Below are 115,343 nucleotides of genomic sequence, written 5' to 3'. Positions count from 1 at the left end.
GGTGCTTTCTTCTCTCCCAGCAGTTTGGGGATCACCTTGGCCGCCACATCCTCTTGGAGCGACAATCCACCGCTCAAGCAGCTTCGAATCGAGCGGATCAAAGCCTCCGGCTCCGCCTCCTTCAGCATGTATCCGCTTGCCCCACTCTTTAGCGCCTCGACCGCATACTGATCGTCGTTAAACGTCGTCAGCATCAGCACTTTTGTCTTCGGCCAGCGTGAACGTATGATGCGGGCAGCCTCCAAGCCGTTCATCTCCGGCATTCGGATATCGAGTACGACGACATCAAAGATATGGTTTTCGCATAAAGCCACAGCCTCTTTGCCGTTACCAGCTTCACCGGCAACCAGCATATCCGAATCGCTTTCGATCATCATCTTCAGACCTTGACGAACCATGGCCTGATCCTCTGCCAATAATATACGTATCAGCGGACTCCCTCCTCTATTAACTTGGACATGAACAACGTTCCGCGAACGATAAATTGGTTATCGTACTGGGAGATTTGAAGCTCGCCCCCAGCCTCTTCCATTCGCTCTTGCATCGCTTTTAAACCATAGCCCTCCCGGTATGTATCGCGTTTCCGGTGATACGGATTGCTTACCTCAAAACGGAATATGCCGCCTCCCGGCGCTTCAAAAATGATATGCACTTCTCGCGTGCTCCCATGCTTCATCGCATTGGTCATGGCTTCCTGAACCGCACGGTATACCGCAATGGATTGGATATTGTTTAAGGGTACGGTTAAGGCTCCATGCCGCGCCGTTAGCGTTACGCGCATAAAGCTCTCGGATTCCAACCGCCGGAGAAGTCCGATGATCGCGGGCAATCCGCTGGTCTCCTGCTGCTTCATGGATTTCACCGCGTTCCTGGTCTCCTCCAGACTTTCCTTGGCAAGGGCTTTGAGCCCCTTCAGAACCTCGGCAGTTTCCCCCTCTGCCTGCATCCGGTGCATCTCAAGCTGCATGAGCAGTGCCGTTAATTTATGCCCAACGGAGTCATGGATATCGCGGCCGACCTGAGCCCGCTCCTCCTGCCTGGCATGCTGCTCATCCGTAATCAGGCGACGCTTCATATTACGATACTCACTGAGCAGCGTTTCATATCGCACTCTTGACTCTTCATTACGGGAGAAGACGGTGCGAAATAAGGCCAGCCCCATCGCAAGCATAACCGAGTATAAAACGAGGAAGAACCACGGAAACTCGGGGTATCCGAACAAACCCGGCACCATGGCACCTGCAGCCAGAACAAGGCCAATGCAGGCAGCATGAACGAATGGGAGCCGATACACGGCTTTTCCCGCCAGGATGGAATAAACCAGCAAAATGTACGGGTTCGTTGCAGTCGTATTGGTCGGCCATAAGGAAATAACGGAAAATGCCGACGCTACGAGCAGTGTGACAAATAGCATTGCAGGCCTGGCACGGAATAATGGCGCCAAAAAAAAGGCCATGAAAAAAATGGCGCTGCTCCCCAGCCTCCAAGGCAACTGATCCGGATTAACATGCTGGAGCACAGGAGCGAAGGCGCCCAGCCAGCTCAAAACAAGAAATAAAAACCATATCCAGAACGACCGCACTTGCTCCCCTCTCTTTCCTATCAAGAGTTTCACAATTCCCAGACAAAAATCCCGTACCAATTTTTAGTTATATCATATCACATGCCTCATCGCGTCTACTGGGGAAATAAGTAAACTGGAAATAAAAAAACGCTTCGAGTTTATTGTGAAAAAATAAACATACACCTTTAAACCCTTACTAATACAGGGATTTATTCGGCAGGCTTAGGGGTCGATTGTGGCGAAAAACAGGCCCGGAATTGTGACGAAACTGGTAACTCTCGTGAATGTTTGAACAAAGTATGAACTGCCTCAAAACCGCGCCACTACAATGATTTCGCTCACAACCGTACCCTTTTGTAACAAATTGAACACATAAAATTACATACATTGACACGAATGTGGATTAATTTGTTAATTATACAAGTTTATGTGTTTTGCAAAGCCGAGCGGAACTTTCTACTATAGATGTGTCAGTAACATTGAATCGAACGAACGTTTCAAGGAAAGGGGTACATCATGAACAAAAGAGGGCCGTTATTTGCATTGTTATTATGCTTTACCTTGCTCTTATCGGGATGCAGCTCGCTCACGGTATTAGATCCGAAAGGACCGGCTGCCAGAACCCTATCCGATACAATCATATTCTCCATTCTCATGATGGTCGGAATTCTAGCGGTAGTTTACGCGCTCTATATCTACATGCTTACCAAATATCGAGCCAAGAAATCCAACGAAGGTTACGAGCCGCCTCATGAAGAGGGCAACAAATGGCTGGAAATTCTGTGGACTGCCATTCCGATTCTGATCGTTGCCGTGCTCTCGGTCGTAACAGTCAAAACGACGGTGGCCGTCGAGAATGTGCCTGAAGGCTACGAGAACCAAGAGCCTCTGGTTATTTACGCTTCCTCCTCGAACTGGAAATGGCACTTCAGTTATCCGGAAGAAGGAATCGAGACTGTCAATTACGTGAACATTCCGACCAATCGTCCGATCGAGTTCAGGCTGTATTCATTCGGTCCGATCACAAGCTTCTGGATTCCTCAGCTTCACGGACAGAAGTACGCGATGAGCGACATGATCACCAAGCTGAACATGGTTGCCGACGTACCGGGTTCGATGATGGGCCGTAACGCGAACTTCAACGGCGAAGGCTTTGCCCATATGGAGTTCGAAGCTCTTGCCATGACCTCTGCCGAGTACGATGAGTGGGTTAAGGATGTAAAGGACACCGCGCCTGAACTGAAGGAAGATGAGTTCAAGAAGCTGCTGGATACCGCGCATGTCGGTCGAATGACTTTCTCCAATACGCATCTGGAATTCAGTCCGCCGCCATCCGAAGATCATCACCATGGCGGCGATGTCAACGGCAATGAGGAGCATCAGGACCATAAAGACGTCCACCCGGATCCTGCAACAACGGAAGAAACGGAATTTGACAGCGAAACGAACGTGGATCCGAACGAACCGCTTCCGAACTTCCCGGCTGAAGAAAGCCCAAATCATCAACATGAAGGACATTAAATCGGTGCGTGAAACGTTGTTCACCCGATCTACTTCATACATCCAGAAAGGAGCTAGGCCTTTATGAAATGGGACGAATTTTTCGTTACCGGTGATCCGTTAATTTACGGCGCCATGGTGAGTATCGTGCTCGTCTCGCTCGCAATCCTCTTCGGTTTGACCTATTACAAGAAGTGGGGTTACATGTGGCGGGAATGGCTGACGACCGTGGATCACAAAAGAATTGGTGTCATGTACATCATCTGTGCATTGATCATGCTGTTCCGCGGAGGCGTGGACGCGATCATGATGCGTGCGCAAACCGCCGCACCGGAGATGAAGTTTCTGACCGGGCAGCATTACAATGAAGTATTCACGACTCACGGGGTCATCATGATCCTCTTTATGGCCATGCCGTTTATTTTCGGTCTGATGAACGTCATCATTCCGCTCCAGATCGGCGCCCGTGACGTAGCATTCCCTAAACTGAACGCAATCAGCTTCTGGTTGTTTTTTGCCGGCGCGATGCTGTTCAACATTTCCTTCGTTATCGGAGGTTCGCCGGATGCCGGCTGGTCCGCTTACTTCCCGCTGGCCAGTATCGAATTCAGCCCGACGGTCGGCAATAACTACTACTCTCTGTCACTTCAGATCTCAGGGATTGGTACGTTGCTTACAGGTCTTAACTTTATCGTAACGATACTGAAGATGCGTGCCCCGGGCATGACCTTGATGCGCATGCCGATGTTTACGTGGTCTGTACTGATCACTTGTGTCATCATTATCTTTGCTTTCCCTGTACTTACGATTGCGCTCCTGCTTATGATGTTCGACCGCATCTTTGGTTCCCAATTCTTCACGATGGCGAACGGCGGTATGGATATGCTATGGGCCAACCTGTTCTGGGTATGGGGTCACCCTGAGGTGTATATCGTTATTCTGCCGGCATTCGGTATTTTCAGTGAGATTATCTCGACCTTCTCCAAAAAGAACTTGTACGGTTATAGCTCCATGGTATTAAGCATGGCGATTATTTCCGGATTGTCCTTCCTGGTATGGGCCCACCATTTCTACACGATGGGTCAAGGGGCCATGGTCAACGGTTTCTTCTCCATCACAACGATGGCGATTGCCGTACCGACCGGGATCAAAATATTCAACTGGCTCTTTACGCTTCGCAAGGGTCGAATCAGCTTTACGACGCCGATGCTCTACTCGCTTGCCTTTATTCCGATCTTCACGATCGGCGGCGTAACCGGCGTTATGCTGGCGATGGCCAGTGCCGACTATCAGTATCATAATACGATGTTCCTGGTTGCCCACTTCCACTATGTGCTCATTCCAGGCGCCGTATTCGCCGTCATTGCCGGTTTCCATTACTGGTTCCCTAAAGTGTTCGGCTTCCGTCTGAATGAAAAGCTGGGCAAAATCGCATTCTGGTTCATTGCCATCTCATTTAATGTTACGTTCTTCCCGATGTTCTTCCTGGGATTGATGGGGATGACCCGCCGTACGTACACCTATTCAGCCGAAACCGGCTTTGGCCCGCTGAATATGCTGTCGATGGTCGGCGCAATTGGACTGGCGATCGGATTCATCCTTCTGGTATACAACATCTACTGGAGTACACGGTACGAGCCGCGCGACAAAACAGGAGATCCATGGGATGCACGCGCACTGGAATGGTCAACGCCAAGTCCGGTTCCTGTGTACAACTTTGCGGTAACGCCGAAAGTCAAGGGCCGCGACGCCTTCTGGTTCTCGAAGAAAAACAATGAGCCGCTTTCAGATGAGAAAATCACGAAGATTCATATGCCAAGCAACACCGGAAAACCGTTTATACTGGGTATCGCCTTCTTCTTCCTTGGCTTCTTCCTGGTATTCAGCTGGTGGATTCCATCCATCGTTGCCGGTATCGCGGTATTGATTATTATGGCAACCATGTCCTTCGACCGTGATCACGGATACTACATTCCGGTTGAAGAGATTGTTCAAACCGAACAGAAACTGCGGGGTGATACGGTATGAAAATAGATGCCACTCAGCCGCTGGAATATGGAACAGAGGAAAACCGTAATCGAATATTTGGCTTCTGGCTGTTCCTCGGAGCTGAAATTGCGCTCTTTGCCACCTTGTTTACCGTCTACTTCGTTCTCGTGAACCGCTTTGCCAGCGGTCCGAGCGGAGCGGAAATCTTTGAAATTACGCCGGTCCTGCTTGAGACGTTCCTGCTCTTAACGAGCAGCTTCACCATCGGTTTGGCTGTTCATGCGATGCGTCTGGGCCTGAAAAAGCAGATGATGATCTTTATGATCATCACCCTGCTGCTGGGTGCGGGATTCCTCGGGATCGAGATCTTCGAATTCTTCACCTATGTGCATGAAGGAGTAACGCTCTCAACCAGCGCCTTCTCCTCCAGCCTGTTCACATTGCTTGGCACGCACGGAGCTCACGTTACCTTCGGTCTCCTGTGGGGAACTGCCATTCTGATTCAACTTAAAAAGCATGGACTGGATCATTCCACAGCCAACAAGTCCTTCATCTTCTCGCTCTACTGGCACTTCCTGGACGTTGTGTGGATCTTCATTTTCAGCTTTGTATACTTGAAAGGACTGATGTGACATGATAAAACAGCTGTTTCCAATTAAGCATGTAGCGGGTTATATATCGTCTCTCGTCCTTTCAGCAGTTGCACTTGTCGTTCTGCTTGATATGCCGGCAGCTTCGAAATTGGCCGTTCTGCTGATCACCGCGATCCTGCAGGCAGCCGTTCAGCTCATGCTGTTCATGCACGTCGGGGAAAGTGATGACAAAAAATCCGTTTACATCAACATTGCCTTCGCTCTGTTCGTTGGCCTTGTCACGATTTTCGGAACGCTGTTCATCTTCGTATGGGGCTGGTATGCTTAATCCTGCGAATATCTCTGAATTTGCAATGTAACGATATATGTTCGCATCCTGAACATGTATCATCCAATATCAAAGAGGGTGTCCCAAAAGATGTTAGATCTGGCGGGATGCCCTCTTTTTCTGTTTTGCGACGCAACGAGCACGAATCGATCCTTCCACTCTTCCGACACACAAAAAGAAAACCAATTCTCGGTAACCTGGCAGTGCCGCTGCCAATTACGAGAAACGGTTTCTTTCTACATTCAATATCCAACTTCATCTGCCGATGACAATATGAGGATCCATTAGTTATGTCCAGACTCCATATCCAAAATCTCATCAATCTCGCCCTGGAGCTTCATGGTCAGAGTCTGTTCGTCTCCAATGATCCAGGCGTGATTGTACGGAGCATCCCCCCTGGACGCAGCACTTTGACGGCGGATCGATTCAACATATTTCGTAATGGAGCGTGGCACCCCGTCGCGCTCCGTAAACAATAAAGGGGCATGCTTGCCCATATGGGACAATGGAGCGGCTGCAATGGACAATACGGGGGACTCTGGTGTCGAGAACGAGAGACTGTACCCCGGTGATTGAACGCCCCAACCAAAGCCTGTTACAGGATCATTGAACTGCGCGAAATGAACGGCATTCTCGAATGGGTCATCTCCGGATATTCGCGTCACCTTACCATATTGCCGCAGCTCGTCCTCTACTGCCCGGGATACCACCTTTTCCGGGCCGATGATATAGATATTCGCTTTCCCTTTCCGCTTATGAAGCGCCTGTGCTGTCTCATCAGGGACATTCTTCTCGCCAACATACAGCATCGTTTCCGGCATATGGGCAATCCAGCTCACCGCGGGGAGCGTATAATCCGGACGGTCCATCGATCCGACAATAACCGAGGTAGGTACAGATCCGGATACCTTAGCTGCATATTCATCAATCGCGGCTGCTGCTGCTTCAGGTTCCCCGGCAGCAATGTGATCAAGCTTGTATTCAAGCCCGTTCAACTCCTTCATCACCTGATCCGAGATTGGTCCGACGGTGATAATCTCAATGCCCTTGTTATGCTCCGCTCCCCTTGGCTTCAACCGCCGCAGCTCTTCCAGCGTTTCCTTGGGAATCCCCTCTTCTTCCACAAACAGCAGCGACCCTTCGCTAAGCTGCGTCAGATCGACGCTCACGGCCGCTATGGACCATTGAGCCGCATCCACCAGAATCACCGTCTGCGGTCGACTGTGCTCATTCGTGGACTGCCACAGCGTCTTGGAGGTCAGTACGGCCGCATTTACAGGATCGGATGTATTCAATCGAATGGTGTTCTTCGTAGCGGACCATGGTACAGGAACATCCTTCAGCAGCTCTTTGCTGTGAACAGCCGAGGGGATGGAGGGTTCGGAATGACTTTGGGTCTGACTCCATGCGAGGATCCCTGCCGTTAACAGGGCAAGAGCCCAGCCAGCGATCATTTTTTTCACCGTATATTCCTCCTGTCTAACAATGAAGCGTCTCTAGGATTGATCTACTCCACTCTTGATGCTGTTACATCTACAGATCTTCCATTAACTTCTCCTCGTCCATATCCAGCGGCAGGCCTGGACGATCATTGGTTCGGTTTCGCACCCATTGCTCCTTCAGCATCTTCACAAACACGTCATCCCGGGACAGCCAGACGCCATACTGCCGCTTCATGTGCCGCTCCGCCTCCTCGAACGATCTGAACCGGAATGGGAGAGGTTCCCCGTTCCACTCGACAATCCATTCACCGGCGTTGGCATAAACAAACAGCAGATCCTCGCCCCAACTTTCGTATAGAACGCCGGACTCCGCGCCCTTAATATTGAACTGATTCCGCGAAGCATCGAACCGGATCGGTTCCAGCTCGAACGGTTCAGCAGCAAATAACTGATACACTTCCTCCGTGATCGTGCACCCCGCTGCTTTGGGATGACCGCCTCCCCCGTACCGCATCGCCACATCGGACACGTCCACGTGATCATGAATCGTGCGAAGGCTCATTTTCCTTCCCCCCATGTTCAAGATAGCAATGTAATCCAGGTGGGGATACGTCGTTCCCAGCTCACTGGCAAGTTCAGAGTGATAGGATTCGGCATATACGATGCCTACGCAATGTTCCCCCACGAAGGTCTGAATGAGCTCTCGCTGCTTGCGGCGGATATAACGATCGATTTTATTCTCTTCCATGTCCAATATTTTTTCTTCAAACTCATCAAAGAAGAAGCTCCCTTGCTCCCGCAGACGCTGCGTCATCTTGCTCTCAAACTCGTCAAGGGACAACATATAGAACAAATCGTTCAGGCGTTTAGCCTCAACCTTCTGGTTCTCTTCCCATTCCCACGTATCATAGAGGCGAACCAGCTCTACAAATTCATCCAGCGCTTCACTTCTGCCCAAATGTCCATGCTCAATTAAATATTCATAGAATAACGAGGTTGCCGATGCCAAGCGGCCGTCCCGATGCGTGACGTCCACTTGCCCCCAGCTATATTCATTCAAGTGAAGAGCCGTTTTATGGTGATCGATAAGCTGCACCTGCCCTCCCTCTTCAACAAACACGTTCAGTTCCTTCTCCATATCCGGAGCGACCGACAAATCCGTAATAAACAACACATCATACGGATTATCCTGCAAGGAAGTCCGGTTCAGATACCTCGCGACTTGTTGATTCAATCCGTGAATGGAGTTGTAACGGACATCAATTCCTTCGCCGAAAGCGCATTTGGCGATAATGCCGCAACCGACACCATCCAGATCATTATGGCTGTACAGATGATACATAGGTGACTTCCTCCAAACAGTAGGTTGAATGTATAGCTGATCCAAGTCTTTCATCCCTTTACAGTTCCCTAAAATCTGCCGTTTTAACCCCCTGTCAGCCCTACCCGATGGTACAATGCAGCAAAAAAAAGAAGCAGCTTTAACAGCCGCTTCTTTTTGGATAATTAAATTATTATGCCTCTTGAACAGGTCTCGGTCCTTTGGTTGCCATAACCTCATACATGCCGTGACTGGAGCTAATCACATGCTCAGGCTGCGGCTTGCCTCGGTTATCACGATGTCCTTGAATATGCGCGGGACTGGTCTCCCAGCGTTTCCACGCCTCTTTGGATTCCCAGCGAATCATGACGATGACCTCTTCCGTTTCGTCGGTACGCTTTGCATTTTTGACAAGGACATTCAGATCAATGAAACCTTCAATTTCTTCTATGGGTCCGGGCTTGCTGAAACGCTCTACAACCAGATTGGATGTGCCTGCCTTAACAATAATCGTTTTCGTCTCGATCAACATATTCAACGAACACTCCCTTAGCGAAAATAACCGTAATATGAACGATATTCTTTTATTCTAAATGATAACGATTATCATTGTCAAATTTGATCCCCCTTACCCGAAAAACAAAAAAAATCTGACCAGCATAAGTCTGCTGATCAGATCGTCATTAATTCAGTGAAATGTGCTGCATGGAATTGCAAGCAGTGCAATCCTCCTGTAAATAAAAAAGCGAAGTAAAGCCGGCCTTCTTCAGCTTGCGCGCAGCCAGGATTCCATCCGAACGCTTGGGCGTTACAATGACCACGGAGTCGTCGGGTTTCAGCTCCTGCTCCCACACATAAGGCAACCTTCCGAGAGAGATGTTAATCGTCTCTTTCCGCGGACAAGCCATATAATCGGACACATCACGTACATCGAGCACTTTCAGATTCGGACATTCCTTCTGGGCCAGTCGAAGATCACTGCACTTCATGAACCGCAAGCCAGATATAGGTACATACCTTCGGTAATATAAACTGAGTATAAATATAATCAGAGCGGCAGATGCAATCAGCACAAAGCATTCCCCCATCATTGTCATGTGCATCGACTTGATGCTTGGTGAGCATGGGACTTTCAACTCCCATCCCCTACCCCTACGGGTATATAGTATGTGCTTCATGCCTAAATGTCAATACATCATGACAGAGCGCATTCCTCAATTTCAAACCCTAGGTCTTCAATCAATTCCCAGTCTGCATTATGGGCCTGGCCTTCTGTTGTTAAATAATCGCCGATGAAGATCGAATTGGCCGCATATAATCCCAGCGGCTGCAAGGAGCGCAGATTCACTTCACGGCCCCCTGCAATCCGAATCTCCTTCGCAGGGTTAACAAACCGCATCATGGCAAGAATCTTCAAGCACATCATCGGGGTCAATTCTTTACGTCCTTCAAGAGGAGTGCCTTCAATCGCATTCAGAAAATTGCAAGGTATCGAATCGGCTCCAAGCGATTTCAGAGCAAACGCAATCTCCACCCGCTCTTCCAGGCTCTCGCCCATTCCGAAAATGGCTCCGGAACAAGGGGACATTCCTGAAGAGCTTGCCTGCCTCACGGTTTCTAAGCGGTCATCGTATGTATGCGTGGTCGTAATCTGTTCATAGTTATCTTTGGAAGTATTCAGATTGTGGTTATATCGATGCACGCCGGCATCAGCGAGCTTGCGCGCATGATCCTCATTCAAAAAGCCCAGACAACAGCACACCTTCAGCTGAGTCGTCTGTGTAATCTCCTTCACTGCTGCGACTACATGATCTATCTCCCGATTGGAAGGACGACGACCGGAAGCAACGATGCAATAGGTTCCCGCCTTCCGGCGAATCGACTCACGCGCGCCTTCGAGAATTTTGTCTTTGGTAAGCCATGCGTATTTATCAATAGGCGCTTCCGACACGATGGACTGGGAGCAGTATCCGCAATCTTCAGGACACAGACCGGATTTTGCGTTAACGATCATGTTCAGCTTAACCTTGTTCCCATAATACTCGCGGCGGATTCGATATGCAGCTTGCATAACAGTCAGCAGTTCCTGATCCTCGCTGTTCAGAATGGCCAAAGCCTCAATCGGCGTTATTTCATGCCCTCGCACAACGTGATCAGCCAGCTTCGCCCAATCATAATGAATTTGAGTCGTCATATCTTCATTCTCCCTCTCTGTTTAAATGTAAACCATTTCAAATCATGATTAGGTTAACAATAAGGGTAATAATAGCATAGATGACAAAACAGTGACAATCCTTCATGGCAGCTTTTACAAAAAAAAGGATTGCTTCATCCATGCCAGCTCGGCTTGATGAAACAATCCTCTTCCTCGTTAATTACTCATTGGGCTTTATGGCGTTCGCTTGGGCAGCATTTTCACATATTCATCGGACAGCTTCATTAACTGCAGAATATAGTCATAATCGCCGCGATACGGCGTGATGTCCGTGACGGGCTCGAGCGTCTCCAGTGAAACCGCCGTGCCATCCTCAAATCCGTCACCGGGAACGAACAGAATGTCATTATTAAAGAAAGAGCCTGTCGGCAAATAATATCTCATCCCGATTACATTGCGGTCCACATTCAGCAGGTCATGCCCAAATGCGTTAAAGCCTTCATCGTCAAGCGATACGCCTAAAAGGTTAGCGACGGTTGGCAGAATATCGACCTGACCCCCCACCTGCTCGATGACCTTTCCTTCCTTCATGCCGGGTACATGAATGACAAGCGGGATATTAAATCGGCTGACCCGCTCATGGTAAGGAATGCCCAGCGTTGACGAGATCATCTCGGCGTCGGCTTCTGCCGGATTGATGCCGAAGTGATCCCCGTACACCACCAATACGGTATCGTCCCACAATCCGTTCTGCTTCAGACGGTCAACCAGAGTACCGAGTGCATAATCCGAATAATTCACCGACTTCAGGTAATTCCCCAGATGGGTCCCTTCCAGTTCAGCCGGCAGAGTGATCTTCGCAAATTCATCCTTCACATGATATGGCGAATGGTTGGATACCGTGATGTAATGGGCATAGGTAGGCTTGTTCTGCTGTTGATTCTCCAGCAGCTTATCCACGCCGACACGGAACAGCTCTTCATCGGAAGGTCCAAACTCATTGAAGTTATCATTCGTGAAGTAGGGCTTGTCGTAATAATGCTGAAAATCAAGCGCCGGGTACATTTTGCTTCGATCCCAGAACTTCACGTCATTCACGTGGAATGTCGTCGTAACATAACCGTGCTTGTTCAAGAGACGCGGCAGACCTGGCAGCTCTTTATTCCCGAATCCGGTGGACATCGCCACCGTTCCGGTTGGATAAATCGATGTATTGACCGCAAATTCGGCATCCGAAGTGTTGCCTTGCCCGATCTGTTGGAAGACATGCGGGAAATACAGGCCGCCATCTGCGAGCTGGTTCATCACCGGTGTCAGCTCCTGGCCATTCAGGGACTGACCAACCGGAAAATTCTGCAGCGATTCCATCTGAACGATGATCAGATTTTTGCCTTTGGCAGCGCCGTAGTAGTCCGGCTTGTCCTTTGCTTCCTTAACGTAAGGATACGTCGCCAGGAGCTGCTGGGAGCGCAGAATCGTGTCTTGCAGACTCCCTTCGGCCAGCGCACGGTTCTCCTGCGATATCCGGATCACGGAGGAAACCTGGTAATTCATGAATCCCATTTGCTCCGCTCGCACGATTTCATTCTCGATTCCCCATTCTTTACGGATGATAAGTCCGGACAGAACACCCGCAATGACCAGCACAACCATCATGGATATGCGCCACTTCATGCCAGGCCTGCGCGAATAGGAAACGGAATAACTGGAACGGACTCCGCCAAAATGCAATCCTCCTCGGGTGCGGGAACGAATTTTTCGAACCGCCCATATGATCACTAGGACCAGCAGGTCCAGGAAGAAGAGAAAGTGCTCCGGCTCTAACAAAGCCGTAATGCTGGCTCTCACCTGGTTTACTTGCCCGATCCCCGCAAGCGCGGTATATGTCGGTATGGACCCGAAATGAACGTTATAAACAGCGGACGCAAACATGATGAAAGATAATCCGACATTTAAGATCACATAGACCATCTTTTTGCCTCTTACCGGCAGGAGCAGCTCCAGAAAGCTAATCAGCGCCAACAGGGATAACGCGTCGGTAAGCACCTTACCCCATGCGACGCCATTAAACAGAAACACTCTTAGAAGGATCAGCTTCAATAAGAGCGTCAAAAAAACGAGTATGCATAATCTCAACCTTTGTTCAAGGTAGCGTTCCATTTTCCATTCCCTCTTTTGTGTAAAAATAATGTTAAATTGCAGCTTCCATTATAACAGGAATGTAAACGTCAATCTAATCTGCCCATTCCTTCGCCCTCCCTGTCAATTGTCCAATGCATGATCCTTACGTATCACGTAGGATAAAGCATCCCAAACAAAAGGCTGGAGGGTATAAGACATGAAGATGGTTGTAACCGGCGGAGCAGGCTTTATCGGCTCCCACCTGGTGAACGGACTCGTGAATCAAGGCTATGAAGTCCATGTGATTGATAACCTCACAACCGGAGATCCAGGTCGCCTTCACAGCGAGGCGATTTTACATGTTGCCGATGTAAACAGCCAGCAGACAACGGCGTACATCTCCGTGCTGAAGCCGGACGTTGTGTTCCACTTGGCCGCACAGGCCGATGTGCAGCGGTCGATCAAGGAGCCTCGGCTTGATGCGGATGCGAATGTAATGGGCACCATCAATGTACTTGAAGCTTGCCGCAAAGCTGGGGTCCGTAAGATTGTGTTTGCTTCGACGTCAGGCGTATATGGAGACCTGGAGAAATCTCAGCTGACGGAGGTTGATCCGGTTAATCCAATCTCCTTCTATGCCCTATCCAAGGTGGCAGGCGAGCAATATATCCGCTTATACCACCGCTTCTTCGGCCTGCAGTACACCATTCTTCGTTATGGGAATGTCTACGGTCCGGGTCAGACTGCGAAGGGGGAAGGCGGTGTTGTGGCGGTATTTGGTGACCGCCTGCGTCAAGGTGCTCCGTTTCATATATACGGCGATGGCGAGCAAACCCGGGACTTCATTTATGTCAAGGATGTGGTTGAAGCAAACCTCGCCTCCATTCAACACGGGGACGAGAGTGTTCTACATGTTAGCACCGGAACCGGCCATACCGTCAATTCACTCGTCGATCACATCAGCAGACTGCATTCTGACCGCATTGATGTTCACTATTTGCCCGCGAAGAACGGCGATATTCTGCACAGCTGCCTGAATAATGAGAGGACCCGGGCATTGCTGCAGTGGAGTCCGTTATTTAGCCTGGAAGAAGGCATGGAAGAAACCTACCGCCACTGGCTTCGCACATCCTCGTTTAGCCAATAAACGGCAGGCGACCAAACATAAAAGCAGCCTTATTCCTCGTTAAACCGCGGAGGCATAAGGCTGCTTTTATGCGTACATTTAACATCAAGGGGTTTACAACCCTATCGATTGAAGCAGGCCGGCAAAATTCATCGCATAGATATGCGGATTGAAATGCTGCTCGACATGTCTCTTCGCCTGGTCTCGAATCTGTTCACGAAGAACAGGTTCCTTCATGAGTTCAAGCGCTTCGGTAACGGCATGGTCAATGTTTCCGAGCACATAAAACTTGCCTGTGTAGTTATGATGAACGGAGGTGGATACCCCATCCGAATCGGTTGTCAACACCGGGCAGCGGCAGCTCATCGCCTCAAGCACCGCATAAGGTGCTCCCTCTACCTTGGAAGTGCAGCACAGAAATCCGCCTGAGTCTCCAATAATTGAATAGTAATAAGGCATCTCGGCATTAGGCACGTTGGACCGAAGGGTTAAACGATCCGACAGGCCTAATTCATCAATGAGTAATAGGAATTGCTCCCTTTCTGCCGGCTGGCTGAGCTCACTATCCTCGAACATCCACATTTGGAGATCAGGAACATGCCCCTTAAGCGCATGCCCGACATGAAGAAACTCTCGCCAATTCTTGTTATCCTCGATCCGTCCAAGCCATGCCATTACAGGGCTTGAGGGTCTCGGATAAGAATGGTACGTGAACCGTTGACTATCAAAACAATTGTTGAAATGAAACTGCGGCTTATGCGGATACAGCTCCTGGAACAGAGCGGCAATATGCGGGGTATTGGGATTGAGCAGCGCGTCAGCATATTCATTCACATATGGAACTGCCTGTGCAAGCTGCGCATGGGCAACGCTCTTGGGTCCATACCCTTGAATCTCCAGCACGAATTTCCCTTTGAACCCCAGCATTCGAAAGCGCGGGAAACTGGCGTGATCCGTCGTAACGACGATGACGTCAAAATTATTCGAATCCAAGATGTGCTTGATCTCGATGTCATTGCGGGTGACGTAGATGGGGAAGTCCGCAGCATTCTGCATGCCGGACCCCCAGTTATAATACAGGCAATGCGCCTCGATTCCGGCTAGTCGCAGTGCACGGCATCGCTGTCTGTTTAATGTCTCGACCCCCCCGCTCGGCACATAGTAGACGAACAGCACCTTCATGTCGCACCCCTCCCCTTATTCAATCACTTGAAAATCAGAATGTGAGTAGACGGCCACAAGCTGTCCCTCATTCTTGGCATGTAAGGTAACCAGCGTAGTGAACGCGTAGTTAATATTGGTCACAAGCAGAAGGCTGAATGCCATATTATGGTTCGTGATATTGGGAACATTCACTGTATTTCCAACTGCGACATGAGTCAGTCCGACATAATAGACTCCATGGGGGTGGTATCCATGTATGAGGACATCAAAATCTTCAGTTCCTGCATTGGTAATCGTTAGATCCACCGACTGGATATACCGCGCATCAATTTGACCATACTCCACTGCATCTAAACGAAAGATGGACATTTCATTCCCTCCTGGCTATGGCAGCATCATTAATATCAGGTTATGTAACTACCTCTTCGCGTGTAAGGGCATATCCATAGTGACGATCATCCAATTGTGAGTTACTTGATCCCTGGTCCAAGCCAAATCTTTCAAATTCGCATTTAATATAATGTAAGCACATCTAAAGAAAGGATCGGTGACAAGGGATGTTGAGCCTCCAAGATATCAAAGGCCCCTACCATGCGATATTCAGTTTGGGAAACAACTGTTTGCCGGGTATTGAGCTAAGAGAACACGGTTTGCGCAGATTTGCCGGACCTATCGATTGGATGGGTACTCCGGTGCTGCCTCAAATATCAAGAATGCTTCGCAATCGGTTTGAAGGCATGCTGGTGTATTCCAACTTACTCATGGTTAATCAGGCTAGTGAAGAGCTGTATAATATCTGGGATCAAGAATACGACCTCTATCTTAACCATGATTTTTATGTGCATAACAATTTCCCTCCCGATCTGCTGGGGTATCCGGATGTTAAGGTTAAATATGATCGTAGAATTGCCAGATTTCTGCAGACGTTGGGAAGCGGGGGCCGCATTCTCTTTATCCGAACCGATTCCAGCCGCGAGGATATTAAGGAATTGGTAGATTCTTTGAAACAACTATGCTACGGACCTTTCCATGTGCTCGCCGTCAATCATGAACCTGTCCAGGAAATAGAAATGTTGGATTGGAACTTAGAGCATGTTTGCGCTGTAAAAATGCCGAATGTCGATATCTGGTTCAGCAACCGCTTTCGCTGGAGTTTTCTGTTCCAAGGCATGTATTTGATCTAACTTCATAACACGAGATTCGGATCGAATCATCACATGTTCCCTTCTCCATACGACAATGGCAGACCAATATTAAAACTTGGTCTGCCATTTGACATAGGTTCTTAAACATAGTTTACCGGTTCATCCGGGAGCTTGTAATCTTTCGGAAGCGACTGAAATATTCGGTTCCAAATAACATAATCGACCAATACGTCCGGAGTGGATCTTTGATTGACAAAAATCCTGTTGTACAAATCACTCATTACGTTAAAGGCTTGCTGATTCATAAGCTACTCACTCCTTTTTACTGGGATGATTTCTGGGCGATGGCGCCGTAGTATATGTTCAGCATACGTTCGATCATTAGATCCATGGACCAATGCTTATAGGCGAACGTCTTGGCGTTATCACCCAGAAATTTTCGATAATCCTCATCTCGGAGCAGCAAATTGAGGTGCTGGGCCGTGCTTCCCGGATCTCCTACAGGGGCTAACAATCCCGTGAAACCGTGAGTTACCATTTCGGGCAATCCCCCTGCGGTCGATACGACGCTCGGGAGACCTGCCATTTGGGCTTCCATAACCGAGTACGGCTGGTTATCTTGAATGCAAGTATGGACAAAGATATCCGATTGGCTGAGCAGCCCCGGAACGTTGTCATGCTGTCCAAGGAATAACACCTCATGCTGCAGACCCGACCTTATGGCCTGCTCTTCCAGTTGCCCTCGCATGGCGCCATCCCCTACAATCCAGCACACCCAGTCGTTTCGCATCCGCTTGAGAATAGCAAGGGATTCAAGCAGCACATGAATCCCCTTCACGAACACCAATCTGGCCGGACAGATAATGACCTTTTTCCCAGGTGGTCGCCGATGTGACGATCCCGCTCTATATTTTGCCTGAAACGCTTCAGCGTCCAGACCATATTGAAACACCGTTATCCGATAATCAGGTACCCCGCAATCGCTCATAAGAACATTCTTGGACCATTGATTAGCCGTAATCGTTAAATCAGAGGACAAGGCCGCATGATACTCAATGGCTGGAAAATAACGCCAGGCGGGACTTCCTTCATTAACGCCTTGTGCAGGATTATTTCGAAATATGTCCTTCATCTCACGTGCGACAGAGCCGTGGATATGCGATACAAGTGGCGTGCGCTTGGGTTTTACCCTACTTAAAGAGCGTGTCGAAAAACTATCCTGTGTATGAATGATATCGTATTGCTCCAGCCCGAAATAGGCTGCCGCCAGCTCCATACAGTAACGCTCTAGCTCATAAAAGCGTATCGCACTATGCTGATTCAAACCAGGAGCCGTCTGCGGATCAAGCTTTGCCTCCAGCATGGGCAGCAAAACTTCTTTGGCTAGTTCCTTCCTTTGGTTGACAATATGGATTTTCTTGTAATCCGGACTGTTTCCGAGCAGATCAACTTCATGACCCAGCTGTTCAAGACGTTTCTTGAGCTCCTGCATGAAGTTATATACTCCGCCAACATGAGGGAGTAGCCAATGGGTTGCCAGTAGTATTTTCATGGTATCCCCCATTATCGGCCAAGCTGAGCCAAATGCTCAAGTACATGGCGGTAATTGTTTTTCACCATCTCATATTCTGGAAGAATTCTCGCTTGATGACGGACCGTACCCATCTGGGAATGTACCCGATACATCGTAAGCATATCCGGTATGAATCCAAAAGAAGCTCCGCTCATTAACAGACGGATCCAAAGATCGAAATCATGAGTGTAGGGAAGCTGTGGATTAAATAGACCTACCCGGTGAAGCCAGTCTTTCTTCATAATGACCGTGCAGCCGTTAATCGGATTGGAATACGTGAGCTGACGGGCCAAATCTGCATGAGACGCCATGGGAATCCCTTCGTACGGCGTTGTCACCCGGTTGTGCTCATCAATGACGCAAAAACCGGTATACGTGACATCGAGTCCGCTGCTCAGCATATACGACATCTGCCGCTCAATCTTTTGGGGGACATAACGATCATCCGAACTGAGCCAGGCAATATAATCACCGGAAGCATGCAAAATGCCATGATTCAAGGCGCTGGCCGTTCCGCCGTTACTCTTGCCCATATAGTAGACTCTGTTCATGTAGGGTGCGATCAGATGTGAATATTGAGTTGACCCATCATCTACGACAATGATTTCTACGGCAGGGTACGTTTGTTGTACCGCACTTTCCAATGCTTGCTGTATATACTGGCAGTTATAGAAAGGTATGACTATCGTAACCGTCGGCATCATCCCCTGTCTCCTCCTTCTGCCTAACTTGATATATGATCTCAATACATATCATGGGTTAGTACACCATATGCAGTGCACTCGCATTCCGAAAGGGACCCCTGTCCCCTGACATTTGACCAAATAACAGGCAGACGGCTTTTATAGGATGAACGATAGGAACAGCTTCTTGTACATCGTGCGCCCCCCCCCCCTCACTGCACACACAGTACATGGTCCAGCATGCCGGGAGGGCTGTCGACCACATAAAACAAGCTGTCCTCCCGCTTGTCAGCTGGGAGAACAGCTTCTGAAACCATGCGATATTAAATTAGAAAAACAAGCGGAGCCCCACCAAAGTCAGGATCCCGACAATGACGGTGGCAAACAGGCTTTTTGTGAGAAAAGCGGTTAGGAAAGCGGGCACGGCTGCAATCAATTCTAGTGAATGCCCCCCTGGATCTACACGTCCATCCGATAACAGCAGCTCCTGAGCTAGCAGTGCTCCCATGACGGCAATCGGGACATGATCTAACCACCGGATCATCGTCTCGGGAATGCGGAGCTTGCTCAGAATCATAAGCGGCAGAACCCTTGGAATGAGGGTTACGACAGCACAACCGATAATCAATATTGCGATAGGCCATCTTATTTCCATCGTTCGATCACCATCCCTGCAGTAGCCGCAACCACAATCGCGACTATGACCGCCGCGCTTCCCGGCATAACTGTACTGACAGCTACCACTGAGACGGCGGCAGTCATAACCACCATGAAATCAAGTTTATACTTCTTCCGGCTGATCCATTGCAGAGCCAGCAATCCGATAAACATCCCCGGCAATGCAAAATCAAGGCCAAACTTCTCCGGCTCGGGGATCCACTCCCCGACTAAACCGCCTGCTACATTGGCTGCGCACCAGAACAGATACGCCGTAATATTCAGGCCGACCATCCATTTATAGCCGAGTTTTTTCTGCTCGGTGGCCTTGGCTGCCGCTACACCAAATGTCTCGTCGGTTAACAGGGAACCGATGAAGAAGCTTTTGCCCGAAGAAAGACCTTTAAAGTAAGGAGCAAGCGCTGCGCTTAACAGCAGATGCCTGGCATTCACGAAAAATATCGTTACTATGATCGATAGGATCGGGCTAGCAGCCGCTATCATCCCTGCCGCAATAAATTGCCCGGAGCCCGCATAGAGCAGCAGCGAAATGAGCGCGATTTCGAGCAGGGTGAAACCTGCGGTGCGCTCGACAACACCTGCCGCAAAACCGATGCTTAAGTAGCCCAGGAGGGTTGGAATACAATCTTTGAAGCCTTGAAGATAGGTGTTTCCCTGGCTCCCCTCCATACTAGCGGAGAGCCGTTCTGACTTGATGCTCATCTGTGTTCGATTCCTCTCTCACTCTACAATTCTATTTTTAATTACTATGAATTCTTCCCGCCGCCTTGTCAACGCTGTTACACCATTTTCTCATCAAAAAAAGCGCCCCAGGAATGCTGCTCATTCGCCAGGAACGCTTTTTCATTCGGTTTATTAGCTGCTTAAGGCTTTAAGATGACTTTGATACAGCCATCCTTCCGCTCATTGAAGATATCGTAGCCATGGGCAGCCTTCTCCATCGGAAGCCGGTGTGTGATGATATCCGAAGGGTCCACAGTTCCTTCTTTCAACATTTGATAAAGGCGCGGCATGTAATGAATGACCGGTGCCAGCCCCATTTTTAACGTTATGTTCCGTTCGAACAGTTCTCCAAGCGGAAAGGCATTATAAACAAGCCCGTATACGCCAGTTAGCTGGATGGTCCCGTATTTGCGAACCATAGACACAGCCATGCGGAAAGCACCCAAGGAGCCTCCCTGCAGCTTCAGCATGCTGCCCAGCATTTCAGCAGGGGTCCGTTTGGCATCCAGACCAACACAATCAATGACAACATCTGCGCCGCCCTTGGTGATCTCTCGGATATAACTCTCCATTTCGGGGATCTTCTCAAAATTGTAGGTTTCCACGTGATTGGTTCGTTTCGCATGCGCGAGCCTGTAATCCACATGATCAATTGCAATCACCCGCTTCGCGCCTTTTAGCCAGGCAAACTTTTGCGTTAGCAGTCCAATGGGACCGCAACCCAGAACGACCACGACATCGCCTGGTTTAACCCCTCCGTTCTCCACGCTCCAGATGGCTGTGGGCAGCGCATCGGAGAGCATGAGCAGCTTCTCATCTTCCATCTCGGCGCTCTCAGGTATAACAAAGGGCATGGAATTCCCGTAAGGAACCCGCAAAAGCTCTGCTTGCGCACCTTGAAAACCGCCGTACGCATCACTATATCCAAAAAAACCGCCGGTATTCTTGCCCACATTCGCATAATCGCATTGGCTCTCCATGTGATTCTGACAAAACAGGCATTTTCCGCAAGATACAATAAAAGGAATGATCACACGGTCTCCCACTTTGACCCTGCTTACTTCAGGACCTGCGTCCACCACGATGCCCATCGGCTCATGGCCGATAATGTAATCATCGTTCAGCTGTTTTAATCCACCGTTGTATAAATGCAAATCCGATCCGCAGATGGCCGTGGTGGTAACTCGAATCAGGACATCGTCGCTGTGCTGTAGAACGGCGTCCTTCATATCCTTTACTTGGATCCGATGTCTGCCTTGATAAGTGACTGCTTTCACACTCGAAACCCCTTCTAGAGTCGATATCCATTTTTGTAAGGATTTGACTTTTTTAGGTTCAGTGTGCGCCATTTCAACCAGAACTACTCCGGCAGAGCAAAAATAAAGCGAAGTTCACCCCAGCGCTTCGGGTTGAAGGTCTACAGGCTGCTTTTTCGATTTCCCGACTTTCAAGAATAATACCAGCCCTAACAGCACGAGCGCCCCCCCTGCCGCCTGCAGGGAGTTCATCGACTCATTCAGCAGGAGAAAAGCCAGTAAACTCGCTCCAACCGGCTCTCCAAGAACGCTCATCGATACGGTGGAGGCTGTGGCATACTTCATCAGCCAATTGAATAATAGATGGCCGAATACCGTTGGCACGACAGCCAATAAAGCAAATATTCCCCACTCTCGTCCGGAATACCCCGTCATCGGAATGTTCATTCCCACGTTATACACCGCCAGTACGGAGGCCGCTACTGCAAAGACAAGCCAGCTGTATAAGAATGAAGGCAGACGCCGCAGCAGCAATTGACCCAGGAGCATATGCACGGCGACCGCAGCCGTCCCCAGCAGAGACATGATATCACCAGTCAAATGCCCCTTGCTCCCACTGAGTCCGCTGCTCCCAATGAGAAGGAATACGCCGAGGAAAGCGATCGCCATGCCGCCGATTGCCGCCAGCGATGTTTTCTCCTTAAACCAGAAGTAAGCGCCTATCATCACAAACACCGGCTGAAGGGCAAGGATAATTGTAGAGCTGGCTACACTCGTCCACTTCAAGGAGCCCATCCATAACAAAAAGTGCAGGGCCAGCATCGAACCGGATAGAAGAAGAAGCAGCAGTTCAGAACGCTTCAACGATTTGATAGCCGGCGCATATTTGCCCGCGAAGGGCAGCATGATCAGGAACGTAATCACCAGTCTGTACATCGCTTGAATGGATACGGGACTGGTAGACCATTTGACGAATATGGAGGAAAAAGAAATAGCGATGATGCCGATAAACAGAGGGATAAATACAGGGATCGGTGCTCGGTTCGAATTCATGATGGTTAAATGATTCACCTTTCGTGTTATATTAGAGAATGATTTCAAAATTAAACTTTCGGAAAAGGATAATTGGCATGAAAAAGAAAGACCTTCGCAACCAAATGACCCCTCCCAAATTTCTGGCAATCGGCTTTGCTTCGATTACACTGATTGGGACATTCCTGCTCAAACTTCCCATCGCTACGGCGGACGGAACTTCTACCCCAATCGTAGATGCTCTCTTCACTGCGGTTTCCGCCATCAGTGTAACGGGTTTAACCGTTGTGGATACAGGTACCCATTGGTCCATATTTGGACAAATTGTCATGCTCATGCTCGTTCAGCTTGGCGGATTGGGCTTTATGACCTCAGCCACCTGGATTGCATTGATGTTCAACCGCAGAATCTCGCTTCGGGAGCGCATGATCCTTCAGGAAGCAATGGGACAATACCAAATTCAAGGGATTGTAGACCTCATCCGAAGAGTGCTCGTCTATACGCTGATCATAGAAGGGGCAGGCGCATTATTGCTGACGCTCAGGTTCTCTGCCATCATGCCGCTTTCCGATGCGGCTTACTTCGGCATATTCCAGAGTATTTCCATTTTCAACAATGCAGGCTTTGACCTCTTTGGCCAAATTCACGGACCCTTCTCAGGATTTGCAACCTATGTAGCGGATCCTTTTGTCAATATTATTCTCATGCTTTTGATCTTCCTTGGAGGAGTCGGCTTTATCGTCATTTTTGATCTTATTGAATATCCGAAATGCAAGAAACTGTCTCTTCACTCCAAGGTTGTATTAACCGTAACGTCACTATTAATCGTAATTGGGGCTGTCATGATCTTTATTCTGGAGCATGGCAATCCCAAAACATTAGGGCCGCTTTCATACCCTGTAAAAATCATGGCTTCCTTATTCCAATCGATCACTCCCCGTTCCGGTGGCGTCAGCACCTTGGATATCGCGAGTCTGGAGCAATCCTCCCAGTTCTTCATGATTCTCCTGATGTTCATCGGGGCAGCTCCCGGATCAACGGGAGGCGGAATTAAGGTGACTACTTTCGCCGTACTCATCGGTGCCGTCGTTACGATGATCCAGGGAAAACGGGATGTTGTTCTCTATCGCAATCGAATCTCCCAAGCCCTGGTTTACCGTTCCATTACACTAACGATTCTATCGTTGCTGCTATTGGTGGGAGCTTCCATGTTTCTGTCCATTACGGAATCTGGCGAATTCTTAAGAATTCTGTTCGAAGCCGTATCCGCGTTCGGTACAGCCGGGTTATCCATGGGACTTACAACCGAGCTGTCCGGGGTTGGCAAGGTGACCATTGCCTTGCTCATGTTCCTTGGCCGGTTAGGTCCGCTAACCCTTGCTTATGCGCTTAGCCGCAAGAATAATAAAGAACTGTACCGCCATCCGGAAGGCCGGATTACGATTGGTTAATTGTACTCCTCCCCTGTCGGAACATTTCTTGCGATTATCGAATGTGGTCAGCTTACCTGAAAGCTTATACAATCTTAAACAAACCGTACACTTCCCCCTTCCATGGGAGGCGTACGGTTTGTTTCATTGGAATACATATCCAAAATCGACTTATTCGCCGAACTCACTGGCATCGATGGCAGCATCCAGCAAGTCATCAAACAATTCGTTGTCGGCTTCAATCCGCTCGTCAATCTGAAGAAACTGCTCCTCGATTCCAGGCTCGCCAGCGAAGTTCAAGCTGTAGTCCCAGTCCCGGCCATTCTTGCTCAGGAAAGTGATCTCGTAGGCTGATGCATGTCCATCTATAGAAAATACGGTATATCCTACGAACTGATCGCTATCATCCCGCTTCATATCCGCACGCTCGATTCGGACTTCTGACACGTTTTCACGCTCCTTCTTTACGTTGTAAAGCACTCACAAGACTCAGTATATCACTTTTCCTGGCAGCTGATTATTGTTTTTCTTATACGCCTTGATCTAGTATAATATGGGTTGGTAAATTAAATTGCATTGGAGGGTACCAAATGTCCGATTTCAATACATACTTGGACAAATATGCCGAGTTGGCTGTAAAGGTTGGAGTTAACATACAAGAAGGACAAACCTTAGTGGTTCATGCTCCTGTGGATTCCGCCGAATTTACTCGCTTGATTGCCAAAAAGGCATACGAAGCGGGTGCCCGCCTGGTTAAGATCCTGTGGACCGACGAAACGATAACAAGACTTCAATTCGAAAAAGCTGCGGATGACGTCTTTACCGAGGCGCCGAAATGGTATGCCGGCGAAATGACGGAATTGGTGGAGAACGGCGCAGCCATTCTGCACGTGCTTGCCGAAAATCCCGACCTGCTCAGCGGCATTGATTCCGAGCGTATCGGAAACTTCTATAAAGCGCGCGGTGAAGCATTGAAGACCTATCGCGCTTATCAGCAGTCCGACAAGTTTAGCTGGTGTCTGATCGCTGTGCCTTCAGCAGCTTGGGCAGCCAAGGTGTTCCCGGATGTGCCGGAATCCGAACAAGTCGGCAAATTGTGGGATGCCATCTTCCACACCGTGCGTGTGGATCAGGATAACCCGGTTGAAGCCTGGAACAAGCACCTCGAAGTGCTTGAAGCGAAATCCACCGTATTGAACGCTAAGAAATACAAGAAACTCCACTATATCGCACCGGGAACCGATCTTACCATCGAGCTGCCGGAAGGGCATATTTGGGCGCAAGGCGACAGCATCAACGAACGCGGACATTCCTTTGTGGCTAACATGCCAACAGAAGAGGTATTTACCGCTCCGCTCAAAACAGGCGTCAACGGAATCGTACACAGTACGAAGCCTTTGAGTTATGCCGGAAACATCGTGAACAATTTCTCCCTTACTTTTGAAGAAGGTAAAGTGGTCAGCTTCACGGCAGAGCAAGGTTATGAAACCCTTGAGCGTCTCCTGAACATGGATGAAGGTGCCCGTTATCTTGGAGAAGTGGCGCTGGTGCCGCATCAATCCCCGATCTCGGAGTCCAACATCCTGTATTACAATACGTTGTTTGATGAGAATGCCTCCAACCACCTTGCACTCGGCAGCGCTTATGCTTTCTGCTTGGAAGGCGGAAAAGATATGAATCAGGAGCAATTGATTCAAAGCGGTCTCAATACGAGTGTAACCCATGTTGATTTCATGATCGGCTCCGGCGACATGGATATTTACGGAGTGACGGCGGATGGCAAGGAAGAACCGGTATTCCTGAAAGGAAACTGGGCATTTTAAGAAACGGGACAGCATAAAGCAGCTATTTCATATGAAGTAGCTGCTTTCTTGAACTTTTCCGGCCTTTAATTGACCCGAGGTTGATTTACAAACGGAAAAATTGTGTCATAATCAAGAAAGCGCATCAAATTACTTATTGATAGCATAAAGGAATTGGAGGGGCTCTCATGTCCAGCTTTGAACAAAAAATGGAACGCTACGCGGAGCTTGCAGTCAAGGTGGGTGCTAATGTGCAGCCGGGACAAACGCTCGTCGTTAACGCGATGATCGATGCTGCACCGTTGGTACGTCTTATCGTGAAGAAAGCTTATGAAACGGGTGCCAAGCAAGTAAAGGTGAACTATAGTGATGAAGTTGTGAACCGGATACGGTACGATCTGGCACCAGACGAAGCTTTTCTGGAGCCGCCGACATTTTATGCGGAGGAAGTAACCGAGCTTGCCGAGCAAGGGGCTGCTTTCTTGACCATTCTCTCCTCGAACCCTGATCTGCTTAAAGGCGTTGATCCGGAGCGTATTTCCAATTACCAGCGTACATATGGCGCCGCTATGGCGAAATACCGGCAATATCAGCAAGCCGATAAAATGAGCTGGACCGGAATTGCCTATGCTTCCCCTGATTGGGCTGCCAAGGTGTTCCCTGACGTTCCGGCCGAGCAGCAGGTGGATAAAATGTGGGATGCGATATTCCACGCGGTCCGCGCGGATCTCGATGATCCCATTGGTGCATGGGAAGAGCATATCACGACCCTCCAGCACAAATCGGATGAGCTCAATGCCAAGAAATATCATAAGCTCCGCTTCACTTCACCAGGGACGGATCTTACGATCGAGCTTCCGGAGGGACATATCTGGGCCCAAGCGGGCAGTCACAACGAGAAAGGCGAGCGTTTCGTTGCCAACATTCCGACGGAGGAAGTGTTCACCGCTCCGCTCAAAACCGGTGTGAACGGCACCGTACGCAGCACGAAGCCTTTGAGCTACGGCGGCAACATCATCGACAATTTCTCGATCACGTTCGAGAATGGCCGCATCGTCGATTTCTCCGCGGAACAAGGCGAAGATACCTTAACCCGCCTGATCTCCATGGATGAAGGCTCGCATTATCTTGGCGAGGTTGCCCTTGTTCCTTATCGCTCCCCGATCTCGGAAAGCGGTATTTTGTATTACAACACACTGTTTGACGAAAATGCCTCCTGTCACCTGGCCATCGGCAGCGCGTATGCCTTTAACCTTGAGGGCGGCAAGACCATGACGTCCGAACAGCTTCAAGCTAGCGGTCTGAACACCAGCATTACCCACGTTGACTTCATGATGGGCTCCAAAGAGCTTCATATTACCGGAATCACTCATGATGGCAAAGAGGAGCCTGTATTCATCGACGGCAATTGGGCCTAAACCGCTACAATTTCGTTATCTGCTGGATAAGCACATCCGATAATAAGATCGGAAATATGCAACAGAGCAGTCTTTTAATCAGAGGCTGCTCTGTTTTTTTCATAATGGACCTTCTAGCCCCTTCCCTTCCCGATGCAACTTCAACCCTATTTCGATTAATACCGATAGAATCCCGAGCATATGATGAAGAGATGGACGCGTATCTAAGATTGCCATGTAAACTCATACGCTAATGTGCTTCAACCACATGACTTCATAAGAATCTACCCGTTCCCGGGAGCAGTCTTTAGAGTCGGCTGTTATTAGAATTAATAGGGCTTTTTCACCCGATATGTTGTAAAATGATGAGAGAAATAGGATGGTTACACCAGAGAGGGGATTATCGCGTGTCCAACCGATTACAGCTCCTCCTTGCAGCAGATTTCGCTGATCTGAGCGAACCTATTCAGGAAGAAGTCTATTATGAATTTTATGACCTCGTTTATGGACAGATACTGTATGTCGTACGGGATCATGCTGCTGTTGAGGATATCATTCAGGAGTCCTTTATAAAAGTGATTACAAGTAAGCCGAATTTTGAAACCGAAAGCAAGATGCGGGGATGGCTCCGTGTCGTCGCCAAAAACTCAACCATGAATTATTTAAGAAAAAATAAAAAATACCGTAACCAAGTGGATGTCGAGAGTGTTTTTATTAATGAAGACGACGTGGTAGTTTCTTCCACGAACGTCGAACATCAGGTGGAGTCAAATATGCTGGAGGAATCCATCGAGCATTATCTCGACCAATTGAAGCCTGAATACAAACTATTGATTGAGTACCGTTGGAAGCATAGTCTGACGTACAAGGAAATCGCGGAGCTGCTGAATACTCGCGAAGAGATCGTGAAGCAGCGCTTGTTCCGAGCCAGAGAATCCGTAAAGAAAATGCTGTATAGAGAGTGGGGTGAATTGGATGAGCAACGAAAAATACGATGATTGGTTTGATGAGGCCTTTGATGAAGCCTTTGATCGTGCAGCTTCACGTTCCTCACTCCCTACTGACATTGAATCCAAACGACAATCCTGGCAGCAGGTTCAGCAGCAAATCAAACAGGTACACAAAAAGAAACAGCGTCGACGCAATTTTCAGTTAGCCGGAGTCATCGCAGCATCGATGGCCTTTGGTGCATTGATATTCTCTCCTTTCTCTGTAACTCAAGCGGTAACACCGGTTTATCAGGAGATCAAGGATTGGGGAAATGGTGTGGTGACCCAAATTTTCGGTATGCGAGAGCCTGTTGATAAGAGCAAGGCATTAACGGCACCCCCACCGGAGCAGGGAATAGAGCCCGAAGGGTATGTACCGCCAGCTCAATTAGTGGAAACCGAATATATTACTTTCACAGATAAGGATGAATCTCTGACAGAATCGCAAAAACGCGCACCATTTAAAATACCAAAAATCAATTATCTTCCGGAAGATTACAAATTCTATGAGGCAACAGCATTAATAACGGATGAAAATCCAGCTTTTGAAGAGCTTCATCTTCATTATAAAAATTCGGAAGAAAAGTTTTTCCATATACATCTTATCGGGATGACATTTGGTAAAATGATCAATCTCAATGGGGATATTAAGAAGACGATTATTCTTGAATCCGGAGCAAAAGCCTATTTAACCGAGACTAACCTTCGCTTCTTATACGATAATGATCAAGTGATTGTATCCATTAGCGGCTTCTTCACAGAAGAAGAATTCATAAAAATTGCAAACAGCATACAATGATTTTTTAGATGATCTAAAAAAGAACAGGTTGTTTCCAATAAAATGGTTGAAGACAGGCTTAAGGGCTGGTCTTCGACCTTTTTGTTCCATGGCTGCCACACAGATCAGCAGATGACGGGCCAGCGATGGGTGAAACGATTCCTGTACGAAGCGTCTTTCTACGCAAAAAAAGAGGGTGCCCTGCAAGATCTAGGATCTTGCGAGGCACTCCCTTCATAAATCCAAATTCGTATTATTGTGCCACCAATATCGAGCTCGTGTGATAAGTTCCTTCTTCATATGTACCGCTCTCTTTGACCCAGTGAATCGTCTTGGCCCGATAATAATAACCCGCCTGCACACTAAAAGTTTTGCTTCCGCTCAGAGAGGCCCTACTTGTTCCGTTATCGTATGAAGCTCCCGAATCAACCCAAGCGGAGCCCGTCCAGCGTTGAAGAACATAATTGATTCCCAGAGAATCTACAGCTTGAGAAGCACTGGTAGTGGCGCTAATCCCTACTTGAGTACTGCTTACTTTCCCTATCGAAGAAAAATAATCCATCAAATATTTATTGGCTAACGTGTTGAGAGAAGAATTCAGGTTCATTTCCACCGGAGGCGGAGTCGTTAACGCACCGGGTGCAATGTCTGTAGCCGAATCCGCGTAAGCCCCTCCTGCCAGAGATAAACTTAATAGAACACTGACTGCAACCGCTGAAGCTATACGTTTAGGACTGCGTACTTTTGACATCATATCACCTTTCTTTCAATGTAATAGGAACATCCATATTTTAACACGCAGTGACAGAACAAAAGTATCTAATTCTTCATGGATTGATATATTTTTTGAAACTTTTCTGCAAATAAAAAGAAGCCTCGACATATTATGTCGAGGCTTCTTCTAATATCCAGTTTACGCACCTGCTTCTTCCTGAATCAGCTGCTGCTGCTGCCTGATCAGACGAATCCGCGAGATCCGTTTATTCTCGGTCTCCTCAATCACAAAGCGATAATCCTCATACATGACGGATTGACCTTTGTGTGGGAGCAGCACCTCAAGACGCGAGGACAGCCATCCACCGATCGTATCATAGTCTTCTGTATCCACGTTCAGACCAAATTGGTCATTAATTTCATCGATCAGCATCAATCCATCAATGGAGTATTCATCCTCCCCCACCTTTTCAATGCCCGGACGCTCTTCGTCAAACTCATCTTGAATTTCACCGACGATTTCTTCCATGATGTCCTCCAGGGTTACGAGTCCTGAAGTCCCGCCGTATTCATCAATTAGAATGGCAATTTGCGTCTTGCTCCGCTGCATTCTTCGCAGCAGATCGCTGATCTTGATCGACTCAGGAACAGCAATGATCGGGCGAATCAAGGAAAGCTGGTCGCGAACGAAGCCGCGCATCAGATCTTTAATGTGAATAAAGCCAATGATATGATCCTTGTCTTCGTCACAAATCGGATAACGGGTTCGCATCCCCTCGCTTGCGATCTTTAGATTTTCTTCCAATGAAAGATTGTTGTATAAGCAGATCATTTCTGTTCTTGGGATCATGATCTCCCTTGCTGTCGTATCAGCAAATTCAAAAATGTTGTCTACCAACACCATATCCGTACTATCCATCAGGCCGCTCTCACTGCTCTCTTTCATCATATCCCGCAGTTCTTCCTCGGTATGAACATTCCGTTCAACCACCGGTTGCATCCGGAATAGACGGAGAACATTATTGGAGAGCCCATTGGCAAACCAGATAAACGGGAACATCATCGTGTAAAACACCCGCAGTGGGCCTGCTGATAGCAGCGCAATTTGTTCCGCCTTACGAACAGCCACCGTCTTGGGCGCCAATGCACCAAATACAATGTGCATAAGTGCAATCAGGATGAAGGCAATTACCAAGGACACGGCATGAACGGCTGTATTGCTCCAGCCTATGCCATGAAACCAAGGCGTAATCATGGCGGATATCGTTCTTTCGCCAATCCATCCGAGTCCAATGGACACGATGGTAATACCAAACTGGCATGCGGATATATATCCGTCCAGGTTCTTCAGTATGTTCTGCGCAAATTTTGCACGTCTATGTCCTTCTTCGACCAGAGCGTCAATACGGCTGCTTTTCACTTTAACGAAAGCTAATTCAGCCGATACAAAAAATCCATTTAACAGGACGAGAATCAATACCAAGGTTAAACTTATCAAACTCGGTAAGGGGTCACTCAATCGATCTCCTACCCGCCATACAGCATGCTATGACGAATAGGAACACCTCCTTCGGTTATTAAAAATGTGTGGTGCCATCAAGCATAACAGCGTGTTCGGACTACGCATCAACTTCCCAATGGTCTCATCTCCTTGTCTTATTCCGACTTAATCAAGCTATATAATTAATTATATAGTACTACGATACACAGTCAAACGTTGTCTTATGACATTAATCAGCGTTGTTATAAGCTTTAATTTGATTCTCAGCCGTTAGCACTCGTTTTTCAATGAATTGATATATTCTATGAATAAACATTCAAAATGTTAATAGAATACGATGAATCCGCACGCGTTGGATGGAATAAATCGCATGACATTGAATATTTCAAAGTATAACATAAAGAAATAACCCTCGTTTACGCCTGAGTAAACGAGGGTTTTTTATGCAATCGGATCGATTATCTAGCCGTTGGTGGCGGATTGCCGATAACACCTGGATATTGATAATGAAGCGGCTCGTCGAACACGACATAATCCAGGTTTACCATCAGCAGGATGATACGGCGGCCTGTCGACCGTTCGCTGATAATGATATGATCGCGTCCAGCAGCTTCGACCACACCTGTGAACACCTTGGCATTCCATTGCGAATTGTTTTCATAGGTCATGTAGAAGGTTCCCTGTTTGCCCAGATTCAGTCGTAGAATATTCTCTACATAGGATTGTTCGAATTGCGGGGCGGGAACAACGGTGCCTCCTGGAGTCATTGGGCTTCCGCTAGGCACCTGCGGTGGAACGTTCGCCGTATAACCAGCCGTCCCGCGGTTCGGCACTCCCGGATAACGGACTCCATTCATGAAGTTCACAGGTGGCACACCTTGATTGTACATAAGTAATTTCCTCCTTTAATTTATAACTCCCGCCTAAGCGGTTGTATAACATGAATCAAAAAACGGACGGGCAATCGGCATATGTCGGGGTGAAGAAACAGTGTGCTTTGAATCGGCCTGTGTTCTGCTGATTGTACCAGGTTGCCGGGCAATCTCCTGCCGGCCGGAAAAACCACAGCGCGTTGCTAGCCGGCCATATGCGTTCCCCATTAATGACCCTTTGGGCTAGCCGACGATCCCGATCCCTGGCTCGTTGATAAAAATAGCCTTTCTGTGTTGCTTCAAAACCACCCGGGCTCTGAAAAACCATATCGTTCATGCTGCGGATGTTTCGAAAATCCAGGCAGTTGCCCAATATCCGGTTCACTCCGACATTCCCGACCATGAGCATGCCCTGCTCGCCTTCGCCTTCTGCCTCTGCGCGGATCAATCTTGCCAGAAGATCCACATCATTCGAATTCGCTTTGATGACTGCCACAGAGTTCCCCTCGCTTCCTTAAGATCACTTTGTATTTGTATGTGCATTCGCCCATAAATGTGACTATGTGAAGAGAAAAAAAGTTCCTTACCGCGGTCCAGCGCGGTAAGGAACTTTACGCTTCCTGTTTCTATTCATGACTGCACAGCATGATCGGAATAAACATATCTGAACGTATACTCTCCTGAGCCCGCTTGAATCACAACACCCGCTTCACCATCACGTGCAGATTGAATCCCTCTCGCTTCGTCTAGAGGTATCGCCTCTCCTTCTGTAACGCTTGAAGCATTAAAAACGCCTGGCAGTCGGATCTCCGCTGTTGTATTAGGCGGGATGGTTACCTCTAATTGAAACTCTCCACGACTTTCCAATCTCCAACTTGACCGGACGGATCCGTACAGCGTATCGATCACGCCTTCAGCCCATGTCAATCCTTCGCCCGGCACGGGCGCAATCACGATATGCTTATAACCCGGCGCTTCCTCCACGGTTTGTATGCCGGCAACCGTACGATACAGCCACTCGCCAATGGCTCCGTAAGCATAATGATTAAATGAATTCATATCCCGGCTCCAGAAGCTGCCATCTTCCTTAATACCGTCCCAATGCTCCCATATCGTGGTGGCGCCTTTCGTAACCGGGTACAGCCAAGAAGGATAATCCCGCTGCAGCAACAGCTTATAGGCCGCGTCATGCATGCCATGCTGACTCAATACATGGTTAATATAGGGTGTTCCCACAAAGCCTGTCGTTAGATGAAATCTACTCTCCTCCAGCAGCGAATAGAGACGTTTCGCTGCTCGTTTTTCCGCTTCTTCATCCAGCAGCCCAAACATGAGCGCAAGCACATGCGCGGTCTGAGTCGAAGCCGCTAGCCTTCCTGACGGGGTCACGAATTCGTTGCGAAATGCAGCGACCACCTTTTCTTTAAGCTCCGTATACAGGGCGGCATCTTTTTCCTGCCCCAATACGATCGCCGTTTTCCTAAGCAGATCTACCGAATAACAATAAAATGCCGACGCTATGATATCCCGCTCTGTAGCACCCACATAGTCGCCGGATTTCGCATCAAGTCCCAGCCAGTCCCCAAAATGAAAGCCGGTATTCCACAAATACTCATTCTCCCCCTGTGCCTGAATATAGGAGACCCAGCTCTTCATGCTCTTATATTGACGTTCCAATATCCGCTTGTCGCCATAACTGACATATACCGTCCACGGGCATATGACCGCTGCATCTCCCCATGCTGCTGAAGCATAGGCTTCATCGCCAAGCACATGAGGGACAACGAAAGGCACTGCCCCGTCGCCACGCTGCTCTGTAGCCAGATCGGATAACCACTTGGTGAAGAAAGGAGCCACGTTCGCTAGATAGGCCGCCGTTCCAATAAACATCTGTGCATCTCCCGTCCAGCCAAGCCGCTCGTCACGCTGGGGACAATCCGTGGGCACATCCAGGAAATTCCCCTTGAGCCCCCATCGAATATTGCTCTGCAATTGATTAACCATGGGATCTGAGCATTGAAAAGTTCCGGTTTCTTCAAAGTCCGAATGGAGCACAACTGCTTCGAAAACCCCACGGTTCAGCTGCTCCTCCGTGAAACCGTCTAAGCGGACATACCGGAAGCCTTGGAACGTAAACCGTGGCTCATAGGTTTCTTGTCCTCCACCTTTTAACGTATACTGAATGGTTTGTTTAGCGGTCCGGAGGTTCTCCGTATAAAAGTTCCCCTCGGCATCCAGTATCTCCGCATGCTGCAGCGTCACGATAGCACCCTTCGCGCCGGACACGCTAAACCGGACCCAGCCCACCAGGTTCTGTCCGAAATCGAGGACGGTTTCACCTTTGGGTGTAATCAGACATTCAACGGGCTGCACCTTTTGGATGGCTCTTACGGGCTCGTTAATCTGAGGCTTCAGCATGTCAAACCCGTGATCGATCGTTTCGACACCATGCCAATCATTTGAGTTAAAATCTCCTGAGCTGAAGCCTTCCAGCTCCAACCGGGCATCGTAGGTTTCACCATGATAGAGTTCTGACATCGTGATCGGGCCTTTGGCCGACCGCCAGCTTGAATCGGTTGCAATGACTTCTTCGCTCCCGTCTGCATACGTAATATGCAGCTCCAGCAAAAGGGCTAATCGATCCCCATAGATTGCGCTCCGTTCTTCCCATCCCAATTGTCCCCTGTACCATCCATTTCCGAGCCAAGCGCCGATTCCGTTTAGGCCAGCGTTCAGCATATCCGTCACGTCATAGCTTTGCGTCTGTATTGCATGTTCATAACTCGTCCATCCGGGTGTGAAATAACAATCTCCCACCCGCTGCCCGTTCAGTTCCAGTTCATAAAGGCCTAAGGCCGAGGCGTATATTCTCGCCTTCGCAATGGGCGACTTCAAGCTGAAGCTCTTGCGAAGGAGCGGTAGATGAGCAGAGTCGGCTGGTAGCAAAGATCTAGGTGCCGTTATCCATTCCCCTATCCATTTCTCTCCCTGCAGTTTACCCGTCTCCCAATAGGCTGCATCCGACCATTCCGATACCCCCCCGGCTTGATTCCAGACGCGGACTCGATAAATATAGCGCTTACAAGACGATACGCTCCATTCGCTTAATTCCACATGAACCGATTGCGAAGAAGCTACTTTCCCTGAAGTCCAAAAGGGCACAGCAAAACGATCATCATTCGAAACTTCAATCTCATAGGCCGTTTGCCTGAATGCCCTTTCGTCCGAGACCAGCTTCCAACTTAAACGCGGATGCTTCTCGCCGATTCCAATCGGATTATGCTGATACTCACATCGTAAATCCGTAACGCTGAACATAGGCTATCCCTCCGTTCACCTTCATTAAAGGTTATTGCCACAATCAAGTTTTATAGGCCGCAACTCGGGATGTGCGCTTCCCTAACCGTGCCTGTTTCAACTATTATTATAAGTGAACCTGAACGTGGAATTATGGGGATATCGGACAACAATATGAGGCATAACGGACATTCTTTCCCTATTAACGACAAGGAGAATGATGATGAAGCGACCCATGGAAACCTATTATGGAGATACCTTTTTCCAGGATGACACCTTGATGTATGTGAATCGAAACGCGGAGAATTTTACAGGCTCATACCATAACCATGATTTTCTGGAGATTGCTTATATTGCGGAGGGTGAAGGTTTTCATCACCTGGAGAACTCGGTACAGCGCGTACGCAAAGGTCAAATGTTCTATATCCCACTCGGAATATCTCATGTATTCCGGCCCACTTCTGCAAACGGGAAGCCGCTCATCGTGAATAATTGCATTTTCTCTGTACAGCTGCTGCCCAAACTGATTGCTTTTACAACAGGTTCGGATACGGCTGCCTTTTTGAAAGGCATGGAAGATGGCTCCCTAGGGTACCATTCGATTATGGACCGACATGATCGCTTCGAGAGACTCTTTAGCTCCCTCTATGAACAAAATGCCATGCCCGGCAGCGGTTCTGCCGTTTATCTGCACACGCTGCTGCTGCAGCTGATCATTGAGTTCAGCCGTGTCATTGAACATCCGCATACGATGCCTTCGGTGCCGCAGCACCATTCCTTTCAGGATGTCCTTCAATACGTGGAAGTGCAGTACATGCATGAGCTCACTTTGACGCAGCTTGCACATATCAGCGGATTCAGCGAGCGCCATTTGCAGCGGCTGTTCCGCCGATATACAGGCCAGAGCTGGCATCATTATTTGCAAACCGTACGGATTCGAATGAGCCGCGAGCTGCTGCGCACCACCTCGGACAAAATCAGCACGATTGCCGAGAAGGTCGGTTATAAGGACATGCATTCTTTTCACTCCGTGTTTAAACGAAATACAGGACTCACGCCTGGTCAATACCGGAGCGATATTCAGCATTCATAAACGATGGGACTCTCCGGCAAATAATGAAAGCATGATGATCCTGAATACTCGATCATCATGCTTTTTGAATGTACTCCAGCATTTCCATTTCTTATTTGAAGTATTTCGCGTGCTCTTCCGCCCACTCGGCAAACGTTCTTGCAGGACGTCCTGTAATCTGTTCAACCGTTTGATTGACGGTATATGCTTCGATCGGTGGATTCTTGTACCAGTTGATGACGTAATCGATGACGCCCTCATCAACCCCAAGTCCGGCCATTCGTTTACGCTCCTGCTCTTCGGTTAACTGAATAAACTTTACTTCTTTACCGATATAGTGACTAAGAATCTGCACCTTGTCAGGAACCGTTAGCGCCTCGGGACCGGTTAGGGGATAAATTTGGCCCACATGAACGTCCTCCGACAGGACCGCTGCAGCCACCCGTCCGATATCCCGCTCATGGATCGAAGCATTTAACGAATCGCCAAACATATCGCGTACAACACCCTCTGTTCGTATCGATTCTCTCCAGTTCATTACATTGGACATGTAATCGACCGGCTGCAGTTGTGTCCATTCCAGATTACTCGATTCTAGTGCTTCCTCCACCGTTCCTTTCTTTCCGTCCCACAATACGCTGACGCGCTTTACTCCGGCAGCCTCCGCGATTCGGATAATCTCCTCCCCTGTCGTAAGCGGGACGTAGCCTGCTCCTGTCGTGATTAAATGGAGGCCGGTTACACCCCGTAATGCTGGAACCAGCGTGTCGGGCTTACTCAGATCACCGGCAACCACTTCCACGCCAGCAGGTAATGTGGCTGATACCGGATAGCGGCTGAGCGCTTTGACGCGATGTCCAGTCTTAAGCAGCTCATTCACCACCTGTCGACCAACTTTTCCTGTCGCACCTGTAACTAATATGGTCATTGTTAATTCCTCCTTTTTAGCCATTCAAGCCTACAGTGGTGTACTTCTTGTTTCCCTGTAGTTCCATTTAAACGCAATTCCAGACCGGTTACGTCCAGCCCTGGTCTAAATCAGCCATACAAAAAAGGCCTTACCCGAAGATAAGACCTGTCACTACGACCATAGTCTGATGGTTATGTGTCGAACCAATGGTTCCTTATCGCGTACAAGGCCGCCTGGGTGCGATCCTGCACCTCCATTTTTCCCAGAATATGCGTGATATGCGTCTTTACCGTTTTCTCGGCAATATGTAGTTCTGCGGCGATTTCTTTGTTACTCCTGCCGAGCGTAATCTGTTCAAGTACATGCTGCTCACGAATAGTCAGAATGTCGATTCCTTTAACAGGCTCGGTATCTGTCGCCACATGGGCAATTAATTGATTCGTTACCTGAGGATGAAGCATGCGATTGCCGTTTACGGCAGCGATGATGGTTTCGACCAGCACTTTAGGCTCGATATCCTTCAGTTGATATCCAATAGCTCCCGCTTTAATCGCCGGCAGAACCGAATCCCGATCGGCAAAACTGGTAAGAATGATAACTTTCGTATGTGGAAACTTGTTTGTGATTCGCTTCGTGGCTTCGACTCCGTCCATCTCCGGCATCTTCAAGTCCATCAGGACCACATCAGGCTGCAGCTTCTCTACCTTATCCAGAGCCTCTAGCCCGTTAAGAGCTTGATCTACGATTTCGATCATGGGCTGTGTCTGCAGAAAATAGCGCAACCCCCTTAATACAACGAGATGATCATCAACGATTAACACTTTAATCTTCATAAGTTCAAACCTCTTTCTTGGATAAAAACGGAACCATTACGGTCACCATCGTCCCTGTGCCTTCCTCGCTGCTTATACTTAGGGTTCCTTGTATTTCTGAAGCCCTCTCCCTCATGCTGGTAAGCCCAAGCGAATGCGGACAAAGTTCGGGCGATCCCGGGTTGAATCCTCGGCCTTGATCCGATATTTTCATATATAGACTGGAGCCGTCCTGTTCCATTCGGATCCAGGCTCGGTTCGTACCCGCGTGTTTGCTGATATTGTTCAATGCCTCCTGCCCAATGCGATACAAGGACTCTTCCACCCGGTTCGTCAAAACAGGAATATCCTTCATGATAAACGTCAGCTGTATGCCAAGTTTCTCAGCATAGGCCTTCAGCGAAGCCAATATCCCTTTGGCCTCTCCGGAAGGTCGCAGCTGCCATATTAACATGCGCATTTCAGTGAGCGTTTCCTGGGCAAGCAGTCCAATGTCGTGTATTGCCTCCGCCGTATGCGGATTCTCATGTAAGGTCGTCTCACGCACGCCTTGGGCAAGCAGTGAAAGAGAGAACAGCTTTTGATTGACGGAATCATGTAGATCCCGTGCCAAACGGTTCCTTTCTTCAACCAACAATAAATCCTGCCACTCGTAATATAAACATATCTTTTCAATGGCCAATGATATATGCTCCGCCAGCACCTCTAAGATTTCAACCTCCAGCTCAGAGAAGGGCCCACTCTCACGGCCAATAAAGAGCACCCCCATCGTCTCATAGGTCTGAAAAATACGCTCAAGATGCTTTAATGGTATCGCCGCCGTATACGTATGGGGCTGAACGCCGGGAAGCACCCGGACCAGGCCTTCTTGCACCACTACGTTTTGTTCCTCATGTGCCCGTTGTACGATTCCTGACTTTCGTGCGGTCTTATGGGCAGCCTTTCGTACCAGCTCCTTGCAGCTATGCGTCACTTCATTCTGACGGACCGTACGAAGATACAAGTTGTCATCGTCAGACGTAATCATGGCAACAGTCGGCCAGCCAAATGCATGAGCAAGCTCCTCCACAATCGCCACATGCATTCTCTTCATATCGTTAATTTTCCATAGATATCTGGTTACTTTGCTTGCCTTGGCATAATAATCGACGATGAAACGGGCTATGCTGTCCACCGCCTGCTTCTCCCTTTGCTCCGACAGTTTTGTTCGCTCGACCGCCGTTCCAATCTGATAGGCAACGGATTGCAACAACGCAAGCTCTCCCTCGCTAAAATGCTTTTTGCCCGGCGAACCCACATTCAGCAGCCCCAGCCGTTTACCTTGAACCGTGAGGGGAATCGTAGCATGATGGGTCAGATTGTGAGTTTCTCCCCAGCACTCCTTTTTGGCATTATGCAGTCGTTCACATTCAATAATCGTAACCGGTTCATTTAAATTTCCTGCCCAATACAAGCGCAGGCATAGGCAGTCTCCGCATCGCATCGGTTTTTTGTTATCCCGTGATAAAGCAGGCGGAAGGTTGACATCGGCTATTTGATCATAATGTGGTTGATCTCCGATCAGAAAGAGCCATCCTGTCTCAAGCTGGGTTAAATCCAGCAATTTTTCAAGTGTCGTTTGCAGCATTTGCTTCATATCGTTGCTCTGGTTCAAATTTTCCGCTATTGTCTTCAGAATGAGCAATTCTTCAACGTATTGGTCTTTATCACATAACATCAGGCTCACTCCATCCCCTATCGATAAGAGAAATTCCCATTGCTTAGCAGGTTACACACAGCGACATATTACCCAAGCTCTTTCTCCAGAAGCACTTCATCCTCCCGCTTATAACCTGATTTCTCATAAACTCCGATGGCTTGGTGGTTATCATGACCCGTAAGCACCTTAACGGCCTTCACCCCACGCGCAATCAATTGATCCTCCAGAAAAACGAGCAGCATTCCTGCCAGCCCCTGCCTTCTTGCCCGCTCCTGAATGTACATTTCCGTTATCTCGCCAACAAGCTCACGGTAACAGAAGGATTGGAAGGACTGAGCACAGGCAAATCCAACAGGGTCATCGCCTAAATAGGCTATGGCCACAATTTCATCCGATTGTTTTAAGTGATGTTCAGCTTCCTCCAGCGGCATTAACACTTCATTAAACTCCCAGTTTAACCGGACCAGGATGGATGCGTCCGAATGAGAGGCCAAGCGGATATGTCTCTCTTTTTTCATAAAACTTCCTCCATTCGCAGAGTAGGTGCAGGTGGTCCTTTTACTCGCCAGTATACCATCTTTATCCAGCCTGAGCTTCCTCATCCTATCATAAAAAAAAGATCCTGCCGCGTAAACAGCAAGGATCTTGTCAACTCAAACGATATTAAACTGTAGTAACCGAGAACATCAGGCCGCAATAAATGAGCACAACGGCGCCGAGCCCGCATAACAACGCGCCTGCCGCGGCCCGGTTTCTGCGGAATACGTTCACGACGTTCCACAGAAGCGCTAGTCCGAGACAGAGGCTAAGAATTCCTATCCAACTCCACGTGAAAGCCAGCTCACCGATCGTAAACCCGGGATGGAACCAAACAAAAGTTGCAGCAGGGCCATACAAGGCCAATGTATCAATGACCTCATGCGGAGCAGGCTGCTGGTTCATGTATCCGGTGACGATATAAATCAACCAGATCAGAACACCCTCACTTCGTGCCCATGCCATCGGATGATAACCGGAATCCCGGCGCAGCTTGCGCTTGACGAGATGACCGTTTACAAACGCGAACACCAACAGCGGCAGAATGAGAATATGCTTAACCAGCAGAGCCTGACCATAAGACAGCGTCCAGCTGTTTATCGGCTCCGGCGTCACGGCCGTCATCAAGAATAATCCCGATCCGATAACAATGATGACACAGACGATCGCAGTTGGATGGAACCATCTAAGAAACGCACTCCAGCGGCTCTGATCCGTACTGAACCATCCTGTTATCAGCAACGTTCCCGTCCATATCGCCATCGCTGTAAAATGGCCGAAGAATGCAAGCTGTCCTGTGCTTTCGAACAGGGATGCAGCGTGATTAAACGAGGACATGGCCACCGCAATGCCCAGCAAGGCAACGGGCATAAGCCAGCGTAATACGGAACCCGGCTTCCGGCGGACAAGCATGGTCAGAATCGCCAACAGGATCGAGAGAACCAGAATCCAGGCGTAACGCTCACCCTCACTGAACTTGAACATGATGCTGTTAAAGGACTTCCAGAACCCGATATCATCCTTGAAGAACATCATGATCTGCAACAGCGGCACAAATCCAAATACGATGATAGCCCCTGCCGCCACCGGGCCAAGCCAGGCCGGAACCGAAATGTCCGGCTTATATGCTTTCGGTACGAGGGACAGTACCGTGATGCCTGCCAGAATGGCGTAGGCTACATATAGAAACGGCTCACTTAACCAATAGTAAGACATTTATTTTTTCTTCCGTGAGGCTCGAATTCCAAAATATCCTGCGACAAATGCTACTATCACGATGACGACGATCCACACGGTTGAACCGCTGCCTGCCGTTTGTTCGGGAGCCGAAGTGTTGTCTGCCTGCTGATCCTGGCCAGCCGTTTGATCCGTGTTGTCCGCAGCGGTATCCTCCGCAGGTGTTGCTTCATCCTGTGTATTTGCTGTATCCTCAGGCGTTTCTTCGGTATCTGCCGGTGTCTCCGGAGTGGCTTCCGCTTCCGGGGCATCTACTTCGAAGGCGTACGTCCCGTCCACGGGATGTCCATCGCCGCCCACAATTTTCCATTCAACCGTGTAGGAGCCGGATGGTAGTGGTGCAGCCAGCGTCCCCAGCATGGTATTCTGATTGATCTTGACTTCTGCTACTTCAACCGATTCGCCTTGCGCATTCTTTATCTTGAGCGTGCTCAAGTTTTCATCGATATTTTCATTAAATGACAGGCTTACTTCCTGCACGCTTTCCGTCAGCTTGGCATCCGCCGCGGGCGTACTGGTTTCCAGCTTGGAATGGGCCCACGTTGCAGTCGGGAATACCAGTATTAGCAGCAGACCCAGGGTCAGCAAGACTGAAGTTTTCACATGTTTCAACACGCATATCTCCTCCAAACCATTTATCTCAAATTTGAATCTTCCTCATCATAACAAAGACATTCTGACAATGCTAATGAGTATATTGTGAACAATGACCCACTGCTATTTCACACAAAAAAGGGAGTGCCGCATATCACGCGACATCCCCAGTTCGTTTTACAGATTCTATGATGCTAACCTCTCTCGTACCAATAGCCGGGTATCCCTTTGGTCAGCCGCAGCAAGGCTTCGAGGTAATAGTAATCGCCCCAGATCATATAATCATCCGGTCCCGCACCGCCTCTGACGTAATAGGAACCATGCTTGATTAAGCCTTCCTCTGCTGCTTCACCGATGGTAGAATATTGGTTTACGAGAGATATCATCGACTTCTCAACGGTTTCTGTCAATAGCCCTTTATTGTCATCTTCTCCGTCCAGATGCTCCAATATCTCCAGCATGCCGCACGCCGCAATGGCGGAGGCGGAGCTGTCGCGAGGTGTACCCTCTTCAATCGGAACGTCAAAATCCCAATACGCAACATGATCCTCCGGCAAGTATTCAATAAAGAAACGAGCGGCGCGTAAAGCCGTATCCAAATATTTCGGATCACGGGTATAGCGGTATGAGAGCGCAAATCCGTAGATGGCCCATGCCTGGCCGCGCGTCCATGTTGATCCGTCATGATATCCTTGATGCGTTCCTCCTCGGATGGGGGTTCCATCCTCCGGATTGAAGTAAAAGGTATGATACGACGAATCATCACCCCGCATTAAGTAGCGTTGACTCTTGTCCGCGTGCGCTACGGCCACGCGCTTGTATCGCTCATCACCCGTCTGATCATATGCCCAATACAGCAGCGGAATGTTCATCATGCAATCGATAATAATGCGACCGCCGTTCTTCTCGTCGCCTTTCCGGCCCCAGGCCTGAATATACTGTCCCTCTTCCCGCCAGCGCAGCATCAGATGGTCCGCTGCTTTCAAAGCAAGCTGTTTGCCTTCTTCATGCTCATCCACAATCCACGCGGCCAGTGCAGAGGGAAGATACAGAAATCCGATATCGTGATGGTCCAGATGCCGCTGTTCCTGCAGGCGTTGCTTATAATCCTCCAAGTGTGCTATTGCCGTTTCCTTAAACAGGGGGTCTTTCGTGTATTCATAACACAGCCAGATCATCCCGGTGTAGAATCCTTCAATCCAGTCATTGCTTTCTCCCCACTCGTAACGCTTCTCTTCCGTGATGTGAGGAAACTTCATCGGAAATTGACCGATATTCCGCTTGGTTTTTTCTACCGCATCCATAATGGCTTGCTCCCACATGAGTCAACTGCCTCCTTATTCTTTAATGGCTCCGATCATGACGCCTTTCACGAAATATTTCTGCAGGAATGGATATAGAAACAAAATCGGCAGCGTAGCCACCATAATCGTTGCATACTTAATGGTTTCGCCAACCGGCATCCGATCTCCCCCTCCTACCGAGGTCATCATGCTGCTGGTATCGTTCTGGATCAGAATTTCGCGCAGGATGAGCTGAAGCGGAAACAAGTCCCGGTCCCTTAAATAGATGAGGGCGTCAAACCATTTATTCCAATGCCACACCCCGTAAAAGAGCACCATGACGGCAATGACCGGCAGCGATAACGGGATGATGATCCGGAACAGAATGGTCCAATCGCTGGCTCCGTCGATCCGCGCGGATTCCTCGAGCGCATCGGGTACTCCTTGAAATGCCGTTCGCATTATAATCAAGTTCCATGTCGTCATGGCGCTTGGAATAATCAATGCCCAGTACGTATCGAGCAGACCCATATTTTTCACGAGCAGGTATTTCGGAATGAGCCCGCCGTCAAAAAACATCGTCATTACGATCAGCATCATGATGGTGCCCTTCCACATCACATTTTTCCTGGATAAGCCATAGGCTCCGAGAGCCGTCATCAGAATGTTCAGCGTCGTGCCGACCACCACATAAAATATCGTGTTCAGGTAACTTCGGATAATATTGGGGTTCTCAAATACCATACGATAGGAATCCAGCGAGAAGCCCTTGGGCCACAGCAGGATTCCCCGGTGCTGAACGAAATCAGCCGGCGTGCTGATTGAAGCAAACAATACGTAGAGAAACGGGTATAACGTGACGATCGATAACAAGCACAAGAGAATGACATTCGCAGAATCAAACAGGACTTCACTGACAGATTTTGAAGTTCGCATAGATGCCCCCCTTTCTACCACAGCTTCGTATCCGTAAACCGCTTGCTGAGATAATTGGCTCCAATGAGCAGCATAAAGTTAATCATGGAATTAAACATGCCGACGGCGGCACTAAAGCTGTAGCTTGCTTCCAGAATCCCCTTACGGTAGACATAGGTACCGATTACGTCGGCCGTCTCATAGGTAACCGGATTGTACATAATCAGGATCTTCTCATCCTGCAGCGCCATAAAGGAACCAATCCGCAGGATGAGCAGAATGATGACCGTTGGCAGGATGCCAGGCAACGTAATTTGAAGCATCTGCTTCCAGCGGCCGGCACCATCCACTTTAGCCGCTTCATAAAGGGACGGATCGATATTGGAAATAGCTGCGAGATATATAATGGAGCCCCAACCGACCCCCTGCCAGATCGCAGATGAGGTATATATGGTGCGGAACCATTCCGGCAGCCGCATGAATGATATCGGTTTGCCGCCGAAGTAGGTGATGATATGATTGATCAGCCCGTCTACCGACAAGAAATCCACCAGCATCCCGACAACCACAACGACAGATATGAAATGGGGAATATACGTAATGGATTGTACCGTCCGCTTAAATATGCGATGTCGTACCTCATTCAGCATTAACGCCAGCACGATGGATGCGGGAAAAACAAATATGAGATCGTACGCGCCCAGTATAATGGTATTGGTAACCACTCGTTCAAAGAAAAATCCGTTAAAGAATTCGCTGAAGTGTTGAAATCCGACCCACGGGCTATTCCATATGCCGAGCCCTGCCGAAAAGTTCTTGAACGCAATCTGCAGGCCATATAACGGTCCGTAGTGAAACACGGCATAAAACGCCACAACCGGCAGCAGCATCAGGTAAATCGTGGAGTTTCGGCGAAAGTCCTTCGCAGCTCTTGCGCTGAACCTCTCTGGCTTGCTCTGTATCGTAACGCGGTTTGTCTCTTCCTTAAGCTGCACCGTATGCCCTCCTCTGACAAAAAAATCATTCACAGTTAGAGGGAGAATCCCGTCGAGGTCTCTCCCTCTTCATGCGCCTACAACTTAACGGCTGTTGAACCGGTCCAGCGCGGCTTGTTGAATCTGGAGCGCTTCCTCAATGCCCATACCCTGTACCGTTTGGACAAATTGGTCAAAACCGCTGATCGGCTCCACGCCCATAATGAATTTGTTGACCATTTCTTCGTAGTACGTATTAATATCGTTCATGATCGAGGCATAACGCGTGCTTTCTTCTGCCGTTGGGGAAATAATCGGCATCAAACGGTCATTCTCCGCATTCATCCATGTCTCAATAGCCGCTTTCTGCTGAGGCAGCGCGGAATACTGCTCGATGTATCGGCGATCCTGGACGAAAGGTCCCGAATAGCTGGCCAGGTTGTATTTTGACATCGCCTGGGTGATCGACAGCCCATCTGGATTTTTCATCACTTCATCGGTATAAGTCGGGTATCCGTCCTTCATCTCGTAGCTGACTCCCTCAACTCCGAAATTAAACAGCATATGTCCTTCTTCCCCATATTTGTAATCGAGCCATTTCACCGTTTCCGCCGGGAACTTGTTCGCTTTGGTCACAGCTGCCCCAAATCCGTTGAACGGCGAATCCTTCTGTCCAAGGATCGGTTTATCCCCCTTATTCAGGACAACGTTCGGAGCGCCCACCAGTTCTACATCCGGATTGCTTTTTATCATGAGCTCGGAATAGCGGCCGAGGCTGCTGCCCATGTAACCGGAGAAGGCACCCACTTGATTGTTGGTCACTTTGGCATCTTTAAGCGTGCCGTCCGTTGCCGCGTAATCCTGATCGATCAGGCCTTCCGCATACCATTTGCTCATCGTTTCCAAATAAGATTTGAATTCCGGTTGGATGGGTCCATACTGGACCTTTCCATCCACCTGATAAAATCCGGTTGTAACTCCCCACGCGCCGACAAATGCATGATTGATGGCCGTCATATCCATATCCAGCAGCAGCGGGATTTCATCCGCTTGCCCGTTTCCGTTCGGATCCTTGGTCTTGATCGCTTTCAATACTTCATACCACTCATCCATCGTTTCCGGTACGGGCAGCTGAAGCTGGTCAAGCCAGTCCTTGCGGATGATAAGGCCGTTAAAGGTCAGCAAATATTCGTCCCCGCGGATAAATGGAAATACGTAAATGTTTCCTCCGTCTGTCGTAATCAGCTTTTTATATTCCGGGTGCTCGTTCAACACTTTCGTCAGATTTGGTGCATGCTCTTCAATTAACTCATTCAGGCGGATGATGGACCCGTCCGAAATAGCTTTATCCGGACCTCCTGATACGTTGGCCCATCCATGCTCCACCACATCCGGCAAATTGCCTGAAGAGACCATAATGTTAAAAGCGTCTGCCTCCTGGCCCGCCGGCGGATGCTGGAACTTCACTTTGGTGCCTGTCGTTTTTTCCAATTCCTGATATGCGGCAATTCCGTTCATATCCTGCATCGTTGCAGAGGCATTTGCATTCAGCGATACCCAATAGGTCAACTGTTCAGGATATTCCGGATCACCACCAGTGGCCACGCCTGTTCCTTCCTTGCCTTTTTCCCCGGCAGGCTCCTCGGCCCCCGAGCTTTTTCCGCTGCATCCGGCAATCATAGCCACAATCAGCATAAAGATCGCAAGTCTCGCAACACGTTTCCGGTTTGTCTTCAAATCACGACGCCTCCCTTTTTTCCCTAATGAATGATCATTCGATAAGATTAGGCTTAGGTGGTTCCAACCAGCCCGCCCTGTTCAAATCGTAACGCTGAAGCGCTTATATCGTATACCGTACAGTTTCAACATCCATAAACAGGGATTAAGAATTGAGATGATCATTTCTTAAGGTCGATGATAGGGAATGCAGGGTTTCCTTGTATTTTCCCGGAGTGATCCCTTCGTATTTCTTGAACACCCGGATAAAACCGACGTCACTGGTATAACCGACGGAACGGGCAATGTGCGAAATCGTGTTTTTGGCATCCCGCATCATTTCCTTGGAGCGTTCGATCCGAATCTTGGCCAGGTAATCCGTGAGATTGGTGCCGCTGTTTTTCTTGAAGAAAGCCGACAGATACGGCGGCGTAATATCAAATTGCTCGGCAATGGAAGCCAGACTGATCATGGCATCGTCGTGATGATCCGCAATGTAACTCTTGATTTTCTCAAGCAGCAGCGAAGAGGAATCGCCCCTTTGATCCTTTACGTAGAGACAAACCTTGCCGAACATCCATTTCACTTCCCGGTAGAGCTCCTCAACCGTGCTCCCCTCCGTAATTTCTTCAAGCGTTTTGCCTGACTCGCCGAATATATCCTCGTACTTCAAATTCAAAGCATTCAGCAGCTTGAACATCGTACTGAGCAGGTTAGCGAACATGAGTCTGCCGAGCTCAGGTGAGATGGATTGTCCGTTGAAGTTATTGTGGTACAGACACTGGATGATATCTTGCGCCTTATCCGTATCCCCGCTTTTCATGGCGTTAATGAGCTGGATTTCCGTCTCAATGGGAAAATCATAATACACCTCCGTTTTCTGTTTCATTTCCTCGTACAATAAAATCGGTTTATACGCAGTAAAAATGGAATATTCCAAAGCCTTCAAGCTTTCGGTGTAACCGCTCGCCAAACAGCCAAGACCTGTACGGATTTCGCTAATCCCGATCGTGATATCGGATTTAAAGCGCTGTTCAATCACCAGCTTCACTTGCTCTGCCCAATCATACAGCTGGTCGACCTTATCATGCAGCGGTTCCGGCATGTTTAGAATAATGGCAACCAGGTTCTTCTCCAGCTCCACGGAATATGCGGTAAAGGGATGAATTTCTTCCGCCACCTTCCCGGTGACAAAACGGATCAGGGCCCATTCGCTTTCCCGCTCATTATGTATGAACCCGCTGGCATCCCTCAGCTCGATCAAGGCAACCGCAAAACTCGAATACGGGAACGAGATCCCCATGAAATCCAGAGCATGATCGGACATATCCGCCGTGTCCACGTTTCCCTTCAATAAACGCTGCAAAAAGTTGGACCGAATCACCGGTGTTTGCCTGGACAATTGCTCCTTCATCTCCGTCTGCTTACCGAAGGAATCCGCCATCGTCGATTTGATAAAATCATATTCGTTACGTACCTTACCCTCCTTAGCCGGATGAGATTGCCGGATGAAACGGATAATGTCACGCAAAGGGAAGTACGCGCGGTAGGTCATGAACGCACAGGCCGCAATCCCGGCAACAAGACAGATAGCCAGAACGCCGACGGCCATTCGCTTGACCATATAGACCTTTTCCATAAACGCTTTTTCCGGCACGGCCGATACATATTCCCACCCGCTCCGGGCAGATCTTGTCGATACCGTCATCACTCGCGGATTATCCGCGGTTTTACCCGTACTGTGAACCTCGGATTCACCGGCACTAAGAATCACTTGGCCGCTGGCATCCTTGATGTAAATGGTTCCGTGGTTTGTTTTCACAATCTCATCAAGCAATCCTGCGATCTGCCTCTCCTCAATCAGCATAACAAGCGCGCCTTTGGGATTGGCCTTTTCGCCAAATGGAAGCGTTTGCATATATGTGAGCATGCGTTTCTGATTTAACCCTTTGCCGACTTCGGTCACTGGCAAATACCGGTTAAAGTGGATACCGTGCAGAATATCTGCTTGATACTGTTGATAGGTTAATTTTTCATATCCGTATATATCGGAAAACAAGACACGAGACGTTGTCTTTAAGGAGGGACTAAGAACCGTATCGCTCTCCCGTAAATATACGTAAAAATCGGTGATAAAACTGCTGCTGTTACGGTATCGCTGCATTTCCTGCATGAAAGTGTAGTAATTGTAGTTCTCGGTACCATTTTGAGGGGAGCTTGCCTTTAGCAGCGCATCCAGCCGCGGATGCGAAGTGATGTTCCGGGAAATCAGATGCATTTCATCCAATCGGCTGTCCACCACCTGCTTCGCCTGCTCGATCAGTGCCATGTTAGAGTTGTTGGCATTTTCAATCATAATCCGTTCGATTTGCGTATACAGTCCCCAGAACACGATGACCGGGATCAGCAGTATCACAAGATAGGACATGAGCAGTGTAACGAACACGGACACTCGATTGGAACGTTCATTTTTTGCACTGGTAGTCGTCAATTTCCCCATACCCACATTCCTTCCCATTCTTTAGATGTGACCTTCTTCATACTTACATTAATTACATCATACTGTTTTTATTTATCATGAACAGGTTTTCTTCAAAAATGTTAATGCATCACGAATTTGTATCATATACGAGAGTATCGGCCCCATGACTATCAAGAAGAAGAAGAGCGCCTTCCATGGGAAGACGCTCTTAGATACTCTGGTGAACTAAGGCTCATATATCATTTTGCGGGTCATGCCGCCATCCACAACCAGATGGGCCCCTGTGACAAAATCATTATCCGGATCGGTAAAATAAAAGCAGGCTTTGGCGATATCAGCTGGGGTCCCTACCCGTCCGGCTGGGTGCTGCTTATGATCCGCTGTACGAAGCTCATCATAGTTTCCCGTTTCAATCCACCCCGGACTTATACAATTCACCCGAATTCCATCGGGCCCCAGGCTTACGGCCATGGCATGGCTCAATGCGACAATGGCTCCTTTGGAAGCTGCATAAGCCTCCGAATTCGGCTCGGACATGATCGAACGCGTGGATGACATATTGACGACAGCCCCGCCATTCCCAGCTTTTTTCATATGTACCGCCGCTTCGCGCGTTGCCAAAAAACAGCTTCGGGCATTCGAGTTGATCACATCGTCCCAGTCTTCAACCGTTAGCTCATATGGCGATTTCCAACGGGAGACCCCGGCATTATTAATCAAAATATCGATGGTACCGGCATATTGGACGGCTTGGTTCATCAGGCGTTTAATATCTTCTTCCTTCCTTACATCGCAAGGGATGAAGACCGCGTTCAATCCTTGTTCCTTCAAGGCATTTGCCGCCAGGCTGCCCTGTTCTTCATGTACATCGCTTAATATCACTCGAGCTCCGCTTAGAGCATAAGCCTCAGCCAATCCGCGGCCAATCCCATGGGCAGAGCCCGTTATTACGACCGTTTTATCCTGAAATTTCATATTGCCGCCCCTCCTTCTCCTTCATTATATACCACAGGAGAAGGCGGATATAATATTAAGCCCGTCTCTTATTTAGGATGGTCATAACCGCGGACCACGCTAAGATTCGCTCTAGGGTGCCTAACGAATCCGTAGTACCGGGTTCCCTGGAAACGCAGCAGTCCCTCGTCTCCTTCCGCGCACATGCCGAATTCCTCCCCATTTACAACAAACTCCATGCGGTCTCCGCTCTCCACTTCGAAGGTCAGATAATAGGTGGTACGAGTGCGGCTCGACATCGTATCATCCGTCTGCTGGGTATGTTTCACTTCCGTTCGTTTGCTTACAATCTTGGAATCGACCGATAGCAAAGGCTGTCGGTTATTCTGACTCCATTGCAAGATTCCCTTACCGGCCGACAGCAGAATGATCCCGATGACGACGATGAAAAACACGGGCATAACGCTGCCGAAAAAATCGAACATCCAAACTGACCCCGATCCCATACGGCTCCCCCCTCCACCTTGTCTTGAAATATGTATATGCTTTATTTCGGACAATTTAACTCATAGCCCATGGAAAGTTTGATTGAAATTTTAAAGAACTTGTCCTTTTCTGGGAGCACCAAAAAAGCCGATGTCTGCACTTAACCAGTCATCAGCTCCTTCGCGGGACTAGAACGTCCGCTTCCATTCATACTCTTCATGGTCATCTTTGTCCTCATTATTCAATCGTAAGCCAATCTCATCCATTTCATCGTTTCTTCTTGTCCTGTCATTTCATGCTCCTCTGGTGTCATTTCCTGCTCATTCCAGCAAGCCAGACACTGCTCCTCGGTGTCGCATAAACATGCATCATCACAATGGTAGCAAAGGCGGAGGAAGTTCATCGTCATTTGATCGGTATGCATGAGGATCGTCCCCTTCTAAACAATTTGGAGTATCTGATTACATCTTTATAGTAGCATACATGGAGGTTAATGTTTGTGATTAATTTCACAAAATAAGCCGAAAAAAAGCTTTATCAAAACTGATAAAGTCGCAGTTGATAAAGCTTTTTTAATCTGGTCTTTTTATTGGCATATTCAAACACGTATTCTCGCCGTAATTTATAGACCCTGCCAGGTTCCCCCGCCGTCACTGCTTTTCATTAGACGCGATCGATTCTTGTCCGTTGTTTCAATCAGCATCCAACCGACATCAGACGATGTAAATTGCAGTTTCACCACGTTCGGATATTTGGCGAGATTATCGTTCAGGAGCTTGCTCCTCGGAAATGGCTTCCAGGTCTTGCCCATATCATTCGTATGATAAACAATACCGTTCACCATTCTCCACCCGTCATGAAGCCGACGGAAAACAGGCTGAATGGAGCCCTTGCCGGTATCACCCGTCATGGGGAATGACACCAAATTCCATGATTTCCCCGTGTCGGCCGTAAAGTAACCCAAATAGCTTGCCTGATCATCCTTCACGCAGGTAACCGGTATATAAACCTCGCTTCCGTTACTTCCTCTGCCCAGAAACTTGGGGGCGCCGGCAAAGATCGAACCGCACCGATCCAGCAGCTTGCTCTTAAATATCTGTCCGGAGGACTTCCACTTCTGACCTCCATCACGGGTAATATACAATTTAGAGGATTGCATTTCACGGATGGTCGCAAATCCGACAAGCGAATCCGTGAAGGTTAAGCCGATGATGGACCCTGTTCGTGGAATCACGCTGCCGGGAACACGGGATGTAGGATACTCCGTATTCTGCATGACCTCTTCCCATAACCCGCCATTATTGCTGGTTCGAAATAGCGACTTCTCCTCAGAGCCTCGGGATAGATCGCCTTTCGCCATAATCCATCCCTGCTGAGATGAAACGAAGGACATGGCCGTGACGACACCCGTCTCCGGCAGCGAGGAAAGCTTCCAGGTGTCTCCCCCGTCCGTCGTATTGAGCAGGATCGTTTCGGCTGATCTCTGCTTGTTGCGTATAATCCAACCATGTTTCTTATCCGTAAACACGATGTCTTTCCCATACTCCAGCTTATCAACGAACTGTACATTGGAGGATGGAGAGATATCAACCCACGTTTCGCCATAATCCTGAGTCTGATACAGACGTAATTCCGTGTTCGTTATCCCCCAAGCAATCCCCGTTGACTCATTCAAGAGTTGGAAATCCGTCAACCGTGTATGTATCTGATATTTGCTTTTTTCCTCGGGTGCTTTCATCGCCGTATCCGGCGTTACTAGTGTAATGGTCTGACCTTCTTCTTCATCTTCAACCGATTCAGGAGGGCCTTCTACTGTAGAAGTTTGCTGTTGTTTTATCGGTTCTGAGGTACAGGCTGCTAACATGAATGCCATCATTATTAGCATACTGAGCCAGACTATAAAACGACTTGATCTCAAGAATTCTTCCTCCTCTTATTTCGATGTCATGCTGCAAGTCTGCTTTTTCGACATTATAACATATTCCGTCCAACAGAAATGTAAAGAACTGACTTGCAAAATTTACAATACTGTAGCTTTTTTGATAGTGTCAGTCTCATATGCATAAGGATGTTTTTATGATGGAAAACTATTTGAGGTGTGTAATTTTAGCAAGGCAGTTGAATTTAAGGAGGTGAAATGTCATGGCTAAACCCGATAATCGCGAAGACAATGTAGAGCATCTGCAGCAGGCGGTCCAGAACACGATTGAGAACTACCGTGAAGCCGAAGATTATCTCGAGGAGTTTGGGGATGAAATTCCGGCAAGCGAGAAAGAACAGATTCAAGATCGTAATGCTCGTCGTGAAAAGAGTATTTCCGGCTTCCGGGAAGAGATCAAAGACGAAGCTGCTCATCAGCAAGGAGAATAATCCGCAGATCAACATAAAAACAGGAGGCGCATATCATGCTCCTCCTGTTTTGTACATATCGTATTGGCCATGAGACATCACCTATTTTGAATCAGCTGTCTCAATTCGAGCCGACTGAGATTATTCCTTTTTCACGAAATTCTTTTTGACAATGACTCCCTTATAATCCTTTAAATACTCGGGCGCACCCGTAATAAAGTGTCTGATTGCCTTCACCCTCGATTCCAAATCCATGGTATCGTTCGGACCCACCTGTACAACCGACGCAGATGCAGTCGCTATAATATCGATACATCCCACATGAATCTTCTTATGGTCTTGTATAATGTTTAGTTCTACGTCTGATTGCGGCGGCCATGTGGGTATGGATCGGGAAAATATCGAGTAATCCTCATAATCTCCCTCGTCTTCAAAAAACACCGGCACCTGCCGCTGAACCGCCAATGCGCGTGTACTGGCATCGATATGTCCCGATTCACCGCATATACATGCTGAACTATCTGAAATATTGATGATATACATGTGATCAACATGTGAATGACGTTTCATGGTGCGGAACCCGGGGATAACGGAACAAGCGGGCTGATCTGCAGTGATTCGGAAGGTGTATCATACATGGAGGAGCTATTAATCACATGGGTATCTCCAATCAACAGTACGGACGAGCTTGAGATCGCCGTAATGCGGATCGAACCAACCTGGAGCTCTTTATTGACGACTGTCATTTTCATTTGAATGCCACTTCCCTCGTTGCAAATTAAGAAGGTGCTGCTCAACTGCTGAAGCGATCTCACTCTTCATTTGTTTGATGATCGATTGCTCTACCTCTTGCGGGTTCATGGTTTCCCTGTTCGTTTGATATTGCTTCAAATACACCGTAATACGGTCACCGAGTTGTTTGCGTACATCTTCAATAATAACGGCAGCATATTCATCACCAAGCACAAGATGGGCTTCGGGAATCATGCGCTCGATCTGCTCGGGTACTGTATCTTCTAGATAACGTGATACATTCTGATAGATGTTCGAGTACAGTTCGCTGCCGGAATATCCCGACTGGGACAGTTCTAACGGCGGCTGACCATTCACGGTAATATCGTCCAGGGACTGCCCATCCTTTGGCATCAGTCCAATATTTAAGGTGCCTTCCAATTTTTCAATTTTCAATAAATCAAAATTATATTCCACCCGATCTATCGTTTTCTCGCTTCCCTGTCTTAATCGATCTATTTCACTGCGCATTTCCTTCAGCATTTGTTCCATTCTACTCAGCTGCTCTGACTGGGTATGAAGAATATGGAACAATTGCTGTATATAATAATCGTACATGGAACCGCCTCCCTGCTCCTATACAATCTATGCGCAGGCCATTCACCTCATTCTTGTCTATACAGTCCTTCAGTCGGCGCAGGTAAAGGAACCAGAGGATTGTTATTAGGCTGAGGCTCAAATTCAGGGGCAGGGCCTGTAAATCCACCCGTATTATAAATATTGGACAATGCCCGGATCTCTCCAGCGGTCCCAATCTGCAGCACCGAAGAATTCGTTACCGCCTCAACCCGAAGCTGCTGTATGTTAATACATTGATGTACCGTTAGATTCACAGTGGATCACAACCTTAATTAAGCATTAGCCGAATCAATCAGGTCCGGATCAATGGTGTTCAAGCTGTTGGCCTGGTTGTTTGCAATATTCGTTCCAATATTGTCACCGGTGTTGAACGAGTTGGCGCCGGAATACGTTTTTGTGGAGCTGTTTAAATCAATGACGCCTGTATTTCCAACCAAGACCGTAGAACTGGGGCCCACGTTAACAATCTTCATATTGCCGATAATCGAAACCACAATTCCACCTCTTCATTCAAAATCATACGCTTGGATTTATTCTATGTGGTTGGATGCCCAGATGTCACTCTAACCTTCCTTCGCCCATACAATGAAATTACAGAACGAAGGAGGGATATCTAGTGAACTCAAGATCCAAGCGCCCTGAATGGTTATCGAAGGATTCTTTTTTCAACAACAGTTCCTTTCCATTCAAGGATCTTAATGACCTCAATGAGGATTTTCAGCTGGATCCAACCGTCATTGAAGATTATGTGAAGGATACGATAAGACAAGCAACTGCCGGAAATGAAATGCTGCCTAACCCCTATACGCTTCGATACGAAACTTTTGATACTCATAACTTTCTGGTTGTGAAATGCTATGTACCCAAACGTGTCCATCCGGAAAATTTATGGATTAAACTAAATCGAACACAGATCAAAATCCACGGTTTGCCAAAAGATCAAAGCCAGACCATCGTCTTGCCTGTCCCCATTCTTCCTGCGCAAAGCATCGCGACCTATAAACAGCCCACTTTACAAATTAAGATGCCTAAAATGTCTACAGGCCGGTTTCGCGATATCAATATTCGTTTCTTATGAACGAAGATACCTTACCCGTTAGTCACAATCTGAAAAAACCTGCGTACAACATTGGTTGTATGCAGGTTTCCCCTCCATTTATACTTAAATGACAGGATCTATACGGGTGGTTGGGGTGCAGAGAGATAGAAGTGGCTAGATAAATAGAGGTTATTCCATTATTGTGAATTTTTCATATGTTGAATTACTCACTTATTGAGATAGATATTTCGCATCAAAATAAGCTGATTTCTAATGAAATCAGCTTGTCGAGATTTATATAAAGGTTGTTGCCGGGCTTATTCCGCCTCGGATACTACCGTATACCGCTCATTGATATGCTTCGGCTGTTCAAGCTCATCCAATACCGCAATCGCGTAATCCGCGTAGCTGACATAGCTTTGACCGTTTGAATTGACAATGACATGGTCCTTGCCTTCCTGATAGCTGCCCGTGCGCTGACCGTGCGGATTAAAGAACGCTGCCGGACTTAGATACGTCCATTTCACATCGGAAGATTGTTCCAGGTCTTTCAAGTTCTCACTGGCATGAAATGCCGTCGGATAGTATTCCTTAGGAAAATCTGGAGTTTCCAAGAGTCGCAAGGTTTTGGCTTCATCAACGAACAAGCTACCAGCCCCGCCCATCACAAACAGTCTGGTATTCGTGCCTTTCAGAGCTTCTATCAATACCCGGCCAACCTCCACATATTGCGTTTCTTGCCCGGGCGCCGCCGCAAAGGCATTCACGACGACATCGAAGCCCTGAAGATCGGCATTCGTCAAATCCAGCACGTTCTTCTCCAAAATGTTCACGCTCGAATCGGAGATCTTGGATGCATTCCGTACAATTGCCGTTACCTCATGACCGCGTGCTTGTGCTTCCTTGAGAATCAGACTTCCCGCTTTCCCTGTCGCACCGATAATACCAATCTGCATTGTGAATCTCTCCTTTATCAATTGTATATGCAAATGAGGAGCGAAAAAGGAGTCTTTATTTTCCCTTTTTCAATATTTCACTGGATTCATGAAGAAGTTTAGTTAACTGTTCGCTATGTTCCTTCCCCAAGAGGGAAACATACTGTCCATACAGCTGTTCAAAATATTGGTTTAACTCCTGATATAACGACTTCCCTTCATCCGTTAAGAAAATATGCGTTTCTTTCCATTCAGATTTGCGCTGTACTAACTGCTTCTCCTCCAGCTTATCGATGAACCGTGTGCTTGTGGATGGAGCAATGGATAACTTATCGCTTAGCTCTTTCTGCGTAATGCCGGGATATTGATGGATCACCACCAAAACATAGGAATACGTAGGCGATAAGCCGGCCTTCGCAAAAGCATCCTCCGCCATCTTAGTCATCGAACGAGCAAACCGATTTGAAGTAAAAAACAAGCATGAGCTCAGTATGGAATCATCTATGTTCATAACCAGACACCTCTCATTTGTATATACAAATTAACATATCACTAATATATTGTCAACAACTTTCTTTTAGTTAGTTTATGATTGATTTTATATGATCGTGGTAATTGGGTGCTTTCGAAAGCGTATATAGCTTGATTGGGAGATAGAGAGCGTTATTCTTCATTTTTATGAATTTTTCATATATTGAAATATTCACTTCTTTTTTGAGATTAAAAATAACGATTGACCTTGACATTAGTGTCAAGGTCTACACTATATTCGTAGCCAACACTCAAGGAGGAAAAAAGATGGAACAATTGAATCAAAATCAAGGTCATGGGATCGAACCTAATGTTCGTGAAACTCAGCAAAACACCAATAAGGAACATGTCACCGTGCTCGGGCTCGGCCCTATGGGCCAAGCGCTTGCCGGAGCTTTTATCAAGAATGGCCATGCTACAACGGTGTGGAACCGGACAGCTGCTAAGGCCGACCCACTTATTACACAAGGTGCAGTGCTTGCTCCGACTGTTCCGGATGCCGTGCTTGCCAGCCAGCTTATTATCATCTGTGTACTCAATTATGATGCAGTCCGCTCCATTCTCTCTAATGCGACTAGCGCATTGAAAGGGAAGACCCTTATAAACCTGACAGCCGACCCTCCTGAACGTGCACGCGAAATGGCGGCTTGGGCAGCCGAGAACGGTATTAACTATATTGATGGTGCGATCATGACGCCGATAACGACCATTGGGCAGCCTTCAGCCGTTGTTCTGTACAGCGGGCAAGAAAAAGTTTACCGCAGCCACCTGAAAACACTTTCCAGTCTGGGAGGGACCGCTTCGTTCCTTGGGGAGGATCCCGGTCGTGCCGCAGCCTATGATGTTGCATTGCTGGATGTGTTCTGGACAGCCATGAGCGGCTATGTACACGCTCTGGCTATCGCACGCGCTGAGAACATTGCCGCGAAAGACATCGCTCCCTATGCGCAAAATATCATCAACATTATGCCGGATATCATGACCTATATCGCGCAAGATGTGGATCAAGGCGTATACCCTGGTGAAGGCTCGAGTCTCATCTCCAATATGACAAGTATGGAGCATATCATCCACGTGGCCGAACATCACGGCATCGATAGCAGCGTTTTAAACGCAGCAAAAGCCATTGCCCAAAGAGCAATCCATGCCGGTCATGGAGAAGATGGTTTCTCACGCTTAGTCGAATTTAATCGTCCAACTGCTTAAATTGCTGATTCAACTCTTGCTTCAGATTAAAAGACTAAATGGAATATAACAACGAATAGGCAAGTCAAACAGGTGACGACAAGGTCCCCTCTTGACTTGCCTATTCGTTGAGTTCGCTCTCTTCTTAACCCTTGACAGCTCCTTCAGTCAAACCTTTCTGAATATACTTCGAGATAAACAGGTATACAATCAGCACCGGAATAACGGTCAACGATACTGCCGTAGCCATCAGACCAAAGTCTGTTCCGTATTGGGAGCTGATCTCATTCAGCAATGCAACGATCGGACGGACATTCTCTTTGTTTACAAAGATCAACGCTGAGAACAAGTCATTGTACGACCACATAAATACAAATATACTCGCCGATGCAAATACCGGCTGCGAGATCGGCACGAAGATCTTAACAAACATCTGCCATCGGTTACATCCATCCATGAAAGCCGCTTCTTCAAGCTCTTTCGGGATGGTTGCCATATAACCGGCAATCACCAAGGTGGCAAACGTCAGATTGCCTGCCGTTTGCGGGAAGATCAGGCCCCAATATGTATTGACCAGGCTCGTTTTGATCAGCAGCTCGTATACCGGGACTACGGTTGCAAACGCTGGAATCAACAAAGTCGCATACAGAATGGAATAGATGGTGCGCTTGCCCCTGAAGTTGAATCTGGACAATACATAAGCGGCTAATCCCCCGAGCAGTAATACCAAGAATACGGTACTGAAGGACATCACCAAACTATTGATATAACTTCTTCCGATATTAATGCGGTCAAATGCGTTCTGATAGTTCACAAACACCGGTTCCCATGCGATACCAAAGGAATTATTCATCACATCGCGAGAAACCTTGAACGAGTTGTTCACGATCCAGAATAACGGATAAATGGTTGTTAGGGACCACGCTGTCAAAACAACGTACATCAACGTGGTGCCTAAATTAAACCGACTCTTCCTAACGCGCTGAGTTTTGTGTTCAACGACGATGGTTGGCTCCATAACAGTACACCCCTATAATGCTTAGTATGTAATCTCGTCTCTTTTCAACAAACGGTTGGCAATTAACGCAAGCAGTACGCCAAAGACCACCATGTATATCGCAACCGCTGATCCGTAACCAAAGTTCTGATCCACCATGGCCTTTTTGTACATATACGTTCCCAGGACTTCCGTTCCATTCTGGCCGCTTGTAATGACCCAGATGAATTCGAACACCTTCAACGTACCTGTAATGGCAAGTGTGATAACAACCTTGATGTCACTCATGATGAGCGGAATTGTAAGCATCGTTGTTTTCTTGAGCCCCGTGATTCCTTCCAGTTTTGCAGCCTCATAATAATCCGCGGGTATTTTGGACATGGCGGTCAAGAACAGAACAAAATAAAAGCCCACATAATGCCATACCGTTGGAATCGATACCGCCTTTAGCGCATTCTTCGCATCCAGCCACAAAATCTTCTCAATATTAAAGTTCGCCAGCAAGTTGTTCAGCAAACCGAAGTTGTAATTGTAGAACAATACAAATAATAAGGAAATGGCAGTACCGGAGATGACAACCGGGAAGAAAAAGACCGTTCGATAAAAACCTTTGAGCTTGGAAATGTTATCTACCAGGACAGCCAACACAAGCGCGATCCCCACCTGAAACACGATAACATAGAGCATGATTTCGAGCGTGTGCAATGTTGCAGCGCCAAGCAGTTTATCCGTAATGAGTCTCTCATAGTTATCCCCTCCCACAAACTTTTTATCGAAAAAGCCGCTTGTGCGATAAAAGCTGAGATACAAACTCTTGAAAAACGGATAATATAGAAAGATTGTCATGATGGCTGCTGCGGGTAATAGAAACATCACAATATACTTGCGATCACCCTTCATATTAATCACCCTTGATGTTTATTTTTCTTCAACGTCCATGCCGAAATGACTACGCCGCCCAAATGAAAGCAGAGGGGCGGCGTACGTCACTTTTATTTCTACCGTTTCTGATGAAAACTATTTTTTGTTGGCATCCTCGGTTTTCTTCGCTTCTTCGATCGCTTGAGTAGGAGTTTTCTTGCCTTCCACTACAGGCTGAACGCTAGCGCGAAGGTTACCAAACGTTTCTTGCGAAACTTTACTGTCAACTGGCGCGCTGATGGAAGCTGCTTTCGCGGCCATAGCGAAACCGTCAAGAGCTACTTGCGGCAATCCAGTCACCTCAACGTCAGCCGCAGGTGTACCACCGTTAGCCGATGCGATTTTTTGAATGGACGCCGGGGAAGTCAGGTGCTTCAGCAATGCGATTGCTGCTTCTTTTTTAGCTGCATCATCATAAGTGGCTTTGGAGAGGTAGAAACCGGAACCGAAGCCGCCAACGATATCGTTGCCGCTGCCAGCGCCGTCAGGAACTGTCGGGAATGGCAGTACTGTAGAGTTGTCACGGGTTTCATCGCTCCAACCGCCAATGGCCCAAGATCCTTCAATGGTCATGGCAGCAAGGCCTTCACTGTAATAGTTGCCGGACATGCTCAGGTCGATTGTTGCCGCATCTTTAGGGAACGCGCCAAGGTCATACAATTCTTTCATAGCTGCATACGCTTTTTCCCAATTTGGATCGATGCCGTCAAGCAGACCTTTGTTTTGTCCTTCAGGACCTGCTGCAGACAAAATGGTATGCTCGATCAGGTAGTGCGATTGGTCAAATGGTACGGACAAAGGAATAATGCCTTTGGCAGATAACTTTTCCACAGCTGTGGTCAATTTCGCCCAGTCTGTTGGAAGCTCCAAACCATTTTCTTCGAAGATTTTTTTGTTAACGAACAAGCCTTCATAGAAACCGGTCAATGGCGCTGCGTAAATGTTACCGTCCTTTTGCTTGGCAAGCTCGAGCGCATCAGGAATGAAGCCGTTCTTCCACTCAGCGTCCGCGTCGAGAATTTCGTTCAACGGCACAACTTTACCGGCATTGACAAATCCTTCAGCGTCAGCACCGATGAAGTAGAACAACAAGTCAGGCTCGTTGCCGCTGTTCATGTCGGTGTTCACTTTCGTTCTGAAACCGTCATCATTTGCTGACATGGTGTCGTTGTCTATCTTCACGTTCGGATGTTCCTTCGTGAATTCATCCAACGCTGCCTGGAAGGCTTCGCGAGCTGCGTCAGTTCCTCCGAAAGTCGAGAACACGCGGAGTGAAACCGGAGCGGCTTCATCCTTCTTATCATCTGCCGGCGGAGTTGTTTCCGTCTTCGGAGTTTCTCCTCCTCCAGCAGCAGGAGTGTTGGTGCCACTGTTGTTACCGCATGCTGCGAGGAACATGGAGAGCAGCAACATGACACTCATGAGTAACATGGAAGTCCTTTTCATTTCGAATCCCCCTAAGTATTTTTTCAGAACCCTATGTAAATACTTGCTGTCTACCAGAATTTTATTCCAAGCCCTACTGGTTTCAAAGGGGGACATTCATCTTCTGCAGGGGGAAATATTTCCATATCAATCTTTTATTCGCTTCACGTCTCCTTTTTCAGACTAGAAAATGTGCTAGGTATCGAGGAGGCCAGGTAAAATAACGTAGCTGCTCGCTGATGATATTGATAGGTATTTCCTTATTGTGAATTTTTCATATGTTGAAATAACATCATCAACATTATTACCAGCGTTCGTATACTATTAAGCCGCAAAAAAGAGCCTGTCGAGAGAACTCGACAGGCTCTTTTTTAGATCACTTACACCTTACCCACCCAATCCGCACCGGCAACCTCTCGCCAGCGGTTGCGGATCGACTCGTAAATATCCTCCGGCAGCTGCCCTTTTTCCAGTAATGCAGCATTTTGCTCCCACCGATCCGGATTTGCCGTACCGACAATGGCGGTGGCTACGCCCGGCGTGTTTAAAGTGAATCTCAACGCTGTTTCAACGCCTTGCTGAACATCGGCGAGAAAATCGTAATTCAACTCGCCTAGCCGGATCCAATAAGGATAAGCATAATCCTGCTCGCTTAGCGTTTCGTTCCTCCAGGCAACATTGGCTACCGGACGTTTGGCAATGATCCCTATGCCCTGCTTCATGGCCAGCGGAATCGTGAGATCGATCGCCTCCTGGTCGGCGATGTTCAGCGAAGTTTCAAAGCTGTCGAACACGCCGGTTTGAAGGGCATAGAGCGCATCGGTCGAATCGCCGCTGTAGCCGATGTACCGCGTTTTCCCCTGCTCCTTAGCTCTTCTTAACACTTCAATCACTTCGCCCCGGCGCAAAATCTCTTCCGAGCAGCTGTGAAGATGGATGACATCGACGTGGTCCACCTGCAGTCGCTTCAAGCTGCGGTCAATGCTCTGCGCAAGCATCACGGGATCCCAATCCGGATAATCCAAACCGGAAGCGTGGCCGCATTTCGTAAACAGGTAGTAATCATCTCTTCGACCTGACAAAGCCTTGCCGATTAATTCCTCGCTGTGGCCATAACATTCCGCGGTATCAATCATGTTAAGGCCTGCATCAATGGCGCTGTGCAGCAGCCGGTCAACCGTCTTCTGATCCGACTGGCCGATCTCGGCCCCTCCAAATCCCAACACACTAACCTGCATGTCCGTACGTCCAAATGCTCTTCGTTCCATCTTCCTTCACTCTCCTCCCTGTTCATCCCATTCATCATTACCCGATACGAATAAACCTGAAAGCCTATATTCGTTACATTTTCGATTTCACTATATTTATTCTGTTTGAAAGAATGCTCCCCTGCTAAAATCCATAAATGCTAAGACCGCCATCCACCAGCAGCGTTTGCCCGGTCATGTAATTGGCAGCCTCCGACGCCAGGAAAACGACAGGTCCCACCACTTCTTCCAGACTTCCCACGCGCTTAAGCGGTGTCCGGTCCAATATGGCCTGCATATAAGCTTCATCATTAAGCAGCTTCTCCGTCAGCGGAGTCCGGAAATACCAAGGTCCGACCGAGTTAACCTGAATTCCATACTGCGCCCACTCCATCGCAAGCACCTTGGTCATATGGATGAGAGCCGCCTTCGTTGAACCATAAACAACGCCTGTGCGAAGAGCCGTGTGTCCGCCTACGGAAGAGATGTTGATGATTCTTCCATTGCCCTGATCTTTCATAAATCGGGCAGCCGCTTGCGAAGCTACAAAAGCCGATTTTAGATTGGTTTGCACTATCAAGTCCCATTCCGAATCCGTCACTTCCAGCGCAGGCGTACGAATGTTCATGCCGGCATTATTCACCAGTATATCGATTCGTCCTGCCTGATTGACAAATTCTCGAATCGCTCCCTCCATCTCTTCTCTTACGGTCAGATCACCCGGCAGCACAAATGCCTGACCCCGGTTCAAGCTCTTAATCAGATTTGCGGTCTCCTCCAAATCGCTTCGGGTTCGGGACATCAAGCCGACATCGCAGCCGGCCTCTGCCAATCCTATGGCTATGGCGCGTCCGATCCCGCGTCCAGCCCCTGTAACAAAAGCTTTTTTCCCTTCCAGATGAAAGCTCGGTAAATACATCCGAATCCCTCCTAAGCACTGATCTGTAAACCAAATTTTATAAGCAAACAATGGAACGTTCCTTAAAATCCGTGAAACAATTCTAGGAATTGAAATATTGCGAAGGATTGTGGCGAACCGGATCAATATATTCCTCATATCGGCCGCCCGTATAAGCTTCAATGACTTTTCGCCAAAAAGCCTGCGCCGGTATATTATTGCTGATTTGCGTCACCTTCCAGCGTCCCTGGAAATGATCAAACAGCCGGGTTGCCGCCCAAGTCCCTAATCCCGTACGCCGATATTTTTGCATAACGAAAAACTCCGTCATATAATAGTCCGCATCTAGGGGGTCATCCATCCGCTCGATCAAGGCAAACCCGGCTGGCCGTTGATCAAACGTAATTAGATATGGATATTTACGTTCTCGTTTTTTCCAGAATTCATCCAGATCCGGATACGGTAGAAACAGCCCTTGATCATTTACCGAAATATCCAGATACTTGGTAAAATCATATAAGTACAATTGCATCAAGTTTACGATAACGGCTTGTTTCCGCTTGGGAACCAGCTCAATTCCCATACGTTCACATCGATCTGAAATCATGCTGCCGCCTCCCTAAAGCATCTCATCTATCATTTTAATGCTTCTTATCTTCATCTTATTATCCGCTCATTGTGACACAAGTGCCATATCGGATTCGTGAGAATCATCCATGGTGATCTGACACATGCAAGCAAGATCGACTTTCCATATGTTACACTAGTAATTAATGACACAGGTCATTGCTATAAAGACAATCATTCGAGGTGGAACATGAATATACAAAAAGATATCGACCGTGCAAGACTCGATGAGAAATCGCCGGACATGCCTTGGTTCGTACAGCAATTTATCGATTACAAGCTCCCGGATCTCTCCCCCTCCACCCTGCTCGAATATGTAAGGGATTATGAAACGTTCTTTAATTGGCTCCGTTCGGAGGGGCTGTCACAAGCAACCTCGAACCGCGAGGTAACGCTGCTTGAGCTGGAGACGCTGCGTATGGACAGCATCACCAGTTACCGGTTATATCTGACTACACGCCGGGAGGGGACCAACTCCAGAATCACGGTTTCCCGCAAGCTCTCATCGCTGCGCTCCCTGTTTCATTATTTAAGCCAGATTGCGGAGGATGAGGAGTTTTACCCGCTTCTCAAGCGTAACATCATGGCTAAAGTAGAAATTAAGCGAATTCATAAACCAAAAGACACGGCTGCCAAGTTAAAAGGAAAAATACTCGAAGAAGAAGAACTTCAGGATTTCATCACTTACATTCACGAAGGTTATGGGCTGGATGTGGAGCAGAACAAACAGGCGCTTTTTGCGCATGAACAAAATAAGGTCAGAGATGCCTGTATCGCCAGCCTCATATTAAATTCCGGCCTTCGTGTATCCGAAGTGGTCAATTTGAATCTTGCGGACATCGACCTGAACAATAAAATGCTGCATGTCTATCGTAAAGGTAATAACGACGAAACCTTTAAGACCCCGGTCTACTTCCGTGCGCAAGCCAAAGACGATCTTGAATATTATTTGCAGCTTCGGCAGGCCCGCTACAAGGTGCCAAAAAAAGAAAAAGCTCTGTTCGTTGCACTGCGTAACGGCCAGAATGAAGGGCAACGCATGACCAAGCGGGCGATTCAGGCGATGATCATCAAATACGCCAAGCGTTTTGGCAAGCCGTCCCTGACCGTTCATAAGCTGCGGCATTCGTTTGCCACCGACTATTATCTGCAAAATGATATTTACAAAACCAAAGAACAATTGGGACACGCGTCCACCGAGACAACTGAAGTGTATGCCCACTTAACGGACAAAACGATGTCCGAGGCGATTGAACGCCGCTCGGAGGACTAACTTCTTCATAATGACAGCAGCAGCGACGTGATCCGCTCCGTGTCATTCCAAGTAAATAGGGGAACCGCTAGCCGCTGCTGCATCTCATGCAGGGCTGACGGTTCCTTTAGCATTTCAGGACGCACGACGATACCCCGGGTCTCCTTAACTTGATCCAGCAGTCCCATGTCCTCCGTTCCCCGCAGCAATACGAGCTTTGGATAAGGCTGCATCTTATAGCCTTCGACAAGCACCAGATCAAAATCACTGTACAAATGGATCAACGACGCAAGTTCCAGCTCCGCTTCCATCAGCATCGCCGTACGCCCCGGTGAAGCGATGGCGATCCCCTCCGCTCCCGCCTCTCGGAATTTGTACGTGTCCGTCCCTTCATGATCCATTTCGAATCCGTGCCCGTCATGCTTGATGACGGCTGACCGAATGCCATGCTGTTTCAACTGTGGGATCAAGCTGGCAATCAATGTGGTTTTGCCGCTTTTTTTATAACCGCATATCTGGAAAACCTTCATGTCCAGGCTCCCGGCAGAACGAGAACTTGTACGGTTTGGCCTTTAACAGCACCACGAAGCTCTGGCGGAACCACGATTAAACAGTCACTGTCTTTAATCGTGATCATGACACTTGACTCATCAAGGGAAGCAGGTGTCGCTACAAGCTTGCCGTTTGACACCTCCAGGCTCCCCCGGACGAAACGGGTAAAGTTGTTCACTTTCGAATAATCCGAACCCAATTCTGCCGTCCATTCAGTTAAAAACAACTGCTCCATGCCAAGCATCTTCCGGATCGCAGGTCGGACAAACAACAGAAATCCCACATAACAGGCCCCCGGATTACCCGATAACGCAAAGAGCAGCTTGCCCTCCTTCACAGCAGCGGTTGTAACACTTCCGGGCCGCATTGTGACTTTATTAAACAGCATGTCCAGACCTCCGGATGTCACCAGCTCCCCCATAATATCGTAGTCGCCTACAGATACGCCGCCTGTCGTCACCACGATGTCATACACCTGGAGCGCTTCTTCCACCTTCTGTCGGGCGAGCTCGATATCATCCGGGATCGCCTCCATAATCACCGGGACACCACCGGCTTCCCGAATTTGCGATGCGAGCATATAAGTATTGCTGTTGCGAATTTTACCAGGTTCAAGTGGCTCGGTGATGTCCAATAGTTCGCTGCCCGTCGAGAATATTCCTACCACCGGTTGACGATACACTTCAACCTGGTGTATGCCGAAGGTGGCCAAAACCGAAATTTCTCCAGGTCCGATAAGTGTTCCTCTGCGGAGGATCAAATCACCTTCCTGAAGCTCGAATCCGAGGGGAGTAATATTCTTCCCCGTCTCGATGGAGCGTTTGAAGCCTACATGGGTAAGGCCATCCTCTGTTCGAAGCTCCGTCGCTTCAAGCATAACGACAGCGTCTGCCCCTTCAGGCACTTGAGCGCCCGTCATGATGCGGGAAGCCTTGCCTTGGACGATTGGAATGGAAGAAACATATCCGCACGGGATCTGGTCGACAACCTCTAGCCACACCTGTTCCCCTAAATCGCATGCGGCTAAATCCGCTGATCGAACAGCATAACCGTCCATGCCCGAACGCGCAAAAGCCGGAAACGGGTGGGGCGCGATAACATCGGAAGCAAGCACACGTCCATCGCTGTCCTGCAGCCGAATAAGCTCCTCCTGACCAAGCCCCGCATAAGAAACGGCTAGCCTTTGCGCATCCCTTACCTGCAATGCACGCCGATCAAATTTATGATTGTGTTTCTTAGGCAATATCGAATGATTATCCTTCACTACGCATTCCTCGCTTTCTGACTCAAAGAAAAAACTGACATTCTTACTGTACTACATTCTGCGCATTCTTCAAACCGAGTTTCAGGTCTCATCCATTCGCCGTGTTGTAGGATGAAGACAACAACCGAGTATGTACGGGTCTCCAGACAAAAAAAGCGCATGGTCACTTGACCATGCGCTTGAACTCCATGCTTACCTTCGTCCCCTTCGGGAGATCCCGCCAGATCCGATTCGGGTCTTCGGCTTCTTGTACGATTTCTTCGGCGAATCGAATAAACCTCCGCCGCTTTCGCCGCGCTTGATCGTGCCGCGGTCTCCGCCTGTATCCGGATTTCGTCTGAACAGGCTTCCGCCCGTACCGGCAGAATCCTGGCCCCGCCGGGTAATCTTCCCGCTCCGGTCCACCGTCAGCGGCGGAGCGATCTTCTTATCCTGGCTTGTTGGCTTCTTATAGTTACCTTGTGCCGGTTTATACACATCTTTACTTGTATACCCCCGGTAACCCCCGCCGCCCATCGAATCGAATAAATTCCCGATCAGAACGGCCGTTAAGTACCCTTGCAGGAAACTTGAATCATAATTGCGCTGAACATACTCCTTGGAGTCGATTTCGATCAGCGTATCGGTCGGCTTCTGGGGATCCTGCTGCAAATGGTAATACTCATCGCCATATACCAAAAACATCCGCTCGGTATCCTCAGGAGACGATTGATCCGGGGTGTTCGCCGCGATGAGCTCGCCTGCGACGTCCGGAACGCTTTTATCAGCTGCCCGGTACACATAGGACGTTGCGTTTCCGTCTCGATTGACGGATTCCAGCGGATAGGTATCCTTGATATTCGGCGCTCCGCATCCACTCAATAATGATACGAACAAACTCAGCACCAATATGATTTTTACAGATATAAAAGAGCGTTCCTTCATGCCACCACTCCTAAGTCGCCCGGATAACTCGAACGTCCCCCGGTATCACTTTCTCGCCTTCATACAACATAAACCGCCCGTTCTGCCATTCAATCCGCAGCAGCTTGTAGTCATCCGATTGGTATTGCCATACGTGCTGCTCCCCGCTTTGCGTAAAAGCGGTTCGACCGGTAATCGAAACATGTCCCCCGTATTCCTCTTCCAGATGAAATACATGATCGTCCAAATCGATGATGGATGGAACCTCATCCGGAGAATCCAGCCGCCCATCGATCGGAGTGTATAACGCATACTGAACCGTTTCGCGTTCTTCGATATGAAGATAAGCAATGGTGCTGCCATCCTGCAATGTCAAGACGACCGCATTACGACCGCGATTGTGCACGCGACCCGTGACTTCATAAGTGACTAGTGACACTTCGCAAATGTCGCCGGGAGCCAGCTGCAGCATGCTTTTCTCTACCTTGGGCGGCTCCGGCTTACTAAATAAATTGCTGATTCTTTTCCACATACTCATCTTTCCTGTCCCCTATCTCCATTATGCGTTCTATAGGCAAGCGGTAATAATTAACGCCCCAACCACATGCAGCGAACCTGCAAACAAACCGTATCCCGTTTTTCCCTCGCGTGTTCCTTTGTCAAGGTTCAGCTTGCCGAAGTTACGAAGCATGAGCTCTGTTAACGATTCGAGAACCAGCAATATGATAAATGAAATGATCGATACCACAATGGCCTCTAGCAGATGATATGACGTTCCGATCGACACGGATAAAATATACCCTTGTGCGAACAGCTTCAGTATCAGTCTTGTGGTTACCGCCATATTACCCGCTTTCACTTCTTCAAGATCGTTATATTTCGTGAACAGGGAATCCACAAACATCAAAATAAACAACAGCAGCCCACCGACAGCTGTCCAAAGCAATACACGCAAGATCATATCAAAATCCATCTCTAAGCCTCCACATTCAACATACAAACAAACTCCTTGAGCCCGAACTGCTTCAATCGAAGACAGACGCTCATAAAGGGGATGTGCTCCATGTATATCTACGATCAATCAAACAAAAGCGAAGGAGAAGCACAGCTGCATTCAGCCCTGCTGTTTCTCCCTCGCCCCCTAAACTATATACCTGTTAGATCGCAGAATCCCTTTTTACTTGTTCTCGTATTGCTTCATCAAGGCTGCAAGCTCATCCTCAACGACTTTGTCCTTGCCAAGGTTCTCAAACTCTTCGTCGAGGGATTTCTCTTTTGCCGACATTTCATTGCTTGCTTCCGCACGTGCTTCCATAGCGAGCATCTTCTCTTCCATACGTTTCAATCCAGCCGATGCTGTGTCGGAACCAAACCCGTTCATCGCTTTGTTGATCTCGGTTTGCGCTTTAGCCGCATTATAACGGGCGACCAAAGTTTCGCGCTTGTTCTTCATCGCCGTAAGCTGCTTACGCATTTCTTCCAGCTTGCCGCGCAGATTGTCAGCTGCCAGTTTGTTCTGATCGTAGCTTGCTTTGTACTCATCACGCTTGGCCTCGGCGGCCTTTTTCTCTTCCAGCGCGCGGCGGGCAAGATCAACGTTTTGAGCTTGTGCTGCCGTATGAGCCTGCTGCGTGCGTTTTTCAACAAGTGCAGCTTGCTCTTCATAAAGTGCTTTAAAGCGTTTCTCGATGGCAATTTGCGAAGCTACCGCTTTCTCGGCATCCTCAAGGTCTTCCGTCATATCCCGAATGTACTGATCCGTCATTTTAATCGGGTCTTCCGCCTTGTCGATAATGGCGTTAATATTGGACATGGTCAAATCGCGCAATCTTTTAAATATGGACATCGTTCTCTTCCTCTCGCTTTCACTTTAAAATACTGGTATATGATTAATGTTTACGTTCCATGATCCAAAACGTTTCAAAATATTTTTTATTTAATATCCTCGTTCATACTGCTTGGGAACTTTCTGACCTCCATCAAGCGCCTTGGCTGCGTGAACAGCCCAGTAGGGATCCCGGAGCATCCCCCGGCCGATCGCCACCAGATCCGCTTTGCCTGACAAAACCACCTCTTGCGCGGCATGGTAATCATCCAGCATTCCTACCGCAATGACAGGCACCTTTAGCAGCTGTTTGAATTCTGCCGCCAAATCCACCTGATAGCCGGGCTTCGCTTCCGGGCCGCCATTTGCGCCGACCTGGCCTTCTCCCCCCGAGGAGATATGAAAAATATCGACGCCGGCATCCCGGTAACGTGTGCAGACTTCCGCGCAGTACTGCACATCGTAGCCTCCGTCCACGTATTCTTTCGCAGATACCCTCATAATGATCGGCATGCCCTCAGGCAGCACTTCTTTAACTGCTCGAACAACCCGCTCGCCGAATAGCGGAAGATCTTGACCATATTCGTCACTGCGCTGATTCGTGAGCGGCGAATGAAACTGATGAATGAGATAGCCATGGGCGCCATGAATCTCAACGGTATCAAACCCAGCTTCAACAGCTCGACGAGCGCCTTCCCTAAAGGCTTGAATGAGCTCTTCCACTTCGGCCCCGGATAGCACCTTGGGCATTTTGTAATGGGAGCTGAACGGAATCGCAGAAGGGGCCACCGACGGCTCTGCATCCTGCGCTTTTCTTCCGGCATGCCCAAGCTGGATACCAATCTTGGTTCCATAAGAATGCACGCTCTCCACAATACGGCGATAGGCCGGAATCTGCTTGTCGTCCCATATCCCCGTATCCTGATTCGTGATCCGTCCATCCGGATGGACACCTGTCATTTCCACAATAATTAAGCCAGTACCTCCTACGGCACGGCTGACGTAATGAACAAAATGCCAATCATTCGGAATCCCGTCCTCGGCTTGAACGGAATATTGACACATCGGTGGCATAACAATGCGGTTCTTGAGGGTCAAATTCTTGAAATTGTAAGGTGTAAACAAGTCTGCCAAGCGATTATCTCCTTCCATATCCAAATGATCAAGATGTAATAAAATCTGATACCGGTTATTATACACCTTTCTGAGGGAAAACTAAAAAACATCGCATTCCCATATTGAGGATAATCACCCATTCAACTGGGCATACCATATTAAAAAGCTAAAGGGGCCGATCGTGATGTTCAAACGATACCGCGCAGGAAGCTGCCTGTTGTGGATTATGTTACTCTTTTTAATGGGGCCGGACATCCCGGCAAACGCATCCGATGTACATCGTTTGTCACTTCACCCCCAAGATACTTCCGTCATGTCGGAGTCCAGTCAGCATGCCAATCAAAGTAAAATCCAAAATTCAGACGATGCGCCGTCTTTAAGCCAATTGCTGAGAAAATACCCGGATACCTTTCGCTCTAGCGGACCCCGGGTCAAACAGATCGCTCTGACCTTTGATGATGTTCCGGATCCCCGATTTACCGGCAAAGTACTGGACGTCCTTAAAGAGTTTCAGGTGAAAGCCACATTCTTTGCAGTGGGGGAACGGGCCAAAAAACACCCTGCTCTTGCAAAACGAATTCATGATGAAGGTCACGCCATTGGCAATCACTCCTACAATCATGCGCAGCTGAACAAGCTAAGCCTGGACAAATTTAAAGGCCAAATCGAACGTACCAACACGATCTTGAAATCACTGACCGGTGTGGAACCGCGGCTAATCCGTCCGCCATACGGCGATATAAATGAAGAGCAGCTACAGTGGGCACGCAAAAACGGGTACAAAGTCGTGAATTGGAATGTCGACTCGCTCGATTGGAAAGGTCTGTCTAAGGAAGAGGTTACGAGCAACATTCTGTCAGCGGTCGGGCCAGGCTCGATCGTACTCCAGCATGCCGGAGGCGGCGTGGGATCGGACCTAACCGGAACGATCGAAGCGCTCCCGGATATTATTACCGAATTGCGGAGAAAGGGATATAGCTTCGTGACACTACCGGAGATGTTAGGCGTGTCAGAGTCAAGATAGATCCTCATAAAATGAAAAAGACGGCTGACTGGATCATTGATCCAGACTAGCCGTCTACATATTAGAATTGCTTTTCCATGACGATGGATTGGATTATTCGATATGGATTGGATTATTCGATTATGAACAACTTGATATCCTGGATGCCGAATTGCTTCACGGACGATTGGGAACCCGGGATGAAGATATCAATCTTATTCCCTTTAATAGCCCCGCCGATATCACGTGCTTCTGCCACAAATGCCTTTTTTGGCAGACCTGGATGCTCATGTCCTGTTACAAGCACCTTGGTGCCAAGCGGAATGATTTTTGGATCGACAGCAATGGTACCAAGCTCAAGGGAATTTCCGAAGTAATCAACAGCGCCCCATTTGCCGTTCTCGCTGGCAGCAGCAGAATATGCGGTTGCTTTGACGGACAGTGTTTTGCTGTAATTAAATGTCTTGCCCCATGCTTCCACTACATTCTTCTCAGGGGAAACGCTCAAGCTAGGCGTAAACCCGGAAGCGCCTGAAGCAATGGGTGCAGCAGACGCTGTCGAGTTCATCGATACCGAGCCGGGAATGGTGATTTTCAGACCAGAGTATATATTCGTTGCTTTAATTTTCGGATTGGCTTTCATCAGCTTGTCCATATTAACGCCGTACTGTTTGGACAAATAATAGAAGGTATCGCCGTTCTTCGCTACGTGTACGGAGCTTGCATGGGCTTGCAAGCCGCCTCCGGCAAAAGTCAAGCCAAGCGCAACGGCTGTAATGGTAAACCATTTTGCTGTTTTTCCAGCGATCTTATGGTTGAGTCCACGATGTTTAGTCCATGCTTTCATTTGTTGTAACATCTAAAGATGCCTCCTTATATGTAACTTGGTAAATCGGATATAGTATGTCAACGAACATGAATATATCACAATTTTGTAACCTATACTGCAAGCAATTGTTACCAATACGCAAACAAAAACAGCGCCAATTCCTGAAACAATCAGGTATGGCGCTGTTTTCGTCTGTTACAATGTAGATATAAAAGTTACAAAACCTTACTTAAAAACTCTTGCGTACGAGGATGAGTCGGATGGCCAAACAGTTGGTCCGGCGTGCCTTCCTCTACGATTTTACCGCCATCCATGAACAGGATCCGATCTCCCACTTCCCGGGCGAAGCCCATCTCATGGGTGACGATGACCATCGTCATCCCGCCATCGGCAAGCTTCTTCATTACTTCCAATACCTCACCCACCATCTCCGGGTCCAGTGCGGAGGTTGGTTCGTCAAACAGCATGACATGCGGCTGCATCGCGAGTGCTCGCGCTATGGCGATTCTCTGCTTCTGTCCACCGGACAGCTGGGAAGGATAAGACTCCTTCTTATCCTGCAGCCCCACCGACTTCAGCAGCTCGTCGGCAGTAGTCTCGGCTTCCTTCGCCGAGACCCCCTTCACCTGAATAGGAGCAAGCGTAATATTCTCGATGACCTTCTTGTGAGGAAACAGGTTAAACTGCTGAAACACCATGCCCATTTTCTCGCGGGTAGCATTGATATTGTGATTCTTGGCGGTGATCAGCTCACCCTCGAACGAAATTTCGCCGCTGGTCGGCACTTCAAGCAAATTGAGACAGCGTAAAAAGGTGCTTTTTCCGGAGCCGCTCGGTCCGATGACAACCACTACTTCTCCTTTTGCAATCTCGATGTTAATGCCCTTCAATATTTCCAGCTTGCCAAATGATTTATGAAGATCCTTAACGGTTATCACTTGCACTCAACTTCCTTTCCCAGACACCCAGAAGCTTCGAAAGAACGAATGTCAGTATAAAGTAAATCATGGCCGCCACAAGCAGCGGATTCAGCGGGGCAAAGGTAGAACCGCGCAAAATCTGAGCCTGATACATAATATCGAATACCCCGATGAACGATACGATGGACGATTCCTTGATAATGACAACGAATTCGTTACCGATGGCCGGGAGTACCCCTTTCAGTGCTTGCGGCAAAATGATATGACGCATTGCCTTGCCCTTCGTCATCCCGAGTGAACGGGCCGCCTCCAATTGACCGCGGTCCACGCCCTGAATGCCGGCACGGAATATTTCAGCCAGATATGCCGCACTGTTGATAGAAAGCGTCAAAATACCCGACTGTATCGGTGAGAATTTAATATCGAACGCCGCCAAGCTGTAATGAATAATAAACAACTGGACCAGCATCGGGGTACCCCGGATGATCTCGATATAAGCGGTAGCCAAAAACTTAAGGATTTTAACACCCGACATCCGCATTAAAGCGATAATCAAACCGAGAATGAATCCGAATAATACACCAAGTGCCGAAATAAGCAGCGTAAACTGGATTCCCTTGGCGTAATAATCGCGATATTTCCAAAAGAATTCAAATGCGTTCAGATTCTCTGCCTTACGGCCTGCAGCCAGGTCACTGGCCTCGTCGACAAATTTCTGGATCTGGTCATTCTCCTTCAAGCGCTCAAGTGTAGCATTAATGCTCTTCAGCAGCTCTTCGTTCCCTTTACGAACCCCGACGGCATAGGCGTCGTTCTCGGCCGTCGGTTTAGCGTCCGTGATCGCCATCGTCGCTTCATTCATATTGGTCTTCGCGATCGGATACTCGGCGAGAACAACATCCACGCGCTCAGATTCCAGCTGCAGCAGCAAGTCCGGAATTTTATCCAATGATATCACATTGGCTTTCGGGATTGTTTTTGCAATGGACTCCTGAATAGAGCTTTTCTGAACCCCGATCCGAGCTCCCTCCAGGCTTTCAAGCGTGTTGAACTTTAGCGCATCTTCCTTACGGACGACGACCGATTGTTCCGCAGCATAATAAGGCTCGGAAAAATCGATGCTTTTTCGGCGCTCTTCCGTCGGATTCATGCCCGATATGACGAAATCCACGCGTCCGCTCGTCAGCTCCGGCAAGAGCGCATCAAAGGAGGTGTCCTTAATAATGAGCTCTGCGCCAAGATCCTTGGCGATTTCCTTCGCAATATCGATGTCAAATCCGACGATGGTATCCACGCCATCTATCGTTTTATGGAACTCATAAGGCGCATAATCGGCACTCGTACCGAGAATCACCGTTTTCTTCTCACCCTCCGCATGGACGATACTGCCAAAAGACAGCACGACCACCATGAACAGGGTCATCCACGCTGTAAATTTACGTTTCATATGTTTCGTTTCTCCCCTAACTGTTACGTATAGATTCAATCCTAGAAAAAATGCAACTGAGTCATTATAAAACAGGATGCATGAATATGCAATGAAAATTCATCGGTTCTTACGATCATCATACTTAATATAAGCCTTACTAATTGCTCTTTGCTTCATTATTTTAATACAATGGTCAAATCATCATACACCATAGGATTATGTTACTCATGTTCCTTTAACCATTTAAACAAATGAATTAGGGGGTTACATCAATAGATAGTCCATATTGTGGAAAATACTTCGCCCATTTAGGCAATACCGGACATACACTTTTGCCTACATATTAATGTAAAGACAGGACTTCAGCATTACCCATTATGTGATAAGAGGATCTAGGGCAAACTCCTTTTTAACGATGCATAATCTATACGTTCCCTTCCCATCTTATAATAGCGTATGAATTCCGCACATGATAAATGAAGGGTTCCCGGACTGTCTCTTTCGCTCCATGATTCATGCAAGCCAGCAGTTGGTTATTAATTAGCTATAGCTTTACTCATATAGGAGGTGTAACCATGCTGTTAGAAGCACTGTATCATGTTCCAAGAGATAAATGGGCTTACGCATATGATACAAAAACCATTCATCTTCGGATCCGAACCAAGAAAAACGACATTGATTCTGTTGTTGCCATGACCGGCGACAAGTACGATTGGGACCGTACGTACTTCGAGATCACCATGGAAAAGGCCGCCTCGGATGACATGTTTGATTACTGGGAATGCGGAGTCAGGCCGAAATACAAAAGACTGTCCTACGGCTTTCGGATTCATGCCGGAGATGAAACGGTATATATGGTGGACAGCGGGATTGGATGGGACTATCCTTATCCGCCTGCAGGTTACTTTGAATTTCCGTACATACATGAAGTCGATGTATTCAAAGTACCGGAATGGGCCAAAGAAGCCGTGTTTTATCAAATTATGACGGAGCGCTTTGCTAACGGAAACCCCGCCATCAATCCTGAAGAAACCGAGGTCTGGGGCGGCAAGCCGGAGGTGGATAATTTCTTCGGCGGTGATCTGCAGGGCGTGCTGGATCATTTGGATGATCTCGTTGATCTGGGCATAAACGCCATTTATTTTACTCCGCTTTTCCTCTCCCCCTCCAATCATAAATATGACACGGTTGATTATAAACAGGTGGATCCGCACTTTGGCGATAATGAGTTGCTGAAAAAAGTAGTAGATTCTTGCCACGCAAAAGGCATTCGAGTGATTCTCGATGCGGTATTCAATCACTGCAGCGAGGAGTTCCCTCCCTTTCAGGACGTGCTCAAGCACGGGGAGAAATCCAGATATGCCGAATGGTTTCATGTGAACCAGTTTCCATGCGAGGTCAAGGATGGCATTCCCAGCTACGACACCTTCGGCTTTTTCGGAAATATGCCGAAATTCAATACCGCCAATCCTGAAGTGAAGGCGTATTTGCTAGGTGTAGCCGAATATTGGATCAAGGAAATCAATCTCGACGGCTGGCGTCTGGATGTTGCCAATGAAATTGACCATCATTTTTGGCGGGATTTCAGACAGGTAGTTAAGAAAGCCAACCCTGAAGCTTATATCGTGGGCGAGGTGTGGTCGGACTCCTTAATCTGGCTGCAGGGTGACCAGTTTGATTCCGTGATGAATTATCCTTTTGCCGATAAGGTCCTGGAATTCTTCAATGGCAACATGGACGGGCTTACGTTTGCCAACCGCATCGGCTCGATCCTGATGCGATATCCGCAGCAGACCAACGAAGTGGTCTTTAATCTGCTATGCAGCCACGATACGCCGCGGCTGCTTACCCGTGTGGGTGGAGATATCCGTCGTATGAAACTCACGGTTGTATTTCTGTTTACATTCATGGGAACGCCGTGCATCTTTTATGGCGACGAAATCGGATTGACAGGGGACGGAGATCCCGACTGCCGCAAATGCATGGAATGGGATCCTAAGAAACGAAATCAAGAGCTCTATAAGTTTTATCAAGGGATGATCGCGCTTCGAAAAAAGCATAAGGCGCTGAGACAGGGACGCTTCCGCTTCCTGCAAGCGAATCTCCATGATCCTTGCATTGTGTACGAGCGTGCGGACGAGACTATGCATTTTATCGTCTGGATGAACAACAGCGACTCGAAGCGGACCATCTCGCATCCTATTGTCACGACCGATTGGATTGATGCCGAGACGAAGGATCCCGTAAAACCGGTAAACGGTACGATGCATATCGATTTGGAACCATACTCGTATCGAATTTTATGCCGGCAACTGAAACATTCGTAAACCCATCTTATGTAACCACTGACACCGTAAAATCCATAGCGGGCTTTAACGCGCATAGGGGTGCAAGGGATAGCAGCGTTATTCGGCTATCCTTGCACCCCTGTTTCTTGTTACCGTTTTTAAGCATGAGATTTGGTGATTTGCTGGTAGATCTCCTGATATTCCTTGGCCGAAACGTTCCAGCTGTAATCTCCGCCCAACGCATTCTTGCTCACTTTACGCCAGTGCTCAGGCATGCGGTAAATAGAGGTCGCGCGCCGGATCGTGTTCATCATATCATGCGCATTGTAATCCTTAAAGGAGAATCCGTTCCCTTCCCCCGTATATTCGTTATATGCATGAATTGTATCATTCAGTCCGCCTGTTTCGCGGACAATCGGCACACTGCCGTACCGCATGGCGATAAGTTGGCTGATACCGCACGGTTCAAATTTGGAAGGCATCAGGAACAGGTCGCTGCCAGCGTAGAAGCGCCGGGATAACGGTTCATTAAAGCGAATCTGGGCCGACATTTTATTGGGATACCGATTCGCCGCTTCCCGGAACCAATGTTCATAAGAAGGGTCCCCCGTCCCCAGGACAACAAATTGAATCTCATCGTAGTAGAGCAGCTCATCCAGAATCCGAATGACCAGATCTAGTCCCTTCGAATCGACCAGCCGCGTCACCATGGACATCAACGGAATATGCGGTGCCACGGGAAGATTCAACTCTTCCTGCAGGGCAATTTTGTTCTGCGTTTTCTTATTCAGACCGCTCCGGTACTTCATCGCGATATGCGGATCGGTCGCCGGGTTGTAGCTCTTGGTATCAATGCCATTCACGATGCCGCTCAATCTCGAACCTTGGGCTGACAAAAGCCCGTCGAGGCCGTATCCGTAATAACCGGTCTGAATCTCCGAGGCATAAGTCGGGCTTACCGTCGTTACATGGTCTGCATAGACGATGCCCGCTTTCATGAAATTCACGTTTCCGTAATATTCCACGCCTTCCGCTGTAAAATGGCGGCTGTGGATTCCAAGCAGATCGACCAGCACCTCGTACGGAAATACACCTTGATACAACAAATTGTGGATTGTAAATACGGTTCGGATTCCTGCATAGTAGGGATCATGACGGTAGACATCTTCAAGGAGAAGAGGGATCATGGCCGTATGCCAGTCATGGCAGTGAAGCACGTCCGGCTGAAAGTCGATAACCGGCAATAGCTCAAGGACGGCGCGGTTGAAGAACGAAAAGCGTTCGCCATCGTCCATGTAGCCGTAAATGCCGTCGCGGCCATAATAATATTCATTATCTATGAAATAGATCGTGACCCCGTCCTCAACCAGGGACTCGATGCCGCAATACTGCTCGCGCCAGCCTACCCGAACCCGGGTTTCCCCTACATGCGTCATGCGCTCCCGATAGTCCTCAGGAATTCCTCGATACTTGGGCAGAACCACCCGAATATCCTCGCCCATGCCGCGAAGGGATTTAGGCAAAGCAGCGATCACATCCGCCAATCCGCCTGTTTTAATGTACGGTCCACATTCTGAGGCTGCAAATAACAATTTCAATCCTGCTTCCCCCTTTGATTTTGCTTGGTTTTTCGTGCCGTCTTTTCTTTTACTGCTGCCGCCTTCAGTGAAACGTCCTCTTGAGGCCGAGGCTTTCTGGAACGCGGCTTTTTCTTTAACACCACCATGCCCAGCGGAGGCAGCTTGATCTCGAGGCTGTATGTTTGGCCATGCCAGACGACTTTCTCCGCTTTCATGACTTCGTCATTGACCAGTCCGGACCCGCCATAATCGGTGTGATCGGAATTCATTATTTCCACGTACTGCCCCGATCTCGGTAAGCCGATCCGATATTGGTCATATGCCCGGGGCTGGAAATTAATGACGATGATCAGTGTACCACCAGGTTTTGCGCCCATTCTCATGTACGATAGGACACTTTGCTCATGATCATCGGCGCTAAGCCACTCAAAGCCTTCCCACCTGTGATCCTGCTCCCATAGCGCCTTCTCCTCCACATACATGCGGTTTAACGCTGACGTGTAAGCCAGCTGCTTCCGGTGGCTTTCGTAGTCCAGCAGCAGCCAATCCAGCTGCTCCTGATCCTTCCATTCAATGAACTGGCCGAACTCGCCCCCCATAAACAGCAGCTTCTTGCCGGGCTGGGTGATCTGATATCCGAGCAATATCCGGAGTCCCGCAAACTTCTGTTCATAACTCCCCGGCATTTTATTAAGCAGTGATTTCTTCCCATGAACTACTTCATCGTGGGACAGCGGTAATGTAAAATTCTCTGAATAGGCATAACAAATGGGAAATGTTAGTAAATTATGATGGGTAGGCCGCTGATCGAATTCTTGCTCCACATAGGACAGCGTGTCATTCATCCAGCCCATGTTCCATTTGTAATTAAACCCGAGACCTCCCTCGTGCACGGGTGCAGTAACCCCTGCCCATGCACTGGATTCCTCGGCCATCATCAAGGCATTCGGGTAATATCGAAACACGGCTTTATTCAATTCCTGCAGAAAGGATATCGCTTCAAGATTTTCCACCCCACCATGCGCATTTAGGCTGTACTGACCTTCTCGCTTTTCAAAATCCAGCCGGATCATGCTTGTCACAGCGTCAACACGAAGACCATCAATATGATACATATCCATCCAAAATAAGGCATTGGAGATGAGGAATGAAATCACCTCTGGCTTGGCATAATCGAAAGACAATGTTCCCCAGCCCGGTTTCTCTGCTTTTTGCGGATCTGCGTACTCATAAAGAGGCGCCCCGTCAAACAGCCGAAGCCCGTGGGCATCCTTGGCAAAATGTGCGGGCACCCAGTCGAGCAGCACGCCGATACCCGCTTGATGCAGCTGATCAACAAGATACATGAAATCATGAGGACTTCCGTATCTGCTGGTCAGCGCAAAGAATCCGGTTCCCTGATATCCCCATGAAAGATCATACGGATGCTCAGCCAAGGGCATGAATTCCACATGGGTATAACTCATCTCCAGCAAGTAAGGAATCAGCTGGCCCGCCAGTTCGCGGTATGTATAGAACGAGCCGTCCTCCTTTTGCCGCCAGGTTCCAAAATGCATTTCATAAATGTTCATCGGCTTGGTGTAGGGGGATTTGTTCTTTCTTTTCCAAGCAGCATCTTGCCAATGATATCCAGAGAGATCGGTCACAACCGATGCCGTTGCAGGTCGAACTTCGGCTTGAAACGCGTATGGATCAGCCTTCAAGAACGTTTCTCCATACGGTCCGGTGATATGATATTTGTAATAAGTTCCAGTCTGTATCCCAGGGAAAAACCGACTCCAAATTCCCGAATCGGGTATCCTATATAACGTGTCTTGGGAACCGTCCCAGCCGTTCCAGTCTCCGGCAAGGCCCACCTGCCTTGCATTTGGAGCCCATACCGTAAACCGCACGCCTTCTTCTCCATCTTCAGTTGCACGGTGTGCGCCCATGCATTGGTAACTGTGATACCAGGTTCCTTCATGAAATAAATGCAATTGTTCCGGAGTCATGTTTCCTTCCCTAACTGGTTGGTTCAATCATCGTCACCCGCTTTTTCTTAAAAATCCAATATTATTAGTGCTATTACCCCATTCTAACCATGTTGAAAATAAAAAATGTCCATGAAAGATAATTTTGTAATTTTCAATTCACTTTTTCAATATAATCGTTTCAAACCCCGGGAATGTCGTTTATGTAATGTACAACGTGAAAATACATTGGGAGGGAAACGTGATGAAGAGAAAAGACTGTATTGCTATGCTTCTGGCCGGTGGAGAGGGTAAACGATTAGCTCCCCTTACGTCCAAGCTGGCAAAACCCGCCGTTCCTTTTGGCGGACATTATCGTATAATCGATTTTCCTCTCAGCAATTGTGTGAACTCCGGAATCGATACGGTTGGAGTACTTACACAATATGAGGCAGAATCATTACACGAACATATCGGTGAAGGTGAACCCTGGGGACTAACACATACAGGACGCGAAGGCATTGCTCTGCTTCCATCCAACAGCACACACCAAGATGGATACTTGGGTACAGCAGACGCCATTTATAAAAACATTCCATATATCGATGATCAAAATCCCGAACATGTCCTTATTCTATCCGGGGACCATATTTACCAGATGGATTACCGCGAAATGCTTGAAGCTCACATGAAACAAGCGGCTCCAGCCACGATCTCCGTGATGGAAGTGCCTTGGGAAGACGCCAGCCGGTTCGGCGTCATGAGCGTTGATGACAATCTCAATATCATTGAATTTGCCGAAAAGCCGGCAGAACCGCAAAGCAACCTTGCCTCAATGGGCATTTATTTGTTCCGTTGGGACTATCTGAAGCAGCACCTCATTGAGGATGCGGCTGATCCAAACTCCAGCCATGACTTCGGGAAGGATGTCATCCCCAAGATGCTGTCCGGAGAAGAGTCGCTGCTTGCGTTTCGATTCCAGGGCTACTGGCGCGATGTGGGCACCGTAGAGAGCCTCTGGGAAGCCCACATGGATGTGCTTAGCCAAAACGAGCTTGTTCTGGAGAGATCCGATTGGCCCATGTACACCCGTGCATGGAAGACCAAACTTTCGGCAGCGCGGACACGCAATGCGGAACACACGGACTGCTTGATTCATGACCAATGCACCTTCGAAGGAAAAGCCAAGAGCTCCGTCATATTTTGCGGTGCGGAGATCGGTAAATACTCCATCGTCAAGGACAGTGTGGTCATGCCGAATGCCAAAATCGGCAAGGGCGTCCATATCGAGCATGCCATCATCGGTGAAGGAGCGCTCATCAAGGATGGAGCGATTGTAAAAGGAGCCCCCGGCAACGTTGTGGTCGTTGGACCTTACGAGACCGTGCTTCCGAAACCAACCATTCGTACCCAACCGTCCCGACTGCTTCAGGATGTATACGAAAAAGGACGCTTGCGGGCGAATGTCTCTTCATCTTAAACGAGTTTCTTCAACAGAATATTAGCTCTGAGATAAATCCTTCAGACTTTTATACAAAAAAGCGATCCGTGACGGATCGCTTTTTCTCATGTATCGTGCCCTGCTGACTGTGTCTTAAGCGCATGCGACATAGATTGGTAACACGGTAAAATTATTACATAAACCTCTTCTCATATAAATTCACGAAGCGACCACCCATATCCTGCTTAGCCACGAACAGAAATCCTTGGCGCTGATAAAATTGATTCAGCGTTGGCAGATGGGATACGCAATCCAGTCTGAAACCCTGTTTACCCTTGGATAACAAATACAATTCCGCAAAAGAAATCATCTTTGTTCCCAGCTCCAGTCCCCGATAGGAAGCGCGTACGGTCAGCCGATGCAAATAACCATAGGCCGGATCGTCCCGATCTCCCCAATAGGCTGGATCCCCATACTGTAACGTAAACATGCCGACGGCCATGTCTCTATGCCATAGGATGAACACTTCACGCTCCGCCAGGTACTGCTCCATCAAGTCCAAGGAAAAGAGCGATGGACTCCACTGCTTGCGCCCTTGCTGCTCCATTACCTCCGCCGCTTCCTTGAGAAGCGACAGCATTTCCCCTGCCTGTTCTGCTTCAGCCGCCTTTAATTCAAACAGACCTTGCTCCGTAGAAAACGTTGCTGCTGTGTATCCCACTTCTGCACTCTCCCTTACACATCAGCCCCACAAAGTGAGCCTATACCTCGATCCTTAATCCGAATAATTGCGGGGGCCCCAAAACACTGCCCCATAACATATAATTGCGAATAAGGTACGTTTCACTGAAAACTTAACAATTCTGTACTCTTGAGAAAAGCTTTGCCGGTAACCCGGCAAAGCTTATACGGTCGGTCCGGCTACGTCATCCTCACCGTTCTCTAATCCGCCGGCCATCGGTATTTTCCCTTCAGGCAGCGGCAGCTTGACAATAACAGACGTTCCGTGCCCGAGCTCGCTTTCCATCTCCATCGTGCCCCCATGGAGCTCAATGAGCTGCTGCGTAATCGCAAGGCCCAGTCCCGTTCCCCCGTTAAGCGGATTAACCTGGAAGAATCGATCCTTTACCCGCCGGAGATGTTCGTCCGATATGCCAATACCGTGATCTTCCACGGTTACGATCACAAACTTGTCTTCCATAGCGAAGGACAGGTTGATCACGCCGTTCTCATGCGAGAATTTAACCGCGTTGTCCACAATGTTCAGAAACACCTGTTTCAACCGGTTGGCGTCCCCATAGATAATCGGTTTTTCGTCGGACTCCAGTTTGATCTGGATGCCCCTCTTCTCGGCCTTCGTCCACAGATTGAGCATAATCTCTTGCAGAAGCTCCCGTAAATTCACGATACCCTTCACAAGTTTCATCTCATTCTGCTGGAGCTTGGAGAAGTCGAGCAACTCTTCAACAAGACCGATCAAACGATCGGTTTCCTTAGAAATAATCTGCATCCCGATCTTCGTTTCTTCCGGATCATAGCCACCGGAGTCGAGCGTTTCACTCCAGCCCTTAATGCTTGTGAGCGGAGTCCGCAGCTCATGCGAAATGGATGAAACAAAATCATCCTTTACCTGATTGCTTCGTACAATCTCCTGCGCCATGTAGTTCAGGGTTGACGACAGCTCACCAAGCTCGTATTTATAATCGCCTTTGATTCTCACGTTAAACCTGCCCTTGGCCATCTGCGCCGATACCGTGGTAATGTTGTTGAGCGGCTTTACGATGGAGTTGGCCAGCCCGATGCTGAAGGCAAGCACGAGCGCTAGCACTGCCCCACCGATGCTGACGGCAAACAGCGTGATTTTCATTAGCTTGTCGTTAATGAACTCAAGCGAAGTCACATAGCGAAGAATGTACGTTTTCTCAAATCCGTTCGAAACGGTTTGAGATACAGCCATTACGATCTGCCCCGTACCTTGCTGCTTACCAATCCAATGGCCCGTATTGCCTGCAAGCGCTTGGGTGACATCACTGGTCTTGATGGTCTGCTCGATTTCGAAACCGGTGGATGTGGAGAGAACTTGACCACCCGGATTCAAAATTTGAAGCTCCGTTGTATACAATTCAAAATGACGAATCATCTCACTCAGCTGGTTGACGTTGTCCGTTGACGTCAATCGGAAGGGCTGATAAAAAGCGTTGGCGGTATTTATATGATTCACAATATGATTGTATACCGTATCGTAATAATACGATCGTAAAGCGATTAGAAATATAACCTCAATCAGCAGCAAGGCGATGAACACTACCAGGAAGTAGTGCAGCACGATTTGCCGCCGAATGCCTTTTTTGATGATCATTGTCCCTGACCCTTCCATTTATAGCCGTGTCCCCATACCGTCTGGAGGTATTCCGGCTCGGAAGGATTGCCTTCGATTTTTTGGCGTAATCTCCGAATGTTCACGTCCACGATTTTGGGGTCACCCATATATTCTTTGCCCCATACATGATCGAGCAGCACATCACGACTAAGCGGCGTGTTTTCTTTCTCCAGGAAAAACTGCACCAGCGAAAATTCTGTTGGCGTCAGCTCCACCGGCTGCCCGTTCTTCTTAAACTGCTTGGAGATCAGATCCAGCGTAAAGGGACCTGATTGAAACGATACCTTGGCGGTTCCCGCACGCTGGACATTCACCCTCCGCAGTAAAGATTGCAGTCTAGCGATTAACTCCGTCGGACTGAACGGTTTGCTTACGTGGTCATCGGCACCAACGGAGAGGGCATACACTTTATCCTGCTCCTGAACTTTTGCCGTCAGGAAAATAATACCGATCCGCTCGTTCGTTTCCCGAATTCTGCGGCAAACTTCAAATCCGTCAATCCCTGGTACCATGACATCAAGCAAGGCGATATCGATATCTGGCGTCGTTTGCAGCAAACGAAGGGCTTCGTTGCCATCCCCAGTCTCCAGGACGTCAAAGCCGTTTCGTTTCAGATTAATTACGATAAAACTGCGGATAGATTCTTCATCTTCTAATATGAGCACTTTACTCAAGGTCTAGTTCCCCTTTCTTTCGATAGGAGCCACATTATTGCTGTTTGGCTTTTTATCTTTTTTACTCAATTTCAGATCGCCATGACTGCGATAAGCAATTACGCGGTTTTTCTCCTTCACCAGAATCTCCCAATCGGATTCGGCTTTTCCCCACTGGGCCTTTGAAAAGAATTTAATCTCGGCAACGGACTCTCCCGTGTCGGTCGTCACAAAATTCAAATAAGCATTTTTGTTGGATTCCGGCGTGATGGTAATCTTATTATACATGTCTGGCGGAAAGTCCAGATAGAATCGATTGTTCATATCGTAGTACCTTTGGAGCACGAATTGAAGCCCTTCTTTTTCGTTGTTCTCCCGTACCACTCCGTCCCACTGGAAGTACGTGGTGAAGAACGGGATCTCTTCCAGAATAAGCCGATCCTCCCAACCGCTCGGTCTCGTAAGAACACCAAACTCTAAAATACCGTCATCATTCACATCTTCGCTCTCTACAGGCAGTTCCTTGTAGGTAAGCAATTCATCCTGAAGGACGTCAATAAACTGGTTATCCTCCATAATGATGAGCTTGGAATAAGAAGAGTTAGACACAACCGAAGCGTCCAAGATGATACCTTCTTTGTCCTTGGCCACTTTCCCTGCGACAACATTGTAATAACTTTCGATATTGGGTCCCAGATCCAGCTTGTTCAGCTCGACAAAGGCATCTTCGAATTTGTCGTATTGATAGGTGCTGATATATGAGAGCTCCTTCTGCTGAAGATAGACAACCGTAATATCGTTGATCTTATCACCGTTCATATCTCCGATATTAAAGTTCGAATATGGCAAAGCCGGTATTTTTTCGAGTGAATCCCCTGAGAATGAATACACGGCCAGCAGGTTCTGAAGATTCTCGTCTCCGCGGGAGAAGCCAGCTACGATGTCGACCTTGCCGTCATTCGTAAAATCGACGAAATCAAAAGACTCCAATACCGTCCCTTCTCCGTCGAAATCAAGCTTCTTCACCCATGTATCGCCTTGCTGTTGCATAATCATGCCATGGATTTTCACTTCATCGTCCGGCGTCTGATAGAAGACGACAGCTTCCATAATTCCGTCATTGTCCAAGTCATGAATACGGATGGAACTGCTATCCACGTCACTTCGCGGCCGGACAATGGAGCCTTCCAGCTTATTCTTCAGAAGCGCAGATTGGATGGCGCCATTCAACGTCGCTTTATCCGTCGGCAAATCCGGTTTCTTCATTAAGGAGACCGGGTCCTCCTGAATAAACGTACAGCCGCTTATGATCAATAATAACAAGCCTGCCAAAAGGGCTTGCATCACTCTATATTTCAATAAGTATCAACTCATTTCTATTCATTCACCTGGCGTTTTTGGTGATCGATAATTACAGTCTTGACTTCTCGCCATGGGTTAAACGTCTTCCGGTCACATCCACGGCCAGCTCTCCGCCGGATAGACCCATGATCCGGGTGCAATACTTCTCGGCCAGCTCCAAGGGTATCACGGTAAATACGGTTAAACGTTCTTCCTCGCACAAGGTTTTAAGTGTCTTCAATACATGCTCGGCCGAAGCTGGATCAAGTCCCGTGACCGGCTCGTCCGCCAAAATCACCTTGGCACCATGCACAAGTGCGCGGGCAATAGCTATCCGCTGCTTCTCTCCGCCGCTTAACTCACCGGCCTTGCGTTTGGCCTTGTCCAACAACCCAAGGTGCTCAATCGTATCCATAGCTCCCATATAATCATCAGATCGGACCATCCCGGTTACCATTCGCCACAGCGGTGTCTGGCTGGATTGTCCGATCAATACATTCTTAAGTGCCGTTCGATTAACATTCAAGGACGGGTTCTGCTCAAGATAAGCCCATTCCCGGCGAATTCTCCGTTTTCCCGCAGGATTCATCATATCTTCGCCATCAATCGTTAATTTGCCGCCGTCCCATTTTTGCTGCATGGATAGACAGCTCATTAACAAGCTTTTCCCGCTTCCGCTAGCACCGATCAGACCGATCATTTCCCCGTGCTCCATCTGAAAAGTGATATCCTTTAACACCGGTGTGCGTTCAGGACCCATCGTTTTCTTCAGCCGATCCACTTTAATCATGTTATCGTCTCTCCCGTCAAGTGCATATTCCTACTCTCTAGTTTAGAAGAAAGCGAAAGCAATTGCCATGAGAACACACGTTCTATTCCTGTGTTGATGCAGTTTTGACTTTAAACCATAATCCCGTACACGCAAACAGAATATACAATCCTCCAAGCAGAACGAAGATCCCCCCGTTCCACCCCGTTTCCATGATGGCGCCCCCGGCATTCGGACCTGCTATGCTGCCCGCATTAAAGTGGAAGGAAGCTACGACGTTGGCAGCCGGCAGCAGCACTCTGGGAAGGATATCCGCCGCATAAGCCAAACCAAGCGAGAAGAAGGAACCAACCAGCCCGCCGGCCAGCGTTAGCAATATTAAGGTTGCCCAGAAATTCGTTCCTGCCACGGGAATGAGCAAGAAACAGCATCCACCCACAATACCGGCAATCGCCAGCACCCGTTTGCGGCCGAATTTATCACTCCAAATGCCGAGCGGAAGCTGCAGCACCAGACCGCCGATGCCGACAAAAGGAAGCAATGCTGATATTTCGCCCAATGTAAATCCGCTTCTTAAACCGTAGACCGGGAAGTTGCTGTTAATTCCTGCTTCCATGTAGCCGTAGAGAAACGCGGGAATCAATGCAAACCAGGCCAGGCGGTAGCTTTTGAGATAGCGTCCAGCCGGCTGCTGCTCCCCGTTCTCGCTTTTTTCCGGCTTCAGGTTCGGAAGTTTAAAGAGCACGACCAGCAGAATGAACAAGAACAGCACCGCCAGAATTATAAACGGTACCGCTTCGCCATACTTTAGCAGCGGAATGCCCAGCGGTCCTATACTGAATCCCAAACCGTAGGACATGCCGTAAAAGGATATGCTTCGCCCCCGGTTCTTCGCCGTTGACATCATTAGTACCCATAGCTGTGCCGCATAATGAAGAGCGCTGTCCCCAATACCCACAAGCACCCGCAGTACAAACCAGACGGCCACGCTCGGAATCAGCGGAAAGGCGACCAGTGACAGCATCACCAGGACCAGTCCCGAAATGATCAGTTTTTTGAAACCGACCCAGCCGAGAAGTCTTTCCGCAACAAGCGTCATCGCAAACGAGCCTACATACAAGGCCGCCGCGTTCAATCCGTTCATGGAGGATGAAATGCCCATCCGTTCCAAAAAAATAGCCAGCACCGGCAATAACAGTCCCTGGCTTAAACCAGCCGCAATCACGACGGCAATTAAAATAAAATAATGAGTTCTCCCCTGACGGGGGGTTACAGCTTCTGTCACTGAAATATAGTCCTCCTCTAATGTGAAAAAACGATGAATTTAAACAATCAGATGAACATTATAGTGGACAAGCCCAATCCATACAAGCCATAATAATAACAATGCCATCAATTGGGAGGGTATCCGTTAATGAAATATAAAGTCAGTATCGATGTATCTATGGTCTACGAGCTGCTGGGCAGCTTCATGATATATGCAACAAGGAAATGGACCGATAACCTGGATATCGGAAAACAGCTGATAACGGAGATGGACGAGCGATTACCTCAACCTGTTCGTGTCCAGTTCAGTCGAGCCCGTTCATGGCCACTTGCGGATTATGATGTGTTATACGCCTTGATCATGCTTCGGGGAGAGCACATTGAAATCCCTGATTTTCTGAATTGGGTCGAATCTTCCGCCGTGGAAGAGCTGCATGACCTGCTTCTGCCGCACTTGCCGTCCCTCTCGCTGGATGAAACATCTAGAATTCGAGAAAACTACACACCGTTGATGAAGTTGTGGCATGAGCACTACTTCTCGGAAGTGGAGCCTGAACTGTACCAGCTCCTGGAAGAAGATGCCGAAGAGAAGCGAATGCTCCTTCCGAAAATGGACGACGAAAATTTAATCGAATACGCTTCTAGCGGCGTTATACTCGACGACGTGCCCCAGGAGAACGTAGTCTTGTTCCCGGGCACGCATTTCCGGCCGATCAATACCTATTGCTTCTATGAGAACGTACTCCTGCTGCAGTATCCGATCGATATCCCGGAAGAAGAGGAAGATGAGCCGCCCGTCGTTCTCCTCCGCATGACCGAGGCGCTTGCGGACCCGGAACGCCTGCGTCTCCTGCGATATATTGCCGATGAGCCGAAGGCCGTGTCCGAAATGGCGTCCGAGTTGGGTCAGCCTTATGAGGAACTGATGCACCATCTGATGATATTGAGGGCAGCCGGCTTGCTGCGCTCCCATCTGAAATCCGAGAATAACGAAAGATTCAGCCTGCGGCCGGATGGGGCTGCCGAACTTCAGATGTTCCTGGAGTCATACATTCGACTTTCATAGTAAGAAGGAGTGAACCATGAGTAAAACATCGCAGCATATTATCTTCGACATGGACGACACATTAATACATTGCAACAAATATTTCGATCTGATTCTTGGCGATTACTTCGAGTGGATGACCGAATGGTTTCAACATGTTGGCTTGACTACCGAAGAAGTCCGAGCCAAGCAGATGGAGATTGACGTTGCCGGCATAGATAAGCTGGGATTTGCAAGTGCGAACTTCCCGCAATCCCTTATCGATACGTATCATTATTTCGGCCGCATTCATGGAAGAGAAAGCTCGCCCAAGGAAGAAGAGCTTCTCTACGAATTAGGACTCAGTGTATATGAGCAGGAAATCGAAGCCTACCCCGGTATGGTTGAGACGCTCGAGAAGCTACAGAAGGATGGTCATTGTCTCCATCTCTACACAGGAGGCGAGACCCGGATTCAGAAACGGAAAATCGAACAGATGAAGCTGGCCGATTATTTCAAAGACCGAATCTACATTCGCCAGCATAAAAATATTGCGGCGTTGGAAGAAATCCTCACGATGGGGACATTCTCCCGCTCAGATACGTGGATGATCGGCAACTCGCTTCGCACCGATGTCGTTCCGGCGCTGACGGCCGGCATCAACAGCATCTATATCAAACAGCAGCGCGAATGGCAATATAACCTGGTCGAACTGAAGCAGGAGCCGCATAACGTGTTATATACCGTATCGGCGCTGACCGAAGTGCCCGAGGTCATTGAAGAGCATTTGGATTAATCAAAATAAACCGAACCGATCAAGGATGGCATCCCTGATGGCTCGGTTTTTTTATTTAACTGTGCCGTTTCACGATTTCACGGCTTCACTCGAGTCCTCTGCCTGAACAGCAAGCTTTCCGTTCCCTTCAGCAGCTAGGACAATTCTGCCTTTAAACGTGCTGCCGTCCTCGTGTTTAAAGGATAATACCTGGGTCTTGCCTTGCAGCAGCAAGGATTTCAGCATCGCATGCGAAACCTGTTTACCGGCAAATTCCTTCCAGATGACATAGCTGCAGCCGGTTTTGAAATTAGCACAACCATAACCTTTGCGCCCTTCAATAATATGACCTTCACATCCGGGTCTAGGGCATCGGCCTAATGAAGAACGTACGGACGACGTAACGTTTGAAGCAGCGGCATTGGATTTCGGAGTCCGCTTAGCCGCTCGTTCTTCCTTGTCGCGTGGGGCTGCGGCAGCTTTTCCCGTGCTTCGCTTCCCTCTTCCTTTGGACTTGTCCTCATCTCCGCCGAAAAGCGACGAAGGCGCGGGACGCTGCGAGGATACCTTATTGATGATCGAAATGGTAAACTTCTGCACGTTTTGCATGAACACGTCGGCGGAAGCCTCGCCCTTGGATATTTGGTGAAGGCGCCGTTCCCATTGGCCCGTCATCTCAGGCGAAGCAAGTAATTCTACGCCTGCATGACGGATCAGCTCCACCGCCGTCCTCCCTTTTTGGGTAACCGTGATTCTTTTGCCCTGCATCGTAATATATCCGACCTTCTTCAAGCGTTCAATGGTCGCTGCACGGGTAGCCGGCGTTCCAAGCCCGCTGTCTTTCATCGCATCCCGAAGCGCTTCATCCTCGATGGATTTTCCGGCACTTTCCATCGCCTTCAGCAGCGTTCCTTCCGTATAACTCTTAGGCGGCTGCGTTGCCTTTTCTTTCACTTCGGATTTCTTGCAGTGCACCGGCTCATCCGGGGACAGATCAAAGGAACGGTCGTTCCATTCCTGGGTCTCCTCTTCCTCGTCCTCTTTTCCCTTCTTGGAAGACTTGGCTTTCTTCTGCTCTTTATCCTGGGCAATCAGCACCTTCCAGCCAAGCGACAGCAGTTCCTTAATCCCCGTCTTGAACGTTTCGCCCTCAACCTCGGTAAGCACCGTATGCTGCTTGTACATGGCCGGCGGGTAAAAATGCGAGAGAAACCGGATGATGACCAGATCGTAAATATGCTGCTCTTCCTTACTGAGCGTGCCCGGACGCTTTAACGTCGGCAAGATGGCATGGTGATCTTCAACCCGCTGCGGATTGCATACCGCCTTATTATTAACGTGCACCCGGCTAGGATCCGCTCCTTCCGCCATCGATGCATAGGAGGTCGATTTCAACATGTGAAGTGCCTTGTGCATGCCTTCGATATTCTGTTCATTCACGTAATTGGAGTTGGTACGCGGATATGAAATGACCTTGTGACGCTCATACAATGCTTGCGCAAGATCCAGCGTTTTTTTGGCAGAGTATCCGTATTTGGCATTGGCTTCTCGCTGAAGAAGGGTCAAATCATACAATTTAAACGGATATTCTTTCGTTTCTTTGACTTCATATTTAGTGATGAGCCCATTCTTCCCATTAACCTTGGCTGCAATCGTCTCTGCTTTCTCTTGCGAGGTCAGCCGCTCTCCCTGCCATGTTCCGGTATACTCCAGCTGCTCTTGCTTGAACACGGCCTTCACGTCGTAGAACGTTTGCGATTCAAAGGCTTCAATTTCCTTCTGCCGGTCATAGATCAGAGCCAGAACCGGCGTCTGGACCCGCCCAACCGACAGTAAAGTCTGATGACGGGTCGTAAAGGCACGCGAAGCATTCATACCGATCAACCAATCGGCTTCACTGCGTGCGCGCGCAGCTTGCGTTAAATTCTCGAATTCAACCCCATCCTTCAGCTCCGCAAACCCACGGGCGATGCTTTCCGCCGTTAAATCCGAAATCCATAGTCTTTTTACAGGCTGTTTCAATTTTAATTGTTGTTGGATAAGAGCGAAAATATATTGTCCTTCTCGTCCCGCATCACATGCGTTTACGATATGGCTGCAGCGCTTGGCGACCTCTCCAATGACCTTCAGCTGATCCTTGGTTTTCGGATTCGGGATGATTTTGAATTGCTCCGGAATGATGGGCAGGTCCCGTAAATTCCAGCGTTTGTACTTCGGATCATATGCATCCGGCTCCGCCAGCCCAACCAGATGTCCGATAGCCCAAGTTATGATGTATTGCTCACCTTCAAGATATGTACGGTTATTCTTGGCCCGAGGCTCGATGACCGCAGCGATGTTCCGTCCCATATCCGGCTTTTCGGCAATGACCAACGTTTTCAAATGACATTCTCCTCCCCGATGAGCAGCCTGGCGCGGAGGCTAACTCCAAAAAGGACTTCGCTCTCGCGAAGTCCTTTTAACTACTATTCATATGATAGCATATTTAGGAGAAGGATTAAACCAGTACGGTCGCACCCATCAAATATTTGTCTACCTCGCGCGCCGCCTCGCGGCCTTCGTTGATGGCCCATACCACGAGGCTTTGTCCGCGGCGCATGTCTCCGGCGGCAAATACTTTATCCACATTGGTCGTATATTTGCCATACGGTGCTTTCACATTGGAACGGCGATCCGTTTCAAGTCCAAGCTGCTCGACCAGCGTATGCTCCGGTCCGTCAAAACCGATGGCAATGAACGCCATTTGAGCAGGAAATACTTTCTCCGTGCCCGGAATCGGTTGATACACTTTACGGCCGGTTTCGTCTACAATACGCTCGATTTGAACGGTATGAAGCTCCTTCAGATTACCCTCTTCATCCCCGACAAATTTCGTGGTCATAATGGAGAATTCGCGTGGATCGCTGCCAAACAGCGCTTTGGCCTCCTCGTGTGCATAATCGAGCGTGTACACGTTCGGGAACTGCGGCCAAGGGTTCGCAATCGGATCACGCTGCAGCGGAGCCTGTTTATGCGTGCCGAACTGGGTAACACTGCTGCAGCCGTGACGAAGCGCTGTTGCGACGCAGTCAGAGCCGGTGTCGCCGCCGCCGATGACAATAACGTCCTTGTCTTTTGCCGACAAGTAGTTGCCGTCCTCGAGACCCGAATCCAGCAGGCTCTTGATGGTTCCGTTCAGATAGTCCATCGCATAATGAATGCCCTTGAGGTCACTTCCCTCAATATTGAATTCACGCGGTTTTGTTGCGCCGCCGCACAGTACGACGGCATCGTAGTCTTCCATCAGCTGCTTGGCGGGAATGTCTTTGCCAATCTCGGTGTTGACAACGAATTCGACGCCTTCCGCTGCGAGCAAATCTACACGGCGCTGAACAATACCCTTGTCCAGCTTCATGGATGGAATCCCGTAAGTCAACAATCCGCCGATACGGTCGGCACGTTCATAGACGGTTACGGAATGGCCTGCTTTGTTCAGTTGAGCAGCCGCAGCCAGCCCAGCCGGACCAGAACCGACAACGGCTACGCGGCGTCCCGTACGCTTCGCCGGCGGCTCGGGAACGACCCAGCCTTCTTCAAAGCCCTTGTCGATGATCGCTTGCTCGATGGATTTTATCGTGACCGGCTCCCCAATCAAACCGACGGTGCAGGAACCCTCACAAGGAGCAGGACATACGCGTCCGGTAAACTCAGGGAAGTTGTTTGTTTTGTGGAGACGCTCCAAGGCTTCTCTCCACAAGCCCCGATATACAAGATTGTTCCATTCCGGAATCAGATTATGAATCGGGCAGCCCGAAGTGCCGCCGAGCATATCGATTCCTGTATGGCAGTATGGCGTACCGCAGTCCATGCAGCGTGCTCCCTGGGTCTGGAGCTCTTCTTCTTCTAAATGTTTATGAAACTCTTCCCAGTCTTTAACTCGTTCGGCCGGGCTCCGATCTGCCGGAAGCTGGCGCTGATATTCCATAAATCCTGTTGGTGTAGACATACTGCTTTACCCCCATCCGTTCTATCCATGCTGGTTACCATGTACAATTTATCATATCATAAATCATCCGACATCGATCTTCAGATGACCCAAGAAACAGGTTTCAGTCTGATTTATTTTTTCTATTTATGCTAAAAAATTTTTTATCAGAGCATGAATCCCCATGATTAGCGGCTATTTAAGCAGCGATTTGTATAAACATTAAAAATATAGTAGCATTTCGCTTTTCTCCTGTTAAATGGACTATATGCATGATCATTTGTATTATCCTACTAACAAAACATTGTCAACATGGATGGATTGGAGTATGTCTATCCCTTCAAAGCTCGTCATCAAGCTCTTTATTTTCGTTCGAACGTAACAAACCGGTAGGCATACGGGTTCTTTTTATCCGTTATGCCGGGAACTTCTTCGATAATTTTCCATTCGTCCCAGTTCACTTCAGGGAAGAACGTATCCCCTTCAAAAGTTTCATCAATAAACGTGCAGTACAACCGATCCGCTTTCGGAAGCATCAATTCATAAATCTGGGATCCGCCGATCACCATCATCTCTGCGTTCTCCGCGTAGGGAAGGGCTTCATCTATATCATGGATCACGATGCCCTGATCGTCCGTCAGCGTGAAACTTCGGTCTCTCGTCAGCACGATATTCTTTCGGTGAGGCAGAGGTTTGCTGCCAAAGGACTCCCAGGTCTTGCGCCCCATCAGAATCGTTTTGTGCAGGGTCGTCTCCTTGAAGAAGGCCATATCACGCGGCAATCGCCACGGCATGGTGCCGTTCAGCCCGATTACCTGGTCCTTGCCCATTGCCCAAATCATCGATATCATTACACCGTCACTCCTTCCTTGTACAAATGGATTGCGCCGAATATCGGTACCACTTGTTTATTTACACAGCTACGGTCGCTTTAATGGTTGGATGATACTGGTAACCCTCAAATTCAAAATCTTCGAATGTATAATCAAAGATGCTCTCCGGCTTGCGCTTGATGACCAGCTTCGGCAGCTCATAAGGCTCGCGTTCAAGCTGCGTTCTGACCTGTTCCATATGATTGGAATAGATATGGACGTCGCCACCGGACCAGATGAATTCACCTGGCTCCAGGCCGCACTGCTGGGCAACCATATGGGTAAGCAGTGCATAACTCGCAATGTTGAACGGTAGCCCGAGGAAGCTGTCCACGGAACGCATGGTAAGCATGCAGGAGAGCTTCCCACCCGCCACGTAGAATTGGAATACAAAATGGCATGGAGGCAGCTTCATGTTGTCGATCTCTGCCACGTTCCAGGCACTGACGATATGCCGCCGGGAGTCGGGATTGTTTTTAATCGAATCGATGACGTTGGCAATCTGGTCGATATGGCGTCCATCCGGCGTTTCCCACGCTCGCCACTGCGAGCCGTAGACCGGTCCCAAATCGCCGTTCTCATCTGCCCATTCGTCCCATATCCGCACGCCGTTCTCTTTTAGATACCGGATATTCGTCTCCCCGCTTAAGAACCACAGAAGCTCGTGTATCACCGATTTTAAGTGAATCCGCTTGGTTGTCATCAGAGGAAAGCCTTTAGAAAGGTCAAACCGCAGCTGTCTTCCAAATACGGATAACGTTCCCGTCCCCGTGCGGTCCCCTTTCTCTACGCCATGATCAAGAATGTCTTGCAGCAGCTCCAAGTATTGTTTCATGTATAGTCACCTCACTAGAATCTCATATCAACAGTCTACCATGTTCGTGGAATGATTGGGATGCTTAAAATAACCCTGCCGAAAGAGGCCGGATATCGCTTGCGGCATCCACATAAAAAAACAGGAGGCAGAAATCGCCTGCGCGTTCTCTGCCTCCTGGCCGAATATATAATGACTCGAAAAAACGAACGTCGTTTGGATTAACGGGCGATGATGTGAATCGGATGACCCATAACCAATTCCGCAGCTTCCATTACGATTTCGCCAAGCGTCGGATGCGCATGGATGGTCAAGGCTACATCTTCAAGCGTAGCGCCCATCTCAATAGCAAGACCGAGCTCTGCAATCAGGTTGGAAGCTTCCAGACCTACGATTTGCGCTCCGAGAATAAGTCCTGTTCCTTCTTCAGCTACGATCTTCACGAAGCCTTCCGGATGGTTCAAGGATACGGAACGTCCGTTACCTGCGTAAGGGAATTTGCCTGCTTTCACTTTATGGCCTTTTTCCTTCGCTTGAGCTTCGGTGTAACCTACGCTGGAGCATTCTGGATCCGTAAACACAACGGCTGGAATACATTTGTAATCCACGACGGACGGCATTCCGGAAATGGCCTCAGCAGCCACTTTACCTTCGTAAGAAGCTTTGTGTGCAAGCGCCAGACCGGATACGATATCCCCGATCGCGAAAATATGAGGAATGCTTGTGCGTCCTTGATGGTCGACTTTCACGAACCCGCGCTCATCCATATCGAGGCCGATCAGATCCAGGCCAAGCTCTCCGTCCGTGTTCGGACGACGGCCAACCGTAACCAGCAGGTAATCTGCTGTTACTTCTTTGGTTTCGCCATTCACGGAGTATTTCACGGTAACTTCTTTATCGTTTTGCTCGGCACTTTCAGCTTTAGCACCTGTGATAATTTCGATACCGGTTTTCTTCATGTTTTTCGTAACGAGGCTTGTCATGTCTTTGTCAAAGCCAGCCAACACGCTGTCCAGACCTTCGATGATCGTTACTTTCGAACCGAATTTGGAGTACATTTGACCAAGCTCGGCACCGATGTAGCCGCCACCGATTACGATCATGCTCTTCGGTACCTCAGGCAGGTTCAATGCTTCGGTAGAAGACAGGATACGTCCGCCAAACGGGAATGGCTTCAGTTCGATTGGACGGGAACCTGTAGCAATGATGCAGTTCTTGAAGCGGTAACGCGGTGATTCATGATCATTGAATACACGCGCTTCGTTTTCGTTGATGAACATGCACTCGCCGTTGAACACTTCCACTTTGTTGCCTTTCAGCAAACCGGCTACGCCGCCAGTCATTTTTTTGACAACGCCGTTTTTGAATTCCTGTGTTTTCGCGAAATCAACCGTTACGTTCTCCACGGAAATACCGAATGCATCGGCATGCTTAGCGGACTCGAACTGATGAGCTGCAGCGATCAATGCCTTGGAAGGAATACAACCACGGTTCAAGCAAACACCGCCGAGTTCCGATTTATCAACGATCAGAACCTTTTGACCCAGTTGGGCGGCACGAATCGCCGCCACATAACCACCAGGACCAGCACCAATGACTAGAGTATCAATATCTAAAGAAGCATCTCCAACTACCATTAGTTACACCTCCATAACAAGCAGCTCAGGGTTAGCGAGCAGTTGTTTAATATAGTTCATAAAGTTTTGAGCCGTTGCGCCGTCGATGATACGGTGGTCAAAGCTCAAGGACAATGCCATAACAGGTGCTGCTACAATCTCGCCGTTCTTCACAACCGCCTTTTCGCTGATGCGGCCGGTACCGAGAATAGCAACCTCTGGGAAGTTAATGATTGGCGTAAAGAACATGCCGCCTGCGGATCCGATGTTCGTGATGGAAATCGTGCTGCCCTTCATTTCGTTAGGAGACAGTTTGCCTTCACGGCCGCGAGCAGCCAGATCACGGATGCTGTCAGCGATCATCCAGATGCTCTTACGATCCGCATCTTTGATAACCGGTACGATCAGACCGTTGTCTGTATCCGTAGCGATACCGATGTTGTAGTATTTTTTGTACACGATTTCGTTCGCTTCTTCGTCGATCATCGCATTCAAAGCCGGGAACTGACGGCTAGCCGCAACGAGTGCTTTAACGATGAATGGCAGATACGTAACTTTCGTGCCTTTCTTCTCAGCGATCGGTTTCATGCGGGTACGGAACGCTACCAGCTCGGTTACGTCCACTTCGTCCATGATCGTAACGTGAGGAGCTGTGTAAGCCGATTTAACCATGGCGTTCGAGATCGCTTTACGGATACCTTTGAATGGTACGCGCTCTTCTTCTGCACGAGTGTCCACCGCTGCGGATGCTGCTGCAGGAGCTGCTTTCGCTTCGGAAGCTGCTTCTTGCGCAGGAGCCGCTGCTTGGCCTCCACCGTTCTTGAAGGCTTCAACATCGTCGCGAGTCACTTTACCGTTGTTGCCGGAGCCCTGCACTTGTGCAATGTCTACGCCTTGCTCGCGAGCGAATTTACGCACGCTTGGCGTAGCCAGAACTTCACGGTTAGGCGCTGCTGGTGCAGCTGCTCCACCGTTTCCGCCTTGTTTAGCGTCAGCTGGTGCATCTTGGGCAGGGGAAGAAGTTGTATCCGCGCTGCCTTTAGCTGCATCAGCTTCTTGTGCAGACTGCTCTTCAGCAGGAGCTTCTTGCTCAGGAATGTCGCCTTCAGCATCGATGATAGCTACCACTTCACCGACACGGCATACTTGACCATCCTTGGCAAAAACTTCTTGAACCGTACCGTTCACGGGACAAGGAACTTCTACGACCGCCTTGTCGTTCTGTACTTCCATGATGATGTCGTCGTCTGTTACTTTGTCGCCTGGCTTGATATGCATTTTGATGATTTCACCTTCATGCAGACCTTCACCCAGCTCTGGAAAACGATATTCAAATTTTGCCAACTGAAAAACCTCCCTAGAAATTGCTGCTATTAGAAATTCATTACTTTATTGACGGCATCCACAATACGTGCTGGAGTAGGCAACCAAGTGTCCTCGATTTGCGCGAATGGATACACGGTATCCGGCGGAGTCACGCGAAGCACTGGAGCTTCCAGGTGCAGAATCGCTTTCTCGTTGATTTGAGCGATAACTTCTGCGGCTACGCCTGCAGACTTTTGCGCTTCTTGAACCACGATGGCACGGTTGGTTTTCTTGACCGAAGCAAGCACGGTATCGATGTCGATTGGAGAGATCGTGCGCAAGTCGATGATTTCCGCTTTGATTCCGTTCTTCTCAAGTTCGTCCGCCGCTTTCGTTGCGGTGTGAACCATCAAACCGTAAGCGATAATCGTGACGTCGGTTCCTTCGCGAACCACGTTAGCTTTACCAAGCTCAACCGTGTAATCACCTTCAGGAACTTCAGCGCGGAACGCATGATACAGGTTCAAGTGCTCCATGAAGAACACAGGGTCATTGTCGCGAATTGCTGCGATCATGAGTCCTTTTGCATCATAAGGATTGGAAGGTACTACAACTTTAATACCCGGGGTCTGCGTGATCAAACCTTCGAGTGCATCGGTGTGCAGCTCAGCCGCTTTAACCCCGCCGCCGAATGGCGTACGGAATACGATCGGGGAGTTGTAACGTCCACCGGAACGGTAACGCATACGCGCTGCTTGAACGACGATTTGGTCAAGCGCTTCAAAGATAAATCCAACGAATTGAATTTCAGCGATCGGACGGAAGCCTTGAATACCGAGACCTACTGCCAAACCGCCGATAGCGGACTCAGCCAGCGGCGTATCGAATACGCGCTCTTCCCCGAATTCTTTTTGAAGGCCTTCCGTTACCCGGAAAACACCGCCGACATTACCTACGTCTTCACCGAAGATGACAACGTTAGGGTCACGGCTCAATTCAACGCGCATGGCGTCGCGAATCGCTTCTTTCATGTTCATTTGTGCCATTGCTTCATTTCCTCCTTAAGAAATACAGTTCACTAAAAATTCCAGTGTATATATCGATGTCAAAACGTTCAAAAACCGACCTGATGCCGCCATGACAAAACCAGATGATTATCCAGGATCAAACCAGATGATTATCCAGGATCAAACCTTTGACAATCATCGGCCGTCATTTTCATTGGAAATCAGCTTTCTGCTCTTCCAGATGCTTCGGCGTTTGCTCGAACATGCTGTCGATCAAACCAGGTACTGTCATTTTTTCCGTTTGTTCTGCTTTTTTAATTTGCTCGTTGACTTTCGCTTTCGCTTCTTCTTTCACGCGAGCTGTATCTTCCTCTGTCCAGAGGCCTTTTGCTTCCAGGTACTTCGCAAGACGTGCGATCGGATCCTTCTCGTTCCACTCGCCCTCTTCTTCCTTCGTACGATATTTCGAAGCGTCGTCAGACAGGGAATGCGGACGGAAACGGTATGTCACAGCTTCGATAAGCGTTGCGCCTTCGCCATTGCGGCCGCGTTCTGCAGCATCACGAACGGCCTTGATCACAGCGAGGACGTCCATGCCGTCAACCTTAACACCCTTGATACCAGCTGCTACAGCTTTATGTGCGATCGACAATGCTGCAGTCTGCTTGGAGAATGGAGTCGTGATGGCATAGCCGTTGTTTTGCACGAAGAAGATAACCGGCAGTTTGTACACGCCTGCATAGTTCAAGCCTTCGTAGAAATCGCCTTCGGAAGAGCCGCCGTCACCGGTATACGTAATAACCACTTGTTTTTGCTTCTTTAGTTTGTAACCCATAGCGATACCCATAGCATGCAAGATTTGCGCGCCAATGATGATCTGAGGCATCAATACGTTAACACCCTCCGGAATTTGTCCGCCATGCTGATGTCCGCGGGAATAGAGGAATGCTTGATAAAGCGGAAGTCCATGCCATACGATTTGCGGCATATCACGGTAGCCCGGGCAGACAAAGTCGTCTTTCTCAAGCGCGAATTCGCTACCTACCATCGTTGCTTCTTGACCGGATACAGGAGCATAGAAACCGAGACGTCCTTGGCGGCCGAGATTTACGGCACGGTCGTCCCAAGTACGGGTAAATACCATACGGTACATAATTTCTTTCAGTTGATCGTCTGACAATTCAGGCAGAAGATCTTTGTTTACGATTTTGCCATCCGGGGAAAGTACAGATAGAGTATCGACTTCCTCGGTATATACTTCATAAGGAACCTTGGTCATTTTTTTCACCTCAATAAATATTTGAATATCAAGTTCCGCTGTTATAGAATTATTATACACCTGTTTTACTCCATTCGTCAAAGAAATACGGGATAAAATTTCACATTTCTTAACGTTTGTATGTATAACAGTTTGTGGATAATACTATAACAGTATGACAAACATCATAGAACAGCAGCCAACTTCAACATGTCAGGGTAATTTTAACTTATTGTTTACCGCATTTCAAAAACTAACCCGAAAAAGGTGACGAATGATGACGAATGAACGTTTATTGAAGCGAACCATCGTAAAAGAAGTGATTGAAAGCCAGTTTCTGCAGGAGAATCGAACGCTGCGCATCTACCTTCCTCCCGGATACAATGAAATTCTCAGCTATCCCGTCGTGTACTGCCAGGATGGAGAGGAATTCTTCAATTTTGGTCGTATCGCGACTTGGGCCAACCAGCTCATTCTCGAAGAAGGCGTGGAGCCGTTCATCATTGTAGGCGTGGAAGTAAACACCAAGGTTCGCACCGAGGAGTACGCGCCATTCGGCAACAGGTTCGACGCTTACCTATCCTGCTTCGCCGAAGAGATTATTCCCTTCGTCGAACAAAAATATCCTGTGCGCAAAGAGCCTGCCGAAAGAGTACTCGCCGGCGACTCCCTTGGCGGAAGCGTATCCGTGCATCTAGCCTTGCGTTACCCGCATCTCTTCACCCGAATCATCAGCTTGTCCGGCGCCTTCTATGAGAAGTCCCAGGCTATGATCAGAGAAGAGAAGGATTTGTCCTGGCTCGACATCTATATGATTGTAGGCTTGCAAGAAGACAACTACGCAACCGATACAGGTGTCTATAACTTCGTTGAATTGAATCGTTCAACAAAGGCGTTGCTGGAAGAACGGGGTGCCACAATATCCTATCTTGAAAAAGACGGCCGTCACCTTTGGGGATTCTGGCAAAAAGAGCTCCCTGCTGCTCTTATGTACTTCCTGGATTAATCGATTGATTGGCAAAATCCGTTGGCTTATATAAATGACCTGTTACAGCAAAGTTCATAGCCTGTCCCACTGGGGACTTTTTACGCTTTACGCTTTACGCTTTAAAGCAGTTGGCAAAAAAGAATACCTTTGATGCAACAGGAAGCGCAAGCTATGCGCTCCTATTGCTTCACTTCAAAAAAAGATGAACAACCGCGCATTTTTTCTGGAATGTGCATTGTTCATCTTTTATGTTCAGCAGCCCGTTCTTCTTGGTATCGCTTTCAATTATTCTCGTCAAAAAAGCGGTTGACTCACCGCTTGTTCGAATCGATTATAGCTTTTCTTTCATGATTTTGTCCAGTAAGATGTCACACCCCGCATCAATAAGACGGTACACTTCATCAAAATTTCCAGTGAAATACGGATCCGGCACCTCACGCAGCTTTTCATCAGGCAGCAAATCCATAAACTTCAGAATCGCGGCCTGGTCGCCTCCCGCTAGCTTACGCAAATTCGTCACATTCGAATCATCCATGCCGATAACGTAATCGAACTTGACGAGGTCCTGGCTTACCACTTTGCGGGCGACCATTCCTTCGTAGCTGATTTGCCAGCTGTCCAGCAGCTTTCGGGTTCCTTCATGGGGCACGCTTCCGATATGCCAATCTCCTGTGCCGGCAGAATCCACGCTGATCTTATCCTGTAGTCCACGCTGTTCAATTTTATGTCGCAGCACTGCTTCCGCCATCGGCGAGCGGCAGATATTGCCCAAACATACAAACAAGACGGATACCATAATCCTCTCTCCTTCACGCTATAATTCATCGTCATTTCACGAGGAAATTCTAATTCATGAATGACGTTACCTACCATCCATTAACCTGAACTGACTTTTTTTCCACTGGCTGCTGTAGGATGGCCTTCGTGCAGCGACCTTCTGGGCAGTCTCCATTTATAAAGCACGGACAGCATCCGGAATACAATCACCACTACAAACAGAGTAAGCAGCTCCCAAGTCTTGGTGGCCACGCCAAGGCCAATGGCGACCCCTGCTATCATGGCCCACACCGCATAGATCTCATCACGGAGCACCAGCGGCTTCCGCCCTGCCAATAAATCGCGGACCATTCCCCCGCCGCTTCCGGTAAGCACAGCAGCCACAATCACCGCGCTCATGGGGTGATTCATTTGCGTAGCATATAGAGCCCCTTGAATCGCAAAGGCAGATAGTCCGATCGCATCGAACAGCGCCTCCGTTTTCTTCCAGTGCTGAATCAAGCCGAGCGGCAGCACAAACGCTACAAATACTGAAATCATCGCGAGCATGATTAAATCGCCCTGTCCCCACAAGGTGGTAACCGGCACGCCGATCAGTACGTTTCTTATAATACCCCCGCCGAAGGCTGTTACTAAACCTAATACCACAACCCCCAGAATATCGTATTCCTCTTCCATAGCTACAAAAGCTCCGGACATGGCAAACGCAATGGTGCCAATGATACTGAATACGTCAAACACATGCATGTCCAAAATTCAGTTCCCCCGCTCCCCCGTCAATTTACATACTACATTGTAGCCGTGCCTATTAAAATTGTGCAAGCATGAAAACTGCTCTATACTAGAATACAATGACAATTCTCTCGAAAAAGGAGGAATTATAATGAAGCATACTCGCGTCCTGATCTTTACAGGTGGGGAGTTGTCACCACGATTCCTGGATGAGGTTCAAAACGGGGACTTCATTATAGGGGCTGATCGCGGAGCCCTCTATCTGATTGAACATGGGATCAAACCTGACCTGTCCGTTGGAGATTTCGACTCCATACCGCCAGAACAGATGGATCGAGTACGCTCCATGAGCGGCAAGGTGATTGACTGTGATCCGATCGATAAAAATTTAACCGACACCGAGCTCGCCTTCGAGCTGGCACTGGAGCATTCCCCCGAATCCATCATGATTCTGGGAGCAACGGGAACACGCCTCGATCACACACTGGCTAATATCCACATGCTGATTCGCGGACTCCAACATCATATTCCGTGTTCTATATTAGATGAGAACAATTTTATTACCCTGACAGGCTCCAGCTGCATTGTCGAGAACAAAGGGTTTACATATGTCTCCCTGCTGCCGCTGACAACGGAAGTGACCGGGATTAATCTCGAAGGATTCGAGTACCCGCTCCACGACGCCACATTGCGATTGGGGCAGTCCTTAGGAGTCAGCAATAAGCTGGCTGAGGACAAAGGGACGGTCCGGATCGAAGGCGGTCTGCTCCTTATTATTCAGAGTAAGGACCGCTAATCGTTACTATTTTGTCATCTTTGATACGGTAATGTTAACAATCAAATCCATCGTTAAAAACCCTTGTATATCAAGGGTTTTTTCTCATTCACAACTCATTGTTCGCACCCATTTCTTAATATTTTGTAACTTTTAATGATATTTTAATAATCCGCTTTCATTTCATGCGGCCCAAGGGTTTGCGCCGATTAACCAAAATATAGTCGGTTTCAAATCTGATATACTCGGTTCATCGCAAAAAACAAAACTGCTTGGAGGTAATAACAACATGAATCGACAGCATTGGATTAAGAAGGCCGTAGTAATCAGCTTGAGCGCAACTTTGGGTGTAGGAGCAGTTCTTACTGTTGCACCACCGGCTCCTGTAGAAGCAGCATCGGTAAGCACAGGAACTCGAGTCGTTAACTTCGGTAAACAATATATGGGAACACCTTATAAATTCGGAGCATCTACATCCACTACAAGAGTATTTGATTGCTCTTCCTTTATGAAGCATATCTTCAAAAAATACGGTGTGAATCTGCCTCGTACATCTGCTGCTCAATCCAAAGTGGGTAAAGCGGTATCGAAATCGAACCTGAGAGCCGGCGATTTGGTATTCTTCTCGAGCGGAAGCCGTGCAAATGGTCGAAACGTGACTCACGTTGCCGTATATATGGGTAACAACAAAATTTTGCACACCTACGGCAAGCCTGGCGTAACCATCTCCAGCCTGTCTGGCAACTGGAGCAAAACTTACCTGAAAGCTCGTCGCGTACTGTAGTTTAACTCCATTGTTAATATGGTTTTATATCAAAGACCGTCTTCCTCTCACGGAAGGCGGTCTTTTTTGCTTGCAGCATTGATTTCTTCCTCCGATAGCAGTTTATATCCGGTTCCCCGAATCGTTCGCAGCAGCTTTTGTTTGCGTCCTCGATCGATTTTTTCTCTCAGATGAAGAATATAAACATCTACCACATTGGTGCCCGTATGAAAATCGTAATCCCACACCTGTTTTAATATATCCTCACGCGTGCATACCTGCCCCTGCCTTCTAGCCAAAAACAACAGCAGATCATATTCGCGATGAGTCAGCTCAATCGCTTCCTCTGCTCGGGATACATTCCGGCTCAGAGGATCGATCACCAGATCTCCGATTCGGATGACTTCTTCTTGTTCCATGCGACCAGTCTGAAATAGTTTCAGTAAATTGGCAATACGCGCCAACAGCTCCCTTGTATCTCTATCATTAGGGATGTAGTCATGGGCACCTGCCTCCAATGCCTGAATGGCTTCATCAGAACCGTCATTTCCGATGATGATGATCGGGATCTGTTCCCTTTTGCCCGTCAATCGCTCCACGAGATTGAATTCACTCATACCCGGCAATCTGCTGTCGATAAGCAGCAGGTCTGCGCCTGAACGCTGCAAAACGGCGACCACTTCCGAATAATTCATGACATGTTTAACCTTATAGCCCGCTTGTTCCAATATCTTCATAACGCTCTGGACCCGATCTTGATGATCTGCCGCGATCAGTATTACTTTCTCCACGGGTTCCCCCCCGCTTTCAACGCTTAATAATGTAAGTATGGCTGTTTCATCCTGCTTTCACTCCAAAAGATGCTCGGATCACGCACGTTTTCCGTAGTAATACATCTTATCTCCGAAGCAGCGCTATTTTTATAATGGGATAAAGGATTAGGAAAGGGGGATATTTTCGCCGATTAGCTCATTTAATCGAAAAGTATCGAGTGAACACTCTGGAGGAGGAAAATAACATGCGCAACAAACTCGTGGTATGGCCTCTTGTCATGGCTATGCTGATATCTATCGTATGCAGTGCCGCAGTGCCGCCAACCCCGGTTTCGGCAGCAGCCGAAACCAACCTCTCGCTTGGCAAAGCCGTAACAGCAAGCGGTCAATCCCAAACCTACGGGCCAGCTAACGTTATCGATGGCAATCAGGGTTCGTACTGGGAAAGCACCAATCATGCGTTTCCGCAGTGGATTCAAATCGATCTTGGCGCTGACACCAGCATCAACCGGGTCGTTCTTAAACTTCCTGCCACCTGGGAGTCTCGGACACAAACGCTAACCGTACAAGGCAGCTCGAACGGTTCGACATTCTCCAATTTGGCGGACTCGGCCGACTTTGAATTTAACCCCTCTACATCAGGAAACTCGGTGACCATCCGTTTTGATGAAGCGAGCACGAGATATGTTCGCCTGACCGTAACCAGCAACACGACGTGGCCGGCTGCGCAGCTGTCTGAGTTCGAGATTTATGGACCATCGGTCTCCCCGGTCTCCCCGCCAACGCCTCCAACGGGAAACAATATCGCCAGCGGCAAACCGATTACCGCCTCCTCAAGCACCTTTACGTACACTGCAACCCAAGCTAACGACAACGACATCCAAACCTACTGGGAAGGCGGAAGCAATCCAAGCACCCTGACGCTCGACTTGGGAACGAATCACGATATCACCTCCATCGTACTGAAGCTGAATCCTTCTCCGGCATGGAGCACGCGCACGCAAACCATACAAGTGCTCGGACATGATCAGAGCACAACAAATTTTAGCAATTTGGTATCGACGCAGTCCTATACGTTCAACCCCGCGTCCGGCAACTTTGTGACGATTCCCGTAACGGCAACCGTGAAACGTCTTCAATTAAACATAACGTCCAATACCGGCGCACCGGCCGGGCAGATTGCGGAATTCGAAGTTTACGGCACAGCCGCCCAGAATCCGGACCTGACCATTACGGATATGTCATGGACCCCATCTTCTCCGATTGAAAACGATGACATTACACTCCGTGCTACGGTTAAAAACATTGGGGCCGTGGAAGCCGGGGCTACGACGCTCAATTATTACTTAAATGCGGATAAAGCAGGCTCCTCCCCGGTAGCTCCGCTCGCGGCAGGTGCTTCCACCACGGTAACTCTACAAGTCGGTACCAAGGCCGCTGGATCCTATTCCGTCAGTGCCAAGGTTGATGAGGATAATGAAATCATGGAACAGAATGATGAAAATAACAGCTATTCGCATGCGTCCCCGCTCGTCATCGGTGCCGTTGAAAGTTCCGATTTGGTAGGAACTGTACAATGGACACCCGCCACTCCAATCGCAGGGAACGCAGTAGCCTTTACCGTTAATCTTAAGAACCAGGGCAACAAAGCCACGGCAAGCGGATCCCATGCGATATCCGTCGCTCTGAAAAATCCGGCCGGTTCAACAATTCAAACCTTAACCGGAAGTTATGATGGCGCCCTCGCTGCAGGTTCCTCTGCTCCTATCCATATTCCGGGTACATGGACAGCGGCAAATGGCAGCTTTACAGTAACAACAACCGTGGCACCCGACACAAACGAAGTACCCCTCAAACGGGAGAACAACGTCAGCCAGGCCAATCTCACGGTATATTCCACTCGCGGTGCCAGTATGCCATATACCCGATACGATACGGATGATGCATTACGCGGCGGCGGGGCCCAGCTGAAGACGGCACCGACATTCGATCAAGCGCTCACAGCATCGGAAGCATCCGGGCAGCGTTATGTCGCGCTTCCTTCCAACGGGTCCAATCTGGAGTGGACGGTTCGACCAGGTGAGGGCGGAGCCGGCGTCACTATGCGCTATACGATGCCGGACTCATCAAACGGCATGGGATTAACCGGCTCACTCGACGTTTATGTAAATGGTGCGAAGAAAAAAACCGTTCCATTAACTTCTTACTACAGCTGGCAGTATTTTTCCAGCGATCATCCTGCAGACGCCCCAGGTGGAGGACGCCCGCTCTTCCGGTTCGATGAAGTACACTGGAAGCTGGATACGCCGCTCCAGCCGGGTGACAAAATCCGTATTCAGAAATCCAATGCGGATAACCTGGAATATGGCGTTGATTTTATCGAAATCGAGCCGGTCCCCGCGGCAATCGCCCGCCCGGCTAACTCGGTATCCGTAACGGATTTCGGTGCAACGCCGAACGACGGCCAAGATGACCTATCGGCGTTTGAAGATGCTGTGCAGGCTGCCGCTTCAACCGGCAAAACCTTATACATTCCTGAGGGGACATTCCTTCTGGGCAACATGTGGAAGATCGGTTCGGTTGGGAATATGATTGATGACATCAAGATCATAGGGGCAGGCATCTGGCATACTAATATTCAATTTACCAATCCGAATGCCGCTTCTGGAGGGATATCACTTCGGATTGCGGGTCAGCTTGATTTCAGCCATATCTACCTCAACTCAAATCTGTGGTCACGTTATAATCAAAACGCAGTCTACAAGGGATTTATGGATAACTTCGGCACCAACTCCAAAATCCACAATGTGTGGGTTGAACATTTTGAGTGTGGGTTTTGGGTAGGCGATTATGCGCACACCCCAGCCATCATCGCGGAGGGGCTGATCATTGAAAACAGCCGGATCCGCAATAATCTTGCCGACGGTGTTAATTTTGCCCAAGGAACCAGCCATTCAACCGTACGTAACAGCAGCATTCGTAATAACGGAGACGATGGTCTCGCCGTATGGACGAGTAACGTGAATGGCGCACCTGCGGGCGTTAACAACAACTTCTCCTATAACACCATCGAAAATAATTGGCGTGCGGCAGCTATCGCATTCTTTGGGGGAAGCGGTCATAAGGCTACTCACAACCTGATTGTTGACACCGTAGGCGGTTCCGGTATTCGAATGAATACCGTGTTCCCGGGTTACCATTTCCAGAACAATACCGGCATTCTGTTCTCCGATACAACGATCATTGGGAGTGGAACCAGTAAAGACCTGTACGATGGGGAGCGCGGCGCCATCGATCTGGAAGCGTCAAATGATGCGATCCGCAATGTCACGTTTACCAACATCGATATCCTGAACACCCAGCGCAGTGCCGTTCAGCTTGGTTATGGCGGCGGATTTCAGAACATCGTGTTTAACAACATCCATATTGACGGTACGGGGCTTGACGGGGTCACATCCTCCAGATTCTCGAATCCTCATCCAGGTGCGGCAATTTACACCTATACGGGCAATGGGTCGGCAACATTTAACAATCTGACAACGCAGAATATCGCTCATCCTGATTTGTTTTTCATTCAGAACGGTTTTCAATTAATCGTGCAATAACCCGGCTTAAATATCAAAAGGAGGAGTCCTGTGCGACTCCTCCTTTTGATGTTGACGGATTAGATAGACAACGTTAGGTTTGTTTCAGATTAACCGCCTACGTATTGATTATACAACGACCTGGCCTTGGCGATATCCGATGTGCCATGCACCAGGGTTCTGCCGTCCCGGAATATAACCAAACGATGTGGATTCACCTGATAGATGATCATATACGGCGTTACGGTTGCTTTTCCTTGATGAAGCCTGTTCAATCGCTCAGCCATTTCGTCCAATTGAAGCTGCAGGGGTCTGGCTGGCCTGATCTGCACCGTATCCCTACCGCACAACACTTCGCTTTTATCCGCGTGTTCCGCCGTCAAGTAAGGATATTTCGGATGCTCCCCGCATGTGGGGCAATCCGATTTTTTCGCTCGGTCTACACCAAACTCCACCCGTTCATTACGCCACAAATCGAAGGACAGCATCTTTTTTCTAAGAACATGTCGATGCCCCGATAAAAGCTTCATCGCTTCCATCGTTTGATGGGCAGCGACCATCTGTACCGCTTGCGGAAGAATTCCGTTAATGTCGCAGGTGTCACCACCCAAGGGAATCGTCCCCAGCAGACAGTTCAAGCATGGCGTCTCTCCCGGCAAAAATGTGTAACTCATGCCTGAGCTTCCGACGCAGCCTCCGTAAATCCACGGGATTCCATACTTAAATCCGATGTCGTTCAGGATTAGCCGGGTTCCGAAATTATCGGTAGCGTCCATCATCAAATCAACGCCTTGACTGAGTACTGCCAGTTCCTGCGCACGTACATCCATAACGATACCGTCCACGATAACGTCTGAATTAATAGCAGATAAGCGTTTAGCCGCTGCTACGGCCTTCGGCAATCGATCGATCGCGTCCTGTTCGGTAAACAGCTGCTGACGCTGCAGATTGCTCCATTCCACGTAATCCCGATCCACGATGGTTACATGCCCGACACCTGCGCGAACCAAAGTTTCCGCTACGGCGCTTCCCAGCGCCCCGGCACCAAGAACGAGCACATGGCTCTTTCGGAGGCGAAGCTGACCTTCTTTTCCAAATGGGGTAAACCGCTCTTGCCTAGAATATCGATCCTCTCGTTCCATAGGAACTGTTACCCCGCGGTCCGAGGACTCCGAGGCTGCCATCAAGTGAGGCAACGTACGATTTACTTCCTCCCTGTTATCGTTTAAACGAGACATGAATTATCCTCCGATCAATATCTGCAAATCTTCTAAATAAGAGAAGACTTCTCGAAGTTTTTAGATGACAACCTATGATTAGAAATACCCATCCCCCGAAGTGGATGGGCTGTTTACTATTTCAGCCTAAAACAACCTTGTATTCAGCGCCTTCTCCAGGACACCGCGATGACGCAGAATCCAGGCTGCACTCCGCGCCCTCCAGGCCAATCCCCATAGAGGGCCTTCCGATTCCGGCGTGACCTGCAGCTCGATCGCTTCCTCTGCCGTTTCCCGAACGACCACCTCAACGATCATATCAAACAGAGCCGTTCGAAGGGATGGATCGACGCCATAGGCGTCAACCAATAAACGGAGCTGCCTTGCACGGGCATTAACATCAGGCAGACCAACTCTTCCTGCAACATCATCATCGTGCAGCTGCGGAAAGAGCCAGCACACACGGGCTAATTCGACGAGCGGATGTACAGGTCCGGCATATTCCCAGTCAATTAACGCAATTGGCATCCCATCACGGGTAACCATATTCCAAGGTGCAATATCACCATGGCTGTATACAAGTCTGCTGTCACCCAGCTCACGCAGGAACCACGGCTTCCAGACACTCCCGGGCTGCGATTTAAATGTAGCCGAAGCGTCATGAAGTTTACGCAATAATTGTCCTACTTCGATGATGCCTTCGTCGCTCCAGGGCCCGGGATGAACAAATTCGCCTTCGATATAACTTAACATCTCTTGGCCATTCTCATTACATCCAGAGCCTATAATTTCCGGAATCGACGTAAACCCTGTTTGCCTCAGATGCCTCAACAATGAGTGTATAGCCGGCGTCCAAGGTCCTGATGGGCGGTACACAATCTGGCCCTGCCGTACAACCGACTTTTCAGGAGAAAGGACGACGTCCTCTCCCTGACTGGAGTTATGTTCCGAATTCATTTTAAATACGTCTCCCCTTCAGAAGGGAATTACACGGGTTAACGGGGCTATGGATGCGAATCCCCTTCATATAATAATGCCCCGATGGATAAGTCCAGTTCTTCCATCAACATCTCCTCCGTTCATTTCAGGTTGTTTCTAGCATATCACAAATAAACCATAAACCGAATGTCCATCTTACCGGATATATCAAAGGAGGACAGGCAGCAATCTGCCCATCCTCCTTATAAAAATACTAATACATTCATTCTAATCAAAGTTTTCATTTCATATATCCTGCTGAGGGCAGGATGGGAATTCTGAATTGAATCAGGAATTCTGGTTGGACCAATCTTCGACGTTCCAGATCTTGGTCACCCAATCCTCATAAAACTCAGGTTCGTGGGAAACCAGCAGAATCGTGCCTTTATATTCTTTCAAAGCACGTCTTAGTTCCTCCTTAGCCACAACGTCAAGGTGGTTCGTCGGTTCGTCAAACAGAATCCAGTTGCTTTCGCGCATCAGAAGTTTACACAGACGGACCTTGGCTTGCTCTCCGCCGCTAAGTGCCTTCATTGGACGTGTAATATGCTCGTTTTTGAGCCCGCAGCGAGCAAGCGCTGCACGAACCTCGTGCTGGTTCAAATGGGAAAATTCGTTCCACACATCATCAATCGGCGTAATATTCCCTGGACGTACTTCCTGCTCAAAATAAGCAGGCACCAGGAAATCCCCTTGATAGGTCTTCCCCGAGAGCGCTGGAATTTTGCCGAGTATGGTCTTCAGCAGCGTTGATTTACCTACGCCATTACAGCCTACAATAGCAATTTTCTCTCCACGCTCGATCAGGATATTCATTTTGGGGAGCAGTGGCCGATCGTATCCGATCTCAAAGTCGATTCCCTCGAATACCGTTTTACCGCTGGCACGGGCTTCCTTGAAGTTAAACACAGGTTTAGCCGCTTCCTCCGGACGGTCAATCCGCTCCATACGATCCAGCTGTTTCTCCCGGCTCTTCGCCCGGCCAGAGGTGGAATAACGAGCCTTGTTCCGCTGAATGAAGTCTTCCTGTTTCTTGATGAACTCCTGCTGCTTCTCATAAGCATCAATATGCTGGTTCTTATTGATATCAGCCATTTCCAGGAACTTCTCGTAGTTCGCTGTATAGCGAGTTAATTTCGCAAATTCCAGATGATAGATCACATCCACCACCTGGTTCATAAACTCCGTATCATGGGATATCAAAATGAAAGCATATGGGTACTGCTTCAAATATTGAGTGAGCCAATCAATATGCTCAACATCCAGATAGTTGGTAGGCTCGTCCAGCAACAGTACATTCGGCTTCTCCAGAAGAAGCTTCGCAAGCAATACTTTGGTACGCTGTCCTCCGCTTAAAGTTGCGACATCGCGATCCAGGCCGATGACGGATAATCCAAGACCATTCGCCATCTCCTCAACCTTTACGTCCAGCATGTAGAAATCCCCGATATCCAGCTGCTCCTGAATTTCACCCATTTGCTCGAGCAGCAGCTCCAACTCTTCAGGAGAAGCATCACTCATCTTATTGGTGATCTCCATCATTTCTTTTTCCAGCTCCAGTAGAGGCAGGAAGGCATCCTTTAACACATCGCGAACCGTTTTGCCAGGTGTCAGCTTGGTGTGCTGGTCCAGGTATCCGTACCGGATCTTCGGTGTCCACTCCACCTTGCCGCTGTCTTTTAACAGCTGCCCGGTTAAAATATTCATTAGCGTTGATTTGCCTACGCCGTTTGCTCCAACCAAACCAACATGTTCGCCTGCCAGCAAACGAAAGGATACATTCTTAAATAGAGTACGTTCCCCGAAATTATGTGATACGTTCTCTACAGTCAATAAACTCATGGCTATAGTAACTCCTGTCTGTATAAAATGAACTTATTTCATGTTAATTTAGCGAAATATACACAGTCAAGAGTTTATTGTATCACATCATGGAGCCCGGCAGAAACCATAACTTTCAGGGATTAGAGGACACCGGGATTAGAACAGCTTTTCTCCTGATATCCTGCTTCCGCTGCATCTTTGGCACTCGGGAACACTTCTTCCACGCGATAGTTGAATTGACAGACATCACGGTAATAATATCTGAGCCCCCTGCTATCCACCCCTCCGAAATAAACAGGAGCTTTAACAAGTCTGCCTCCTCCAAGGGCATAGTTATTATAATACTGATCGCCCATGGGAATGCCTTGAATGAACGCCATCATACCGATGTCATCCATCGTATTCACCCACTCTTCCTGAGATATCAACGGAAGCGCGAACGTATAGGATACTCCGTTTCGGAGAGCCACTTGGTTGTGCCGCTGTATGTAATAAGCAAGACGATCTTGAACGCTATTTACAATCGTGATCCGTCTGACTTGTTCAAACCTATCCTTATCTTCCAGCAAAGTTATACCCGTCCTGCCGCTCAGGTCCTCCCGATAGCCGGAGTGCCAGATGGAAGAGCCTCCACGTGATTCATATACCTGAACGAAGGAATCCAATGTAAACTGGATGCTGTTGCCCCTGCCATCATTCCAGGCATAAGGAATTTTGGGGGTCCATCTGTGCTCCACGAGCTCCTCCCCATACGCGTTGGTGAAGGTTTGTGAAACATACATATAAAACCCGTCATAATCCAGAACAACGATAGCAGGAATATACCACCACAGAGCAGACTGCGCAGCCGGATCATCCGCGATCCCCATATTGATGTACAGCGTCCGGGAAAAGGACTCCAGCGCTCGTTCTTTATCCGCACGCATAAATTTCAAAGAATCATATGCCGACTCTTTGTCCTGGGTCTCATTATCGTTCAGCATCATCCCGCCGTCTTGAACGGCTGTACGCAGAGCAGCCGAGTATTTCATTTCTACGTACCGGACATCCTCTAAACTCTCGGCACGCATGCCCAGAATAATAAACATGGGGAAAAACACGGCGGTAAATACGATGGCAAGATCAATAGAAATAGGTAAGGATTTGATACGATCACCGCCTTTTCCCCT

At 48.5% G+C, this 115,343-nt stretch carries 109 protein-coding genes (1 of these 109 running past the window's edge); 25 read left to right on the top strand and 84 right to left on the bottom strand.

The window, feature by feature from the left end:
- Together M4D81_RS17450 and M4D81_RS17445 are read right to left on the bottom strand one after the other, a co-directional pair.
- A protein-coding gene (locus M4D81_RS17450; RefSeq protein ID WP_071224327.1) for a response regulator crosses the window boundary here: on the bottom strand, nucleotides 1–431 show its 5' portion. It extends 202 nt beyond the left edge of the window; the window shows 431 of its 633 coding nt (coding positions 1–431); its start codon is at nucleotides 429–431; its stop codon lies off the left edge, out of view.
- Nucleotides 428–1,606, bottom strand: a complete 1,179-nt coding sequence (locus M4D81_RS17445) for a sensor histidine kinase (RefSeq protein ID WP_260067479.1) — start codon at nucleotides 1,604–1,606, stop codon at nucleotides 428–430. Before M4D81_RS17445 ends, M4D81_RS17450 begins: the two co-directional genes overlap by 4 nt.
- 474 nt (nucleotides 1,607–2,080) lie before the next feature.
- Here M4D81_RS17445 and qoxA point away from each other — a divergent pair, with 474 nt between their 5' ends.
- The 4 genes from qoxA to qoxD all read left to right on the top strand — a co-directional run bounded on the left by qoxA (nucleotide 2,081) and on the right by qoxD (nucleotide 5,974).
- Nucleotides 2,081–3,085, top strand: coding sequence for a cytochrome aa3 quinol oxidase subunit II (gene qoxA / locus M4D81_RS17440; RefSeq protein WP_071224329.1), 1,005 nt, complete (start codon nucleotides 2,081–2,083; stop codon nucleotides 3,083–3,085).
- Between the two features lie 63 nt (nucleotides 3,086–3,148).
- Nucleotides 3,149–5,092 carry a cytochrome aa3 quinol oxidase subunit I gene (qoxB, locus tag M4D81_RS17435; RefSeq protein WP_260067478.1) on the top strand — a complete coding sequence of 648 codons (1,944 nt, stop codon included), beginning with the start codon at nucleotides 3,149–3,151 and terminating at the stop codon, nucleotides 5,090–5,092.
- Complete coding sequence (qoxC, locus tag M4D81_RS17430) at nucleotides 5,089–5,685, top strand: cytochrome aa3 quinol oxidase subunit III (RefSeq protein ID WP_071224331.1); 597 nt, start codon at nucleotides 5,089–5,091, stop codon at nucleotides 5,683–5,685. The genes qoxB and qoxC overlap by 4 nt, the downstream gene beginning before the upstream one ends.
- 1 nt (nucleotide 5,686) lies before the next feature.
- Nucleotides 5,687–5,974: a cytochrome aa3 quinol oxidase subunit IV gene (gene qoxD, locus M4D81_RS17425; RefSeq protein ID WP_071224332.1), complete on the top strand. Its 288-nt coding sequence runs from the start codon at nucleotides 5,687–5,689 to the stop codon at nucleotides 5,972–5,974.
- A 284-nt stretch (nucleotides 5,975–6,258) separates the two neighbouring features.
- On the opposite strand, the gene M4D81_RS17420 is transcribed toward qoxD, so the two are convergent.
- The 6 genes from M4D81_RS17420 to M4D81_RS17395 all read right to left on the bottom strand — a co-directional run bounded on the left by M4D81_RS17420 (nucleotide 6,259) and on the right by M4D81_RS17395 (nucleotide 13,052).
- On the bottom strand, nucleotides 6,259–7,428 hold the full coding sequence (locus M4D81_RS17420) for a cell wall-binding repeat-containing protein (RefSeq protein WP_260067611.1): 1,170 nt from the start codon (nucleotides 7,426–7,428) through the stop codon (nucleotides 6,259–6,261).
- A gap of 79 nt (nucleotides 7,429–7,507) precedes the next feature.
- Nucleotides 7,508–8,758 carry a DHH family phosphoesterase gene (locus M4D81_RS17415; RefSeq protein WP_260067477.1) on the bottom strand — a complete coding sequence of 417 codons (1,251 nt, stop codon included), beginning with the start codon at nucleotides 8,756–8,758 and terminating at the stop codon, nucleotides 7,508–7,510.
- A gap of 172 nt (nucleotides 8,759–8,930) precedes the next feature.
- On the bottom strand, nucleotides 8,931–9,269 hold the full coding sequence (locus tag M4D81_RS17410) for an antibiotic biosynthesis monooxygenase (RefSeq protein ID WP_260067476.1): 339 nt from the start codon (nucleotides 9,267–9,269) through the stop codon (nucleotides 8,931–8,933).
- A gap of 151 nt (nucleotides 9,270–9,420) precedes the next feature.
- Nucleotides 9,421–9,810: a rhodanese-like domain-containing protein gene (locus M4D81_RS17405; RefSeq protein ID WP_260067475.1), complete on the bottom strand. Its 390-nt coding sequence runs from the start codon at nucleotides 9,808–9,810 to the stop codon at nucleotides 9,421–9,423.
- A 122-nt stretch (nucleotides 9,811–9,932) separates the two neighbouring features.
- A complete protein-coding gene (bioB, locus tag M4D81_RS17400; protein ID WP_260067474.1) occupies nucleotides 9,933–10,931 on the bottom strand; it encodes a biotin synthase BioB in 999 nt (332 codons plus the stop codon).
- Nucleotides 10,932–11,126: 195 nt separating this feature from the next.
- On the bottom strand, nucleotides 11,127–13,052 hold the full coding sequence (locus tag M4D81_RS17395; RefSeq protein ID WP_260067473.1) for an LTA synthase family protein: 1,926 nt from the start codon (nucleotides 13,050–13,052) through the stop codon (nucleotides 11,127–11,129).
- A 178-nt stretch (nucleotides 13,053–13,230) separates the two neighbouring features.
- Here M4D81_RS17395 and M4D81_RS17390 point away from each other — a divergent pair, with 178 nt between their 5' ends.
- Complete coding sequence (locus tag M4D81_RS17390) at nucleotides 13,231–14,160, top strand: NAD-dependent epimerase/dehydratase family protein (RefSeq protein ID WP_260067472.1); 930 nt, start codon at nucleotides 13,231–13,233, stop codon at nucleotides 14,158–14,160.
- 93 nt (nucleotides 14,161–14,253) lie between these two features.
- On the opposite strand, the gene M4D81_RS17385 is transcribed toward M4D81_RS17390, so the two are convergent.
- A complete protein-coding gene (locus M4D81_RS17385) occupies nucleotides 14,254–15,321 on the bottom strand; it encodes a glycosyltransferase family 4 protein (RefSeq protein WP_071224340.1) in 1,068 nt (355 codons plus the stop codon).
- Between the two features lie 15 nt (nucleotides 15,322–15,336).
- Nucleotides 15,337–15,672 carry a hypothetical protein gene (locus tag M4D81_RS17380; RefSeq protein WP_071224341.1) on the bottom strand — a complete coding sequence of 112 codons (336 nt, stop codon included), beginning with the start codon at nucleotides 15,670–15,672 and terminating at the stop codon, nucleotides 15,337–15,339.
- Between the two features lie 188 nt (nucleotides 15,673–15,860).
- Between M4D81_RS17380 and M4D81_RS17375 the strand changes: the two genes are divergently transcribed.
- On the top strand, nucleotides 15,861–16,487 hold the full coding sequence (locus M4D81_RS17375; RefSeq protein WP_071224342.1) for a DUF1796 family putative cysteine peptidase: 627 nt from the start codon (nucleotides 15,861–15,863) through the stop codon (nucleotides 16,485–16,487).
- A 101-nt stretch (nucleotides 16,488–16,588) separates the two neighbouring features.
- Here M4D81_RS17375 and M4D81_RS17370 read toward each other — a convergent pair whose 3' ends face one another.
- The 7 genes from M4D81_RS17370 to M4D81_RS17340 all read right to left on the bottom strand — a co-directional run bounded on the left by M4D81_RS17370 (nucleotide 16,589) and on the right by M4D81_RS17340 (nucleotide 22,414).
- Entirely contained in the window at nucleotides 16,589–16,753 is a 165-nt protein-coding gene (locus M4D81_RS17370) for a hypothetical protein (RefSeq protein ID WP_194542138.1), read from the bottom strand.
- A 17-nt stretch (nucleotides 16,754–16,770) separates the two neighbouring features.
- Entirely contained in the window at nucleotides 16,771–18,000 is a 1,230-nt protein-coding gene (locus tag M4D81_RS17365; protein ID WP_260067471.1) for a glycosyltransferase family 4 protein, read from the bottom strand.
- A gap of 11 nt (nucleotides 18,001–18,011) precedes the next feature.
- Nucleotides 18,012–18,725, bottom strand: coding sequence for a glycosyltransferase family 2 protein (locus M4D81_RS17360; protein WP_194542136.1), 714 nt, complete (start codon nucleotides 18,723–18,725; stop codon nucleotides 18,012–18,014).
- Nucleotides 18,726–19,032: 307 nt separating this feature from the next.
- The gene (locus tag M4D81_RS17355) at nucleotides 19,033–19,359 is read right to left on the bottom strand and encodes an AzlD domain-containing protein (protein ID WP_071224345.1); all 327 of its coding nucleotides are present in this window, start codon (nucleotides 19,357–19,359) and stop codon (nucleotides 19,033–19,035) included.
- Entirely contained in the window at nucleotides 19,350–20,084 is a 735-nt protein-coding gene (locus M4D81_RS17350; protein WP_260067470.1) for an AzlC family ABC transporter permease, read from the bottom strand. Before M4D81_RS17350 ends, M4D81_RS17355 begins: the two co-directional genes overlap by 10 nt.
- A 161-nt stretch (nucleotides 20,085–20,245) precedes the next feature.
- On the bottom strand, nucleotides 20,246–21,382 hold the full coding sequence (locus tag M4D81_RS17345) for a zinc-dependent alcohol dehydrogenase (protein ID WP_260067469.1): 1,137 nt from the start codon (nucleotides 21,380–21,382) through the stop codon (nucleotides 20,246–20,248).
- A gap of 114 nt (nucleotides 21,383–21,496) precedes the next feature.
- Nucleotides 21,497–22,414, bottom strand: coding sequence for a DMT family transporter (locus M4D81_RS17340; protein ID WP_194542132.1), 918 nt, complete (start codon nucleotides 22,412–22,414; stop codon nucleotides 21,497–21,499).
- 77 nt (nucleotides 22,415–22,491) lie between these two features.
- Here M4D81_RS17340 and M4D81_RS17335 point away from each other — a divergent pair, with 77 nt between their 5' ends.
- Entirely contained in the window at nucleotides 22,492–23,844 is a 1,353-nt protein-coding gene (locus M4D81_RS17335) for a TrkH family potassium uptake protein (RefSeq protein WP_071224349.1), read from the top strand.
- Nucleotides 23,845–23,994: 150 nt separating this feature from the next.
- On the opposite strand, the gene M4D81_RS17330 is transcribed toward M4D81_RS17335, so the two are convergent.
- On the bottom strand, nucleotides 23,995–24,270 hold the full coding sequence (locus tag M4D81_RS17330) for a hypothetical protein (protein WP_071224350.1): 276 nt from the start codon (nucleotides 24,268–24,270) through the stop codon (nucleotides 23,995–23,997).
- Between the two features lie 143 nt (nucleotides 24,271–24,413).
- Between M4D81_RS17330 and M4D81_RS17325 the strand changes: the two genes are divergently transcribed.
- The 4 genes from M4D81_RS17325 to M4D81_RS17310 all read left to right on the top strand — a co-directional run bounded on the left by M4D81_RS17325 (nucleotide 24,414) and on the right by M4D81_RS17310 (nucleotide 28,810).
- The gene (locus M4D81_RS17325) at nucleotides 24,414–25,646 is read left to right on the top strand and encodes an aminopeptidase (protein WP_260067468.1); all 1,233 of its coding nucleotides are present in this window, start codon (nucleotides 24,414–24,416) and stop codon (nucleotides 25,644–25,646) included.
- Between the two features lie 167 nt (nucleotides 25,647–25,813).
- Nucleotides 25,814–27,043 (top strand): aminopeptidase, encoded by a 1,230-nt coding sequence (locus M4D81_RS17320; RefSeq protein ID WP_260067467.1) that lies wholly within the window; start codon nucleotides 25,814–25,816, stop codon nucleotides 27,041–27,043.
- 386 nt (nucleotides 27,044–27,429) lie between these two features.
- On the top strand, nucleotides 27,430–28,020 hold the full coding sequence (locus tag M4D81_RS17315) for an RNA polymerase sigma factor (protein ID WP_071224353.1): 591 nt from the start codon (nucleotides 27,430–27,432) through the stop codon (nucleotides 28,018–28,020).
- Nucleotides 27,998–28,810, top strand: coding sequence for a DUF4367 domain-containing protein (locus M4D81_RS17310; RefSeq protein WP_260067466.1), 813 nt, complete (start codon nucleotides 27,998–28,000; stop codon nucleotides 28,808–28,810). Before M4D81_RS17315 ends, M4D81_RS17310 begins: the two co-directional genes overlap by 23 nt.
- A gap of 232 nt (nucleotides 28,811–29,042) precedes the next feature.
- Here the strand turns inward: M4D81_RS17310 and M4D81_RS17305 are convergent, their stop codons facing one another.
- The 5 genes from M4D81_RS17305 to M4D81_RS17285 form a co-directional block, all read right to left on the bottom strand.
- On the bottom strand, nucleotides 29,043–29,543 hold the full coding sequence (locus tag M4D81_RS17305; RefSeq protein WP_233354823.1) for a hypothetical protein: 501 nt from the start codon (nucleotides 29,541–29,543) through the stop codon (nucleotides 29,043–29,045).
- 159 nt (nucleotides 29,544–29,702) lie between these two features.
- On the bottom strand, nucleotides 29,703–31,022 hold the full coding sequence (locus tag M4D81_RS17300; protein ID WP_216531156.1) for a hemolysin family protein: 1,320 nt from the start codon (nucleotides 31,020–31,022) through the stop codon (nucleotides 29,703–29,705).
- Nucleotides 31,023–31,462: 440 nt separating this feature from the next.
- Entirely contained in the window at nucleotides 31,463–31,861 is a 399-nt protein-coding gene (gene gerQ, locus M4D81_RS17295; RefSeq protein ID WP_397376706.1) for a spore coat protein GerQ, read from the bottom strand.
- Nucleotides 31,862–31,949: 88 nt separating this feature from the next.
- A complete protein-coding gene (locus M4D81_RS17290) occupies nucleotides 31,950–32,372 on the bottom strand; it encodes a cell wall hydrolase (RefSeq protein ID WP_194542125.1) in 423 nt (140 codons plus the stop codon).
- A 134-nt stretch (nucleotides 32,373–32,506) separates the two neighbouring features.
- Nucleotides 32,507–35,194 (bottom strand): glycoside hydrolase family 78 protein, encoded by a 2,688-nt coding sequence (locus M4D81_RS17285; protein ID WP_260067465.1) that lies wholly within the window; start codon nucleotides 35,192–35,194, stop codon nucleotides 32,507–32,509.
- A gap of 196 nt (nucleotides 35,195–35,390) precedes the next feature.
- Here M4D81_RS17285 and M4D81_RS17280 point away from each other — a divergent pair, with 196 nt between their 5' ends.
- Nucleotides 35,391–36,266: an AraC family transcriptional regulator gene (locus M4D81_RS17280; RefSeq protein WP_260067464.1), complete on the top strand. Its 876-nt coding sequence runs from the start codon at nucleotides 35,391–35,393 to the stop codon at nucleotides 36,264–36,266.
- Between the two features lie 91 nt (nucleotides 36,267–36,357).
- Here M4D81_RS17280 and M4D81_RS17275 read toward each other — a convergent pair whose 3' ends face one another.
- The 15 genes from M4D81_RS17275 to M4D81_RS17205 form a co-directional block, all read right to left on the bottom strand.
- Entirely contained in the window at nucleotides 36,358–37,173 is an 816-nt protein-coding gene (locus tag M4D81_RS17275; protein WP_260067463.1) for an NmrA family NAD(P)-binding protein, read from the bottom strand.
- A 173-nt stretch (nucleotides 37,174–37,346) separates the two neighbouring features.
- Nucleotides 37,347–37,988, bottom strand: coding sequence for a response regulator (locus M4D81_RS17270; RefSeq protein ID WP_260067462.1), 642 nt, complete (start codon nucleotides 37,986–37,988; stop codon nucleotides 37,347–37,349).
- Between the two features lie 4 nt (nucleotides 37,989–37,992).
- Nucleotides 37,993–39,684 (bottom strand): GAF domain-containing sensor histidine kinase, encoded by a 1,692-nt coding sequence (locus M4D81_RS17265; RefSeq protein WP_260067461.1) that lies wholly within the window; start codon nucleotides 39,682–39,684, stop codon nucleotides 37,993–37,995.
- 68 nt (nucleotides 39,685–39,752) lie between these two features.
- Entirely contained in the window at nucleotides 39,753–40,184 is a 432-nt protein-coding gene (locus M4D81_RS17260; protein WP_260067460.1) for a GNAT family N-acetyltransferase, read from the bottom strand.
- Nucleotides 40,185–40,329: 145 nt separating this feature from the next.
- On the bottom strand, nucleotides 40,330–41,418 hold the full coding sequence (locus M4D81_RS17255) for a copper resistance D family protein (protein ID WP_260067459.1): 1,089 nt from the start codon (nucleotides 41,416–41,418) through the stop codon (nucleotides 40,330–40,332).
- The gene (locus M4D81_RS17250; RefSeq protein WP_260067458.1) at nucleotides 41,419–42,054 is read right to left on the bottom strand and encodes a copper resistance CopC family protein; all 636 of its coding nucleotides are present in this window, start codon (nucleotides 42,052–42,054) and stop codon (nucleotides 41,419–41,421) included. It lies immediately after the preceding gene.
- Between the two features lie 173 nt (nucleotides 42,055–42,227).
- Complete coding sequence (locus M4D81_RS17245; RefSeq protein ID WP_260067457.1) at nucleotides 42,228–43,355, bottom strand: glycoside hydrolase family 88 protein; 1,128 nt, start codon at nucleotides 43,353–43,355, stop codon at nucleotides 42,228–42,230.
- Between the two features lie 15 nt (nucleotides 43,356–43,370).
- Nucleotides 43,371–44,252, bottom strand: coding sequence for a carbohydrate ABC transporter permease (locus M4D81_RS17240; RefSeq protein ID WP_194542117.1), 882 nt, complete (start codon nucleotides 44,250–44,252; stop codon nucleotides 43,371–43,373).
- A gap of 14 nt (nucleotides 44,253–44,266) precedes the next feature.
- Nucleotides 44,267–45,226 carry an ABC transporter permease gene (locus M4D81_RS17235; protein ID WP_071224370.1) on the bottom strand — a complete coding sequence of 320 codons (960 nt, stop codon included), beginning with the start codon at nucleotides 45,224–45,226 and terminating at the stop codon, nucleotides 44,267–44,269.
- Nucleotides 45,227–45,310: 84 nt separating this feature from the next.
- Nucleotides 45,311–46,942, bottom strand: coding sequence for an extracellular solute-binding protein (locus M4D81_RS17230; RefSeq protein ID WP_260067456.1), 1,632 nt, complete (start codon nucleotides 46,940–46,942; stop codon nucleotides 45,311–45,313).
- 145 nt (nucleotides 46,943–47,087) lie between these two features.
- Entirely contained in the window at nucleotides 47,088–49,421 is a 2,334-nt protein-coding gene (locus tag M4D81_RS17225; protein WP_260067455.1) for an AraC family transcriptional regulator, read from the bottom strand.
- 207 nt (nucleotides 49,422–49,628) lie between these two features.
- The gene (locus M4D81_RS17220) at nucleotides 49,629–50,378 is read right to left on the bottom strand and encodes an SDR family NAD(P)-dependent oxidoreductase (RefSeq protein WP_260067454.1); all 750 of its coding nucleotides are present in this window, start codon (nucleotides 50,376–50,378) and stop codon (nucleotides 49,629–49,631) included.
- 68 nt (nucleotides 50,379–50,446) lie between these two features.
- Complete coding sequence (locus M4D81_RS17215; RefSeq protein ID WP_113056724.1) at nucleotides 50,447–50,863, bottom strand: DUF2500 domain-containing protein; 417 nt, start codon at nucleotides 50,861–50,863, stop codon at nucleotides 50,447–50,449.
- A 221-nt stretch (nucleotides 50,864–51,084) separates the two neighbouring features.
- Nucleotides 51,085–51,267, bottom strand: a complete 183-nt coding sequence (locus M4D81_RS17210; RefSeq protein WP_260067453.1) for a hypothetical protein — start codon at nucleotides 51,265–51,267, stop codon at nucleotides 51,085–51,087.
- Nucleotides 51,268–51,465: 198 nt separating this feature from the next.
- Nucleotides 51,466–52,761 (bottom strand): YCF48-related protein, encoded by a 1,296-nt coding sequence (locus M4D81_RS17205; protein ID WP_260067452.1) that lies wholly within the window; start codon nucleotides 52,759–52,761, stop codon nucleotides 51,466–51,468.
- A gap of 224 nt (nucleotides 52,762–52,985) precedes the next feature.
- Between M4D81_RS17205 and tlp the strand changes: the two genes are divergently transcribed.
- Nucleotides 52,986–53,213, top strand: a complete 228-nt coding sequence (gene tlp / locus M4D81_RS17200; protein WP_071218157.1) for a small acid-soluble spore protein Tlp — start codon at nucleotides 52,986–52,988, stop codon at nucleotides 53,211–53,213.
- A gap of 120 nt (nucleotides 53,214–53,333) precedes the next feature.
- On the opposite strand, the gene M4D81_RS17195 is transcribed toward tlp, so the two are convergent.
- Genes M4D81_RS17195 through M4D81_RS17175 form a run of 5 tightly spaced genes read right to left on the bottom strand, consistent with a single transcriptional unit; the run spans nucleotide 53,334 to nucleotide 55,057 of the window.
- The gene (locus M4D81_RS17195; RefSeq protein ID WP_260067451.1) at nucleotides 53,334–53,762 is read right to left on the bottom strand and encodes a spore germination protein GerPE; all 429 of its coding nucleotides are present in this window, start codon (nucleotides 53,760–53,762) and stop codon (nucleotides 53,334–53,336) included.
- Nucleotides 53,759–53,944: a spore gernimation protein GerPD gene (locus tag M4D81_RS17190; protein ID WP_071218159.1), complete on the bottom strand. Its 186-nt coding sequence runs from the start codon at nucleotides 53,942–53,944 to the stop codon at nucleotides 53,759–53,761. The genes M4D81_RS17195 and M4D81_RS17190 overlap by 4 nt, the downstream gene beginning before the upstream one ends.
- Nucleotides 53,922–54,542: a spore germination protein GerPC gene (gene gerPC / locus M4D81_RS17185; protein ID WP_260067450.1), complete on the bottom strand. Its 621-nt coding sequence runs from the start codon at nucleotides 54,540–54,542 to the stop codon at nucleotides 53,922–53,924. The genes M4D81_RS17190 and gerPC overlap by 23 nt, the downstream gene beginning before the upstream one ends.
- 47 nt (nucleotides 54,543–54,589) lie before the next feature.
- Nucleotides 54,590–54,817: a spore germination protein GerPB gene (locus M4D81_RS17180; protein WP_074961788.1), complete on the bottom strand. Its 228-nt coding sequence runs from the start codon at nucleotides 54,815–54,817 to the stop codon at nucleotides 54,590–54,592.
- Nucleotides 54,818–54,835: 18 nt separating this feature from the next.
- Nucleotides 54,836–55,057 carry a spore germination protein gene (locus M4D81_RS17175; protein ID WP_071218161.1) on the bottom strand — a complete coding sequence of 74 codons (222 nt, stop codon included), beginning with the start codon at nucleotides 55,055–55,057 and terminating at the stop codon, nucleotides 54,836–54,838.
- 122 nt (nucleotides 55,058–55,179) lie between these two features.
- Here M4D81_RS17175 and M4D81_RS17170 point away from each other — a divergent pair, with 122 nt between their 5' ends.
- Entirely contained in the window at nucleotides 55,180–55,641 is a 462-nt protein-coding gene (locus tag M4D81_RS17170) for an Hsp20/alpha crystallin family protein (RefSeq protein WP_260067449.1), read from the top strand.
- 278 nt (nucleotides 55,642–55,919) lie between these two features.
- Here the strand turns inward: M4D81_RS17170 and M4D81_RS17165 are convergent, their stop codons facing one another.
- Nucleotides 55,920–56,558, bottom strand: a complete 639-nt coding sequence (locus tag M4D81_RS17165; RefSeq protein ID WP_260067448.1) for an NAD(P)-dependent oxidoreductase — start codon at nucleotides 56,556–56,558, stop codon at nucleotides 55,920–55,922.
- A gap of 55 nt (nucleotides 56,559–56,613) precedes the next feature.
- Complete coding sequence (locus M4D81_RS17160; protein WP_220685719.1) at nucleotides 56,614–57,048, bottom strand: MarR family winged helix-turn-helix transcriptional regulator; 435 nt, start codon at nucleotides 57,046–57,048, stop codon at nucleotides 56,614–56,616.
- A gap of 287 nt (nucleotides 57,049–57,335) precedes the next feature.
- Between M4D81_RS17160 and M4D81_RS17155 the strand changes: the two genes are divergently transcribed.
- Nucleotides 57,336–58,274, top strand: coding sequence for an NAD(P)-dependent oxidoreductase (locus M4D81_RS17155; protein WP_260067447.1), 939 nt, complete (start codon nucleotides 57,336–57,338; stop codon nucleotides 58,272–58,274).
- A 124-nt stretch (nucleotides 58,275–58,398) separates the two neighbouring features.
- Here M4D81_RS17155 and M4D81_RS17150 read toward each other — a convergent pair whose 3' ends face one another.
- From M4D81_RS17150 to M4D81_RS17125, 6 genes are all read right to left on the bottom strand, one after another.
- Nucleotides 58,399–59,271, bottom strand: a complete 873-nt coding sequence (locus M4D81_RS17150) for a carbohydrate ABC transporter permease (RefSeq protein ID WP_071218166.1) — start codon at nucleotides 59,269–59,271, stop codon at nucleotides 58,399–58,401.
- Nucleotides 59,272–59,292: 21 nt separating this feature from the next.
- A complete protein-coding gene (locus M4D81_RS17145) occupies nucleotides 59,293–60,150 on the bottom strand; it encodes a carbohydrate ABC transporter permease (RefSeq protein ID WP_260067446.1) in 858 nt (285 codons plus the stop codon).
- Nucleotides 60,151–60,267: 117 nt separating this feature from the next.
- Complete coding sequence (locus M4D81_RS17140; protein WP_260067445.1) at nucleotides 60,268–61,617, bottom strand: ABC transporter substrate-binding protein; 1,350 nt, start codon at nucleotides 61,615–61,617, stop codon at nucleotides 60,268–60,270.
- A gap of 359 nt (nucleotides 61,618–61,976) precedes the next feature.
- Complete coding sequence (locus tag M4D81_RS17135) at nucleotides 61,977–62,864, bottom strand: aldo/keto reductase (RefSeq protein ID WP_260067444.1); 888 nt, start codon at nucleotides 62,862–62,864, stop codon at nucleotides 61,977–61,979.
- A gap of 124 nt (nucleotides 62,865–62,988) precedes the next feature.
- Complete coding sequence (locus M4D81_RS17130; protein WP_260067443.1) at nucleotides 62,989–63,762, bottom strand: SDR family NAD(P)-dependent oxidoreductase; 774 nt, start codon at nucleotides 63,760–63,762, stop codon at nucleotides 62,989–62,991.
- An 82-nt stretch (nucleotides 63,763–63,844) separates the two neighbouring features.
- Nucleotides 63,845–64,348, bottom strand: coding sequence for a GNAT family N-acetyltransferase (locus M4D81_RS17125; protein ID WP_260067442.1), 504 nt, complete (start codon nucleotides 64,346–64,348; stop codon nucleotides 63,845–63,847).
- A 210-nt stretch (nucleotides 64,349–64,558) separates the two neighbouring features.
- On the opposite strand from M4D81_RS17125, the gene xerS reads away from it, so the two are divergent.
- The gene (xerS, locus tag M4D81_RS17120; protein ID WP_260067441.1) at nucleotides 64,559–65,641 is read left to right on the top strand and encodes a tyrosine recombinase XerS; all 1,083 of its coding nucleotides are present in this window, start codon (nucleotides 64,559–64,561) and stop codon (nucleotides 65,639–65,641) included.
- 5 nt (nucleotides 65,642–65,646) lie between these two features.
- Here the strand turns inward: xerS and mobB are convergent, their stop codons facing one another.
- The 7 genes from mobB to M4D81_RS17085 all read right to left on the bottom strand — a co-directional run bounded on the left by mobB (nucleotide 65,647) and on the right by M4D81_RS17085 (nucleotide 71,298).
- Nucleotides 65,647–66,150, bottom strand: coding sequence for a molybdopterin-guanine dinucleotide biosynthesis protein B (gene mobB / locus M4D81_RS17115; protein WP_260067440.1), 504 nt, complete (start codon nucleotides 66,148–66,150; stop codon nucleotides 65,647–65,649).
- Nucleotides 66,147–67,436: a molybdopterin molybdotransferase MoeA gene (locus tag M4D81_RS17110; protein WP_260067439.1), complete on the bottom strand. Its 1,290-nt coding sequence runs from the start codon at nucleotides 67,434–67,436 to the stop codon at nucleotides 66,147–66,149. Before M4D81_RS17110 ends, mobB begins: the two co-directional genes overlap by 4 nt.
- A gap of 192 nt (nucleotides 67,437–67,628) precedes the next feature.
- A complete protein-coding gene (locus tag M4D81_RS17105; protein WP_071218175.1) occupies nucleotides 67,629–68,360 on the bottom strand; it encodes a DUF4247 domain-containing protein in 732 nt (243 codons plus the stop codon).
- 10 nt (nucleotides 68,361–68,370) lie between these two features.
- Nucleotides 68,371–68,877, bottom strand: a complete 507-nt coding sequence (locus M4D81_RS17100) for a DUF4178 domain-containing protein (protein ID WP_071218176.1) — start codon at nucleotides 68,875–68,877, stop codon at nucleotides 68,371–68,373.
- 30 nt (nucleotides 68,878–68,907) lie between these two features.
- A complete protein-coding gene (locus tag M4D81_RS17095) occupies nucleotides 68,908–69,312 on the bottom strand; it encodes a DUF350 domain-containing protein (RefSeq protein ID WP_260067438.1) in 405 nt (134 codons plus the stop codon).
- A gap of 204 nt (nucleotides 69,313–69,516) precedes the next feature.
- The gene (locus M4D81_RS17090; RefSeq protein ID WP_071218178.1) at nucleotides 69,517–70,185 is read right to left on the bottom strand and encodes a PspA/IM30 family protein; all 669 of its coding nucleotides are present in this window, start codon (nucleotides 70,183–70,185) and stop codon (nucleotides 69,517–69,519) included.
- 90 nt (nucleotides 70,186–70,275) lie between these two features.
- Nucleotides 70,276–71,298, bottom strand: a complete 1,023-nt coding sequence (locus tag M4D81_RS17085) for an NADH:flavin oxidoreductase/NADH oxidase (protein ID WP_260067437.1) — start codon at nucleotides 71,296–71,298, stop codon at nucleotides 70,276–70,278.
- Between the two features lie 166 nt (nucleotides 71,299–71,464).
- Here M4D81_RS17085 and M4D81_RS17080 point away from each other — a divergent pair, with 166 nt between their 5' ends.
- Nucleotides 71,465–72,304 (top strand): polysaccharide deacetylase family protein, encoded by an 840-nt coding sequence (locus M4D81_RS17080; protein WP_071218180.1) that lies wholly within the window; start codon nucleotides 71,465–71,467, stop codon nucleotides 72,302–72,304.
- 112 nt (nucleotides 72,305–72,416) lie between these two features.
- On the opposite strand, the gene M4D81_RS17075 is transcribed toward M4D81_RS17080, so the two are convergent.
- From M4D81_RS17075 to M4D81_RS17065, 3 genes are all read right to left on the bottom strand, one after another.
- The gene (locus M4D81_RS17075) at nucleotides 72,417–73,142 is read right to left on the bottom strand and encodes a 3D domain-containing protein (RefSeq protein WP_260067436.1); all 726 of its coding nucleotides are present in this window, start codon (nucleotides 73,140–73,142) and stop codon (nucleotides 72,417–72,419) included.
- A gap of 185 nt (nucleotides 73,143–73,327) precedes the next feature.
- Nucleotides 73,328–74,050, bottom strand: coding sequence for an amino acid ABC transporter ATP-binding protein (locus M4D81_RS17070; protein ID WP_071218182.1), 723 nt, complete (start codon nucleotides 74,048–74,050; stop codon nucleotides 73,328–73,330).
- Complete coding sequence (locus M4D81_RS17065; RefSeq protein ID WP_260067435.1) at nucleotides 74,037–75,479, bottom strand: ABC transporter substrate-binding protein/permease; 1,443 nt, start codon at nucleotides 75,477–75,479, stop codon at nucleotides 74,037–74,039. Before M4D81_RS17065 ends, M4D81_RS17070 begins: the two co-directional genes overlap by 14 nt.
- A gap of 557 nt (nucleotides 75,480–76,036) precedes the next feature.
- Between M4D81_RS17065 and M4D81_RS17060 the strand changes: the two genes are divergently transcribed.
- Nucleotides 76,037–77,788 carry an alpha-glycosidase gene (locus M4D81_RS17060; protein WP_260067434.1) on the top strand — a complete coding sequence of 584 codons (1,752 nt, stop codon included), beginning with the start codon at nucleotides 76,037–76,039 and terminating at the stop codon, nucleotides 77,786–77,788.
- A 119-nt stretch (nucleotides 77,789–77,907) separates the two neighbouring features.
- On the opposite strand, the gene glgA is transcribed toward M4D81_RS17060, so the two are convergent.
- Entirely contained in the window at nucleotides 77,908–79,347 is a 1,440-nt protein-coding gene (gene glgA, locus M4D81_RS17055; RefSeq protein ID WP_260067433.1) for a glycogen synthase GlgA, read from the bottom strand.
- Entirely contained in the window at nucleotides 79,344–81,320 is a 1,977-nt protein-coding gene (gene glgB / locus M4D81_RS17050) for a 1,4-alpha-glucan branching protein GlgB (protein ID WP_260067432.1), read from the bottom strand. Before glgB ends, glgA begins: the two co-directional genes overlap by 4 nt.
- Nucleotides 81,321–81,543: 223 nt before the next feature.
- Here glgB and M4D81_RS17045 point away from each other — a divergent pair, with 223 nt between their 5' ends.
- Complete coding sequence (locus tag M4D81_RS17045; RefSeq protein WP_260067431.1) at nucleotides 81,544–82,758, top strand: glucose-1-phosphate adenylyltransferase; 1,215 nt, start codon at nucleotides 81,544–81,546, stop codon at nucleotides 82,756–82,758.
- A 154-nt stretch (nucleotides 82,759–82,912) separates the two neighbouring features.
- On the opposite strand, the gene M4D81_RS17040 is transcribed toward M4D81_RS17045, so the two are convergent.
- The 6 genes from M4D81_RS17040 to M4D81_RS17015 form a co-directional block, all read right to left on the bottom strand.
- Entirely contained in the window at nucleotides 82,913–83,440 is a 528-nt protein-coding gene (locus M4D81_RS17040) for a GNAT family N-acetyltransferase (protein ID WP_260067430.1), read from the bottom strand.
- Between the two features lie 183 nt (nucleotides 83,441–83,623).
- Nucleotides 83,624–85,078: a sensor histidine kinase gene (locus M4D81_RS17035; RefSeq protein WP_220685736.1), complete on the bottom strand. Its 1,455-nt coding sequence runs from the start codon at nucleotides 85,076–85,078 to the stop codon at nucleotides 83,624–83,626.
- Nucleotides 85,075–85,773 carry a response regulator transcription factor gene (locus tag M4D81_RS17030; protein ID WP_076321185.1) on the bottom strand — a complete coding sequence of 233 codons (699 nt, stop codon included), beginning with the start codon at nucleotides 85,771–85,773 and terminating at the stop codon, nucleotides 85,075–85,077. Before M4D81_RS17030 ends, M4D81_RS17035 begins: the two co-directional genes overlap by 4 nt.
- Nucleotides 85,774–85,776: 3 nt before the next feature.
- Complete coding sequence (locus M4D81_RS17025; protein ID WP_260067429.1) at nucleotides 85,777–87,018, bottom strand: VCBS repeat-containing protein; 1,242 nt, start codon at nucleotides 87,016–87,018, stop codon at nucleotides 85,777–85,779.
- Nucleotides 87,019–87,163: 145 nt separating this feature from the next.
- On the bottom strand, nucleotides 87,164–87,883 hold the full coding sequence (locus tag M4D81_RS17020) for a phosphonate ABC transporter ATP-binding protein (RefSeq protein ID WP_100536497.1): 720 nt from the start codon (nucleotides 87,881–87,883) through the stop codon (nucleotides 87,164–87,166).
- Nucleotides 87,884–87,965: 82 nt separating this feature from the next.
- Nucleotides 87,966–89,147, bottom strand: coding sequence for an MFS transporter (locus tag M4D81_RS17015; RefSeq protein WP_260067428.1), 1,182 nt, complete (start codon nucleotides 89,145–89,147; stop codon nucleotides 87,966–87,968).
- Between the two features lie 129 nt (nucleotides 89,148–89,276).
- Here M4D81_RS17015 and M4D81_RS17010 point away from each other — a divergent pair, with 129 nt between their 5' ends.
- Complete coding sequence (locus M4D81_RS17010; protein ID WP_071218193.1) at nucleotides 89,277–90,194, top strand: ArsR/SmtB family transcription factor; 918 nt, start codon at nucleotides 89,277–89,279, stop codon at nucleotides 90,192–90,194.
- A 16-nt stretch (nucleotides 90,195–90,210) separates the two neighbouring features.
- Nucleotides 90,211–90,948 (top strand): HAD family hydrolase, encoded by a 738-nt coding sequence (locus tag M4D81_RS17005; protein WP_260067427.1) that lies wholly within the window; start codon nucleotides 90,211–90,213, stop codon nucleotides 90,946–90,948.
- Between the two features lie 69 nt (nucleotides 90,949–91,017).
- On the opposite strand, the gene M4D81_RS17000 is transcribed toward M4D81_RS17005, so the two are convergent.
- From M4D81_RS17000 to pdhA, 8 genes are all read right to left on the bottom strand, one after another.
- Nucleotides 91,018–93,309 (bottom strand): type IA DNA topoisomerase, encoded by a 2,292-nt coding sequence (locus M4D81_RS17000; protein WP_260067426.1) that lies wholly within the window; start codon nucleotides 93,307–93,309, stop codon nucleotides 91,018–91,020.
- 115 nt (nucleotides 93,310–93,424) lie between these two features.
- On the bottom strand, nucleotides 93,425–94,912 hold the full coding sequence (locus M4D81_RS16995) for a glutamate synthase subunit beta (protein WP_260067425.1): 1,488 nt from the start codon (nucleotides 94,910–94,912) through the stop codon (nucleotides 93,425–93,427).
- A 341-nt stretch (nucleotides 94,913–95,253) separates the two neighbouring features.
- The gene (locus M4D81_RS16990) at nucleotides 95,254–95,742 is read right to left on the bottom strand and encodes a dihydrofolate reductase (protein ID WP_260067424.1); all 489 of its coding nucleotides are present in this window, start codon (nucleotides 95,740–95,742) and stop codon (nucleotides 95,254–95,256) included.
- A gap of 61 nt (nucleotides 95,743–95,803) precedes the next feature.
- Nucleotides 95,804–96,598 carry a thymidylate synthase gene (gene thyA / locus M4D81_RS16985; protein WP_071218198.1) on the bottom strand — a complete coding sequence of 265 codons (795 nt, stop codon included), beginning with the start codon at nucleotides 96,596–96,598 and terminating at the stop codon, nucleotides 95,804–95,806.
- A 200-nt stretch (nucleotides 96,599–96,798) separates the two neighbouring features.
- Entirely contained in the window at nucleotides 96,799–98,214 is a 1,416-nt protein-coding gene (lpdA, locus tag M4D81_RS16980; RefSeq protein ID WP_009589200.1) for a dihydrolipoyl dehydrogenase, read from the bottom strand.
- Between the two features lie 3 nt (nucleotides 98,215–98,217).
- On the bottom strand, nucleotides 98,218–99,537 hold the full coding sequence (locus tag M4D81_RS16975; protein ID WP_071218199.1) for a dihydrolipoamide acetyltransferase family protein: 1,320 nt from the start codon (nucleotides 99,535–99,537) through the stop codon (nucleotides 98,218–98,220).
- A gap of 29 nt (nucleotides 99,538–99,566) precedes the next feature.
- Nucleotides 99,567–100,544 (bottom strand): alpha-ketoacid dehydrogenase subunit beta, encoded by a 978-nt coding sequence (locus M4D81_RS16970; RefSeq protein ID WP_071218200.1) that lies wholly within the window; start codon nucleotides 100,542–100,544, stop codon nucleotides 99,567–99,569.
- Between the two features lie 172 nt (nucleotides 100,545–100,716).
- Nucleotides 100,717–101,784 carry a pyruvate dehydrogenase (acetyl-transferring) E1 component subunit alpha gene (gene pdhA, locus M4D81_RS16965; RefSeq protein ID WP_113056870.1) on the bottom strand — a complete coding sequence of 356 codons (1,068 nt, stop codon included), beginning with the start codon at nucleotides 101,782–101,784 and terminating at the stop codon, nucleotides 100,717–100,719.
- Nucleotides 101,785–102,040: 256 nt separating this feature from the next.
- Between pdhA and M4D81_RS16960 the strand changes: the two genes are divergently transcribed.
- A complete protein-coding gene (locus M4D81_RS16960) occupies nucleotides 102,041–102,769 on the top strand; it encodes an alpha/beta hydrolase (RefSeq protein WP_260067610.1) in 729 nt (242 codons plus the stop codon).
- A 313-nt stretch (nucleotides 102,770–103,082) separates the two neighbouring features.
- Here the strand turns inward: M4D81_RS16960 and M4D81_RS16955 are convergent, their stop codons facing one another.
- Together M4D81_RS16955 and M4D81_RS16950 are read right to left on the bottom strand one after the other, a co-directional pair.
- Nucleotides 103,083–103,547: a low molecular weight protein-tyrosine-phosphatase gene (locus M4D81_RS16955; RefSeq protein WP_071218203.1), complete on the bottom strand. Its 465-nt coding sequence runs from the start codon at nucleotides 103,545–103,547 to the stop codon at nucleotides 103,083–103,085.
- An 80-nt stretch (nucleotides 103,548–103,627) separates the two neighbouring features.
- Entirely contained in the window at nucleotides 103,628–104,275 is a 648-nt protein-coding gene (locus tag M4D81_RS16950) for a trimeric intracellular cation channel family protein (protein ID WP_194545140.1), read from the bottom strand.
- Between the two features lie 136 nt (nucleotides 104,276–104,411).
- Between M4D81_RS16950 and M4D81_RS16945 the strand changes: the two genes are divergently transcribed.
- Nucleotides 104,412–105,056, top strand: a complete 645-nt coding sequence (locus M4D81_RS16945; RefSeq protein WP_260067423.1) for a thiamine diphosphokinase — start codon at nucleotides 104,412–104,414, stop codon at nucleotides 105,054–105,056.
- 268 nt (nucleotides 105,057–105,324) lie between these two features.
- The gene (locus tag M4D81_RS16940) at nucleotides 105,325–105,819 is read left to right on the top strand and encodes a C40 family peptidase (protein WP_071218205.1); all 495 of its coding nucleotides are present in this window, start codon (nucleotides 105,325–105,327) and stop codon (nucleotides 105,817–105,819) included.
- A gap of 47 nt (nucleotides 105,820–105,866) precedes the next feature.
- On the opposite strand, the gene M4D81_RS16935 is transcribed toward M4D81_RS16940, so the two are convergent.
- Nucleotides 105,867–106,589, bottom strand: coding sequence for a response regulator transcription factor (locus tag M4D81_RS16935; protein WP_260067422.1), 723 nt, complete (start codon nucleotides 106,587–106,589; stop codon nucleotides 105,867–105,869).
- 227 nt (nucleotides 106,590–106,816) lie between these two features.
- Here M4D81_RS16935 and M4D81_RS16930 point away from each other — a divergent pair, with 227 nt between their 5' ends.
- On the top strand, nucleotides 106,817–110,176 hold the full coding sequence (locus M4D81_RS16930) for a discoidin domain-containing protein (protein WP_260067421.1): 3,360 nt from the start codon (nucleotides 106,817–106,819) through the stop codon (nucleotides 110,174–110,176).
- Nucleotides 110,177–110,265: 89 nt separating this feature from the next.
- Here M4D81_RS16930 and M4D81_RS16925 read toward each other — a convergent pair whose 3' ends face one another.
- The 4 genes from M4D81_RS16925 to M4D81_RS16910 all read right to left on the bottom strand — a co-directional run bounded on the left by M4D81_RS16925 (nucleotide 110,266) and on the right by M4D81_RS16910 (nucleotide 115,262).
- Entirely contained in the window at nucleotides 110,266–111,339 is a 1,074-nt protein-coding gene (locus M4D81_RS16925) for a ThiF family adenylyltransferase (RefSeq protein ID WP_260067609.1), read from the bottom strand.
- 180 nt (nucleotides 111,340–111,519) lie between these two features.
- Entirely contained in the window at nucleotides 111,520–112,329 is an 810-nt protein-coding gene (locus M4D81_RS16920) for an aminoglycoside phosphotransferase family protein (protein ID WP_071218208.1), read from the bottom strand.
- 309 nt (nucleotides 112,330–112,638) lie between these two features.
- Nucleotides 112,639–114,192 carry an ABC-F family ATP-binding cassette domain-containing protein gene (locus tag M4D81_RS16915; protein WP_071218209.1) on the bottom strand — a complete coding sequence of 518 codons (1,554 nt, stop codon included), beginning with the start codon at nucleotides 114,190–114,192 and terminating at the stop codon, nucleotides 112,639–112,641.
- Nucleotides 114,193–114,314: 122 nt separating this feature from the next.
- Nucleotides 114,315–115,262: a hypothetical protein gene (locus M4D81_RS16910; protein ID WP_260067608.1), complete on the bottom strand. Its 948-nt coding sequence runs from the start codon at nucleotides 115,260–115,262 to the stop codon at nucleotides 114,315–114,317.
- Nucleotides 115,263–115,343: the final 81 nt, after the last annotated feature.

Origin of the sequence: Paenibacillus sp. p3-SID867 (assembly GCF_025142895.1) — a bacterium.
In the GTDB taxonomy this organism is placed as follows: domain Bacteria; phylum Bacillota; class Bacilli; order Paenibacillales; family Paenibacillaceae; genus Paenibacillus_AQ.
The sequence above is the reverse complement of the archived record's forward strand: the minus strand, read 5'-3'. Positions and strand labels throughout refer to the sequence as shown.

Coding starts and splice junctions, on each gene's coding strand:
- M4D81_RS16910 (WP_260067608.1), bottom strand. CDS start 115,262: ATGTTTATTATTCTGGGCATGCGTGCCGAGAGTTTAGAGGATGTCCGG.
- M4D81_RS17045 (WP_260067431.1), top strand. CDS start 81,544: ATGAAGAGAAAAGACTGTATTGCTATGCTTCTGGCCGGTGGAGAGGGT.
- M4D81_RS17155 (WP_260067447.1), top strand. CDS start 57,336: ATGGAACAATTGAATCAAAATCAAGGTCATGGGATCGAACCTAATGTT.
- M4D81_RS17240 (WP_194542117.1), bottom strand. CDS start 44,252: ATGCGAACTTCAAAATCTGTCAGTGAAGTCCTGTTTGATTCTGCGAAT.
- M4D81_RS17090 (WP_071218178.1), bottom strand. CDS start 70,185: ATGTCCATATTTAAAAGATTGCGCGATTTGACCATGTCCAATATTAAC.
- qoxB (WP_260067478.1), top strand. CDS start 3,149: ATGAAATGGGACGAATTTTTCGTTACCGGTGATCCGTTAATTTACGGC.
- lpdA (WP_009589200.1), bottom strand. CDS start 98,214: ATGGTAGTTGGAGATGCTTCTTTAGATATTGATACTCTAGTCATTGGT.
- bioB (WP_260067474.1), bottom strand. CDS start 10,931: ATGACGACTCAAATTCATTATGATTGGGCGAAGCTGGCTGATCACGTT.
- M4D81_RS17035 (WP_220685736.1), bottom strand. CDS start 85,078: ATGATCATCAAAAAAGGCATTCGGCGGCAAATCGTGCTGCACTACTTC.
- M4D81_RS17020 (WP_100536497.1), bottom strand. CDS start 87,883: ATGATTAAAGTGGATCGGCTGAAGAAAACGATGGGTCCTGAACGCACA.
- pdhA (WP_113056870.1), bottom strand. CDS start 101,784: ATGACCAAGGTTCCTTATGAAGTATATACCGAGGAAGTCGATACTCTA.
- M4D81_RS17245 (WP_260067457.1), bottom strand. CDS start 43,355: ATGTGGGAGCAAGCCATTATGGATGCGGTAGAAAAAACCAAGCGGAAT.
- M4D81_RS17410 (WP_260067476.1), bottom strand. CDS start 9,269: ATGTTGATCGAGACGAAAACGATTATTGTTAAGGCAGGCACATCCAAT.
- M4D81_RS17390 (WP_260067472.1), top strand. CDS start 13,231: ATGAAGATGGTTGTAACCGGCGGAGCAGGCTTTATCGGCTCCCACCTG.
- M4D81_RS17225 (WP_260067455.1), bottom strand. CDS start 49,421: ATGGGGAAATTGACGACTACCAGTGCAAAAAATGAACGTTCCAATCGA.
- M4D81_RS17195 (WP_260067451.1), bottom strand. CDS start 53,762: ATGAAACGTCATTCACATGTTGATCACATGTATATCATCAATATTTCA.
- M4D81_RS17280 (WP_260067464.1), top strand. CDS start 35,391: ATGATGATGAAGCGACCCATGGAAACCTATTATGGAGATACCTTTTTC.
- M4D81_RS17165 (WP_260067448.1), bottom strand. CDS start 56,558: ATGCAGATTGGTATTATCGGTGCGACAGGGAAAGCGGGAAGTCTGATT.
- M4D81_RS17065 (WP_260067435.1), bottom strand. CDS start 75,479: ATGAAACGTAAATTTACAGCGTGGATGACCCTGTTCATGGTGGTCGTG.
- xerS (WP_260067441.1), top strand. CDS start 64,559: ATGAATATACAAAAAGATATCGACCGTGCAAGACTCGATGAGAAATCG.
- M4D81_RS17260 (WP_260067460.1), bottom strand. CDS start 40,184: ATGAAAAAAGAGAGACATATCCGCTTGGCCTCTCATTCGGACGCATCC.
- M4D81_RS16990 (WP_260067424.1), bottom strand. CDS start 95,742: ATGATATCGATGATTTGGGCAATGGGCAAGGACCAGGTAATCGGGCTG.
- M4D81_RS17265 (WP_260067461.1), bottom strand. CDS start 39,684: ATGTTATGTGATAAAGACCAATACGTTGAAGAATTGCTCATTCTGAAG.
- M4D81_RS16970 (WP_071218200.1), bottom strand. CDS start 100,544: ATGGCACAAATGAACATGAAAGAAGCGATTCGCGACGCCATGCGCGTT.
- thyA (WP_071218198.1), bottom strand. CDS start 96,598: ATGAAACAATACTTGGAGCTGCTGCAAGACATTCTTGATCATGGCGTA.
- qoxC (WP_071224331.1), top strand. CDS start 5,089: ATGAAAATAGATGCCACTCAGCCGCTGGAATATGGAACAGAGGAAAAC.
- gerQ (WP_397376706.1), bottom strand. CDS start 31,861: ATGAATGGAGTCCGTTATCCGGGAGTGCCGAACCGCGGGACGGCTGGT.
- M4D81_RS16955 (WP_071218203.1), bottom strand. CDS start 103,547: ATGGTATCCGTCTTGTTTGTATGTTTGGGCAATATCTGCCGCTCGCCG.
- M4D81_RS17160 (WP_220685719.1), bottom strand. CDS start 57,048: ATGAACATAGATGATTCCATACTGAGCTCATGCTTGTTTTTTACTTCA.
- M4D81_RS17415 (WP_260067477.1), bottom strand. CDS start 8,758: ATGTATCATCTGTACAGCCATAATGATCTGGATGGTGTCGGTTGCGGC.
- tlp (WP_071218157.1), top strand. CDS start 52,986: ATGGCTAAACCCGATAATCGCGAAGACAATGTAGAGCATCTGCAGCAG.
- M4D81_RS17255 (WP_260067459.1), bottom strand. CDS start 41,418: ATGTCTTACTATTGGTTAAGTGAGCCGTTTCTATATGTAGCCTACGCC.
- M4D81_RS17135 (WP_260067444.1), bottom strand. CDS start 62,864: ATGGAACGAAGAGCATTTGGACGTACGGACATGCAGGTTAGTGTGTTG.
- M4D81_RS17370 (WP_194542138.1), bottom strand. CDS start 16,753: ATGAATCAGCAAGCCTTTAACGTAATGAGTGATTTGTACAACAGGATT.
- M4D81_RS16940 (WP_071218205.1), top strand. CDS start 105,325: ATGAATCGACAGCATTGGATTAAGAAGGCCGTAGTAATCAGCTTGAGC.
- M4D81_RS17320 (WP_260067467.1), top strand. CDS start 25,814: ATGTCCAGCTTTGAACAAAAAATGGAACGCTACGCGGAGCTTGCAGTC.
- M4D81_RS17365 (WP_260067471.1), bottom strand. CDS start 18,000: ATGAAAATACTACTGGCAACCCATTGGCTACTCCCTCATGTTGGCGGA.
- M4D81_RS17125 (WP_260067442.1), bottom strand. CDS start 64,348: ATGATTTCAGATCGATGTGAACGTATGGGAATTGAGCTGGTTCCCAAG.
- M4D81_RS17305 (WP_233354823.1), bottom strand. CDS start 29,543: ATGATGTCAAAAGTACGCAGTCCTAAACGTATAGCTTCAGCGGTTGCA.
- qoxA (WP_071224329.1), top strand. CDS start 2,081: ATGAACAAAAGAGGGCCGTTATTTGCATTGTTATTATGCTTTACCTTG.
- M4D81_RS17275 (WP_260067463.1), bottom strand. CDS start 37,173: ATGACCATATTAGTTACAGGTGCGACAGGAAAAGTTGGTCGACAGGTG.
- M4D81_RS17100 (WP_071218176.1), bottom strand. CDS start 68,877: ATGAGTATGTGGAAAAGAATCAGCAATTTATTTAGTAAGCCGGAGCCG.
- M4D81_RS17145 (WP_260067446.1), bottom strand. CDS start 60,150: ATGAAGGGTGATCGCAAGTATATTGTGATGTTTCTATTACCCGCAGCA.
- M4D81_RS17380 (WP_071224341.1), bottom strand. CDS start 15,672: ATGTCCATCTTTCGTTTAGATGCAGTGGAGTATGGTCAAATTGATGCG.
- M4D81_RS17325 (WP_260067468.1), top strand. CDS start 24,414: ATGTCCGATTTCAATACATACTTGGACAAATATGCCGAGTTGGCTGTA.
- M4D81_RS17075 (WP_260067436.1), bottom strand. CDS start 73,142: ATGTTACAACAAATGAAAGCATGGACTAAACATCGTGGACTCAACCAT.
- M4D81_RS17025 (WP_260067429.1), bottom strand. CDS start 87,018: ATGAAGAAACCGGATTTGCCGACGGATAAAGCGACGTTGAATGGCGCC.
- M4D81_RS17285 (WP_260067465.1), bottom strand. CDS start 35,194: ATGTTCAGCGTTACGGATTTACGATGTGAGTATCAGCATAATCCGATT.
- M4D81_RS17220 (WP_260067454.1), bottom strand. CDS start 50,378: ATGAAATTTCAGGATAAAACGGTCGTAATAACGGGCTCTGCCCATGGG.
- M4D81_RS17190 (WP_071218159.1), bottom strand. CDS start 53,944: ATGAAAATGACAGTCGTCAATAAAGAGCTCCAGGTTGGTTCGATCCGC.
- M4D81_RS17385 (WP_071224340.1), bottom strand. CDS start 15,321: ATGAAGGTGCTGTTCGTCTACTATGTGCCGAGCGGGGGGGTCGAGACA.
- gerPC (WP_260067450.1), bottom strand. CDS start 54,542: ATGTACGATTATTATATACAGCAATTGTTCCATATTCTTCATACCCAG.
- M4D81_RS16930 (WP_260067421.1), top strand. CDS start 106,817: ATGCGCAACAAACTCGTGGTATGGCCTCTTGTCATGGCTATGCTGATA.
- M4D81_RS17395 (WP_260067473.1), bottom strand. CDS start 13,052: ATGGAACGCTACCTTGAACAAAGGTTGAGATTATGCATACTCGTTTTT.
- M4D81_RS17360 (WP_194542136.1), bottom strand. CDS start 18,725: ATGATGCCGACGGTTACGATAGTCATACCTTTCTATAACTGCCAGTAT.
- M4D81_RS17340 (WP_194542132.1), bottom strand. CDS start 22,414: ATGAATTCGAACCGAGCACCGATCCCTGTATTTATCCCTCTGTTTATC.
- M4D81_RS16960 (WP_260067610.1), top strand. CDS start 102,041: ATGACGAATGAACGTTTATTGAAGCGAACCATCGTAAAAGAAGTGATT.
- M4D81_RS17420 (WP_260067611.1), bottom strand. CDS start 7,428: ATGATCGCTGGCTGGGCTCTTGCCCTGTTAACGGCAGGGATCCTCGCA.
- M4D81_RS17215 (WP_113056724.1), bottom strand. CDS start 50,863: ATGGGATCGGGGTCAGTTTGGATGTTCGATTTTTTCGGCAGCGTTATG.
- mobB (WP_260067440.1), bottom strand. CDS start 66,150: ATGAAGGTTTTCCAGATATGCGGTTATAAAAAAAGCGGCAAAACCACA.
- M4D81_RS17005 (WP_260067427.1), top strand. CDS start 90,211: ATGAGTAAAACATCGCAGCATATTATCTTCGACATGGACGACACATTA.
- M4D81_RS17270 (WP_260067462.1), bottom strand. CDS start 37,988: ATGAAGATTAAAGTGTTAATCGTTGATGATCATCTCGTTGTATTAAGG.
- M4D81_RS17105 (WP_071218175.1), bottom strand. CDS start 68,360: ATGAAGGAACGCTCTTTTATATCTGTAAAAATCATATTGGTGCTGAGT.
- M4D81_RS17375 (WP_071224342.1), top strand. CDS start 15,861: ATGTTGAGCCTCCAAGATATCAAAGGCCCCTACCATGCGATATTCAGT.
- M4D81_RS16945 (WP_260067423.1), top strand. CDS start 104,412: ATGAAGCATACTCGCGTCCTGATCTTTACAGGTGGGGAGTTGTCACCA.
- M4D81_RS17335 (WP_071224349.1), top strand. CDS start 22,492: ATGAAAAAGAAAGACCTTCGCAACCAAATGACCCCTCCCAAATTTCTG.
- M4D81_RS16995 (WP_260067425.1), bottom strand. CDS start 94,912: ATGTCTACACCAACAGGATTTATGGAATATCAGCGCCAGCTTCCGGCA.
- glgB (WP_260067432.1), bottom strand. CDS start 81,320: ATGACTCCGGAACAATTGCATTTATTTCATGAAGGAACCTGGTATCAC.
- M4D81_RS17310 (WP_260067466.1), top strand. CDS start 27,998: ATGAGCAACGAAAAATACGATGATTGGTTTGATGAGGCCTTTGATGAA.
- M4D81_RS16950 (WP_194545140.1), bottom strand. CDS start 104,275: ATGCATGTGTTTGACGTATTCAGTATCATTGGCACCATTGCGTTTGCC.
- M4D81_RS16925 (WP_260067609.1), bottom strand. CDS start 111,339: ATGGCAGCCTCGGAGTCCTCGGACCGCGGGGTAACAGTTCCTATGGAA.
- M4D81_RS17140 (WP_260067445.1), bottom strand. CDS start 61,617: ATGAAAAGGACTTCCATGTTACTCATGAGTGTCATGTTGCTGCTCTCC.
- M4D81_RS16920 (WP_071218208.1), bottom strand. CDS start 112,329: ATGAATTCGGAACATAACTCCAGTCAGGGAGAGGACGTCGTCCTTTCT.
- M4D81_RS17350 (WP_260067470.1), bottom strand. CDS start 20,084: ATGAGCATCAAGTCAGAACGGCTCTCCGCTAGTATGGAGGGGAGCCAG.
- M4D81_RS17150 (WP_071218166.1), bottom strand. CDS start 59,271: ATGGAGCCAACCATCGTCGTTGAACACAAAACTCAGCGCGTTAGGAAG.
- M4D81_RS17060 (WP_260067434.1), top strand. CDS start 76,037: ATGCTGTTAGAAGCACTGTATCATGTTCCAAGAGATAAATGGGCTTAC.
- M4D81_RS17080 (WP_071218180.1), top strand. CDS start 71,465: ATGTTCAAACGATACCGCGCAGGAAGCTGCCTGTTGTGGATTATGTTA.
- M4D81_RS17210 (WP_260067453.1), bottom strand. CDS start 51,267: ATGCATACCGATCAAATGACGATGAACTTCCTCCGCCTTTGCTACCAT.
- M4D81_RS17355 (WP_071224345.1), bottom strand. CDS start 19,359: ATGGAAATAAGATGGCCTATCGCAATATTGATTATCGGTTGTGCTGTC.
- M4D81_RS17095 (WP_260067438.1), bottom strand. CDS start 69,312: ATGGATTTTGATATGATCTTGCGTGTATTGCTTTGGACAGCTGTCGGT.
- M4D81_RS17010 (WP_071218193.1), top strand. CDS start 89,277: ATGAAATATAAAGTCAGTATCGATGTATCTATGGTCTACGAGCTGCTG.
- qoxD (WP_071224332.1), top strand. CDS start 5,687: ATGATAAAACAGCTGTTTCCAATTAAGCATGTAGCGGGTTATATATCG.
- M4D81_RS17130 (WP_260067443.1), bottom strand. CDS start 63,762: ATGTATTTACCGAGCTTTCATCTGGAAGGGAAAAAAGCTTTTGTTACA.
- M4D81_RS16915 (WP_071218209.1), bottom strand. CDS start 114,192: ATGAGTTTATTGACTGTAGAGAACGTATCACATAATTTCGGGGAACGT.